Origin of the sequence: Bacillus cereus group sp. N6, from assembly GCF_016483705.1 — a bacterium.
Classification (GTDB): domain Bacteria; phylum Bacillota; class Bacilli; order Bacillales; family Bacillaceae_G; genus Bacillus_A; species Bacillus_A wiedmannii.
Genome location: NZ_JAEHBI010000007.1, coordinates 1 through 115343, shown reverse-complemented (window position 1 = coordinate 115343; position 115343 = coordinate 1). Strand labels below are relative to the sequence as shown.

Sequence of the window (115343 nt, the reverse complement as noted above, 5' to 3'; positions counted from 1 at the left end):
ATTCCAGAGGACTTGATTAAAGATGTTGTTGTACTATCTGGACCGAGTCATGCTGAAGAAGTTGGTTTACGTCAAGCGACAACTGTTACGTCTGCAGCAAAGCGTATGGAAGCGGCTGAGGAAGTACAAGATTTGTTTATGAATAGTTACTTCCGTGTATACACAAATCCAGATATCGTTGGAGTTGAGCTTGGTGGTGCGTTAAAAAATATTATCGCATTAGCTGCTGGGATAACTGATGGACTTGGATTAGGTGATAATGCGAAAGCGGCATTAATGACACGTGGTTTAACGGAGATTGCTCGTTTAGGAAGAAAAATGGGCGGAAATCCATTAACGTTTGCTGGTCTAACTGGTATGGGAGACTTAATTGTAACTTGTACAAGTGTTCATAGCCGAAATTGGCGCGCTGGAAATATGCTTGGAAAAGGACACTCTTTAGAAGAGGTGTTAGAAAGCATGGGTATGGTTGTAGAAGGTGTAAGAACAACGAAAGCTGCTCACGAATTAGCAGAGAAAATGGAAGTTGAAATGCCGATTACAGCTGCTTTATATGACGTGCTATTCAATGGGAATAATGTGAAAGATGCAGTAGGCTCATTAATGGGACGTGTTCGAAAACATGAAGTGGAAGCTATACCTGACTTACTTTAAAGAAAAGCGACAGAAGTACATTTGTACTTCTGTCGCTTTTTATTTTTATGGGTCTTTTCACCATTTTTTTAATTTTGCATAGGATGAAGAGTAACTTGAGGAGAGGGTGAAAAGAATGGATAATAACATTTTTAATAACATTGAAAAAGAAGCGAAAGTGAATAAAGAAGATATTTTTAAATTAGCATCATCTGTACAGAATGCGAATTTACGTGATGAAACTGTGCTTCGTCAATTGATTCATCAAGTGGCTCTTATGGCAGGACGTGAAGTGCCGAAAGAACAAGAGGATCAAATTGTAAAAGCGATTATTAACAATAATATGCCCGCTGATTTTGGTTCGTTAAGCAAAATGTTTAAAAAATAAGATATAAGAAACAAAGAGTTTGTAGATTGCATATGATAGTCATGAAAGTATGGGAATAGAGCTGTTTTGGGCATATTTGGTCAACCGAAGCGAGAGATACACTCGCTTCGGTTTTATTTTTATTTAGATTAGTGGAAGATGCGAAAAAACCTGTTGATTAAAGTTATATATTCTTAATTTGTAGTAAAATGTTCTTTTTGTATTTGTTTAAAGATTTTAATTTGTTAAAATAGTATAAAAATAGATTAATAAAAAGGGGTGTGTATATGTCAGAAGGGCTCATAAAAATGTGGTTTGCTTTAGGAGCAATTGGATTTATGTTTTTTGCAGTAAGTTTTATTTTACTAAGTAGATACAAAATAAAGAATAAATTTTTGAAAGGGATTACAGCGTTAGTAGCGTACACCCTTATGATTGTGTCAGGAATTGTTATTTTTCTTGTTGTATTTAGTGGACCTGTACAGCAGTAAAGGGAATGGTCTCGAAAATGCTACATACGGAGCAAGTTATATTAGTATGAAAAGGTGATTGCTAGTGAAAAAAGTCCATATTATTTTAATATTTTGTTGTATGAGCCTTTTAACAGGATGTCTGTATCCGAAAGAAAATATGAAACAAAATGCCGTTCCTTATGAAGATCAGATACAGGTTGTTCAAAAAGCTGTAGTGACATTTAAGGGGCAAAATGAGGGGATATTGCCAATTAAGACGCGGGATATGAGTACGCCTATTTATCAAAAGTATCCAATCGATTTTCAAAAGATTGCTCCGCGTTACATACAGGAAGCGCCAGGAAATGCGTATGAAAGCGGAGGAGTATACCAATACGTATTAATAGACGTTGAAACAAACCCGACAGTAAAGTTAATTGATGTTAGGATGGCTGAACAAATCCAGGAATTATCATTAAAGCTTAGGATGTATCGGGATGAACATCAATATCCGCCTTTTAAAAAGGTAATTTCAGATGGTGTATATGAATTAGATTTCAAAAAACTAGGATATAAAGATGTGCCGCAAGTGACAAGTCCGTATTCTGGTAAAGGGCTTCCTTTTGTAATCAATGAAAAGGGAGAAATTTATGTTGATTATCGAATCGACTTATATGAAGCGTTGAAAAAAAATGAAGGGCAATTTAAGGAAGGGGAAGATATTCGGAATATACTTTCGAAAGATTCTCCATTTGTACCTGCGTATTCTTTACCGTATACGGTAAAGAATGGAGAACCAATTTTTTTAAAATCATAAGTCATGAACCTTTCTTTTAGTGAATAAGTTCTAGAAGAAAGGTTTTTTATGTTACACAACTTGCGATGCAAACAAAAGGTATTTTTTAATAGTCATATGAAATTGGACAAAATTATATGATATATTGTCCGAACTTCTAGAATACCATTATATTATATCAGATATTATAGGCAACGTTAGAGAAGGTATTAGTTGACTATAAATGTGGAATTATTCCCAAAAATATTGAGGGAGGGAATCACTTGGAAAAGGTAGATATTTTTAAAGATATTGCGGAACGCACAGGCGGTGATATTTATTTTGGAGTTGTAGGAGCTGTTCGAACAGGGAAATCAACATTTATTAAAAAATTTATGGAACTTGTAGTTATTCCTAATATTGAGAATGAGTCTGACCGTCAAAGGGCGCAGGATGAACTGCCTCAAAGTGCTGCTGGTCGTACAATCATGACGACGGAACCGAAGTTTGTTCCAAACCAAGCGGTTTCTATCGAAGTAGATGAAGGTCTTGAAGTGAATATTCGATTGGTAGATTGCGTTGGATATACGGTTCCAGGAGCAAAAGGCTATGAAGATGAGAATGGCCCGCGCATGATTAATACTCCTTGGTATGAAGAACCTATTCCATTCCATGAAGCTGCAGAAATCGGAACACGTAAAGTAATTCAAGAACATTCCACAATTGGTGTTGTAATTACAACAGATGGAACGATTGGTGAAATTCCAAGAAGAGATTATATAGAGGCAGAAGAACGCGTAGTAAATGAGTTAAAAGAAGTCGGAAAACCTTTCATTATGATCATTAACACTGTACAGCCGTATCATCCAGATACAGAGCAATTGCGCCAAAGTTTATCTGAAGAATATGATATCCCAGTCATTGCGATGAGTGTAGAAAGTTTAAGGGAAACAGATGTGTACAATGTGCTTCGAGAGGCTTTATTTGAGTTCCCGGTTTTAGAAGTGAATGTTAACCTTCCGAGCTGGGTGATGGTGTTAAATGAAGGGCATTGGTTGCGCCAAAGTTATCAAGAAGCTGTTCAAGAGACTGTGAAGGATATAAAACGTCTTCGTGATGTGGACCGTGTCGTTTGGCAGTTTAGTCAGTATGAATTTATTGATCGAGCGAGCTTAGCTGGCATTGATATGGGGCAAGGTGTAGCAGAGATTGATTTATATGCACCAGATGAATTATATGATCAAATTTTAAAAGAAGTAGTAGGAGTAGAAATTCGAGGGAAAGATCATTTATTAAAGCTTATGCTCGATTTATCTCATGCGAAAATAGAATACGATCAAGTGGCGGATGCCCTGCGTATGGTAAAGCAAACAGGATATGGTGTAGCAGCGCCTGCGTTAGCTGACATGAGCTTAGATGAGCCAGAAATTATTCGTCACGGTTCAAGGTTTGGTGTGAAACTAAAAGCTGTAGCTCCGTCTATTCATATGATTAAAGTAGATGTGGAGTCAACGTTTGAGCCAATTATTGGTACTGAAAAGCAAAGTGAAGAATTAGTTCGTTATTTAATGCAGGATTTTGAAGATGACCCATTATCAATTTGGAATTCTGATATATTCGGACGTTCGCTTAGCTCTATTGTTCGAGAAGGCATTCAAGCGAAACTATCTTTAATGCCAGAAAATGCAAGATATAAATTAAAAGAAACGCTAGAAAGAATTATTAATGAAGGATCTGGCGGATTAATTGCGATTATATTATAAGAAAAAATCCCTCTCATCGTAGAGGGATTTTTTTTTTGATTTTCGCGTATAGAATAGCAAAATAAACAGTCATTATCTAATATATTGTTGTAAATTGTCAAGTTTCATCAGATTTTCACATTTTAAGAGTAACAATTTCCTTAAAAATATTGAATTATAAAGGAGAATCGTATAATATAGGCGTTGATAATGATTTATCTACATCTTTGTAGTATAGAATTTGTAAAAATTGCCTACAAATGAAAGTAAGACTCATTTTATGATCATTATACAGTCTTATCTTTGGGAGGAGGTGAATGGCATGAACAAGACAGATTTAATCAATGCTGTTGCAGAAGCAAGTTCCCTTTCTAAAAAGGACGCAACAAAAGCAGTAGACGCTGTTTTTGATTCTATCTTAGAAGCTTTAAAACAAGGTGATAAAGTACAACTGATCGGATTCGGTAACTTCGAAGTTCGTGAGCGTGCGGCTCGTAAAGGTCGTAACCCACAAACAGGTGAGGAGATTGAAATCGCTGCAAGTAAAGTACCTGCATTCAAACCTGGTAAAGCGTTAAAAGATGCGGTTAAATAATCCTTACATATTAACAGGGAAGAAGAGTTTCCTTTTTGGGAACTCTTCTTTTTGCTTTTAAAAACATAAATATGCTAGAATGTGTTCGTATCACTTTTAGGTTTTCGGGAGGGCTAGCGGATGGCAAAAGTTAATTTAGAACAAATTGAACATGCAGTACGCCTTATTTTAGAGGCAATCGGAGATGACCCAAATCGTGAGGGAGTACTTGATACACCAAAGCGTGTGGCAAAAATGTACGCAGAAGTGTTCGCGGGTATGCATGAAGATCCGAAAGAACATTTGCATAAAGTGTTCGGAGAAGATCACGAGGAGCTTGTACTAGTAAAAGATATACCGTTTTATTCGATGTGTGAGCATCATTTAGTTCCATTCTATGGAGTTGCTCACGTTGCATATATTCCGCAAGGCGGAAAAGTGACAGGGTTAAGTAAATTAGCTCGAACTGTAGATACAATTGCACGTCGTCCACAACTGCAAGAACGTATTACATCAACAGTAGCGAACTCTATTATGGAAGTACTAGAACCGCATGGTGTAATGGTAGTAGTAGAAGCGGAACATATGTGCATGACGATGCGTGGTGTGAAAAAGCCGGGCGCGAAAACTGTAACAACAGCAGTACGTGGTGTGTTAGAAAATGATGCAGCGGCACGTAGTGAAATTTTATCTTTTATTAAAACAAAGTAAAGAAAAGTAGGAAACTGCTTTTCTTTTTTTTTTATGTAAATAAATGATATAGTTTTAGCAAGGCAGAGTGAGAATAGAAAGACTACTAAAAAGAATGGAAGATGTTATTTAGTTCGGTGGAAGTTTGGAAAGAGTAGCCAAGTTTTGGTTATAGAAAATAGAATGTATGTGTTATAATAAGTTTTATGAATTAGAAAACAAGGGTGATTTTTGTGTGTGACATCTACGGAGGGTATGCGGGTATAAGAGAGAAATTGATGGAGAAATTACGCCATCCTTATTTTATAAACTATATTGAAGAACCATTTATTGATGAAGAAAAAATAGCATTGTTATATGGTGCTTTAAAAAGTGAAAATTTACATATAGAACAAATTGAGCATTATGTAGTAACGATTATGCTTGTGCAAATTGCACTTGATACACATGAAAGAGTATCAAATAAAGCAGGGGAAGAAGCAAATGAATCGCATAAACGTCGCCAGTTAACAGTGCTTGCTGGTGATTACTATAGTGGGTTATATTATTACTTACTGTCTATGAATTGTGATATTGTTTTAATTCGTGCGCTTGCTGAAGGAATTAAAGAAATTAATGAACACAAAATAATGTTATATCAAAAAGCGCATGAAACGATGGATGACATAATGGAAAGTGTAGTAACGATTGAGTCTGCACTCTTGCAAAAAACATGTGATCATTTTCATTTATCGCATTGGAAGCCGTTTATAACGTATGTACTAGGAAAAAACCGTCTTCAAAAAGAATATGAACTGCACGCTGATAAACAACATTCACCTGTTTTTCAAGCAGTTCAAGGGATTATGAAGGATAAAGCGGAGGTAGAAACAGTTATTCATGGATGGATGATGGAACTCAGAAAGAAAGAAAATCAATATTTGGAAAACCACACAGATATAAGCGAAATAAACTCTGTGTTAAGAGATAAATCGAAGACATAAGCAATTTTACATTGGAAGAAGGTACGAGCATGCAACAATCAAAAGAAGAAAGAGTACATGATGTATTTGAGAAAATCTCTGATAAATACGATGTGATGAATTCTGTCATTAGTTTTCAAAGACATAAAGCGTGGCGTAAAGAGACGATGCGCATTATGGATGTAAAATCAGGTAGCAAAGCTCTTGATGTATGCTGCGGGACAGCGGACTGGACAATTGCGCTAGCTGGAGCGGTAGGTGAACAGGGCGAGGTTGTTGGTTTAGACTTCAGTGAAAATATGTTATCTGTCGGTAAGCAAAAGGTAGAGGCGTTACAATTAAAACAAGTAGAACTTTTACACGGGAATGCAATGGAACTTCCATTTGAAGATAACACGTTTGATTATGTAACGATTGGATTTGGTTTACGTAACGTACCGGATTATATGCACGTATTAAAAGAAATGACGCGTGTAGTAAAACCAGGTGGAAAAGTGATTTGTTTAGAAACATCTCAACCAACAATGATTGGTTTTCGACAAGGGTATATTTTATACTTTAAATATATCATGCCGTTATTTGGAAAGTTATTTGCGAAAAGTTTTAAAGAATATTCATGGCTGCAAGAATCTGCTAGTACATTCCCAGGTATGAAAGAATTGGCTAATATGTTCGAAAAAGCTGGACTTGAACGTGTACAAGTGAAGCCGTTTACTTTTGGGGTAGCAGCGATGCACTTAGGTATGAAACCAGAATCAAAATAGAAAAAAGAAAAAAGAAAAAAGAAGTTTTAGGTTAAGGTGAACAATATGAAGTTACAACTTATGTACTCTTTTTTACGATCGGATATTAATGTGATAGAAAAAGAATTAAAAAAGACAGTTGCTTCTGAACAGCCATTGGTAGAAGAGGCGGCATTACAACTTATTGAAGCTGGTGGGAAGCGAATTCGTCCTGTATTTGTGTTGCTTGCGGGAAAATTTGGAGATTATAAGTTAGATGCAATTAAACATGTAGCTGTTGCGTTAGAACTTATTCATATGGCTTCTCTTGTTCACGATGATGTTATTGATGCTGCATTTTTACGACGTGGTAGTGCAACTGTGAATGCGAAATGGGGAGATCGTATTGCAATGTATACAGGGGACTATTTGTTCGCTAAGTCTCTTGAATGTATAACAAATATCGAAATTCCAGAGGCGCATCAGGCGCTATCGCATACCATTTTAGAAGTGTGTAAAGGTGAAATTGAACAAATTAAAGATAAGTACAATTATGACCAAAATTTACGAACGTATTTAAGAAGAATAAAGCGAAAAACAGCCTTATTAATTGCTGCGAGTTGTCAACTAGGAGCAATTGCTGCTGGCGCTAATCGTGATACGGTAAATCGACTATTTTGGTATGGGTATTTTGTAGGAATGTCGTATCAAATTATTGATGATATTTTAGACTTCGTTTCCACAGAAGAGAAGCTTGGAAAACCTGCTGGTGGTGATTTGTTACAAGGGAATATTACGCTTCCTGCCCTATACGCTATGGAAGATCCCGTGCTTCGTAAGAAAATCACATCTGTACATGAAAATACAACAGCGGACGAAATGAAAGGAATTATTGAGGCTGTAAAAAATAGTGACGCTATTGATCAAGCATTTGCGTTTAGTGAACGTTATTTACATAAAGCATTAGAAATCATAAAACCACTTCCGCGTGGACAAGCGAAGTATGCATTACAAAATGTAGCAAAGTATATTGGGAAACGAAAATTTTAGTGTTTTTTCTAAAAAATAAAATAATCTCTCTATTTCAAAACTATTGCGCAATTGTGATAAGGGTGTTAATATGTGTGTGGGGATATACAATTACATACATAATTCAGAAGTGGAGAGATTTTTTATGGAAAAAACATTTCTAATGGTAAAACCAGACGGTGTACAACGTGCCTTCATTGGGGAAATCGTAGCTCGTTTTGAGAAAAAAGGCTTTCAATTAGTTGGTGCGAAATTAATGCAAGTCACTCCGGAAATTGCTGGACAACACTATGCTGAGCACACAGAGAAACCTTTCTTTGGTGAATTAGTAGACTTTATTACATCTGGACCTGTATTCGCAATGGTATGGCAAGGTGAAGGCGTAGTAGATACAGCTCGTAACATGATGGGTAAAACAAGACCACATGAAGCAGCTCCTGGAACAATTCGTGGAGATTTCGGTGTAACTGTTGCGAAAAACATTATCCATGGTTCTGATTCGTTAGAAAGTGCAGAGCGCGAGATTGCTATTTTCTTTAAGGAAGAAGAATTAGTTGACTACTCAAAATTAATGAATGAATGGATTTACTAATTATTTTGAAATAATTTGTAAACGCTTTAATCACTGTGATAATAGTAGAAAGTGCAAGGAGAATAGGGGTATTCTTCTTGCACTTTTTTTGTTTCAATTAGTTACGAAGTTAGAGCTGTTATGATATATTGATATGTAAAGTAAAAGGCCTATCGGAGAATAAGCGAATGGCTGATCAAATATATAATTTCTTTCATATTTTTAGAGTAAGGAAAGATAATATCATTGCTTAATATAGCGGGATAAATACATATACGAAAAGAGGAATAACGTATGCGATATATTACAGCTGGTGAATCTCATGGTCCACAACTTACAACGATTATAGAAGGTGTTCCGGCAGGACTGCCTTTAGTAGCGGATGATATAAATGAAGAGTTAGCTAGAAGGCAAAAGGGGCATGGGCGTGGTAGACGCATGCAAATTGAAACAGATCAAGTGCAAATTGTAAGTGGTGTTAGACATGGAGAGACATTAGGTTCTCCAATTGCACTTGTTGTTGAAAATCGTGATTTTGCACATTGGACAAAAATTATGGGCGCAGAGCCTTTAACGGAACAAGAAGAAAAAGAAATGAAAAGGAAAGTAACAAAACCAAGACCTGGGCATGCTGATTTAAATGGTGCGATTAAATATGGTCATAGAGATATGAGAAATGTACTGGAGCGTTCTTCAGCACGCGAAACGACAGTGCGTGTTGCTGCTGGTGCGGTTGCTAAAAAAGTGTTAGCAGAACTTGGTATTACAGTGGCGGGCCATGTAATTGAAATTGGCGGTGTACAGGCTCAGGAATTTACCTATAGTTCAATTGAAGAATTAAAAAGTATTACAGAAGCATCACCAGTACGTTGCTTAGATGAAGCAGCAGGTAACCAAATGATGAAAGCAATTGATGATGCGAAAGCAAATGGTGATTCAATAGGTGGAATCGTTGAAGTGATTGTGGAAGGAATGCCAATTGGGGTCGGTAGCTATGTGCATTATGATCGAAAACTGGATGCAAAATTAGCAGCTGCAATTATGAGCATTAATGCTTTTAAAGGTGTCGAGATTGGAATTGGTTTTGAAGCAGCGCATAGACCGGGAAGTGAAGTTCATGATGAAATTCTGTGGAATGAGGAACATGGATATACACGAAGAACAAATAATGCAGGTGGATTAGAAGGCGGTATGACAACTGGAATGCCAATTGTTGTGCGCGGTGTGATGAAACCGATCCCTACACTATATAAACCTCTTCAAAGTATAGATATTGATACGAAAGAGCCTTTTACAGCAAGTATTGAACGTTCAGATAGTTGTGCTGTGCCAGCAGCTAGTGTCGTTGCAGAAGCGGTTGTGGCTTGGGAATTAGCGACAGCTTTAATAGAACAATTCGGATTAGATCGTATGGACCTTATTCGTGAAAATATTGAGAAACATAATGAATATGCGAGGGGATTTTAATGGGAAACATACATATTCAAACGAAATCAAAAGAATATAATGTACATGTAGGAAAACAATCGTTGTCAAAGTTGACAACGATTGTTCAAAACATGCAGCCATCTGTGTCAAACATCATGATCATTTCAGATGAAGCTGTTGCGTCTTTACATTTACAGACAGTTGTAGATGCATTGCAAATAAAGCAAAAAGTATTTTCATTTGTCGTACCGAGTGGCGAAAAAGAGAAGTCTTTTGAAAATTTCTATGCGGCTCATACGTCAGCTCTTGAAAATAAATTAGATAGAAATTCTTTAATTGTTGCACTTGGAGGCGGGATGATTGGAGATTTAGCTGGTTTTGTTGCTGCGTCATTTATGCGTGGAATTCGCTTCGTTCAAGTTCCAACGACTTTATTAGCTCATGATAGCGCAGTAGGTGGGAAAGTAGCGATCAATCATCCGTTAGGTAAAAATATGATTGGTGCATTCCATCAACCGGAAGTAGTTGTATATCATACGCCGTTTTTACAGTCACTTCCTGAAAAAGAGTGGCGTTCAGGTTATGCAGAAGTGATAAAACATGCTCTTATTGGTGATGTAAATCTGTATCATTGGTTAAAAGAAGAAGTACAAACATTAGCGGATCTTCGTGATGAGAAGCTAATCCATATATTAACGAAGGCAATTCCTGTAAAGGCAAATATTGTATCACAAGATGAAACAGAAAAAGGCGTACGTGCCCATTTGAACTTTGGACATACGTTAGGCCATGCTCTTGAAAAAGAACTAGGATATGGAAATATTACTCACGGTGACGGAGTAGCGGTTGGAATGTTATTTGCCTTGTTTTTAAGTGAGCAAGTGTACAAGGTTAATCTTTCTTATGAAGAGATGAAGCAGTGGTTCTTAAAGTACGGATATCCAAAAATGCCAAGTGATTTGAATGTAGAGCGTCTCGTTCAATTGATGAAACAAGATAAGAAAGCGAACGCTGGAGCAATTCATATGGTGTTAATGCAGGAATATGGGGTAGTGAATGTCGTATCTATTCCAGATGAGACTGTTCATATTGCGTTAGAGGCATTTCAAAAGGATATGGTTTAAGAGCTAAGAAGTGCTTGTTTAAAGGTATCCTCGTAATAGTGACGGTTAAGATAAACGATTGCAGTGAGAAATTACAACCTTATTGTAATTGAATTGAATAAAACGACTGGGGGAAGAAAAATGAGAGTGAAAGAGCAATTGTTAACTTTGAGAGCATATGTACCTGGGAAAAATATTGAAGAAGTAAAAAGGGAATATGGGTTATCAAAAATTGTGAAATTAGCATCGAACGAAAATCCATTCGGTTGCTCAGCACGCGTAACAGAAGCATTAACTTCTTTAGCGAGTCAATACGCTCTTTATCCAGATGGATATGCATTTGAACTTCGGACAAAAGTAGCAGAGCAGTTAGGTGTCAAAGCAGAACAACTGTTATTTGGTAGTGGATTAGATGAAGTCATTCAAATGATTAGTCGTGCATTACTACATGAAGGAACAAATGTTGTAATGGCGAATCCAACATTCTCGCAATACCATCAACATGCTGTTATTGAAGGAGCAGAAGTTCGTGAAGTACCACTTAAAGATGGCATTCACGATTTAGATGCGATGTTACAGCAAGTAGATGATAAAACGAAGATTGTATGGATTTGTAACCCGAATAATCCGACAGGTACATATGTAGAGAAACAAAATTTACTTTCATTTTTAGAATCAGTTCCTAAGTCAGCGCTCGTTATTATGGACGAAGCATATTATGAATATGCGGGGGCAGAAGACTATCCGCAAACATTACCACTTCTTGAACAGTATGAAAATCTTATGGTTTTACGCACGTTTTCAAAAGCATATGGTTTAGCTGCTTTCCGTATCGGATATGCGGTTGGTAATGCGAATTTAATCGGGCAGCTAGAAGTAGCAAGGTTACCATTTAATACATCGACTGTAGCGCAGGCTGTAGCACTCGCTGCATTAGAAGATCAAGTATTTTTACAAGAATGTGTAAAAAAGAATGAAGAAGGATTAAATCAATATTACGCATTTTGTAAGGAATATAACGTATTCTATTATCCATCTCAAACAAATTTCATTTTCTTAAAACTCGGTATTCCTGGTAATGAGGCTTTCGAACGATTAATGAAGAAAGGATATATTGTTCGTTCTGGTGCTGCATTTGGTATACATGATGGTATTCGTATTACTGTCGGTTTGAAAGAAGAAAATGATGAAATTATAGAATTATTGAAAGAGCTTGTAAACGAGCAAGTAAAGAAAGAAGAAACATACTCTTAAGAGTTTGTGAAGGCTCCTAATATAGGAGTCTTTTTTATTTAAATGAAGGCCTGTAAAGCTTGATCCGTGCGTGTTAATAATTAATAAGGGAAGTTATTTGCACGGTAATGAAAGAAAACGGTACAATAGAAAGTAGTAATGCGGTATCGGTGTCATATTTGAATCGTTGTCTGTGAAAGTACAAGATGAAGTATGCTCATTCTAAAGGTTGCGTTCGTACACCTAGTTGCTTATGATAAAGTGAAACTTTAATCAGTGAGGGGATGCTCATCCTCTCACTGATTATTAGCCCGCACCAATCGGGGTAAATGAACAGAAAATAATATTTGTTAGAATTAAAGGAGACGTTTATGCAAAAGTTTGAACAAGCTGTTTCATATATTGAAAATGGTGAAGCGGAAAAAGGATTACAATTATTAAAAGAACAATTAAAAATTGCGAATGATGAAGAGAAGTATGATATCGCTCGCTATTATCATACACTTGGATTTACGGATGAAGCGTTAGCTATTACAGAAGACTTGCGTTTATTGTATCCGGAAGAAAGTGAATTCACTGTATTTTTAGCAGAATTATATATTGATCTAGACAAAGAAGATGAAGCGATTGAAGTGCTTCATGATATTCCAGAAAATGATGACTTATATGTTCAATCGTTATTACTTGTTGCAGATTTATTCCAAATGCAAGGTTTCGATGATGTAGCAGAACAAAAACTATTAAAGGCGAAAGAAATGATGCCTGACGAACCTGTTATTACGTTTGGATTAGCAGAGTTATATAGTAGTAAAGGTGAAGAACAAAAGGCAATCACTCATTATGAGTCGCTATTAGCAGAACATAAAGTCATGGGTGGTGTTGTCATTGCACTTCGCCTCGCAGAAACGTTAAGTGCGATTGGAAATTGGGAAGAAGCGATCTCTTACTATGAAGCAGGTTTAGAGGAACAAAAAGATATCCACTCATTATTTGGATATGCCTTCACATTATACCAAGGTGAAGAATATCAAAGAGCAATTGGTGCTTGGCAAGAACTAAAAGAATTAGATCCGGAGTATGCATCGCTGTACATGTATTTGGCGAAAAGCTATGAAAAAGAAGGAATGCTTCAAGAAAGCTATGAAACACTTCAAGAAGGAATTAAAGTAGATGAGCTTTCTGTACCATTTTATGTAGAATTAGCGAACATTGCGGCGAAATTAGGAAGAATAGCGGAAGCAGAGGAAGTGCTTCAAAAAGCGCTTGAGTTAGATCCAGGACATTTAGGTGCGATATTAAAATATGCGTATATCTTAAAAGAACAAGAAAAATATGAAGAGTTAATTGCAGTTGTAGAGCGTGCAATTGATAGCGGAGAACCAGATACACAACTACTTTGGGATCTTGCGTTTGCAAAAAAACAATTAGAAATGTATTCGGATGCATTAAAACACTATGAAAGTGCATATACTTCTTTTAAGAATCATCCAGACTTCTTGGAAGAGTACGGTTATTTCTTATTGGAAGAAGGTATGCGAAAAGAGGCGAAAGAAGTATTTACTCAGTTAATACAACTAGACCCGACACAAATTCATATTGAAGAATTGTTATATAATTTAGAGGATTTTTCATAAGTTGGAAGGAAACTGAATACCGCTTCTTGAATCTAAAAAGAAAAGAGAAAGACAGAGGAGGGACTTAATTGCTATGAATACCCCTGTTTCTGTAAACGAGAAGAAGGATTTTGTAAAATGGTTTTTGAATAATTACCAACTGAAACAGCGTGAATGTGTATGGATTTTGAATTATTTAATGAGTCATGACCAATTGATGCATAAAGTCCACTTCGTAGAGCATGCAAAATATTGTCCGCGTGGTTTAGTGATGTCCGCGAATTGTGTGAAAGACACACCATTTCACTTTTTTAAACAAAATGTTATGACAACAGATGCTGAAAAATCGTTTCATGATATTCGTTTAAATCGAGATGAAGATATTTATATTCAACTCAATTTTAAATCATCGTTTCAAAATGCCAATTATGTAGCTGTATTAGAAGAAAACCCGTATTTACCAAAGCATATTGAAGTAAATGAAAAAGATCGTTTACTTGCAGAAAGATTTTTAGAAGAAAGTGTATTTTCTTTTAGAAGAGAACGTCTTTTGAAACAAATTGATGAAGCGCTGGATAAGCAAGATAAGGAAGCGTTTCATAAGTTAACAGCTGAGTTAAAGATGTTATAGAATTCATTTGGATTCATAAAATTTTACAAATTTCAGACTTTTTTAAGAAAAACTACCTTAATATAGGTAGTTTTTCTTTTTTTACCTCTTTTAGTATGGTTTAATATATATAAAGTGAAAGTTCTGTCATTTGAAAATGAAGGGAGGGAAGACATTTGAAATGGAGTGTAAAAGATGTGGAGCAGTTTGAGCAAGCAAGAGATTATGTAGATACTGGTGTTATACCACTTTTATCAATTTCGGCAGCAAAAGAAATGAAAATGGTAGTAGAACAAGGTGAATTTATCGAATTGTTGAGTATGGAGTTGGAAAGAGAATATAAAGGAAGAGTACTTTTACTACCTGCATTTACGTATTTAGTAGAAAGTCAAAAAAATGAAAAAGGTCGTTTGCAAGAATGGACAAATCATTTGCAAAAGCAAGGTTTTAAACATATTGCTTATGTTACAAGTGATTTTTCATGGAAAGAAGATATGCAAGAGTTACAAGGAGATTTATTTTGGTTTCCTTCATTAGCGTTAGAACAATTTAGTGATCAAGCGAAAAGAGAAGTTATTCATGCACATATAAAAAATATAATGGTGATGTTAGAAGAAAAATGGGGAAAGTATTAATAAACAGAAAGTTCTTATTATTATGAGTAGTATGATATTGACCTGTACCTAAGCGTATTATATCATGATAGTGTCCTAGTTTTTATTTTTTATATAATTTATCACGAGGGGACAATTTCTGATAGAGGGGGGAAATTTTCGTGAGCGAGAAAGAACATCGTGTATCAAGAAGACAGTTTTTAAATTACACCCTTACAGGGGTAGGAGGCTTTATGGCAGCGGGTATTTTAATGCCGATGACGCGATTTGCGCTTGATCCGGTGTTAAGAAAAGAAGCGGGAACGGATATGGTTGCTGTTGCACAAGTAAAGGATATTACAACAGAGCCGAAACGTTTCGACTTTAAGGTGAAGCAGGTTGATGGTTGGTACAAGTCCGAAGAGCCAAAATCAGCTTGGGTTCATAAAGATGAAAGCGGAGACATTGTTGCGTTCTCTCCAGTATGTAAACATTTAGGATGTACAGTTAACTGGAATTCGGACAAAGCACATCCGAATCAATTCTTTTGTCCATGTCACGGGGGCCGTTACACAAAAGATGGGATGAACATTAAAGGCACGCCGCCCCTTGCTCCGCTTGATGTATACGAGTCCAAAGTAAAAGATGGAACGCTGTATTTAGGCAAAGCGAAGCCAAAAGGGGGTGCAAAGTAGATGCTAAATAAAATTTATGATTGGGTAGATGAAAGGTTAGATATTACACCAATATGGCGTGATATCGCTGATCATGAAGTACCTGAACATGTAAACCCGGCACATCACTTTTCTGCATTCGTTTATTGCTTTGGAGGACTTACCTTTTTCGTTACTGTAATTCAAATTTTATCAGGAATGTTTTTGACGATGTATTATGTGCCTGATATTAAAAATGCTTGGGAATCGGTTTATTATTTACAAAATGAAGTTGCATATGGGCAAATTGTTCGTGGTATGCACCACTGGGGCGCTAGTCTCGTCATTGTAATGATGTTTTTACATACACTTAGAGTTTTCTTCCAGGGTGCGTATAAAAAGCCTCGTGAGTTAAACTGGATTGTTGGTGTTCTTATTTTCTTTGTTATGTTAGGTCTTGGTTTTACCGGATATTTATTACCGTGGGATATGAAAGCATTATTTGCTACGAAAGTAGGGATTCAAATTGCAGAGCAAACGCCGCTCATTGGTCCTTATATTAAAACATTACTCGCTGGTCATTCCGAAATTGTTGGCGCTCAAACATTAACTCGCTTCTTTGCTATTCACGTCTTCTTCTTACCAGCAGCACTTCTAGGTTTAATGGCCTTCCACTTCATCATGATTCGCAAACAAGGTATTTCCGGTCCGCTATAAGAGATTGCTAAATTAAAGGGGAAAGAACTAAAGGAGGGAGATTATGCATCGAGGCAAAGGGATGAAGTTTGTAGGAGATTCTCGGGTACCAGTAGCTCGGAAACCAAATATTCCAAAAGACTATTCTGAATACCCAGGAAAAACAGAAGCGTTTTGGCCGAACTTCTTGTTAAAAGAATGGATGGTTGGTGCAGTTTTTTTAATCGGTTATTTATGTTTAACAGTGGCGCATCCGTCACCACTTGAGAGAATGGCAGATCCAACTGATGCCGGATATATACCACTTCCAGATTGGTATTTCTTATTCTTGTATCAGTTATTAAAGTATTCTTATGCTTCTGGTTCATTTACTGTAATTGGAGCGTTTATTATGCCAGGGATTGCGTTTGGCGCATTATTGTTAGCTCCATTTCTTGACCGAGGCCCAGAAAGACGCCCATTGAAGCGTCCTGTAGCAACTGGATTTATGCTTTTAGCAATTGCATCGATTATCTTTTTAACTTGGGAATCTGTAGCACACCACGACTGGGAAGCTGCAAAAAAACAAGGAGCAATTGTAAAAACAGCACCAGTTGATAAAAATGATGACGGCTATAAATTAATGCAAAAAAATACTTGTTTAACATGTCACGGTGACAATTTACAAGGCGGGGCAGCAGCACCGGCACTGCAAAATTTAACTTTAAAGCCAGAAGAAATTGCTAAAATTGCGAAAGATGGAAAAGGTTCAATGCCTAAAGGAGTATTTAAAGGTACAGATGAGGAACTGAAGAAACTTTCGGAATTCGTTGCAAAGTATAATAAAAAATAATAAAAAGCTGACTACAAAAATTTGTAGTCAGCTTTTTATTTTGATGAAAGAAAGTTTACTATATAATAGAGTAGAGTTTGAGGAAAGAATGACTTTGTTTGAAAGGTGTTGGACATACAGCTTGGTTTATTTGTATGCAATGTTAAGACAACGCTCTATATTATTATTTTTATTAGTTGTTAACATATTAGGTACAATATACGGATTTATATGGTATGGAAATCAATTAAAAGAAACCTCACCTATATTTTGGCCGTTTGTACCCGATAGCCCGATGGCGAGTCTCTTTTTTGTCTTTGTTTTAATTGCTTTTTTAAGAAAGAGAAATTGGGGATTAATAGAGGCGCTAGCGATTGTTACTTTAATGAAATATGGTATATGGGCTGTTGTTGTAAATGCAATTATGATCTATGTAAAAGGTCCTATTGGTCTTATGGGGTATATGTTAATGCTTTCGCATTTTGCGATGGCAGTACAAGCAGTGCTATATGCGCCGTTTTACCGTATAAAAAAATGGCATTTTGCGGTAGCAGCTATATGGACATTACATAATGATGCAATTGATTATTTATTTTGGCAAATGCCGAGATATGGAATTATGCATTTGTTTGTAGAAGAAATTGGTTACTTTACGTTTTGGCTAAGCATCGTCACACTATGTCTTACATATTATTATTGCTTACGTGAGAACCGAAAACAGTTTTCTTTATGAACATTTAGGGGGAGAAAATGAAGAAGAATAAGAGTCGTACAAAAATATTGGATCGATTGATTACTATAGTTGTTTCATATAGCATAGCATTTTCTATATTTGCACTCGCAACAACAGCGGTTGTATACGGAAAATGGCTATATTATTTTGAAATTGATTTTTTAAACATTCCAGATTTAGCGGATATGACGAAGGATGATATTAAAAGAAATTATGATGTGCTTATTACATATTTATCGCCGTTTTATGATGGAGCATTGCAGTTGCCAACATTAGATATGTCTACAAATGGCCGTATTCATTTTGTAGATGTTAAAAATATTTTAGTAAAGATTCAATATGTAATGTATGCGACAATTATGATTGCAATAACAGGCGGGATTTATTTATTAAAAAAGAAAAATGAAAAGTTTTTACTGCACGGATCAATTTTAACAATTATCTTACCGATCGCGCTCATGTTACCGATCGCTATTAATTTTGAAAAGAGTTTTGTATTATTCCATAAACTTTTATTTAGTAATGATTATTGGATGTTTGATATTGAAACGGATCCAATTATATTAATGTTACCAGAAGAATTCTTTATGCATGCTGCGTGTGCTATTTTATTATTTATTTTATGCGGCAGCATAATTTGTTACAGTTTGTATAGATATTTCGTAAAAAAGAAAAGGGTTTCAAAGGAAAAATTCTCTGTTTAAAGAGAATTTTTTTGTTTGTAAAATGATAATATATTTTTCGGTCCAGTTCTGTTCTATTCTTGTCCAAATTAACATATTTTGTACTAGTAGTTATAGGGGGGACCGTGATGAAGAGAACATTAATTGGATTAATAGCATTTCTAATTATAATGTTTCCGTTACGTATATATGCTGAAGAGTGGAGTGAACTAACAGGGTTGTTAGACGACTCATTACAATTAGTGAAGCGTAATGAAGATGGAAAAGCAGTACAAGTATTACAACATTTCTCCGAGCAGTTTGTTATAAAGGGGAATGAAAAGAAGCAAGAAGTAACGCCAGATCAGGTTAGAGTTATTTCTTTAGCTTACGACAAGGCGAAACAATCTCTCTCGGAAACAGATTTAGGTAAACAAGTTAAAATTGATAATGTGTTAGCCCTGCAGCTCGCTGTTGATGCGCAAGTGTCGAAATATCAACCGCTTTGGATGGAAAGAGAAAGAAAAGTAATGGGTGCCTTTTCTCAAATGGAAAAAGCGATGAAAAAAGAAGATACGGGACAGTTTCAACAAACGTTAAACACATTTTTACATGAATTTAATATTATTTATCCAAGCTTAATGATCGCCCTGCCAGAAAATGAAGTGCAGCGTGTAAATGCCCATTTATCTTATTTGGATGAATTTCGTAACGTTATGTTAAATACGAAAGGGGGGCAAATGCAAGTAGGAATCATTAAAGGGGATTTGCAAAAAATATTTCACACAGTAAAAAAAGATGAAATTGCACCCTCTCTCATTTGGTTTATGACAATTACTGGAGGTCTTATTTTATTCACATTAACTTATGTTGGATGGAGAAAGTATAAAGGAGAGAGAGAAAAAAGAAAAAGTAATGTACACTCTAAGAATAGATAATGCAATAAATAAAGATACGGATTGTAAGTTTTATTCATTGACAATGATGTCAGAAGAAAATAGAATGAGAAGTACTATAATTAAAACTTCAATGGAGGTTCAGAGGTTCATGATGTTTTATTTAATTTACTTCGCGATCATAATGATCATACCGTTGTATGCACAGTCAAAAGTACGTAGTGCCTATAGCAAGTATTCACAAGTTTATTCAACTTCAGGTATGACAGGAGCGGAAGTGGCTCGAAAAATTTTAGATGAGAACGGATTATACAACGTAGCTGTAGAAGAAACACCAGGTCATTTATCAGATCATTATGATCCAACTGCCAAAACAGTTCGATTATCAACAGATAACTATTACGGTCATTCAGTTGCTGGTACAGCAGTTGCAGCACACGAAGTAGGACACGCAATTCAAGACGCAAAAGATTATAACTTTATGCGTATTCGTCATTCGTTAGTGCCAGTTGCAAACTTTGGATCGAATATTTCTTGGGTATTTATTATGATTGGTGCCTTTGCATCTATGTCTAACTTGTTGTTATTAGGTATCATTTTAATGGCAGCAGGTGTTGTGTTCCAACTTGTGACATTACCTGTTGAGTTTGATGCATCAAAGCGTGCAATGCAACAAATTGAAGCGTTAGGTATCGTATCAACAGATGAATATGGCCAAGCTCGTAAAGTATTAAATGCGGCAGCATTAACATATGTAGCGGCTGCAGCTGTAGCAGTATTTGAATTATTACGTCTCGTATTAATGTATACTGGTATGCAGCGTAGCGACGACTAAAGACTATCAATTTTGATAGTCTTTTTTGTTTTGTGGATTGAATTATATAATGTATTGCAAATAGAAATAATAGAAGGAATAGAAGTAATGCGGAAAGGCGGTGGGGGAAGTGAAATATCCAAGTCGTTTAGTAAAACAAGTGAAAGAACAAAGCGCTTCTTATCAGTTAGAAGGCTTTTTAAGTGGACAAGGTCCTGAAAATCCAAAATTTATGCTGTTAGGAGAAGCGCCTGGTGAAACAGAAATTCATAATGGGATTCCGTTTTGCGGGAGAGCGGGAAAACAATTAATGGGTTTTTTAGAACGGATTCATGTTACAAGGGAAGAAGTATATATTACGAGCGCTGTACGAAGCAGACCGTATAAGTGGCGAGAGAAAAAAGAACGAAATGGTGAGATCGTACAGAAAAAGTATAATAGAACGCCAAATCAAGGGGAAATACTTGCCCATGCCCCTTTGTTAGATTATGAATTAGAGAAAATAAACCCGAAGCTTATCGTCACACTTGGAAATATCGGTCTTCAACGTTTAACAGGAAAAAATAAAAAAATCACAGATGTACACGGACAATTATTAAAACAGCCTATTCAAAAATTAAAGAATATGCAAAGTGCAGCGTTTACATGGTCAGAGGAAGAATATCATATTTTCCCGACCTTTCATCCTGCTTCCATTTTTTATAATCGGAGTTTATTGGAGCTTATTTATGAGGATTTAGATAAACTTAAAAAATATGTAATAAAAAACTAGAAAAGCTAGAGAGCTTTTCTAGTTGCGTTTATTTATGTAACGGATTTTTATTTTCATCTAACGTAAAACCTTCACCAACTACATCATGTACATCACTTACAGCAACAAAGGCATGAGGATCTACAGAAGTAATAATATTTTTTAATTTCACGATTTCATTTTTAGCAACAACGCAATATAATACGTTCCGTTCCACTTTCGTATACGATCCAACAGCTTTTAAAAAAGTAGCTCCGCGTTCCATATCAGATAAAATTTTGGCAGCAATTTCATCGTTTTTATCTGAGATAATAGTTGCTCCTTTTGCCGCATAGGCTCCTTCTTGCATAAAATCAATGACTTTCGCCCCGATAAAAACAGCAACTAACGTATACATGCCCTCGCGGTATGATAAATAGGTAAGAATAGAGACGATAATGACGATAGCATCAAACATAAACATCGTTTTCCCCATACTCCAGCCAACATATTTATGAGCGAGTCTTGCGATAATATCTACACCGCCAGTAGTCCCGCCATATTTAAATATTATGCCAAGACCGACACCGATAAATGCCCCGGCGAATAAAGCCGCGAGTGTCATATCATTTTGTAAGTTTAAATGTAAGTTAAGAACTTCGTAACGTTGAAAAATCCATAGAAATAAAGATACGCTGAAGGTGCCGATTAGTGTATAGATAAATGTCGTTCTTCCAAGTAACTTCCAACCAATAAAAAATATAGGGATATTTAAAATTAAGTTTGAATAAGAAGGATCAAACTTAAATAGAAAATACAATAATAGTGTAATACCGGTAAATCCACCTTCTGCAAGGTGATTTTCAATATTGATATTCACAATACCGAAAGAAAAAATAGCGGAACCGATTAAAATGAAAATGATATTTCGAATCTTCAAATTTGATGTCATATAGAAATCCTCCTAATTATGTAAATTGCATTGCTCCGCTGATACGGTAAAACATAATGATAAGTAATTTCTAGTTGTTAGTAAAAATAGAGAAGGCTGTAAAAAAACGCAAAAGAAGTTTCTATTTACCTCGTTCCAACGGCTGGTAGGAGATAAAGCTCTGAAGAAGGACAAACCAGCCGTAGGAACCCGATTGGTTCTGGCTGATCTTTTGCAAAAAACGCAAAAGAAAGTTTCACTTTACCCCGCTCTAACGGCTGGTAGAGGATAAAGCAGTGAAGTGAGATCAAACCAGCCGTAAGAGCCCGATTGGTTCAACTAATCTTTTGCAAAAAACGCAAAAGAAAGTTTCACTTTATTATAGTCTATCCAAAAAAGGGTCGCAAATAGGTGTTTGGCGGGGAATAATATTTGTCAAATCGCGATGAATTGGCTAACATGAAAGAGGAAGGATTAGAGGTGAATTGTATGGAAGCAAAAACGATGAAGGATATGCAGAAAGAAGTAGATGCATATATTGGTCAGTTTAAAGAAGGTTATTTCAGTCCACTTGCAATGATGGCTCGTTTAACGGAAGAAATGGGGGAGCTTGCAAGAGAGGTAAATCATTATTATGGTGAGAAACCGAAGAAAACAACTGAAAAAGAACGTAGTCTGGAAGAAGAGCTTGGAGATGTATTATTTGTTATGATTTGTATGGCAAATAGTTTAAATATTGATTTAGAAACGGCACATAACATTGTAATGAATAAATTTAATACACGTGATAAAGATCGCTGGACACGTATTGATGAGGGAGAGAAAGAATAATGAAAGAAATTAAAGTAATTATCGCTGGACCAAGAGGACGTATGGGACATGAAGCAGTCCTTCTTATGGAAAGAACGGAACATTTTAATTTGGTAGCAGCAGTGGATTATAAGCATGGTGGAGAGAAAATTTCTGATTTACCGGGCATGCCAGCGTTACAAGCGCCAATTTACGCAGATTTACATACTTGTTTAGAGGAAGTAGAAGCAGATGTGTTGTTAGATTTAACAACGCCAGAAGTTGGGAAACAACACGTTACACTAGCAGTTGAGCGTGGACTTCGTTCTGTTATTGGTACAACTGGATTTACAGAAGAAGAACTAAAGCAATTAAGAGAGAATGCGAAAGAAAAAGCAGTAGGAACAATTATCGCTCCAAACTTTGCAATTGGTGCAGTTCTTATGATGAAATTCTCACAAATGGCAGCGAAGTATTTCCAAGATGTTGAAGTAATTGAATTGCATCATGATCAAAAGTTAGATGCACCATCTGGTACAGCAGTAAAAACAGTAGAATTAATTCGTCAAAATCGTGAATCAAAGCAGCAAGGTCATCCGAATGAAGTAGAACAACTAGAAGGTGCTCGTGGTGCAAATGTAGACGGCATTCACATTCATAGTGTACGTTTACCAGGACTTATTGCACACCAAGAAGTAATGTTTGGTGGAGATGGACAAATGTTAACGGTTCGTCATGATTCATTCAATCGTGCATCATTTATGTCGGGTGTAAAACTATCAATTGATACAGTAATGAATCTAGATCATCTTGTGTACGGTTTAGAAAATATTATCGACTAAAGGGGAGACAACGGATGAAAATTGCCTTAATCGCACATGACAAAAAGAAAGATGACATGGTTTCGTTTGCATACGCATATAAACCAATTTTTGAACAACATGAATTATTTGCAACAGGGACGACAGGACTTCGTATTATGGAGGCAACTGGTTTAGTTGTAACAAGATTTCAGTCGGGTCCTCTTGGTGGCGATCAAGAAATTGGTGCCATGATTGCAAAAAACGATATGGATATGGTGATTTTTTTCCGAGATCCACTAACTGCTCAGCCGCATGAACCAGATGTAAATGCATTGCTTCGTTTATGTGATGTATATGCGATTCCACTTGCAACGAATATGGCAAGTGCTGAAATGTTAATGCACGCATTAGAGCGAGGAGATTTAGATTACCGCAAGTTTAGAAAATGAGGGGAACAATTATGAGTGGATTACATATATTAGCGTTTGGTGCTCATGCCGATGATGTCGAAATCGGCATGGCTGGTACCATTGCTAAATATACGAAGCAAGGGTATGAAGTAGGTATTTGTGATTTAACAGAAGCTGACCTTTCTTCTAATGGAACGATAGAATTGAGAAAAGAAGAAGCAAAGGCGGCAGCTCGTATAATGGGAGTAAAAACGAGACTGAATTTAGCGATGCCAGACCGTGGTTTGTATATGAAAGAAGAGTATATACGTGAAATTGTAAAGGTGATTCGTACATATAAACCGAAACTAGTTTTCGCGCCGTATTATGAAGATCGTCATCCAGATCATGCAAATTGTGCAAAACTTGTGGAAGAAGCTATTTTTTCAGCGGGAATTCGTAAATATATGCCAGAGGTTTCGCCACATCGCGTGGAGTCTTTTTATTATTATATGATTAATGGTTTTCATAAACCGAATTTTTGTATAGATATAAGTGAGTACCTTTCTATAAAAGTGGAAGCATTAGAAGCGTATGAAAGTCAGTTTTCAACAGGGAGTGATGGTGTGAAAACGCCGTTAACAGAAGGTTACGTTGAAACTGTGGTCGCTCGAGAGAAAATGTTTGGAAAAGAAGTTGGAGTCTTATATGCCGAGGGATTTATGAGTAAGAAACCGGTTTTATTACATGCTGATTTAATAGGGGGGATGTAAATGAAATTAAAAATAGGTATTACATGTTATCCTTCTGTAGGTGGTTCTGGAGTTGTTGGAACAGAATTAGGAAAGCAATTAGCGGAACGCGGGCATGAAATTCATTTTATTACATCGGGTTTACCATTCCGGTTAAATAAAGTGTATCCAAATATTTATTTTCATGAAGTGACGGTAAATCAATACTCTGTATTTCAATATCCACCATACGATTTAGCGTTAGCGAGTAAAATGGCAGAGGTTGCACAAAGAGAGAACCTAGATATTTTACATGTGCATTACGCAATACCACATGCCATTTGTGCTTATTTAGCAAAACAAATGATTGGAGAGCGTATTAAAATTGTTACAACCTTACATGGAACAGATATTACTGTGTTAGGTTCTGACCCTTCGTTAAATAATTTAATTCGTTTTGGTATTGAGCAATCTGATGTTGTGACGGCTGTCTCGCATTCATTGATTAACGAAACGCATGAGCTTGTAAAACCAAATAAAAACATTCAAACGGTATATAACTTTATAGACGAGCGTGTATATTTCAAGCGTGATATGTCTCAATTAAAGAAAGAATACGGTATAAGTGAGAGTGAAAAGATACTGATTCACATTTCAAATTTCCGTAAAGTGAAACGTGTGCAAGATGTTGTTCAGGCATTTGCTAAAATTGTTACAGAAGTAGATGCGAAGTTGCTTCTTGTTGGAGATGGACCAGAATTTTGCACGATTTTACAGATAGTAAAAAATTTACATATTGAAGATCGCGTCTTATTCTTAGGGAAGCAAGATAATGTTGCAGAGCTACTTGCGATGAGTGATCTAATGTTGCTTCTTTCAGAGAAGGAGAGTTTTGGTCTTGTTTTATTAGAAGCGATGGCGTGTGGTGTACCTTGTATCGGAACAAGGGTTGGAGGTATTCCAGAAGTCATTCAACATGGTGAAACAGGATATTTATGTGAAGTTGGCGATTCAACAGGAGTGGCAAATCAAGCCATTCAGCTATTAAAGGATGAAGAACTTCACCGTAATTTGGGAGAGCGAGCAAGAGAAAGTGTTTACGAGCAGTTCCGCTCTGAAAAAATCGTCTCACAATATGAAACGATTTACTATGATGTACTAAGGGATGACAAAAATGGAGAGATTTAAAAAAGCTAGTTCTATTATTGAGACTTTAAAGCAACAAGGACATGAGGCCTACTTTGTCGGTGGAAGCGTACGAGATCTTATTATCGATAGGCCGATTGGAGATATTGATATTGCGACATCTGCTTTACCAGAAGAAGTGATGGCTATATTTCCAAGACATGTTCCTGTTGGTCTTGAGCATGGAACTGTAATTGTGGTAGAAAATGGTGAACCTTATGAGGTAACCACTTTTCGAACAGAGGGCGAATATGAAGATTTTCGAAGACCTAGTAGTGTTCAATTTGTTCGTTCATTAGAAGAGGATTTAAAACGTCGTGATTTCACAATGAATGCAATTGCGATGACAGAAGAAGGCAAAATGGTTGATTTATTTGCTGGACAGCAAGCGATTCAAAAGAGAGAAATTGTGACGGTTGGCAATGCTGCGGATCGTTTTCAAGAAGACGCCCTGCGAATGATGCGTGGTATTCGTTTCGTAAGTACGTTAGGTTTTTCTTTAGAAATGAAAACGAAACAAGCAATAGAAACATATGGACATTTGCTAGAACACATTGCAATTGAGCGAATTACAGTGGAGTTTGAGAAACTGTTAACTGGTACATATTGCGTGAAGGGCTTGCAAGAATTAGTAGAAACGAAGCTATTTTCTCATCTGCCATATTTACAAATGTCAGATGAGAGATTATTAAAAGCTACGCAGTATAACTGGGATTCTTTTGAAACGGACATTGAGGCATGGGCATTCTTCTTATATTGTATTGGGGAAGAGCATCCATCTGTCTTTTTACGTCAATGGAAGTTTTCAAATAAAAAAATAAAAGATATCGTCGCAGTTTTATTAACACTCCGTACGAGAAAGGAGAAGGATTGGGATACAGTCTTTCTTTATAAAACGGGAATTCATATCGCTGAAATGGCAGAAAGAGTATATGAAGCGATGATTGAAAGCTATGATAATACATCTGTGAAACGAGTACAAACGTTGTTTGAAGCATTGCCAATCAAGAATCGACAAGAAATGAATGTGACTGGGAATGATTTATTAAACTGGGCAAATAAAAAGCCAGGTCCGTGGGTTGCTGAAATGATTCAAAAGGTTGAAGAAGCAATCTTACAAGGAAACGTAGTTAATGAGAAAGAGTGTATAAGGGAGTGGCTGCAAGAATGCAATCTACTATAAGAAAGCAGTTATTGCAAGTTTTTTCAGAAGCGGATGGCGCGTTTGTATCTGGCCAAACGATTAGTGATAAACTTGGTTGTTCAAGAACCGCTGTGTGGAAACATATGGAGGACCTTCGGAATGAGGGATATGAACTTGAAGCTGTGCGTCGATTAGGTTATCGAATTGCGAGTAAGCCAGACAAAGTGACTGCTAATGAAATTCAGTTAGGGTTACAAACGAAACATATTGGTAGAACGGTATATTTTGAAGAGTCTGTTGAATCTACGCAGCATATTGCAGCAAAACTTGCTTATGAAGGTGCAGAAGAAGGAACGATTGTTGTTGCAGAAGAACAAACAGCCGGCAGAGGTCGTTTAAGTAGGAAATGGCATTCACCAAAAGGAACAGGAATTTGGATGAGTATTATTTTACGTCCATCAATCCCGGTTCATCATGCACCACAACTTACTTTATTAGCGGCTGTTAGCGTTGCACAAGCAATTGAAAAGTGCACGGGTGTAAACGTAGGAATAAAATGGCCGAATGATATTTTAATTCAAGGTAAAAAGGCTGTAGGTATATTAACAGAAATGCAGGCTGATCCTGATAAAATTAATGCTGTCATTATGGGTATTGGTATTAATGCAAATCAAAAGCAAGAGCATTTTGATGAGGAAATTCAGCATATTGCTACTTCTTTAGCGATTGAATCCGGTGAGCCAATTGTTCGTGCAGAGCTGATGCAACAAATCTTTTTACAACTAGAAAAATTATATGAAGAGTATTTACAAAATGGTTTCTCTGTCATTAAAATTCTTTGGGAAAGTTACGCTGTGAGCATCGGGAAAGAAATTACCGCTCGAACGATGAGAGAGACAATTACAGGCGTAGCAAAAGGAATTACAGAGGATGGTGTATTGCTTCTGGAGGACCATGAAGGGAAAGTACATCACATTCATTCTGCGGATATCGAAATTAAGTAAAAGAAGTTCCTTTTGGGAACTTCTTTTTATTTGACTATTACTTTGCCTTCCATTCCTTTAAGAAGGTGGTACCGGCATATTAATTCATATGTACCAGTATTTTTAGGTTTCACGGTAATGTTTTTTTCTTTTCCTGACTCGACTACGACATCAATGCCGAGTTTTTTTACTGTAAAGGTGTGTTCATTCTTACCTTTGTTTTTTAATAACAATGTTGTTGACTCTTCAATTGGAATGGTGATGACGTTTGGATGAAAGTAATCATCATTCAGTTCGACCTCAATTACTTTCGTTGAATCGATAGGTTGTGTTACGACGTTAACTGAGGCAAATGCATGGAAGGAGCTAAAAGTTATCATCCCTACAATCATCAGAAGCAAACCGGTGAATGGAAATAACCATTTGTTCATAAACATGCGCAATTCTCCTTTTGTAAGTACTTTTCTCAATTAACCTGCATCATTAGTTTAAGAGTTATACGAGGCATTTTAAACAAAGCTGTATCTTTCTATGATTGAGTTATTTATAAAAATTTCACATACCGTAATAGGAATAAAAAATTATTTTTTCGAAAAAATGTAGTAATCCCTTTTTGGAGTTTGCTATAATTAGTTCGAATGTGGGCAGTATCAGAGCGAACTGCACCATGATTCGAAGCAATACGAAAAATAATAACTTGGATTCTGCCTTGATCCAATAACGGACTGGGACAGAGGGATGAATAATGCCGACTAACACACAACCCTTCTGCCCTTTTATGGCCAGAGGGGTTTTTTATATGATTTCGGCCATCTCCTCTCTCCTGTATAAAGGAGGAGTAGTTTTTGAAAACAAAAACAGATTTTTTGAAGATGAAAGAGCAAGGTGAGCCGATTACGATGCTAACGGCGTATGATTATCCATCTGCTAAGTTAGCAGAAGAAGCTGAAGTTGATATGATTCTAGTTGGAGATTCCCTTGGGATGGTTGTGCTAGGCTACGATTCAACAGTACCTGTAACAGTAGAGGATATGATTCATCATACGAAAGCTGTACGCCGAGGAGCGAAAGAGACGTTTATTGTAACTGATATGCCATTTATGTCGTATCATGTGTCGCCTCAAGATACGATGGTGAATGCACGCCGCATTGTTCAAGAGAGTGGTGCTCATGCACTGAAGGTAGAAGGTGCAGGGGAAGTGGTATCAACTATTCATTACTTGACGAATGCGGGAATTCCTGTTGTGGCACATTTAGGCTTAACTCCTCAATCTGTAGGAGTACTAGGTGGGTATAAAGTACAAGGAAAAGATGCTGAAAGTGCAAAAAAATTAATAGAAGATGCGAAGAGATGTGAGGAAGCTGGTGCGATAGCGCTTGTGTTAGAATGTGTGCCAATGCAGTTAGCGGAATTAATTTCGAAGCAACTAACAATTCCGACGATTGGAATTGGAGCAGGGAAAAAAGTAGATGGGCAAGTACTTGTTTATCATGATCTTATCTCATACGGCGTAAATCGTGTTCCGAAATTTGTAAAGCAATATACGTCTGTTCAAGAGGAGATTGTGCGAGGGATTTCACAATACGTTACTGAAGTAAAGACAGGGCAATTTCCAGAAGAAAAACATTCATTCACAATGAAAGAGGAAGAATGCTTAGCGTTATACGGAGGAAAACAATAATGAAAATCGTAACTACAGTGCAAGAGATGCAGCAAATTACAAACGAACTTCGTATAAGTGGAAAAAGTATTGGTTTTGTTCCAACGATGGGTTATTTACATGAAGGCCATGCGACTTTATTACGTAAGGCAAGAGAAGAAAATGAAATTGTGGTTTTAAGCGTGTTTGTCAATCCGCTACAGTTTGGGCCGAATGAAGATTTAGATCGATACCCTCGTGATATTGATAGAGATGAAAATGTAGCAAAAGAAAACGGTGTAGATTATTTATTTTATCCGAGCGTAGAAGAAATGTATCCAGCAGAACAAACGACAACAGTAGCAGTTGTGAAGCGTACCGATGTATTATGTGGCAAACAAAGACCTGGTCATTTCGCTGGAGTTGCGACTGTACTAATGAAACTATTTAATATTACATTGCCAACGCGTGCTTATTTTGGTATGAAAGATGCACAGCAAGTTGCTGTCATTGAAGGATTTGTCGCTGATTTTAATATTCCGGTTACGATCGTACCAGTGGATATTGTAAGGGAAGTAGATGGATTAGCGAAAAGTTCTCGTAACGTGTATTTATCACAAGAAGAGCGTGAAGAGGCTCCTCATTTATACCGCAGTCTATGTATAGCGAAAGAAAGAATTGAAGCAGGCGAACGTAATGCAGAAATCATTACAACTCTTGTGAAAGAGTATATTGAGACGTATACGAAAGGCACTGTAGATTATGCTGATTTATATGCCTATCCTTCACTACAAGTAATAGATAAAATTGAAGGACGAATGATTTTAGCAATTGCAGTTAAATTTGAGAATGTACGATTAATTGACAATATAACATTAACGGTTAAATAAGGGGGAGCATCTATGTTTCGCACAATGATGAGAGCGAAGTTACATCGCGCAACGGTAACAGAAGCAAATTTAAATTATGTAGGTAGTATTACAATTGATGAAGATTTAATGGATGCAGTAAATATTGTAGAAAATGAAAAAGTACAAATTGTAAATAACAATAATGGTGCGCGCTTAGAGACATATGTTATTAAAGGAGAACGCGGTAGCGGTGTTGTTTGTTTAAATGGTGCAGCTGCAAGGCTTGTACAGCCAGGGGATAAAGTTATTATTATTTGCTACGGTTTAGTGGCAGAAGAAAATATTCATAACCAAGAGCCGAAAATTGCAGTATTAGACGATGATAATCAAATTATCCAAATGTTAGGCACTGAAAAAGCGGGTACGATATTATAAGTAAGAAGGCTATCTCTATTATGGAGATAGCTTTTTTGTGCATCTTTTCATTAAGATGAGATAAAACGTGGTATAGTAACATTATATAATTTTGTGATTGATAGGTAAGAAATTGAGGTGTTACATATATGAGTAAACGTTATGTCGTTGTGGATTTAGAGACGACAGGGAACTCCTGGAAGGACGGGAAGGATAAAATTACCCAAATCGCAGCTGTTGTAGTGGAAGATGGAGAGATACTAGAGATTTTTTCATCTTTTATTAATCCGAAGAGAGAGATTCCGCCATTTATTACAGAATTAACAGGGATTGATGAGAGTATGGTTAAGCAAGCCCCGTTATTTCATGATGTAGCCCCGATGGTTGTTGAGCTATTGCAAGGTGCAGCTTTTGTTGCACATAACGTTCACTTTGATTGGAATTTTTTAACGGAAGAATTAAGGTGGGCTGGATATACAGAAGTACATTGTCCGAAAGTTGATACAGTGGAGTTGGCGCAAATTCTTTTGCCGACAGCTGATAGTTATAAATTACGTGATTTAGCTAAACAACATGAATTAGAGCACGATCAACCGCATCGTGCGGATAGTGATGCTCTTGCAACAGCGGAATTATTTTTACAATTTTTAAATGAAATTGAAAAGTTACCACTTGTCACCTTGCAATCGCTTTATGAATTGAGCGATGTTTTTCAAAGTGATATAGCGGATGTACTTTCTGAAAATATTTTAAAGAAAATGATGCATGGTAGAAAAGTGGCAGAGGGATATGAAGTGTATCGAAATATTGCGCTTCGAAAACGGAATTATGCTTTAAATCTCAGTGAAACATGTTCATCTAAATTTGATGCTTTCTTGCATAAGGCAATCGATAAACTTGAATTGAATATGCCAAGGTTTGAAAAAAGAGAAAGCCAACAGATTATGATGAAGGAAATATATACAGCACTAAGAGATTCTAGGTTTTCACTAATTGAAGCAGGAACAGGAACAGGAAAGACTCTTGCATATTTACTTCCAAGTATTTATTTTGCAACGAAAAAAGAAGAACCTGTCATCATAAGTACCCAAACAGTACAACTGCAACAACAAATATTAGAAAAAGAAATTCCATTATTACAGAAAATAATGCTATTTTCATTTGAAGTAGCTCTTTTGAAAGGAAGAAAGCATTATCTTTGTCTACATAAATTTGAATATGCTTTGCAAGAGGAAGAGAAAAATTATGATATGGCGCTCACAAAGGCAAAAATTTTAGTGTGGTTATTGCAAACAGAAACTGGCGATCGTGATGAATTAAATATTCCTGAGGGCGGAAAGTTACTTTGGAACCGTATTTGTAGTGATGTACATAGTCCAGGCGGGATGCAAAGCAACTGGTATAGCCGTTGTTTTTATCAACGAGCAAAGAATAAAGCATTATTTGCAGATATCGTTATTACAAATCATGCGTTATTATTTCAAGATTTTTCAAGTGAAGAACCACTATTTGCTTCATGTGAACATATTATTTTTGATGAAGCTCATCATATCGAGGAAGCGGCGAGTAGAATATTAGGTGAACAGTTCTCCTGTATGTATTTTCAATTAGTTTTATCTCGTCTTGGTACGCTAGAAACAGATGATGTACTTTCTAAAGTATATAAAATGATGAAAAAATCAGAGCAAGCCTCTCGTTCGACTTTCCGTATGGTGAGTCATAGTTTGAAGGAATTGAAATTTGATGCGGATGAGCTATTCCAAATGTTACGTGCTTTCATCTTTAAACAAACAAAGCAGGAACAAGGGATAAGCAATATGCCACTCATTTATCGATATAACACGGAAGTAGAGAAAGGTAAGTTATGGGATAGCATTACCGAGTTAACAAATCGTTTTGTATACGATGTAAGAAAATTATTGACTATACTTGAGAAGCAAGTTGATATATTGCAAAGTAAATTAGAATGGGAGATGCATGTTATTACAGGTGAATTTATGCATTTAATTGAGTTGTTGAGAAAGATGGAAAAATCTTTACAATTACTCATTTTAGAAAAAAATTCATATGTGACATGGATGGAGACTGAAACGAAGGGAACAATTCATTCAACCGTTTTATATGCACAGCCTGTTCATATTGGTGAAAGGCTTGCGGATGAATTTTTAACACAGAAAAAGAGTGTTATTTTCACATCAGCAACGTTAACAGTAAACGATTCATTTGACTATATAAAAGAGGAGCTAGGTTTACATGATTTTGCTCCCAATACATTACAGGTTCCATCACCATTCCGTTTTGAAGAACAGATGAAATTAATGGTTTCAACAGATGTGCCTTTTATTAAGCAAGCAAGTAATGAAGAATATATTGAATCTGTGTCGGCACATATTGCAAAAATCGCGAAAGCTACAAAAGGTAGAATGCTTGTTTTATTCACTTCGTATGAAATGTTGAAAGAAGCGTATACGAATTTGAAAAATGATGAGGAATTAGAGGGGTATTTATTATTAACGCAAAGTGTAAATAATAAGAGCCGAAGTCGTCTCATTCGTAAATTTCAAGAGTTCGACAAATCGATTTTGTTAGGAACAAGTAGTTTTTGGGAAGGGATAGATATACCTGGAGATGCCCTTAGTTGTCTTGTTATTGTACGGCTTCCCTTTACGCCTCCTCATCAACCGATGATGGAAGCAAAAGGAGAGTGGTTAAAAAATCAAGGAGAGGACGTATTCGCTAAGTTAGCACTCCCGCAAGCAATCTTGCGTTTCAAACAAGGATTTGGTCGTCTGATTAGAACAAGTACAGATACCGGAACAGTATTTGTATTAGACCGTCGTTTGATAAGCGCTTCTTATGGAAAACGTTTTTTACAATCAATCCCAACTGTTCCGCTTTATGAAGGCCCTCTAGAAGAATTATTAGAACAATTAAAGGCATGGCCAAATAAATAAAATTGGAAGAAAAATACGCCTGAAGTACATTTAAGCTTCAGGCGTAAAAAATGTGGGTAGGAGGAATTTTATTTTTCTTACTTCTTGTATACAAAATGTATTGGTTTTCGACTTGAAACCTTTTTTTGCAGTACATGTCCTGCTATAATAGATGGGTGATGAAGCAGGGGTTGTAAAGAATGTACTCTTATTGTAACCGTATTGCGTTCTTCTATAATTAGAAATTTTGTGTAACGGAGGAGTTTTTTCATGGATAAGAAAATCGAAGTCCTATCAACGACGCGTATTAAATATTCGTCTGACTTGTATAAAATTGTTGATAGTTTGAATCGTACGTTAAAAGAACAGGACCTCATGTTCGGATTAGCATTAGACGAAAAAGATAAAGAAATAGCTGTATTTACGATTTACAGAACGTAGTGATACAATGAAAAAGTGGATCTTTGCAATCGTTATCGTAATCGTTGCTAGCGGAATATATGGGGCGTATGTTTACAATAAAGCAATGGAAAAGAAAATCCCTAAAGAGGCAAAATCTGTAGAAATTGCGAAAGAAAAGGCAAAGCTTACAAAAGTAAAATCTGTTGATTATTATAATGGAAATTCTTCATATACAGTCGTACAAGGTGTAGACGAAAAAGGAGAACAAATTATTGTTTGGGTGCCTAATAAAAAAGGGAATGTCCTTGTGAAGAAAAAGAGTGAAGGTATTCCTGAAAAAGAAGCTTTGCAAAAGTTGGCTGAACAAGCTACAGGAAAAGGTGATGAGCCAAAGCCAAAGCCAAAAGAAATTATAAAAGTAAAATTAGGTGCTCAAAACGATATTCCGTTGTGGGAAATTACATATATTGATCAGGAAGATCGTTATACGTATTATTATTTAGAGTTTCAAAATGGGGTTTATGCTGGTCACTACAGCATTGAAAAATAGATGTAGGGGGAACTACAAATGAAATTAGCAAAGCGAGTAGCTGCTTTAACACCATCTGCAACTTTAGAAATTACAGCAAAGGCACAAGCATTAAAAGCAGAAGGTCATGATGTAATTGGATTAGGGGCAGGAGAACCTGACTTTAATACGCCAGAACATATTATGGATGCTGCACATAAAGCGATGTTAGAAGGACATACGAAGTATACACCAACAGGTGGATTACAAGCGTTAAAACAAGAAATTGTGAAGAAGTTTACACGTGATCAAGGAATTGCGTATGATCCATCTGAAATTATTGTATGTAACGGTGCAAAGCATGCATTATATACATTATTCCAAGTGTTACTTGATGAAGGAGATGAAGTTATCATCCCAACTCCTTATTGGGTAAGTTATCCTGAGCAAGTAAAGCTTGCTGGAGGTAAGCCAGTTTACGTAGAAGGCCTGGAAGACAATGAGTACAAAATTACAGCGAAGCAGCTGCGTGAGGCAATTACAGAGAAAACGAAAGCAGTTATTATTAATTCACCGAGCAATCCAACAGGAATGATTTATAGCAAAGAGGAATTACAACAGCTTGGAGAAATATGTTTAGAACACGATATTTTAATCGTTTCAGATGAAATTTATGAAAAATTAATTTATGGTGGAGCAGAATATACTTCGATTGCCCAGCTTTCTAATGCATTAAAAGAACAAACACTTATTATTAATGGTGTATCTAAATCTCATTCTATGACAGGATGGCGTATTGGATATGCAGCAGGAAATAAGCAGCTTATTAAAGCGATGACGAACTTAGCGAGTCATAGTACGTCAAACCCTACTTCAATCGCTCAATACGGCGCAATTGCAGCATATGCAGGCTCACAAGAACCTGTAGAAACAATGCGTCAAGCATTTGAAGAAAGATTAAACATTATTTATGATAAATTAATTCAAATCCCTGGCTTTACTTGCATTAAACCACAAGGTGCATTTTACTTATTCCCTAATGTAAAAGAAGCTGTAGCTTTATCAGGATACGAAACTGTGGATGATTGGGCAAAAGCTCTATTAGAAGAGGAAAAAGTGGCTCTTGTACCAGGTACAGGATTTGGTGCTCCAAATAACGTTCGTTTATCATATGCGACATCTCTTGAACAAGTAGAGAAAGCATTAGAACGCATTCATACGTTTATGAAAAGTAAAGTGCAAGCTTAATTGTATATTTTATTAACGCAATACAAAAAACCTTCCTACATAATAGGAAGGTTTTTTTGACGAATTGTGGCAAAAAGAAATAGCGAAAGGTGTGTTATACTAGAGAGCGAGGTGTTTGGTGATGAAAAAGAAAATGATGTTACAGTGGTTTGAGCAGGGAAGCATTGCAATTCCAAAATTACTTATGATGCATTATAAAAAATTAGGGCTAAATGAAATGGAATTTATGGTTGTACTTCATGTACACACATTTTTAGAATCGGGCAATTCGTTTCCGACTCCGTCAGAGATTTCAGAACGGATGACGATTACTGAAATGAAATGTATGGAAGTAATTCAGACATTGATTCAAAAAGGTTTTTTATCACTAGAAGGTGGACAAAAATCAGAAGCGATGATGTGTGAAAGTTATTCTTTACAACCGCTATGGGAAAAAATATTGCATTTCTTAATGAACGAATCAATAGAGGAAGAACAAAAAGAAATAAAACAACTGCAAGTAAATTTATATACAGTATTTGAAAAAGAATTTGGAAGACCACTTTCTCCGTTTGAATGTGAAACGTTGGGTATGTGGGAAGATCAAGATCAACATCATCCGAATTTAATTCAAGCGGCCCTCAGGGAAGCTGTAATGAGCGGTAAGCTTAATTTCCGATATATTGATCGTATTTTATTTGAGTGGAAAAAGAATGGTATTAAAACAGTAGATCAAGCCCAAAACCAAGGACGGAAATTTAGAGCAAATCAACAACGAACGCAGCAAACGACAAAACAAGAGACGAAATTTACTGGGAAAGTGCCTTTTTATAATTGGTTGGAGCAGTAATGTAGGAGGAAGTATATGTTAAATAAAACGCAAATTCGCTATTGTTTAGACACAATGGCGGATATGTATCCAGAAGCACATTGTGAATTAATTCATGATAATCCATTTGAATTAGTAATCGCGGTGGCGTTATCTGCACAATGTACAGATGCACTTGTAAATAAAGTGACGAAAAATTTATTTCAAAAATATAAAACACCAGAAGATTATTTAAGCGTGTCTTTAGAAGAATTACAACAAGATATACGTTCCATTGGATTGTTTAGAAATAAGGCGAAAAATATTCAAAAATTGTGCCAGATGTTGCTAGATGATTATAACGGGAAAGTTCCAGAAGACCGTGACGAGCTGACGAAATTACCAGGAGTAGGAAGAAAGACAGCGAATGTAGTTGTTTCGGTTGCATTTGGAATTCCAGCGATTGCTGTTGATACGCATGTAGAGAGAGTGAGTAAACGGTTAGCGATTTGTAGGTGGAAAGATTCGGTGTTAGAAGTAGAAAAGACATTAATGAAGAAAGTTCCGATGGATGAATGGGGCGTTACACATCATCGTATGATTTTCTTTGGGCGTTACCACTGTAAAGCACAGCGACCACAATGTGAAGAGTGCCGATTACTAGAAGTGTGTCGTGAAGGAAAGAAGCGAATGAAGGGGAAATAAAGGATGGAGCGAGTTATAGAAATACCGAAAGAATTTCGGTGCTTACCATTTTTTACAGAAAGCGTAACTTCGATTACGTATCATACAGATCAGTCTTTTGAAGAAATAATACAAAATACTTACTTTATATTTGATATTGAAAGACAATATGAGCCGTGGAATGAAATTGAAAATAGTATTCCTGTACTGTTTAATGTATGGAAAAGTAAGCATGAAGACATTGCTACACTATTTCGAAACAGAAATAAGCAAGAAGTTGAAGGTCCAATGATTCTTTTTGCAGCGCATTTGTTATCAATTGTATATTGGTTAAATGAGCAACCTATCCATAGTTTGAACGAAATGGAAGATTACACGAGTATATTGGAAGTACAACCAGTTAATTTTGTAGAGCGATATTCGTTCATTATAAAAAAACCGAATAATTATCATTCTTATATTCAGTTAGCGCAGTTGTATATTGAAATAGAAAAGCTATATGTAAAGAAAATGATAACAAAAAAGAAGTCCTTTTCTCGTTAAGAGAAAGGACTTCTTTTTTTGTATTAAGACTCTGTTATAACAGCATTTCCGTCTGCGTGAGGTGTATCTCCTCCGGTATTTTGTTGTTGTTCTTGTTGCTTGTGTTGTTCTTCTTCAGCTTTTTTTCTAGCAGCCTCTTCTTCAGCTTTCTTTCTAGCAGCCTCTTCTTCAGCTTTCTTTCTAGCAGCTTCTTCATCGGCTTTCTTTCTAGCGGCTTCTTCTTCAGCAGCCTTTTTCTGAGCTTCTTCTTGTTGTTGTTGCTGTTGCTCTTGTTGTTTACGCTGCTCTTCAGCAGCTTTTTTCTGAGCTTCTTCTAGTTTTTGTTTATCTTCATTAGCTTTTTTCTGTACTTCCTCATCAGCTTTTTTCTGAGCTTCTTCGTCAGCCTTCTTCTTAGCCTCTTCTTCAGCTTTCTTAGGGTCTGGAGTTCCGCCAGGTGCAGTGAAGGATGCACCAACTGCAGGGCTTGTTCCAGTACCTTTTTTCGCTACTACAGAGAAGCTGTAAGTAACGCCTGGTTTAATACCACCAAGAGTAGCTGTCGTACCATTTATTGATAAACTACCACTTGAACCGTCAGTTGCTTTATAGCTTGCTGCATACGCATCAACTTCTGCTGGTCCAGACCAGTTTAGTGTAACGGTGCTAGCCCCATCGAAAGTAACATTAAGACCACTAGGTGCATCTACTTTAATTTGTTTAATTGCATCTTTTTTCGCACCTTTTACGTATAATTCTCCGTTTATTTCTTGTACAGAAGAAGGACGTTCAAAGCGAGATTTATCTGTAGCAAATTTGCTCATCATTACTTGGAACATTTGTTGTGCAATTCTAGTAGAGCGATCACCAATGTAATTTTCTGGACCATCCTTTTCGTAACCAGTCCAAACAGCCATTGTATATTGTGGTGTATATCCAGCGAACCAGCTATCTCTGTTTGCATCAGCTGGAATACCATATTTTTTAAGAACGTCTTCATCAAAGTTTTGTGTCCCTGTTTTACCAGCTACGTCAAAACCAGAAACGTATGCTGTTGGACCTGTACCACCAGAACTAGGTTTTACTACGTCACGAAGAACGTCAGTAACCATGTAAGCTGTGTAGTCTTGCATTGCACGTTGTTCTTTCGGTTTAAAACTTTTCTTTTTACCGTCTGGGAAGATGACTTCTTTTACGAAGTGCGGTTTATTATAGTTACCATCATTACCAAAGGTTGCATATGCACCTGCTAATTCTAATGGAGAACTATCGTTACTACCAATTGCTGTTGATTCATATGTTTTGCCGTCTTTAAATGTCATACCTAAGCCTTCAGCAAACGCTTGTGACTTAGGAAGACCAACCGCTTGAGCTGTCTTTAAAGCTGGGATGTTTAATGATTTTTTCAAAGCTTCACGTAGTGAAACGTCACCTTTGTAACTTTTTGTTGCATTTCGTATTTTCTTACCATTGGAATACGTATACTCTGAGTCGTTTAATTGATGGTATGTAGACCATTGTAAATTCTCAAATGCTGGACCGTAGTCGAAAATTGGTTTCATCGTTGAACCGACTTGGCGTTTTAAATCAGTTGCCATATTATGACCTTTGAAAGTAGACTTACTTTCTTTACGCCCAGCTCCAATTGCTCGAACTTCGCCAGATTGTGTATCCATAAATACGAATGATCCTTGGAATTGATCGTTCGGATACTTAATAAGGTTGCCATCCATAATTTTATCAGCATAATCTTGCGCATCTTGATCAAGTGTTGTATGAATTGTTAAACCATCTGAACCGATATTTACATCGGGATATTCTTTTTCAACTTCTTTTACAACAGCATCTAAAAATGCTTGATACTTCATCTCTGTTACTTCTGAAGATGGTTGAAGACCCTCAGTTACAGGGATTTTCGTTGCGTTATCCATTTCAGCTTTTGTTATATAACCATGTCGATTCATTAATGACAATACGACATTACGACGATTTGTTGCTCGTTCAACATTTTCCTTTTTGGTTGGATCATAAATGTTTGGACCTTGGGGTAAACCAGCGAGCATAGCAGCTTCATGTAACTGTAAGTCTTTTAAATCTTTGTTATAATATTTTTGGGCTGCTGTTGCAATACCGTACGAACGGTTACCTAAGTTAATCTTATTTAAGTACATTTCTAAGATCTCATGTTTAGAGTATTGTTGCTCTAATTTGTAAGATAGGTACCATTCTTGTACTTTTCTCTTCGCAGTTTTGTCCATCGTTAGAAAATAGTTTTTGACTACTTGTTGTGTAATCGTACTACCACCTTGAGATCCGAACCCTCCAGTGACATTTTCCATAACTGCTTTTGTAGTTCGTTTAAAATCAATTCCATTATGATCATAGAAACGTGAATCCTCAGTTGCAAGGAATGCACTTTCAACTACCTTTGGAATTTGATCATACGTAACGTGGGTTCGTTTTTCAGCACCGTATTCATAGAAAAAGTTCCCATTCTTATCAAGAAACTTTGTTGATAAAGGATTGACAAGTTTTGATTTGTCTAATTTTGGAGCGTCCTTCACCATAACAAAGAAAGCGGAAACGCTAGCTATAAGACCAACGATACCAAGAAGTAGACAACCTATAAGGAATTTTTTAAAAAAGGAGCCTTTTTTCTTTGGTTTTTTTTCTTTATTTGTTTCTTGCTTTTGATTTTGATTTTTTACATGATTTCGTTCTGTACGAGAACGATAATTATCTGACATTATACTTTCTCCTACCTTTCATTCTCTCCCCAAAAGTCGAAAAAAGAGCCTTAGTGATGACTCTATCACGAAAAATAAACCGTGTCTAGTACACGGATATAATCAATCCGAGGGTGATAACCGCATGATAATAAAGATCCATGCTCTTCTATTTCTTCTTTCGTAATCGATTTCCGTCCACCAGTATTTTGACGATTCCAAAATGCAATAATATGTTTTGCATCTAGTAAATAAAGTTCATCAAAAAGTGTAAATTTAATAATAACAAATGCAATTCCATCATGAACGATTACTTGCTTCATATGTTCAATTTGATGAAGGTGGAAGTTTTGAAGTGGAAAGCTGGTTTTATTTTTTGTTTCTTTCGCTTCAAAATCGATGTATTTCCCTTTGTATACACCGTTGTAATCTGTTGTAGAAGGTTGTTTAAAATACGCTTCTTTTACCACTGCAGTACTTCGAGCGGGGTAATCTACTTTTACAATTTGAAGAGGTGTAGGTTTTTTATGTACACATGCAATATTATGGGTTAAGTAATATTCATTTGTTTCATTCAATTCCTCTTCAAGGGACATACCTCTATTACTATAAGTATGTTTTTTAATTGGTGTTTTATGAGGTTGTGAAGCTTGATTGTACCGTTTTCCGTTTGGGTAACGAATGGTCATAGTGTGTCCACTCCCAACTTGCTAAGAATTACTTACAAAGGTGATTATAACAAAAAATGAAAAAAGATGTGACCTTTTTGAAGAAAGGTATGATGACTTATTTATGTTTACATGGAATGATTATGAGAAAATTAAACAATATCGTAAAAGTATGGTTTGTACAGACGAAGAAAAAACAATCGTTTATAACATTAAGAGGAAAATAGAAATGGCTAATATGGACAACATTTCTCGAACACAGTCTTATCAAGAATATTATGTAAGGAACAGTGAAATTAGGTGGGCCTTTTTAGCAAGTATGGTCTCGAGAAATGCGGGATGGAATATGACTGATTTAAAAGGGAGATATTATGCTACTGTTTTACCTCAAACAGTAAAAAAACATTTGTTTCTGACTTATGAAGAAGCGAATTGGATTATTTTTTTAGATGCATTTCCTCAGCTATTGTTATACGAAGAAAGTAAGAGGAGGCAGGTACCACTATTCTATTTGTTACAATATTTTAACGTATCAATTTTTATGGAAAAAGAATGGATTTATTTTTGGGAAAAAAAAGATATAAATAGGCTCATGACAGCGCTTATTATAAATGAACAAAATAAAATTCAAAAACCAGTTATTGAGAATGCATATTTTAAAAAACATGTATTCCATACTGCACTTTTTAAATTGCAAGAAATGCTTCATATTAGTGCTGTTATTTTTCCGACTGTTGAAGGGAGGATGTATGGTTTTTCAGTTTATCAATTTGAAACGTTACAAAAGCGTATAGAACTAGGGCAGAAATTAGCGGAGTTACTGTTTCATCCGAATTATAAAAGTTTATTCCATAGGTTTGCATTGCAAACTATACACACAGGATCAAGAGCAGATTATGAATATTATGTAAGAGAAGCTAGAAAATCTTGTACGCCAGCCCTTAGAGAGGTTTATCCTGTCGTTGCACATAAGGAAATAAGTATGAGAGATTGGTTTTGTAGAGATATAGAAATAAATGAGTTGTTTCTACTGGAAGAGTATAAGGGTGAAGTTGATATAACAGAATGGTATAAAAGAAAGAGGGAGCAAATCTATGTTGCTTCTATCGTAAATCGTTTTGTTAAAAGGATGGATGAGTTCGTGATATAATAAAAAAGAAGTCCCGTCTTCATAAATGAAGACGGGACTTCTTAATGTGAAGTAATCCTGCCGTGTATGCTAACAATTTAATCTCAAAACGTAATGAATATAGGAGATTAAGGATGCTTCAGAAATTAGCTTTTTGTAAAAGCGCTAAAGTCTCACTTTATCCCGCTACTTGCCGGGCAGTAAGACCCACGTCTCAAAATTCAGTGAAAGCAAAGAATTTAGGTGTGGATCAACTGCCCGTAAAAGCCCGATTGAGAAGGCTAATAATCAGTGGGGATGAACAAAACCCCCGCTGATTAAAGTTTCACTTTATGTAGCAGGGAAGTTTGGACCATCTAACTTAGGGTTGCCAGTCTCGGGTTTATTTTGTTTGTTTTGTTTTTTCTTTTTTTCGTTTTTGTTCTTTGTCATTTTCATACACCTCCTTTTTGTATTGTTACCATTTCTATAAATGACATACAAAATGATTTCTTTGACGAATAACAACTAGTTTTGTCATGTGAGCAGGAGTGAGGAGTCATTCGGCGAAATTACATGACAAAGGAAAAGCAAAGAAGGGGGCGTTTTGTATATGGCGATGGTTCAGAAGGAAGATGTAATGAAAACAATGGATCAAATGTTAAGTTCTCTCGATTTGCTGGAAATGAATATAGGGATTAGAATGAATCATGCATTGAAGGATACGGGTGAAAAAATATGCAATAAGATAGAAATAACAGAAATGCATATTGAGCATATGGAAAATAAATTAGTGCATCACGAAGAAAAAGGGAATTGGGTGAAGGCATTTCAAAACGTCGTAGTGAGTGCATAATAAGGTGGGAATAAAATGAAGTATGAAGCATTGATACAATCTTCAGAAAAACTCATGCAGTATAATAATGAAGCGAATGTGAAAAAAAGAGAAATGATTGAGTACGATTTTTATAAGGATATGAAACCATTTGTAGATATGGTAGATGAGGAATTAAAAGTGTGGAAAGAATTAGCTTATAAATGGATTAAGGAAGAAAAACCGAAGTATATACATGTACAGCAAATTGATCAAGTGTACGATAATTTACAGACAAATGTGTTGCAATGTTTTGTAAATAAAGGTAAAGGTAAGCGATTCTTTGAAACACATCAAGCCATTTCGTATACTTTGCAAAATATAATTGAGCAATGTAAGTAACAAGAGGGGAAACCCTCTTGTTTTTTTTTATGCTTCTGTCATTGTTGTAGGTTTTGTTGCACCGTTTATTTCTAATTCTTTTATTAATGTTCGGTAATCTGAAATGCATATTTTCCCTTCGAGATACCAATGTCTCGCAAAGTCTAACAATTCATTTACATTCTCTGTGTAATACCCCTTTTTTTGAGAAAACGCTTGTTTTAAATCCCCTAATACCATGTTGATTCCTCCCCCATGAGAATCTTCTTCTTCACTATCATAGCATGGAAGGGTTTTCTTTTTTAATTTTTTAAAAATTTAAACTTCCGACAAAAATAGACAGATACTCCGTCACACAAATTATTTTACAAGTACATATTATATATGTAGAAACTTATGTGAAGGAGGAGAGAATGCATGTTTCAACAATCTAACGTATATCAGCAATCTTATCCATATGCACAGCAAAATATGTACCAATATAATACGGATACATATTTACGGTATAATATGTATCCTTTCGAGCCTAATTATGGAAATCAAAATTATTACCAGCCATTTGAAGTATCGTTTATGAATCAACCACAACAACAGCAGCAACCACATACGAATCAACAGCAGCAGCCTTATATGGAGCAACAGCAACAACCCTATACGAATCAACAACAGCAGCCTTATATGGATCAACAACAGCAACCTTATATGAATTCACAATACTATATGCCACCACCATCTCCCTATGGAAATCAACAAGCGATGTTTTATCCACCAAAACAACCGTACCCGACGCAGAATAAACAAAAACAACAACAGCAACCGAGTCAATTTTCTAGTTTTGTTTCCCAATTTAAAAACTCAGATGGTAACTATGATGTAAATAAAATGATGAATACAGCTGGACAAATGATGAATGCGATGAACCAAGTGACAGGTATTGTAAAGCAAGTTGGAGGTTTTTTTGGTAAGTAATTTTGGGGGTTGTCTATAAAAAGCATTACGTATAAAGCAGAAGGCTAGACAAATTTCCTTGTAATAAATGGGTATATATAACAAACGGCTTTCTCTCTTTTCTCATATTGTAAAGTGTAGTCAGATTTTTTTAACGAGAGAGGAGAGAAAAAACTATGCATCATTGTCATCCTTGTTTTGGAGGGCATAAGCCTGTAGGACCTATTTGTACAACTGCTCCTGTCATTCATCCGACGAAACAATGCGTAACACACTCTTTTTCAACAACGGTGGTGCCACACATTTTCCCAACGCATACAACACATGTACACCATCAACAAATTAAAAACCAAAACTTCTTCCCACAAACAAACTCGAATGTAAATGTGGTAGACCCAGTTGATCCAGGATTCGGCGGCGGATGTGGACCATGTGGTCATGGACATCATGGACATTTTGGACATCATGGACATCATGGACATTTTGGACATCAAATATCTCCATTTGGTCCAGGACCAAATGTATCACCATTCTTACCGAATAATGTATCACCAGTAGGTCCGAATATTGGACCAAACGTTGGTGGAATATTTAAAAAGTAAATGATATGTTAGAACTAGCGAAATGCTAGTTCTTTTTTTGTAATTGGAGTGTTGATATGAAAGTTATTGCTGTAACGGGATATAAGCCATTTGAACTTGGTATATTTAAAAATGATCATCCAGGGGTGGAATGTATAAAAAAAGCATTGCATCGAAAATTAACTACTTTTGTAGAAGAAGGTTTGGAATGGGTGATAATAAGTGGGCAGTTAGGAGTCGAATTATGGGCTGCTGAAGTTGTTTTTGAAATTCAAGTAGAATATCCAGATCTAAAATTAGCGGTATTTACTCCGTTTTTAGAACAAGAAGAAAGCTGGAAGGAAGATAACCGTGAATATTACGAATGTATTCTCTCTCAAGCAGACCATATTGATAGTATTACGAAACGGAAGTACGAAAGCCCGGAACAATTTAAATTAAAAAATCAATTTTTTATTGAAAAAAGTGATGCACTTTTAGCTGTATATGATGAAGAAAAACCAGGGAGTCCCAAATATATTGTAGAAGCAGCAAAGAAAAAAGGAGAAATAGAAAATTATCACAGTTATTTTATTCTTTTTTCTGATTTACAAGATATAATAGAAGAGGAACAGTGGAATAATGCTGAGTAATATGTAATATAGTACTCGTATATATGATTGACAAAAGGCATTGTTTCTGAAAAAATTTAGGTAATGAAAGTTTTGGCAAAAATTTGAGGTGAAGAAAATGATTTCGGATAAAATTAAATTAACGGCGAAAGATATTTTAGAAAAAGAATTTAAAACAGGCATGAGAGGCTATCAACAAGAAGAAGTAGACAAGTTTCTTGATATGATCATTAAAGACTATGAAGCTTTCCACAAGGAGTTTGATCAATTAAAGCAACAAAATGCTCGTTTAAAGCGTGAATTAGAGGAACAAAAATTAGTAGCAACGCAAGTGCCACAACAACCAGTTGTACAAACACCAGTTGCACAACCTGTATATAACAACACGAATACGGACATTTTAAAACGTCTATCTAATTTAGAAAAAGCTGTATTTGGAAGTAAGTTATACGAATAATTTCTAGTGGTAAAAAGGTTAAAGCATTTTACATAGAAAAAAACATTGCAAAATCTTTTTGTTTCCACTATACTAATGGATGTCATAACGTTTGGGTAATCGCTGCAACGCCAACGTTGTAGAGGAAAGTCCATGCTCGCACGGCCTGAGATGGCTGTAGTGTTCGTGCCTAGCCAATTCATAAGCTAGGGTATTCTGGCTGTAAGGCTGGTTTAACGGCAGGGAAAAAACCTAAGTCTTTTCGGATATGGTTTGACTACCTTTAAAGTGCCACAGTGACGAAGTCCTTGAAGAAATGATAGGAGTGGAACGAGGTAAACCCCACGAGCGAGAAACCCAAATAATGGTAGGGGAATCTTTTCCAAGGAAATGAACGATGGGAAAGGACAGGTTGTATAACCTGTAGATAGATGATTGCCACCGGAGTACGAGGCGTGGGCCGTTTGCAGTACAAAGGAACAGAACATGGCTTACAGAACGTTATGAACCAACTATGAAATAACTCAGCTCTCCTTTGTTAGAGGAGGGCTTTTTATTTGTATGAAGTTATAAATTATGAGTTAAAATGGTTAATGAGAAAATTCTTCGTAAAATGTAATGATTAATAGGACAAATTGCTATTAATTATTGTTTAACTATACATAAGAGGTGAATGCAAATGGGAAAAGTTACTTTAATTGCAACAGCGGCAATGGGTATTGAAGCGTTAGTTGCCCGAGAAGTTCGTGATCTTGGTTATGAATGCCAAGTGGAAAACAGCAAAGTAACATTTGAAGCAGATGAAAAGGCGATTTGTCGCACGAACTTATGGTTACGTACTGCGGACCGTGTGAAAATTAAAGTTGGCGAATTCAAAGCGACAACATTTGATGAGCTGTTTGAAAAGACGAAAGCATTAAACTGGGGAGATTATATTCCAGAGAATGGGGAATTCCCTGTAATTGGTAAATCGTTAAAATCTGAGTTGTTCAGTGTTTCAGATTGCCAACGTATCGTTAAAAAAGCTGTCGTTGAAAAATTAAAAACAACATATAAACGTACAACTTGGTTTGAAGAAGATGGTCCGTTATTCCGTATTGAGATCGCAATGCTCAAGGATATTGCAACATTAACAATTGATGCAAGTGGTGTTGGACTTCATAAACGTGGATACCGTATGGATCAAGGGGAAGCCCCATTAAAAGAAACATTGGCTGCGTCTTTAATTAAGTTAACAAACTGGAAGCCGGATCGTCCTTTCGTGGATCCTTTCTGTGGATCAGGTACAATTCCGATTGAAGCAGCATTAATTGGACAAAATATTGCACCAGGATTTAACCGTGGCTTCGCATCAGATGAGTGGGGCTGGGTTGGTAAACAAAACTGGCGTGAAGCTCGTCAAGAAGCTGAAGATTTAGCGAATTATAATCAACCACTACAAATCATTGGATCAGATATTGATCATCGTATGATCCGAGTTGCTCAAGATAATGCAGAAGAAGTGGGCTTAAGTGATTTAATTACATTTAAACAAATGCAAGTAAAAGATTTCACGACAAAAGAGGATTATGGCTATGTTGTAACGAATCCTCCATACGGAGAACGTTTAAGTGAAAAAGCACTCGTTGAACAATTGTACAAAGAAATGGGACAAGTATTCCGCCCATTAGATACATGGTCAGCGTATGTATTAACAAGCTACGAAGCATTTGAAAAGTGTTATGGAAAAGATGCATCGAAGAAACGTAAACTGTTTAATGGATTTATCCGTACAGATTACTACCAATACTTCGGAAAACGTCCACCGCGTAATTCATAGTATAAAACTCCTCCAGCGCGCATATACTGGCTATTATGTAATGCGTAAAGGAGGACGTGATATGGATAGTTTCCAATTATCTATGATTCAAAAAGCTATTCATCGTACGTATGATGAGATCGGGAAAGAAGTGGATAGCAAAGGTGCGATTGTAGAGGAAATACAAAAAGCACAAGAAGAATATTTGTCAGCTCTTTCACACGAAACAGCGATTGATAAACGGTATTTAAAGTCATTAATATAGAAAAAAATTTTCCTTTTTCGAAAGGAAAATTTTTTTTCGTGTATTTCTATGTATGGCAACAGGGGAAAGTGGCTGCACACATATGAGTAGCAGTTGCTATATCTTTTTATAGAAAAACTTTTTGGTTGGAGGCTAAGGATGTTTACTGAGAAGAGATTACCATTTGAAGTAGGAAAACAAGATAATTTTTATGATAAGTTGAATGAATGGATTGGAGATGTGTTTTACGATATCCTTCCGGAAAAAGGCTTTGAAGAGCGTGATGAACAAATTTTTATGGCGTTTCAATTAGAGCGTGCTTTCCAAGAAAAGAAAGTAATGTTCGCAGAAGCGGGTGTAGGAACAGGGAAAACAATTGTATATCTTCTATATGCAATTTGCTATGCGCGTTATACTGGAAAACCAGCTATTATCGCTTGTGCTGATGAAACGTTAATTGAGCAGCTTGTGAAAGAAGAAGGAGACATTGCTAAGTTATCTGAAGCATTAGGACTATCTGTTGATGTTAGACTTGCGAAATCAATGGATAATTATTTATGTTTACGTAAACTTGAAGATGTTATGAGTGGACGAGCTCCAGAAGTAATTGAAGATGTATACTACGAATTACCACAGTTTGTATTCGATCATGGTACGATGCAAAACTTTACTCACTACGGCGACAGAAAAGAATTTCCACTTTTAAATGATGAGGAATGGTCAAAAGTAAATTGGGATTACTTCCAAGATTGCTTCACTTGTGATTCTCGTCATCGTTGTGGTCAAACTCTTTCTCGTGAACATTATCGTAAAGCGGCAGATTTAATTATTTGTTCTCAAGATTTCTATATGGATCATATTTGGACGTACGATGCTCGTAAGCGTGAAGGGCAAATTCCGTTATTACCTGAAAGTAGCTGCGTTGTATTCGATGAAGGACATCTTGTAGAATATGCAGCTCAAAAAGCTTTAACATATCGTTTAAAGCAAACGATGATGGAGCAACTTTTAACAAGATTGTTGCAAAACGATATTCGTGAAGAGTTTGCACATTTAGTAGAAGAAACAATTTGGCAAACAGAGAGATTCTTTGATGTGTTACAAGAAAATAAAAAGGAAATCGCCGGTTCTGATCGTTTAGGAATTACTGTGACAGAAAAAGTAACAGCTGAAGCGAATAGACTTTATGCGAAAATTGGTGAAGTCGGTGATGCATTAGTATTTGAAAGTGAAATGCATACAGTAAACACGTATGATTTAAATATCGTTGATGAACATTTAGATGTATTAGAACATTCACTTCGTCTGTTCATGCACGAGAAAAATGTAATTACATGGGGTGAAGAAGGTGATGGAGCCTTCACGTTAGTGATTATGCCACGTGCAGTTGAAGAAGTATTACAAGAGAAAGTATTCTCGAAGAAAATCCCGTATATTTTCTCTTCTGCTACATTATCTAACAACGATTCATTCGCATTTACAGCAAATAGCCTAGGGGTAAAAGATTACTTATCATTCTCAGTTGCCTCACCGTTTGATTATGAGGAGCAAATGGCAGTAAACTTACTATCGCATACGAAAGAGAACGAATGGGAAAGAAAGTGTCAATATACACTTGAAAATATACAGAAAACAAATGGACGTACACTTGTATTATTCCGTACAACACAAGAACTTGCAGCGTTTAAAGAATATGTAAGTAAAGAACAAATGTCCGTTCCGTTCCTATATGAAGGGGATCAAGAAATTAGTCAGCTCGTTTCTCGTTTCCAAAATGAAGAAGAGACTGTACTTTGTGCTGTTCATTTATGGGAAGGTTTAGATATTCCTGGTTCATCATTATCGCATGTTATTATTTGGTCATTACCATTCCCTCCAAACGATCCTGTGTTTGAAGCGAAGCGTAAACATGTAAATAATCCATTCTGGGATGTAGATGTACCGTATATGATTTTACGTCTTCGTCAAGGGATTGGACGTTTAATTCGTACGAGCGACGATAAAGGGGCTATATCAATCTTCTTATCTGATACAGAAGATGAGAAAGTGATAGAAGCGGTGAAAAACGTACTACCAGTAGAAGGTAAAGAATTATAAGGAGAAAGCTTGGCGCTTGCCAAGCTTTTTTTCTATTATAAAAGGAATTTAGGTTTCCATGTCGAATTAAGTTTGAGGTAGAAAAGGGAGGTTTTATACGATGACAGTAGCTACATATGAAGTAGAAAAACAATTTTTAACATATGTGAAGAAGATACAAAATTACGGTGAAGCATTAAGCTTAATGTTTTGGGACTTAAGAACAGGTGCGCCTAAAAAAGGTGTAGACCAGCGTTCAGAAGTAATTGGTATGCTTTCATCAGAAGTGTTTGTCATGTCGACTTCAGATGAGATGGGAAATTATTTAACAGAGCTTGAAGCTTTAATAAGTGAAGATAAACTTTCTGAAACGACGAAGAAAATGGTTGAAGAGTGTCGTAAAGAATATGATAGAAATAAGAAAATTCCACAAGCGGAATACGAGGCGTATGTGAAATTAGAAGCGAAAGCGGAAAGTGTGTGGGAAGAAGCTCGGGAAAAATCTGATTTCGAAATGTTCCGTCCGTATTTAGAACAAATAGTTGAATTTAAAAAGAAATTCATTACATATTGGGGCTACGAAACATATAAATATAATACATTGTTAGATATGTATGAGCCAGGTATTACAGTAGAAGTGTTAGATCACGTATTTGGTCAACTTCGTGAGCGTATCGTTCCGCTCGTAAAAGAAATATCGGAGTCACAAAAGAGATTAAAGACAAGTGCTTTATCAGAACATTTTTCAAAAGAAAAACAAAAGAACTTTACATTAGAGTTATTAAAGCAATTGAATTATGACTTTAAAGCAGGTCGTCTTGATGAAACGGTACATCCATTTGAGATTACATTAAATAGAGGGGACGTTCGTATTACAACACGTTATGATGAAAAAGATTTCCGTATGGCAGTGTTTGGAACAATTCATGAATGTGGCCATGCTGTATATGAACAAAATATTGCAGAGAAATTCGAAGGTACACCGCTATGTAGTGGAACTTCTATGGGTATTCATGAGTCACAATCATTATTCTTTGAGAACTTTATCGGTCGTAATAAATCATTCTGGAAGAAAAATTATGATTTATTAAAAGAGTATAGCGATGGTCAATTCAATGATATATCAGTAGATGAGTTTTATGATGCGATTAACGAATCGAAGCCATCGTTCATTCGTATAGAAGCAGATGAGCTTACATATCCGCTTCACGTCATGGTTCGTTATGAACTTGAGAAAGAATTATTTGATGGTACATTACAAGTGAAGGATTTGCCAGTGGCTTGGAATGATAAGATGGAAGCATATTTAGGAATTCGTCCGGAAAGCGATGCACAAGGTGTATTGCAAGATGTTCACTGGGCTGGTGGTTCATTTGGATACTTCCCATCTTATGCGCTTGGTTATATGTATGCAGCGCAATTTAAGCAAAGAATGTTAAAAGACATTCCGAACTTTGATGCATTATTAGAAGAAGGAAACGTAACACCAATTCGTGAATGGTTAACAGAAAATATTCACCAATACGGTAAAACGAAAAAGCCACTTGAAATTTTAGAAGATGTGACAGGTGAAGGATTAAATGCAAACTACTTAGCAGATTATTTAGAAGCGAAGTATAAAGAAATCTATGAGTTATAAAAAAGAGCTGCTTAATTGCAGCTCTTTTTTTCAAGGGGGATAGAAGAATGGCTTATACATATACAGTAATGACGCAAGAAGAAGCAGAAGAAATTGCATATAACTGGCATTATGAAGGGAGGTATTCCTTTTACGATATAGGTGCAGATGAAGAAGATTTAGCTGAGTTTTTACATGATGAGAGTAGAGGAAATCATACATTTTCTGTGAAGGAAAATGGCACTCTCATTGGTTTTTTTACTGTTTGTAAAATAAATGATGGAACGGTTGATATAGGTCTTGGAATGAGACCTGATATAACTGGAAATGGATTTGGTTTACAGTTCGTAAACGCTGGACTAGCTTTTAGTAAAGAAAAATATGGTTGCAATTATATAACACTATCAGTAGCGACATGTAATGAGAGAGCGATTAAAGTGTATACAAGAGCAGGATTTGAAGCTGTTGGAACGTTTATACAGAAAACAAATGGTAGTTGTTTTGAGTTTTTGAAAATGAATTATATATGTAAAAATGATTAAGAAACAGAGGGGATCTTCTGTTTCTTTATTTTGATTTAGAAGTATAGGATAGATATTTTTGTACTTGTTGTAATTGAGAGTTTTGAAATTTTGACAGAGGATGTGTATGATTGAACTTTAGTAGCAAATAGCAGGTTTAGCAAGGAGAGGTAGAATGATTACAATTAAAACGAAAAATGAAATAGATTTGATGCATGAATCTGGGAAATTACTTGCTTCATGTCATAGGGAAATTGCCAAAATGATGAAACCAGGTATTACGACAAAAGAAATTGATACGTTTGTTGAAGCATATTTAGAAAAGCATGGTGCAACATCTCAGCAGAAAGGTTACAACGGGTATCCATATGCGATATGTGCATCTGTAAATGCTGAAATGTGCCATGGGTTTCCCGCCGATGTTCCTTTAACTGAGGGGGATATTGTAACAATTGACATGGTAGTAAACTTAAATGGTGGTCTTTCAGATTCTGCTTGGACGTATAGAATTGGAAATGTTTCTGATGAAGCAGAAAAGTTATTGTTAGTAGCTGAGAATGCTTTATATAAAGGGATTGATCAGGCGGTAATCGGTAATCATGTAGGAGACATTGGCTATGCAATTGAAAGTTATGTAGCTACTGAAGGTTTTTCGGTTGCAAGAGACTTTACGGGGCACGGGATTGATAAAGAGATTCATGAAGAACCAGCAATTTTTCATTTTGGGAAACAAGGACAAGGGCCTGAACTACAAGAAGGAATGGTAATTACAATTGAGCCTATTGTCAATGTAGGTATGCGATATTCGAAAGTAGATTTAAATGGATGGGCTGCAAGAACGATGGACGGGAAATTATCAGCGCAATATGAGCATACAATTGCGATTACAAAAGATGGGCCGATTATTTTAACGACACTTTGAAATAATATGTAAGAGTTTACAAAACTCGAACAAAAATGATGTTTTTATAAAATTTGTACGTGTTTTATTAAGAAATGCTTTTCAAAGTATAAAAAGTGCGTTATAATCCTTCTATAAAATAAATAGTTAGCTACACTCATATAATCGCGGGGATATGGCCTGCAAGTTTCTACCGAAGTACCGTAAATACTTTGACTATGAGTGAGGACGAATATATTTGCTTGTTTAGCATTCTTTTTTGCGAAACTCCAAAAGCGCGTCTCTCACTTGTAACGAGTGGTGGCGGCTTTTGGAGTTTTTTATTGCATAAGAGGGGGAACAAACATGAAAGTATTACAAGAAAAGATTTTGAACGAAGGAAAGGTTTTATCTGGTGACGTATTAAAGGTAGATGCATTTTTAAATCATCAAATTGACCCAGTACTTATGCAAGAGATTGGAAAAGAATTTGCTAAACGTTTTAAAGAAGAGAACATTACAAAAATCGTGACGATTGAATCTTCAGGCATTGCACCAGCAGTTATGGCTGCATTAGAGCTTGGTGTAAAAGTAATCTTTGCAAGAAAACGTAAATCGTTAACGTTACAAGATAATATGTACGTTGCAAACGTATATTCATTTACGAAACAAGAAACGAATGAAATTTCATTATCTCGAAATCATATCGATGAAAATGATCGTGTTTTAATTATCGATGACTTTTTAGCAAATGGTCAGGCTGCTTTAGGTTTAATGAGTTTAGTAGAGCAAGCAGGAGCAAGTATTGCAGGAATTGGTATTGTTATTGAAAAAGCATTTCAAGATGGAGGAAAGAAGCTTCGTGAACAAGGAGTTCGTGTTGAGTCACTAGCAGAAATTGCATCACTTGATAACGGCACAGTTACATTTGTACAGCAAGAAACTGCGGAGGTGAAATAAACGATGAAGCAACATCCATTTAAAATCGCATCGCTTGGTATGCAGCATATGCTGGCGATGTATGCTGGCGCAATTATCGTTCCGCTTATTGTGGGCGGCGGACTTGGTTTAAATCAAAAAGAGTTAACATATTTAGTCTCGATTGATTTATTAATGTGCGGCGTTGCGACGATTTTACAAGCATTATCAAATCGCTTTTTCGGTATTGGACTTCCCGTTGTACTTGGTTGCACATTTACAGCGGTTGGGCCGATGATTGCAATCGGGAAACAATACGGTGTGTCTTCTATTTATGGAGCGATTATTGCTGCCGGGTTATTCGTTGTTATTTTTGCGAAATTATTTGGAAAGCTTGTAAAACTGTTTCCACCTGTTGTAACAGGATCTGTCGTTACCGTAATTGGAGTTACACTTGTTCCAGCAGCAATTAATGATATGGCTGGAGGAGTAGGAAGTAAGGATTTTGGTAGTCTTGAAAATTTAGCGTTAGCATTTGGTGTATTACTATTTATCATCATTATGTATCGTTTCTTTGACGGATTTATTCGTTCAATCTCTATTTTACTTGGTCTATTGTTCGGTACAATTGTCGCAGCATTTATGGGGAAAGTAAGTTTGCAAGCGGTTGGAGAAGCGGATTGGTTCCACGGTATTCAGCCGTTCTACTTCGGTACACCAACATTTGAATTAACGCCAATTATTACGATGATTTTAGTTGCTTGCGTAGGGATTGTAGAAGCAACAGGTGTATATTTCGCATTATCTGATATTTGCAATAAAAAGATCGGTGAAAAAGAATTAACAAAAGGCTATCGAGCAGAAGGATTAGCGATGGTGTTAGGTGGTATTTTTAACGCGTTCCCATATACAACATACTCTCAAAACGTAGGACTTGTTCAATTAACTGGAGTAAGAAATCGCGTTATTATTTATACTTGTGGTGGTATGTTAATCGTTCTTGGGTTCATTCCAAAAATCGCAGCTATTACAACTATTATCCCGAAATCAGTACTTGGCGGTGCAATGTTAGCGATGTTTGGTATGGTAATGGCATATGGTATTAAAATGTTAAGTAGCGTTGATTTTGGTAAACAAGAAAACTTATTAATCGTTGCATGTTCTGTTGGAATTGGGCTTGGGGTTACAGTTGTTCCGACATTATTCTCACAACTTCCTGAAAACATTCGTATTTTAACAGATAACGGAATTGTACTTGGAAGTGCGTCAGCAGTACTTTTAAATATCGTATTTAATATGGTGCCGCAGCGTAAAGTGAAAGTAAAAGAAGAGCCAGTGTCTATGCAAAGTGCAGTAAGAGAAGCGTAAAAAAGCAAGGTCTCATTATGAGACCTTGCTTTTCTTTTTAAGTGGCATCATTTTCCCATACGTACCAAGACGCCAAATGTACTCAAGTGGCCCGTATTGATAACGTGACAGCCACCAGCGGCTAATAAAGATTTGTAACGTATAGAAACTAATGCAAAATAGAGGACCTACCCATAATGGAGCAAGATAATCATTTTTGAACAATAGTCCGAATACAAGTAATGTAACAATTGTATGTGAAATGTAGTTTGTTAACGCCATTCGACCAACATACTGGAACGGACGTAATAATGTTTGCCATCTTTCTTTTTGTAATAAACGCATTAACGTGACAATGTAGAAGATGAACAATGTCTTTCCGCTTATCATCGTAATACCCATAAGTGAAAATGGTGTGTATGGTTGATTGTTCATAAAGAAGTAAACCATAATAAACCACATCGGTAATGTTAAAATGAACATAATGATTTGCCATTTTTTAAGTTTTAGATCTAATTCTTTAGCACGGCGGAAAATGTCTTTTTTACCGGCATATAATCCTAGTAAAAACAATCCTAGTGTTTCAGGAAGCATAATAAGACTGTTACTTATTGCTTCAGAATAGAAAGAATGGAATCTGTCTGTAATTTGTAAGCCCCAGTTTTCTAACGGCATAATGGCTATGGAAAAGCCTAGTTCATCTACCGGCACTAATAACATGAGAAGAGAACCTACTAATGTGAACAATTGCATGAAACTTAATAGTACAATTGACCATATTAAAATAGTACGTGGATTTCTCTTGTAAAATAAAAATAAGAAAAATCCGGTAATTGCATAAGTATGTAAAATGTCCCCGTCCCATAAAAGAACGTAGTGTAAGAAACCAAATAATAATAAAATAAGTAAGCGGCGAACAAACAAAGTTTTTGGACGATCGGTTTTCGCCTCAGCACGATTCATAAAAATATAAAAACCTAATCCGAATAAAAACGAAAAAATTGTATAAAATTTCGTTTGAATAAACATATCGTAAAATAGGCGAATATAGCTGTCTATCCCTTCGTAAATTCCTGTAATATCACGTGAGTCAACCCCGGCGATAATTGGCCAGTTAACAAGAAAAATACCTAGTACAGCTATTCCTCTAATAATATCTATGGAATGTATCCTCTCACCTTGTGAAATATTTTGTGTCATTATTTTCCTCCTTGTTAAGTAATTCCCTTTTATTATACAAAATGTAAAGAGGAGGGTATATAGGTAATTTCCAATTTTTAAAACTGTTAAGATATGTATTATGAGATATAATAAGAGTGCACAACAAGTTTTAACCTTCTTCAAAACAGGCAGTAAAGCTCCTTTCTATAAGGGGCTTTCTTTATGAAAAGTATTGATAATGATTCTCTTTAATGATAAAATGTATTTAAAAGTGATAATCATTATCAAAAAAGGTTGGTGCATGAGTATGGTATATGCATTAGTAGCAGGTACAGTCACTGTATATGCAGTTATTGCAAAGTATGTTTTAAATGGAGTAGGAACAGCAAAATGAGTGATATGACATAAAATCCCTTTCATTTGTAAAAAGAATGAAAGGGATTTTTTATTTTTAATGAGAATATGCTGAAAATTTAGTATGATAGTAAAGTGAAACTGTAATCGATGAGGGGATGTATCTCCTGATGATTATGAGCTCGCAAATAGCGGGAAAAAGTATATACATCTTGGATAAAGGGGAACAAGGGGATGACAAACATAGTACAGACAAACGGTATGAAAAAACTTGTTTGTTTTTATGAAGAGTGGCAAAAACACGGCGATGCAGAGAATAGTGTAAAGTTGTTTGAGGTGATTCAAAAATATAAACAAGAACAGCTTATGATAGCGTTCTGCGGTCACTTCTCTGCAGGGAAATCAACGATGATGAATCATCTATATAAAGCGCAGTTGTTACCAACAAGTCCAATTCCGACAAGCGCTAACGTTGTCAAAATTGAAAAAGGAATGGATCGTGTTGTTGTAACAGTTAAATCTGGAGAACAGTACGAATATGATGGTGCATATTCAGCTGAAGAATTAAAACAAATTTGTAAAGACGGTGATGAGGTAATTGGTGTTCATATTTATCGGAATGATGCGCCAATTCCTGAGGGTGTTATGTTAGTTGATACACCAGGGATTGATTCAACAGATGATGCCCATCAATTAGCAACAGAATCAACGCTGCATCTAGCAGACGTGATTTTTTATATGATGGATTATAATCACGTCCAATCGGAAGTGAATTTGCAATTTGTTAAAGAATTGAAACAACGTAATAAAACGGTTTATCTCGTTGTAAATCAAATAGATAAACATAAAGAAAATGAATTATCGTTTGAGGATTATAAAGATAGTGTAAAACAATCGTTCTCTAACTGGGATATTGAAGTAGATGGAGTGTATTATACTTCATTACGAATGATGAACCATACACATAATGAAATTGGGAGCTTAGAAACATTAATTACTTCTATTATGAAAGAAAAAGTGCAGTATGTAAGAGATGGAATGGAGCGAGAAACAGAATATTTAATGGGGGAACATTTTTCATTTATTCTTTCAGAAAATGAAAAAGCTCTTTTGAAATATGAGGAAGAGCTAGCATCGCCGCTTTCTATTTCAGAGATAGTTGAAAAGAAAGAAGAGCTAACGGAAACTAAACAACGCGAGGCTAGTAAAGAATCTCATGTGAGAAACGAATTTATAAAAGGCTTACAAGCTATATTAGATAACGCGTATTTAATGCCATTTGAAATGAGAGAATTGGCAAATGCGTATTTAGAAACGAAATTAACTAAATTTAAGGTCGGTTTGTTGTTTGCGAAAGGAAAGACGGAGCAAGAAAAACAGAGACGTTTAGATGCTTTTTATTCTGCTTTGCAAAAGACTGTTGAAACGCAACTTGATTTTCATGTGAAAGAATTTATTGTTGCCTTCTTAAAAGAAGAAGGATTGTTCACAGAGGAAATTGGGAAAGACATATATGCTTTAGAAATTGCTTTTGGACCAGAAATGTTAGCTGAAGTCATTAAACAAGGTGCAGGTTTCACAGGTGATTACTTACTTCTTTATACAGCGGATGTAGCGAATGAATTGAAGAAACGTTATTTTACAAAAGCGCAGCAAATTTTTGATAAAAGTGCAGTCATTTTAAAGCAAAAGGTGAAGGAAGCAGTTGCACGCATTGAAGAAGAGATTGAAAAATATACGATGTTGCAAACGGCAAAAGAAACGCAATTGCAATACAGTAACAATTTAGAGACATATGAAAGTTATTTGCAAAATGTTTGGCACGAGCGTGTTGCTACACCAGAAGGCTTGCAAATAGAGGAGATATTGCAAAGTAAAATACAAATTGTTAGTGAGAAATTCACACTACAAGAGCAGGAAAGCGTAAACGATAACGTAATGGCTTGTGAGGAAGAGATAAAAGGAACAGCAGCTTTAAATATTCAGCGTATATTAGAGAAAGTGAAGAAAGCTGAAACGATATTAGAGCCATTGCCAGCGCTGAAACATGTACAGCAAGAGGTAATAGAAAAAAGGCGTCGTGTGGAAACGAAACAATTTACAGTAGCGTTATTCGGAGCTTTTAGTGCTGGGAAATCATCATTTGCCAATGCATTGCTTGGTGGGAATGTACTTCCTGTATCACCAAATCCGACGACGGCAACGATTAATCAAATTTTGCCGGTTACAGAGGAAAAACCACACGGAACAGTAATGGTTCAATTCAAATCAAAGCAAGCTCTATTAGAAGATATGAAAGCTGTTTATAAGTTGTTTCATTATGAGATTACTACGTTAGATGAAGCGTTAGCACAAATTGATAAAGTTATGAAATATCCTTCACCAACTGGGAAGCAAAAAACAACATTTAGCTTTTTAAGAGCGGTACAAAAAGGGTATGATACGGTTTCTGCTCATTTAGGGGAGCAAGTACAAGTTACATTAGAAGAGTTTTCTGATTATGTAGCGAATGAAGAAAAATCATGTTTTGTTGAGTACATGGAGCTTTATTATGATTGTGCTTTAACAAGGCAAGGAGTAGCGCTTGTAGACACACCTGGAGCGGATTCTATTAACGCCCGCCATACGGACGTTGCGTTCCAGTATATTAAAAACGCAGATGCTATTTTATTTGTAACGTATTATAATCATGTGTTCTCTCGTGCTGACCGTGAATTCTTAATCCAGCTTGGTCGTGTAAAGGATACTTTTGCACTTGATAAAATGTTTTTCTTAATTAATGCGGCCGATTTAGCAGAGTCTGAAGAAGAACTTGAAATGGTAAAAGGTTATATCGCAGACCAGCTACTGCAATACGGTATTAGAAATCCGCGTTTATTTGCAATTTCAAGTTTATGTGCACTTGAAGAGAAGCAAGGAAAGAATATTGAAAAAGAGAAGTACGGTATTTTACAAAACTCTGGGATTGCTAAGTTCGAGGAATCATTTACATCCTTTATGATGAGAGATTTAATGCTCGTATCTGTTCATGCTTTATATGGTACATTGCAAGGAGCAGATCAGCTTTTAGTAAATATGATAAACGGTGCAAAGCAGGGGAATGAAGAGAAAGAGAAGCAAACGAAAAAATATGAAGCAGAGCGTGATCAGCTACTTCATATTATTTCATCATATAGTGTGCTTGCTGAAGAGCAGGCGATGCAAAATGAAGTGAAAGAATTGCTTTATTACGTGCAACAGCGTCTATTCCTACGCTATAACGATGTGTTTACTGAATTTATTAATCCAGCATCGCTGCGAACGGATGGGAATGTGAAAGTGCAGTTGCAACAGTGCGTTATGGAATTAGTAGCATTTATTCAGCATGATTTACTACAAGAAATGCGTGCGACATCATTACGCCTTGAGAAATGGATAGATGAAGCGATGAAGCGTGCAAAGAATGAAATTGTGGTGAACTGTAAAGTAGAAAATGAATCAATTTCTATGAGTGGAACAGTGGATTATGAATATAAAGATATTGCACATAAAGAACCGTTCCCTTCAGTTGAAATAAAAGATTTCAAAAAAGCACTGGCGCATTTTAAAAATGAAAAAAGCTTTTTTGAAAAAAATGATAAAGCTTTCATGCAAGAAGAGGCTAAAGTTGTATTAGAGCCTTTCGTATCAAACTATGTAGCTGATGAAAAAGATTTATTTGTTCATCATTATAAGCAAGAGTGGGATTTGAAATGGAACTTATTCCAAAAAGTGATGCAGCAAGATGTGATGAATTATTATGAAAGTGTATTATTTGCATTGGCTGAAACAATTGATGTATCACTATATGAACAAAGTAAAGAACAATTGCAAAAGCAGTTAGTAGAGATTGAAAAAGAAATTTATGTGATATAGTCGTTATGAGAAAAAGATTCGTTCAATTTTCTTTTGCAATACTGTATCTAAAGATTTGACAAACCCAGCAAATTCATCGGTAGAAATCATATGAGTAAGAACGAGGCGTCTGCCGTCTGGTGTTTCACCGCATAAGACGAATGAAGAAAATTCATATGTTTTGTTTTCTACTACTAATTTTGGGTAGGAATACGTGTCGCTTTTCTTCTTCTTTCCATCAATAGAGATGACGTTGCACTTTTTCTCATTGTTGTCCATGGTGAATCCCTCCTTTCTATTATTTATGGTAGACAAGGAGGGTTTAGAACAATAGAGAAAGGGGAGTTTTTTATGTGTGTAGTAATAGAGTATATTTCGAAAGAAGCTATACCGAAACCTTTATTATTACTTGCTGATCCAAGTGAGGGGCAAATTGATACATATGTACAAAGAGGGAAAACATATGTAGCTAAGCAAGAGGGGAGAGTTATCGGTGTATATGTTCTTTTGGAAACAAGGCCGAAGACGATGGAAATTATGAATATTGCGGTTGTAGAGCATTTGCAAGGAAAAGGGATTGGAAAGAAGCTATTAAGTCATGCCATAGAAACCGCTAAAGGATATGGTATGTCAAAACTTGAAGTTGGTACAGGCAATTCTAGTGTTTCACAACTTGCTTTATATCAAAAATGTGGATTTCGTATTTTTTCTATTGATTTTGATTACTTTTCGAAGCATTATGAAGAAGAGATTATTGAAAATGGGATTGTATGCCGTGATATGATTCGGCTTGCAATGGAATTGAATGAGAACGTATAACTTATTTAGGGGGAAGAGAAGATGGAAGTACATAAAGCAATTACAGCACATTCTCGTAAACAAAATGAAAGTGTAAAAGCATGTTTACAATTAGATGCGCAGCGTGAAGCAGCTATTGAAGCAGCCGTATCTCTTGCGTCAAATGGGAAAGAATTTTCGGTTGATGTCATTAATGTTGTAACAAAGCAAATTAATGATCTTGCAAAAAATGGTGTTACACTAGAGCGTAAATATGTTACAGAAGAAATGGTTATGGAGTATGTAAGTCGTTTGCAAGAGAAAGAAGGTCGTTAAAGATGATAGTTACAGTCGAATGGTTACGTGAGCATATAGAAGATGAGAATGTCCGTATAATCGATTGTCGTTTTGATTTAGCGAATCCTAATTGGGGTAGAGAAAAGTATGAGGAAGAACATATTCTTCATGCATTATATTTTGATTTGAATTTAGATTTATCAAGTCCTGTAACAGAACATGGTGGTCGCCATCCATTGCCGAATATTGAGGAGTTTGCAGACAAGCTTTCACAAGCTGGTATTGATGAACATACGACAGTAATTGCATATGACAGTCAAGCGGGTGCAAATGCTTCTCGTCTCTGGTGGTTATTAAACTATGTAGGACATGAGAAAGTATATATATTAGATGGTGGATTTCCAGCTTGGAAAGAGAATGGACTACCGATAACAACGGAAATTCCTGTTGCTATACGAAAAACATTCAAAGCAAATGTACAAGATCATATGCTTGTAACGATGGAAACGGTGAGAGAGAATATTCATGCAGGTGCAGATGTTACGTTAATTGATTCTAGAGAGCCAAAACGTTATGCTGGTGTAGAGGAACTAGTTGATCCAAAAGCAGGACATATTCCGACAGCAGTAAACTATTTTTGGAAGGATGGAATTGTACAATCAGGGCAATTTAAGAATGAAGCTGGACAACAAGAACGATTCCGAAATCTTTCGAAAGATAAGGAAACAATTGTATATTGTGGTTCTGGTGTTACAGCCTGTCCAAATATCCTTGCATTGAAATTAGCTGGATTCCAAAATGTTAAATTGTATGCAGGTAGCTGGAGTGATTGGATTTCTTATCCAGAAAATCAAATTGCAAAAGAAGAAGATTAATCACTTGCATGCAAAAATAATTTGTATTAAAATAAGGTCACAAGCAAGAAATTGCTCGAAAAACTTTGTATTTTACACATTGGAAACAATGTGATAATATAACGACAAGTAAATAATACATCCTGCGGTGTACGTAACTTATTTATGTCTAAAACCGATGTTAGTTATACGGAAGCTCAATATTTAGCGACCATCATCAAGCCTTCCTTGTGGAGGAAGATGTACGGTAACTGTGAGGGCATCCACCTGCGAGTAGCGGGTTTTTGGACATTTACGAGGAGCGGCACGTGCGGGGGTCTTATTTCAACTAACATTATATAAAATTCCTACGGTGTACGTAGCTTATGCATGTCTTAAACCAATAAGTTTAATATGGAAGTTCAATATTTAAATGTAGCTAACATGCCATCTTTTTAAGAAGGAAGTTACAAACATTTGTGAGAGCATCCACCTGTGAGAGCAGGTTTATGGACATCTAGAGAGAACGGCATATGTGGGGCTATATAAAAACCTTACGTTTTATACGTAAGGTTTTTTTGTTGCATACATATATCTATTTTATCTGGATTCACCTGTGAAGTTTCCATAATAAATATAGCACTTTCTATCTTCATCAATCTCTCTTGAATCTAAAGCGAACTCCATATGCATGCCGTCGCGCTGAATATATATAAGGTCTGAATGAAGAGATGGCAAAATTTCTTCATAGTTCCATACATCTTTCCGATCTATTATGCTTGAACTCGTTTCACTTAGTTCTCTAACCTCAAAACCGATGTGAGAGTATGTAGGATCTGAAGGGTCATTTGCAAACTCTTCTTTTTGAATATATATAACTGCTGTTCCGTCTGGATCTACTGAAGTAGCAGTAACAACATATGTCTTGTTATCCTTTATAAAATATTCACACGTCATGCGTGCGATGATTTCAGAGTTAGAAATATTTGCGTAGTTCCATAAAGCAGGATACCTTTTCGTTTCATCATTAAGTCGATATTCTAAGCGCATTTTATCCCTCTTCTTCCTTTTTCTTCTACTTTATCATGCTATCTTATATAATAGTAATAGAATTTAAAAAGGGGAGTGCGAAGGTGACAAAAACGAAATGGCTAGTAGGTGGTGTCGTAACGTCTTTAATGACTGGCACCTTATTTGGCTGCGCACAAGATCTTCCCCCAAAACCGAATGATAATAGTTGTTCAGATTGGGATTGGGATGATGAACTTGGGGTATGGCAGTGTGATGATAGTAGGTCAGGTTATCGTGGGCATTATTTTTATGGTGGGAGTTACTATCAAAATAAATCCACTTTTAAAAATTCATCGGCGTTTAAATCTTATCAATCGTCTGCGGAATTTAAAGGTGGAATTGGAAGCGGTTCAAAGGGAGGATTTGGGGGCTAACATATGTCGCAATACATAAGAGAACGAAAAGCGTTTTATTCGAAATATCCGAATTTTTGGTCGGATTTATATGAATGTGAGTATAGTTTGTTTCATGTTTTCTCTATAACAAATCAGACTATGAAACAATTGCAATTAGCAACTGAACGAATGGGGAAAATATTTTTTAAGACTGCTAAACTTTTGCGGAATTTAAGTGACGAACAGCTTCTTGAACTTGGGTATCCTCCTGCAAGCTTATCGTTTATTAGAATGAAAGGATTATATCCTGAATCTGTTATTTCACGATTTGATTTCGTTTTAACAAGTGATAACCAAATTAAAATGCTTGAGTTTAATAGTGATACACCAACTTTTATTATGGAATGCTTTCAAATGAATGGAAAAGTTTGTGGAAAACTAGGCTATGATGATCCAAACTTGGGTCAAGAACGATTACTATCTTCTGGTGTTACAAAGGCCGTAATGGAAGCGACAAAGGGAATAGATAACCCAAATGTTGTTTTTACAGCACATCATGAACATATTGAGGATTGGAATACGACTATGTATTTGAGTCAGCTATGCCATGTTGAAAATAAAGTAGTGCCAATGTCAGAACTTAGAATTACAAAAGATGCTTTAGTGGATAGGGATGGAGTACAGATTGATATTTTATATCGCCAAACATATCCGATAGAAGATTTAATTGAGGATCAAGATCCTGAAACAGGAGACTTCGTAGGTGTGGAACTGTTGCAACTTGTAAAAGCCGGAAAGCTTTTTATAATAAATCCTTTGTCAGCATTTTTACTTCAGCCAAAATCAATTCAGTGTCTTATTTGGGGGTTAGCAGAAGAAAAGGCCTTTTATACAAATGAGGAACAACAGTGGATTAAAGAATATATGTTACCTACATATTTAGAACGAGATTTATTTTTGGGAAAAGGTTCTTTCGTTCAAAAACCTTCATTTGGTAGAGAAGGAGACACAATTACCGTTCGCGATAAGGACGAAAATATTATGATTCAAAATGCACACCAAACGTATAAAGCGTCACTGCCGATATTTCAAAAGTATACAGAACTTCCAGTCGTATCTTTGGAAACAGAGAAAGGGATGGAGAAACTGTCGTATGTGTTTGGTTCGTTTTTAATTGCTGGAAAAGCGAGTAGTATCGGTATTCGCGCTGGGGAAAAAATTACGGGGAATGAATCGTACTATTTACCGGTAGGTATAAAAAAGGAGGAAAGTATATGATTAATTTTTTATTATATTTAGCAGTAACACTGGGCCTTTTATGCATTGGTCTGTTCCTCATGGAAGTGACAACGAAAGTAAAAGAATTTAAGTTAATGGCCCAAGGGAATAAGGCGGTAAGCTATGTACTTGGAGGACGATTACTTGGGTTAGCTATTGTTTTATATTCGACAGCAGCTAATTCCATTTCACTTCTTGATATGGTTTCGTGGGGAGCCGTTGGGATTTTGGCTCAAATTATCGTCTTTTATTTAGCTGAGTGGCTTACACCACGCTTTAATATAAACAAAAGTCTTGAAGAAGATAATCAAGCAGTCGGTCTTTTTCTTATGTTTTTATCGCTTTCCATTGGGATTGTAATTGCTGGTTGTATAACTTATTAAAACCTTTACGTTTAGACGTAAAGGTTTTAATAAGTTATACGTTAGTTCGCCATACCTTTCGAAAAAATTGTAGGCTACTGTTGACATCTATTTTAAATAAGAGTAACATTTTCTATGTAATAAAAATAAGTCTCTGTTAGGTGAGGCTCCTGTATAGAGAAATGCTACTGCCCAAAAATGTCGAGAGACGCCAATGGGTCAACAGGAATGATCGAATTAAGGTTTTTCTTAACGTAGCTGGTAATGTACCTATGCTATACAGTGCTAAAACTCGGCGAGGGAGAGGTCCGTAGATTTCTAACTGTTTAGGAATCGTTTATTTGTGTATGCCATGACCTTTACTCTTTTCGGAGTAAGGGTCTTTTTGTTACAAATCTATGAGTAACTTCATAGTATAAACTATAAAATTAAACGAGGAGGTGAGGAGCATGTCAAATTCTGACTCGGTTCCGTTACCCATATACTTCAAATCAAAAATATATGATGTAGGCAGGAAACGACTTGTTCCTCCCTCTATATTTATCATAATGTAGCGTTTATATGCATGTTTAAGCGCTAAACACTGTTACGGTAAAGTGGATAAATTGAGAAACAAAGCGTTTCTTCCTATGTTGTACAGGAGGAGACGATAATATGTTATATGCAAACAAAACTGTGGGTAACACGTCATATAAATTAAGTAAAAAATCAATGAAAGAACAAACAATGCTTCAAAAAAATAAAGATTTATTAATTGAAATCGCAACGAGAGATGTAAAATCTGTATTTGCGTATTTTAAAACAACAAGAGACGGATTATCTATGAAAGAGGCACAAAAACGTATTCAAGTATACGGCCGAAACGAATTAATTTCAAAAAGAGCGCGTATTGCGGAAGTAATGATGAAGCTAAGTGGAATGATTCCAGGTTTTTCAAAACAACATGTGCGTGATGGATTACAATGTGAGAAAATTACTGTGTCTCGAGTAGAATGTTCTAGTGTAACAGGTTTAAACGGTAAATTAAAAATGATGAATGTGCCAGTACAAGAGCTTGTTCCTGGGGATATGATTTTTCTTTCAGAAGGTGATACAGTACCAGCAGATGTACGTATCATTTACGCGAATGATTTATTAGTAAATGAATCCGTGCTAACAGGAAAAGATGCAAGTATTGAGAAATTTGAAAGTTGCTATCACCTTGAGCGTAAACGATTTATTCCTTTAAAACGAATGAAAGACTATAATCCACTTGAACTTGAAAACGTATGTTTCAAAGGGACTCATATTGTTGGCGGAAATGCAAAGGCTGTAGTTGTTTCGACTGGGAAAAATACGTATACAGGAATTCTTCATACTTGTTGTAGTAGAACGTCTTAATGTGTAAATGATGCTAAATATACAAAAACAATGTATAATAGACAAAGTTGAAAAAACGTAGAATGGTAATCTATTTATATAACCTTACGTGATGACGTGGGGTTATTATTTTTTTGGTAGGAGAGGGATTATGAAAAAAGTATTATTAGTTGATGGTATGGCACTATTATTTCGTGCTTTTTACGCAACAAGTGTCTACGGACAATTTATGAAACGACAAGATGGTACCCCTACAAATGGGATTCATGGTTATATGAAACATTTATTAACAGCTATGCAAGCAATTGAACCGACACATATCGTAACATGCTGGGATATGGGTAGTACGACATTTAGAACAGAATCGTTCTCGAATTATAAAGCGAATCGTGTAGCGCCGCCTGAAGAATTAATTCCGCAATTTGATTTAGTTCAAGAAATGACTGCAAAATTGTCTATTCCAGTTATCGGTATGAAAGGGTATGAAGCGGATGATTGTATTGGTACGCTTGCAAAACAATACTGTAATGAAGCGGAAGTTTATATTTTAACAGGCGATACGGATTTACTTCAGCTTGTTGATAAGAACGTTACAGTTATGCTCTTGCGCAAAGGAATTGGAAATTACGAATATTACACACCAGAGAAAATCATGGAAGAAAAAGGCGTAGAGCCGTGGCAAATCGTGCATGCGAAAGCGTTTATGGGAGATACGAGTGATAATTACCCAGGTGTAAAAGGTATCGGCGAAAAGACAGCGTATAAATTGATTCAAGAGCATGGAACAGTAGCAAACGTACTAGAAAATGTAGCAACATTAACGAAAGCGCAGCGCACAAAGATTGAAAGTGATTTAGAGAACTTAAATATTTCATTACAATTGGCACAAATTCATTGTGAAGTTCCAATTTCATGTTTACTAGAAGAAGGATTACACACAATGGATGAAGAAAAACTTAGATTCGTTTGTGAAGAAATGAATTGGGGAAGACCTGAAATATTAATCAATATGCTATAAATAGTTTTGAAAGAGAGGTGTTATATAAGTCAAACTTTGACTTATATAACACCTCTCTTTTTGTTTTTACGAACAGTATCGTAGTAAATAAAATTATATCGAACTCAATTTTAAATATATAAATGTTTCGACAAAATATATTGATAGAAGTTGATGACAATAGCAACTTTTATAATGAAATGAAGCATTTCAAAATGGTTTTAGGATGATCACATTTTTGTATGTTCACAAAGTTGTCAGAAAATAAATGAAATTTTCATATGAAGTTCAAATGGAATTCACAACAATCAATTATTATAAGGGCACACAGATAATTCCTTATCTTTTATATAAATCATCCCCCAAGGAGGACAATGAAAATGAGAAAAAAAGTGAGAAAATCTTTTAAACAATTATTAATTGAAAATAAACAATCACTATTAAATAATAAAGAAAATATGAAAGAAATTGAAGAGAGAATTGAGAAACGACATGTAGCATATAGTGGTGCCAATAATTAAATAAAATAAAAAAGATAGCCTTTAAAGGCTATCTTTTTTATTTTATATTGAAAAAACTCTATTCCTCTCTTTAATTTTGTAACTATGCAAGATGTTTTTATAGTGTTTTTCTGTCAATATTATTCATTTTTCGAGGTTGTAATTGGTATATATCAATTTTGAAGATTCACTATTCATAATATTACAAAAAATGTTACAATACATTCAAAATTACGCTATAAAATCATTTTAATATGAAAAATTGGAATGAAAAGAAAGGAGAGGAATATGAATAATGGTGTCGCTTTGAAATGATTATTATCATTTCAGTAGGAGTTGATGTAAAACGATGGATAGGTATGAAGAACTGGATTCTATACGAGGAATTTCTTCATTGATAGTAATGATTGGCCATCATTTAATGATTTTTTCAGTATTTCAAAATTACAGTTATGAAGATAATAAACCATTTGTTATTTATCTATTAAAAGAAACACCTGCTCGTCTAATTTTTAGTAGTGGTAACGAATCTGTTATTATCTTTTTTGTTTTGAGTGGATTTGTTTTGTATAGATCCATTCAAAAAAACTACGATAGCTATGGATTATTCCTTTTAAAGCGTATATGTAGAATCTATATTCCATATATCGTAGCAATAATTATAGCTATTTTATGCCAGACTACAATGAGTAAATATGGTATTTCTAATTTAAGTGAATGGTTTAATCGCTCATGGACGATTGAAAGTTCTTTAAGCTTAATAGCGCAACATATTTTATTAATTGGGAAATACAATACAGATGCATATAACGGCGTAATTTGGTCACTTGTTCATGAAATGCGAATATCGATAATTTTTCCGATAGTTTTGATGGTTTGTTTACGAAAAACGTTGAGGTATTCATTATTGTCATTGTTTAGTTTTAGTATATGTTCTGTCGTGATTTTATTTTTATTTCACTCAAGTTTAACATTAACTAGTTATGCATTAACTCTGCATTACACAGTGCTGTTTTTACTAGGAGCACTAGTTGCGAAATATAAAAATAATTTAATAGTTTTTTATAGTAATCGTACTAAAAATGAGAAAATTGCATGGTTTTTATTTGCGGTTTTACTTTATATGTATGAAGGGCTTGTTGGAGAAATTAATTTGCTTAATAATTTTATATTTCGAGACTACGTAGTAGCGATAAGTGCATGTTTATTTGTCATATTAAGCTTGTCAGTATCAACTTTGTCATCCTTGCTACGTAATAAATACTTGTTATATTTGGGGAAGATTTCTTACAGTCTTTATTTATACCACATCATATCTTTATTTTCCCTAGTGTATATGCTTCATGAAATATTTCCGTTACCTATTGTTTTAATGTTATCGCTCATTCTTTCGTTTATACTAGCAATAATTTCTTATTTGTTTGTAGAAAAATTTGCATTCAGGATCGGAAAGTATATAACAAAGCAATCGAATTTAGAAAAGAAAAGACTATCTGCAGAAAGTGAGTTGCAGGATGTCATTCAAACAAAGGCGGTGAAATAATTGAAGCAAGAAATTAGTATGAAGGATTTTCAGCAGCTATTGAAAAGAAGAGTAGTAACAATTATTTTGACGATGTGTTGTGTAACAGTTTCTTTAATTCTTATTTCTATGTATATATTAAAGCCTTCGTATCAATATTCAACGCAAATTCTCGTTGGGAATTTAGATGGGTTTAATAAGGAAAATGCAGTGAATAAAACACAGGAAAATAAGCAACTTGTAACGTCGTATGTTGATATATTAAAAAGTCCACTCATTATTTCAACGGTTAAAAAAAATTTGAAATTAGAGCAATCAACTTATGAATTAGCACAAAAAATTTCAGTGGTGAATATGGACAACTCACAAATCGTTACTGTCACAGTAAAAGATTCGGATCCTACAATCGTCAAAGAAATTGTAAAGTCATTGGCAGAACAATCTCAAAAAAGCTTTCAACAGTATACGAATGTACAGGGGATAAAAATATTAACTGACCCTGAGTTACAGGAAAAAGCTGAAAAGTTGTTTCCGAAATTTCAACTTATCATTCCTATCTCTTTAATTGTTAGTTTTTTTGTTGGGATAGGTTTAGCTGTATTTCGAGATTATTTTGATGAGCGTATATACGTGGAACAAGATTTAGAGAAAATAACAACAGTATCTGTTATTGGTCACATAAATATGAAACCGAATAGAAAAAAGAAATCTACAGAAGTTGATGCGCAATCATCTATATATCGAGGTGAACATGTCGATGTTTAAGACAAAGAAAAAGCTGCCATTTAATCCGCATGATGCTTTTATGAAAGAGCAGTTTTATACGGTGTATCACGAGTTGAAAAAATCGGGGAAACAAGTGTTCACAGTTACTTCAACGAAGGATAGAGGTGTTATCGCGTCGCTTATAGTAAATCTAGGGGTAGTGTTTGCAGAGATGAAAAAAAAGGTGTTACTTATCGACGTGAATTTTTCTGATCCTAAACTACATCTACTATTACAAAGCAATTATACGAAAACAGTGAACGATATAATAAACGATTCCCCTTGTAGTTATGAATCTTTTTCTAGTAATTTATCTAAATACTTATATTGTATTCCTGCCCAAAAAACAGTACACACCGGAACGCCTTTAGTTGCTACGGATGAATTTGATCATGTAATGGCGAAGTGGAAAGAAGATTTTGATTATATTTTCTTGTATTCCTCTGAAGTATTTGAGCTTCCTGCTACGCACATGATTGCAGGGAAATGCGATGGAGTGGTCTTAGCAGTCAAAAAGCGAAAAGATTCCCTACGTAAGGTGCAAAAAGTGATAGCAAATATAAAGAGGAAAGAATGTGAATTAATAGGTATAGTTTTATATTCTTGAATGTGGGGGTAACGATCTATGATTCGTGAAACAAACCAAGCCAAGTTGTATACGATTCCGGCTCAAGAAAAGACCAGTATTTTGAATCGAAGTATAAAGCGCTTGTTTGATATTATATTTTCACTCATATTGTTACTATTAACGCTACCAATTATGTTGTTCTTTTGTATTATGATTGCTTTCGAAACAGCAGGAGCTCCAATTTATTTTCAAGAACGTTTAGGGATTAATGGAAGGAAGTTTAATGTATTTAAATTAAGGTCGATGGTAAAAGATGCTGAAATAAATGGACCACAATGGGCAAATGAAAATGATCCAAGAATTACTAAAGTTGGATCGTTTATAAGGAAAACGAGAATTGATGAGTTACCGCAACTTTTAAATATTTTAAAAGGTGATATGTCTTTTGTCGGACCAAGACCAGAGAGAGAGTATTTTTATAAACAATTTGATACGTATATTCCAGAATTCAAGGATCGTTTAATAGTGAAGCCAGGGTTAACAGGATGGGCACAAATAAATGGAGGATATAATCTTGATCCGAAAGAAAAGTTGAAATTGGATATGGAGTATATTGAAATAAAAACGATTAAGATGGACATTCGGATTTTATGTAAAACCGTTTTAATAGTATTGAACGGTAATGGTGCAAGATAAATATATGTAAGTAGGTTGCTTGCAAAGGAGAGCCGGTATGGGTAGATCTATTTTAAATAATATTATCCATCTATTTTATAGCACAATTTTAGCTAATCTTCTTCAAGCTGTGAGTTTAATTGCTTTAGCAAATTTTTTTAATGCACAAAATTATGGGATGTTTAGTGTTGCTATAGCAGTGACGTTTGTTATGTTATTTTTTACAGATTTAGGACTTACAAATACGTTTCTTCGAGAAGGCGCAAAAGATGGCGTAGACTTAGAGACAATTTTATCGTCGTATATAAAAGTAAGGATGATTCTACTTATTTTTATTTCTATAATCGGCTATATTGCTATTCATTATATGTATGCGGATAGAAATTTGATTTATATGATGATAAACGTAATGTTTTTCATGTTAATAGGATTAACTTGGCAAAATATAGGGATTGCCTACTTTCAGCTGACGGAGCGTATGAAGTATATAGCGCTTATTAAAGTTGTATCAGCGGCAGTTGTCATTATCATTACATGTTTTTGTATTTTCGGAGAGTTACCAGTTTATATAACTGCTCGTTTATATGGATTTGGTTATATGATCGGTGGTGTATTCAGCATATATGTAATGAAAAGAAAGACGAGTATGAATATGAAGGTCGTAATTCATAAAGCGTTATTTTGGCAATTGACACCTTTTATTATTAGTGGTTTTTTAATAATGAGTACGCCACAATTAGCACCTATCTTACTTAACTATACATTGCCATTAAGTATGGTAGGTGTTTTCGCAGTGGCGTATCGGATGCCAGCAGCTTTATATCAAGTGCCAGGGGTGATTGCAGGTGCATTTTATCCAGTGCTCTTTAAGCATTATAATCAGAATAATTTAGAAGAGCATACGAAATTAAACTTACTTCAAATAAAATCAATGGCGATTGTGGGAATATGTATGACGATAGGTTTATATCATTTAGCGCCATACTTTATTTCTATATTTTTTCAGGAAGAATGGAGAAATGCAGTAGAGCCACTCCAAATATTATCATTTCTCATTGTGCTGCAAAGTTTAAATATTGCTATAGCTGACGGCTTAACAACGAGTGGACGTCAAAATAAAAGAACGGTTGTGCAATGTATAGCGTTAGTGATAGGTGGGGTTATGCTTTATAGCTTTAGTAGTATTGGTGGAGTGATAGGAGCGGCTTACGCTATGGTTTTATTTGAAATTGTGGCTTTAGTTGGGTATATAGCGGTAAGTGTAGTGAAGAAAAAAATTGTATTCCAAATTGTAATACCGTATACAATTTATTTTGGTGTAACTTTTATTGGAGTGCAATATATATTGCACACATATCATTTCATTGCGCTCGTTCTGAATACGTTAATCGTAGTAGTTGGTATATTCCTATATGATTATGAGTTGAAAAAACTTCTTCTTTCGTTTATAAGAAAAACACGCAAAAAGGATTATATTACGAAACAGGGGATATAGCCTATGGAAAATAATATGAAAATATCGATGAAATGGATTATGCTCTTAATATTATTTGTCATGTTAAGTAAATACAACATATATATTGGATTTTCGCTGAAGATATATATGATTTTTTTAGTCATATATTTTTGTTTAACAGTTAAAAACTTTCATATTCAAAAGCTATATTTTCATGAAGTTGTATTTTTGCTATTTTATTTCATCTATTGTTTCAGTGGAATTCTTTCTATATATTTAAATGCTAGTATTCGTATGATTTTTGGTGTGCTACTTGTTTTAGGTTGTTATTTTATAATGAGAAATTTATTAGGAAATGTTGAAATAGCAACACTTGAATCATCTATTGTCTATGTAGGATTCATATTTAATATTGTAAGCCTAATACTGTATATAGTCGGTTTACAGCACTTTGGATTGTACGGTGGAGAAGAAAGAGAAATTTTTGCTGGACTATTAGTTGATAGAGGATATCCAAGATTAATTGGTTTGCTAGATGATCCTAACATTTTTATTTTTTATAATACAATATTTTTTATGTATTATATGACAAACCTACATAATATGACGAACATTTTAGGATTGATTTTATGTGTTACGACAAGTTTATTAACCTTTTCAAGGGGAGGAATATTAGCACTTGTGCTTGTCGTTTTTGTATATGTATGTACATCTAGTTTTGCAAAAAAAATAAAAATAATAATGAGTTTACTAATGTTTGGTGTAGTGATTTTTTGTTTATCGAATAGTGTAATGGGTGGCCAATTGGATGACATATTGAATAAACGAATTTCTGATTTTTCGCATGATAATGGAAGTGGAAGATTTACATTATGGGAAGCTGCTTTTAAATATTATTTATCCAATCCATATATCGGAATCGGTGCGTTTAATTTTTCGAATTATTATGAGTTTCAATTTAATGAAAAGTTATATGTACACAATACATTTTTAGAAATTTTATCTGAATCGGGTACAATTGGTTTTCTTTTATATAGCGCTTTTTTATTCATATTAATGTTCAAGTTAACGCAGTATACTTTGTTTCGTGAAAAACCGTACCTTTTATTGACTATAATTGCATTTTTATTTCAGATGATGTCATTGTCACTCATTATTAACGAAGCGTTCTTATTATTTTTAGCAATGGTTGTGAAGTACATTTCAATATATGAAGGAAGGGGAAAGGTAGATGGTACAATGTCTATCAGCACATAATAAGGCGCCTCATGTTTCTGTAATAACACCTTCTTATAATAGTATACGATTTATAGGTGAGACGATTTTATCTGTACAGAATCAATCATATGAAGATTGGGAAATGATTATCGTTGATGACGCTTCAACGGACCAATCTCTTGCAAAAATTAAAGAGATAATAGAAGGGGACTCGCGTATTAGACTATTATCATTAAAAGAAAATGTTGGTGCTGCTAAAGCTCGGAATTTAGCGTTTGAAGAGGCGAGAGGAAGATATATTGCTTTTTTAGATAGCGATGATATATGGTTGCCACATAAATTGCAGACGCAATTGTTATTTATGGAAGAAATGAATGTGGCCTTTTCATATGCATCGTATAGTTTAATCGATGAAAACGGTAATGAATTAAATCGAGAAGTGAATGTACCGAAATCTGTTGACTATCATTGTTTGGCAGGAAATACAATTATCGGTTGTTTAACAGTAATGATTGATCGTGAAAAAATTCCGCATATTGAAATGCCTAGTGTCCAGCCGGAAGATACAGCGCTATGGCTAAACTTATTAGATGAAGGACATGAAGCGAAAGGGATACAGCAAGTGTTAGCGAAGTATAGAATTGTAGCAAATTCTGTTTCGAGAAATAAAATTAGAGCCGCTTTTCGGTATTGGAAATTATTAAGGGAACAAAAACGACTAAATGCATTGCAAATCTTTTACTATTTTAGTAAGTATGCTTTTCATGCCTATAGAAAAAATAAAATCAATGTAGTTGGGAAGACGCAATTATGAATATACTGTTGATGACAGATAAATTGATAACTGGGGGAGCCGAGAGTTATTTTTGTAAATTGGAAAGCAATTTGCGTGATGAGAAATTTACGGTTTATACAGCTGCAGGTGAGGGAGAACTATATGAGTCTCTTACTAGAAAAGAAAATTTCATGTTACTTAGTCGATGGAATCATTTGAGAAATATTCATTACTTACGAAAAGAAATTTGTAAACGAAAGATAGAACTTATTCATGCAAATAGTTTGCGAATGGTATTATATGCCTTTTCAATTCAAAAGTTCATGAAAAAAAAGATAAAAGTCGTGTATACGAAACATAATGTAACGATATTAGAAAAGAAAATGCCAACTCTTTTTCGTTATCTTATAAATAAATATGTGAATAATATTATTACAGTAAGTGAGTTTGAAAAAAATAATTTAATTTCAATGCATGTAGCAGAAGAGAAAATAAAGACAATTTATAACGGTGTGGATATTGAAAGATTTTTATTCCAGCAGAAAAAGACAGAATCTATTTATAAAATAGGGATATTAGCAAGACTATCCAAGGAGAAAAACCATCAATTATTTGTAAAAATTGCAAATGTGTTGAAAAAAAGAGATGACTTTTTGTTTTATATTGCTGGTGATGGACCAGAAAAAGAATCTATTATGAAAGAAATAGAAAAGTATGGATTGCAGCAAAGTGTAAAGATGTTAGGGAATATTTCAGAGCCGCATAGGTTTATAGGAAATATGAATGCCCTACTTTTATTATCTTTTCGTGAAGTGTTTCCAATGGTGGTAATTGAAGCAATGGCTACAGGAACACCGATTGTTTCAATAGATGTTGGCGGAATAAATGAAGCGGTAATAGATGGAGAATCAGGTGTTTTGGTATCTGAATATTGCGAATTAGGGTTTGCAAGTGAGCTTGAGGAACTACAAGGAAATGAGGAAAAGGTGAATCGTATTAGACTGAAAGCACGAGAGAAAGCAGAGAGATATTTCTCATTAACTAAAATGATAGAAGAAACGAAAAGTATATATGAATTAAACAAATGACCGTGCAAGTCGTTTGTTTTTTTTATTAGAGAAACTTTTAAGAGAAAACTCACATATTATATGAAAAAGGTAATATGAGGAGTGAATTTATTTTGTCAGAATATATTTCTTCCCAAGAAGATTGTGCACCAGAAAATAGTGTCCATATTGATTGTTTTGGTGCAGTTCCGAACTCAGGGAATGATAGCTCATTAGCAATTCAACAAGCTATAAATTATTGTGTAGCGAACCGAATTTCGACGGTTAGAATTACAGGGATAAATACGTACAAAATTGTAAAACCGATTGTTATTAAATCAAATGTAAGATTAGAGCTAGATCCTACTGTTACGTTGCAAATTGATGGAGATTTTAATGCGTTTGAACTGCAACAAAATGCGTCTATTACAGGTGGTACAGTTCAAGTTATAAATCCAGTGTTTCAATCTGCTGTCATTTATGTTTCCGGTTCACAACAAATAGAAGTTCCTAATCACTCTCTTATATCAAATATTAATATAATAAATGCAACGTCGTCATATAAAGGTAAGGCTATACACTTTTATTGTCAAAAAGCATGGGATTATATTAGTTTCTTTCAAGTTAACTTTATTCAAATTAAAAACTTTCAAACTGCAATACATTTGAAGACAGAATATATAGATGATATAAATACACCTTGCTGGATTAACGCAAATGTATTTCAATCTATATTTATTGATGGATGTCAGTATGGGATAGAAGTTGATGGAAACAGTGATTTACCAAATGAAAGTTCAGGAAATACGTTTCAGGATATTCAAGTGCAATGTAGACAGCAAACGAAAAAAGTCATTCGTTGTACGGGTGCCTATAATACATTTGATTGTATGATTTGGGATACGTACAGGATGAGTAGTGAACAGATTGTCATTGAATTTTCTTCTAATTCACATCGTAACTACCTTTTTTCAAATTTACTTTCCACAACTATTGTAGATAAAGGGCAATACAATGTTTGTACGTCTACCTATGAAGAATCTCTTCGAATTCAGTTACCGATTACGTTAAATAAACCACATTTAATAGGGAATCAAGATGATATTTTAGTAAACGCTCCCCAGAAGTATACTGTTAAGCAAGTAAGTGGGAAATTACCTTACGGGGGGAATCTCGTAAATTGCTTTAATTTAATAGATGAACAAAGTGTAAACTATATCGATGTTCCAGATAGTAATCCAGTTGTGATTGAGCTAGATTTTACGAAAAATCCAATCCAAATGTTAAATTGTTTTGGAATGTATTTTGGATGGGGAGAGAGCCCGCAGAAAATTAAAATTGAATATGCATTAAGTGCAACTGGAAATTGGGTTGTTGCATCGGATGTTCCATTAAATGTAGGCGATACAATTATATCGAATATGAAGGCGAGTCAACTATATAAAGTAAGAATTACATTGAGTGGTTATTCTCAAGACCATAAACGTTTTCGGATTAATCGTATGTTTGCAAGGTCTTCGATGGAAAATGGGAATGCTTGGTTAGCGACAACTGGTGGAAGAATGTTTGGAGATATTGAAATAGAAGCAAGTAAAGGTATCATTATGAAGACTGCTAGTGGAGCGAAATGGAAAGTAACAATTAATGAGGCTGGTCAGCTTATTACGACTAAAATAACTTGAGATGATGATTGGTTGTAAATGCTTGGACGAGTTATTAGGTATTACGATAAAGGGAATAAAAAAGAGATTGTAATTTGGTTTCAACCAAACTACAATCTCTTTTTGTTTAAATTAACGCCACCAAATCCAAGTCCAAAAGTAATTTCGTATATTTCGAGGGGTAATGCGTATAAAACGTTCGCCGTCAAAGAAACAATTGAAATTTGGAAGTGTTTCATCAGGATTTTTCGGAATAAAAGTGACGATGTTTTCGTTGCTTGTAACGGTTACTGTAATTGGTGGATCGGTAGGCGAGACTTGAAGTTGTAAAGAAATATCCGCCGTATTTTTAAATTCATTATTAACAGGTGGACTTATCACTTGTACTGTGAATAATACGATAATTGTTTCGTTTGGTTCCAAATTAGTAGCGACTAGGAAACCGATATTCGGATTCGCTAGTGGAGAGCGTTCGCTGTTAATAAAGACAGTACCGTTCATAAATTGTAAACCTGCTGGAATGGTATCTTGTAATGAAACATTTGAAAGTGAAATATCAGAAGTATTCGTAATACGCATCGTATAATCAAAATATTGGTTTAAATAAGCTGAGCTGACGGAAGCATCTTTCACTACTGTTGCAGTTATAAATTGAACTGGTATACGAACGATATTTGAATTGTCAATGAAAGTAATAATTGGGTCCTGTGGTGTCAATTGGAAGGCGGCTGTGACGGAAGCAGAATTGATAATTGTGCTGTTTGAAGGGATAGACGTGACGAGAACTTTAAATGCTATCTTTGCTACGGAGCCAGCTGGTAAAGCACCGATATTCATACCAGTGTCTGGACGGACATTTAGAACAGGAGTGCCGTTAATGGTTACGCTGTTTTCTATAAATGTTGTACCAGTTGGAATGGTATCTAAAATAGAAGTACTTATCGTAGGAATCGGGGAATGGTTCAATACCTCTAATGTGAATGTAATCATATCACCTATAACGGCAATAGATGTGTCGGCTGTTTTGTTAATACGAACCATAGGATCAACTACTGTTGTTGTAACGACATTTGTTTGCTTTGTAATTGTAATAGGTGGTTCATTCGGGTCAATGGTAACAGTATAGGAAACAGAAGCATCGTTATTAATTGCTGGTTGAAGAGTTGTAGGAGATATTGTTACTTGGAAAGTAAGGATAGTAGATTCATTAGGAGTAAGGCTTCCTAATGTAATACCGTTTTCAGGATTTTCATTAGGCTGATTGATTCCGTTAATCGTAACGCTGCCTGTAACGAAGGTTGTATCTACTGGTGCGGTGTCTATGGCAATAATATCTTCAATTGTTACATTACCACTATTCGTAATCGTAATTGTATACGTTACAGTTTGACTAGGTAAAGCATTCGAAGCATTAACAGACTTTATGGCAACGACATTATCATTTTGGACAGTTGTTGTGACGGTATTTGTTGTAGTCGTGTTTGTAACAGGTAAATTATTTGGATTGACTATATAGTTAAAAGTAGTAATGGCTTGGTTCGTCAATTCATTTGGTGTTGGGATAGAAGTCACGGTTACTTGGAATGAAGCGACAGCGTTTCCGCCGACAGTTATAGTATCAATTGGTATACCACTTACTGGATTAACTTCCGGAAGGGCTTCTCCGTTTACAATGACGCTATTTTCTATAAATGTAGTACCTTGAGGAATCATATCTTGAATGGTTACATTATTCGCTGCAACATTACCAGTTTGATTGAGTGTAATCGTATAAGTTAACGTGTCACCGACTGTTGCAAATGCACGGTCAACAGCTTTATTACTATTTAAATTTGCGTGATGAATTTCTGTTACGGCAGCTGATGAAATGATAGTTTCGGTAATAGGCGGCTGGTTTGGTATGGTGTATTGGTATTCGATTGTACTCGTGTTAGAGATTGGATTTGTTTGCGGAATCGAAGTAACCCGTACTTGAAATAGAATAGTTGCTGTCGTATTAGGCGGAATGTTATCAATTCGTATCCCGTTAAGTGGATTGTCACTTGGACGGGCGTTTCCATTCACAATAACACTATTATCTATAAAGCTCGTATTCGCCGGGATAATATCTGTAACGATAATGTTTTCAACTTGTATATTCCCATTGTTCGTGATGGAAATTGTGTAAGGGATAATCGTTTGTAGGTCAGCGTATTGGATAGGTGTTGTTTTTGTTGCAATTACATGAGCAGAAATAACTTCAGTGATAGTAATATTACTAGTCGATATTTGTTCTTCGCTATTAATTGTATAACGAGAAGTTGATTGATTTTGAATACGACCACTAGCTGGAAGAGCTACCACAGTAACGGAAAATGTGACTGGGATAGAAACGTTAGGAGCAATCGTTCCTACAAGTATACCAGTACTTGGATTCGCGTTAAGCTGAGGAATATTATTTACTAAAACGCTACCTTCTATAAAGGTTGTTCCGTCAGGTATATTGTCTGTAAATACAACAGTAGTAGCATCTGCATTTCCTATATTCGTTAAAGTTGTTGTATAAGTTAAAATGTCACCAATCGTTACAGAAGTTAAATCAACAGTTTTCAGTGAAACGATATCAGCATCATTAATTTGGACGAAAGTAGTATTGGAAGTAGTAGATTTTTGAATTGGTGCAAAGTCAGGATTGAAAATAAAGTCGTAGACGATGTTTGCAGTATTAGGCGTTGGATTTAAAGCTGGCAAATTCGTAACGGAAACTTGTAACGTTATTGTAGTCGCTTGCCCTGACGCAATATTAGGAATGAAAAAGCCGATATTCGGATCTGCTGCAGGAAGTACAGTGTTGTTAACTGTTACACTTCCCGGAATAAATACTGTTCCATCTTCTATAGTATCTGTAAAAAAGATGGAGTTAGTTGTAGTAGATCCGTTATTTTGAATGAATACTGTATATTCAATGGTGTCATCAATATTAGCTAATACTTTATTAGCAGATTTTGTAGCGATAAGAATCACATCAATAAATTGTATATTTGTAGTATTGGAAGAGGTTGTTTCTGAAATTGGTGGTGCGCTTTGTTCCGGTTTATATTCATAGTGTATAACAGCGATATTATTAATAGTATTTTGTGCAGGTATAGAGACTACATTTACTTGGAACGTAACAATAATCGTATTATTTGGAAGGATAATACCAAGATTGATACCGGTAATTGGATTTTCGTTAGGTCTTGGTATGCCGTCTACAAGGATGCTATTTGGAACGAATGTAGTGCCAGCAGCAATTGCGTCAATTAGGATAGTATTTGTAATAGGTACTGTACCAGCGTTTGTAACTGCGACTGTATATGTGATGATTTGACCGATACGTGTAATAGATCTGTTAGCAGATTTAATTGCACTAACATTTGCCGTCCGCACTTCAGTATTTACTGCATTTGATAATGATCTACGCTGAACAATCGGAGAACTAGGGTCAATTTGGTATTCATACGAAGTGTCTGAAATGTTAATGACAGTGTTGCCCTCTGGTATATTTGTAAGTTGTACTTGAAATGAAATAGTGACTGTTTCATTTTGTTGTATCGTGCCGAGAGTTATTCCATTTTGAGGATTTGCACCAGGCTGAATCACATTATTTATTGATAAGCTATCTTCAATGAATATAGTACCTTTTGGAAAGTTGTCAATGAACACCGTATTGTTAGCTGGAACAGTTCCTATATTTTGTATTGTATTTGTGTAGGTAATATTTTGCCCGATGGCTACGAAAGTAACATCCGCCTGTTTAACAGAAATAATATTTGCATTTTGAAGTGATGTTGTAACGATATTAGAATTTGCAGAGCGATTCACTGGTGGAGCTGTAGGAATACTTACATATTGGTAATTTACAGATGATTGATTTACAATTTCGGTTGCAGTTGGTGGATTATTTGTTTGTACTTGAAATAGTATTGTTTTGGAACTGTTTGGTGTAATCGTTCCAATTGGTATTCCGTTTTCTGGATTTACACCTGGCTGAAGTACACCGTTAATTGTGACACTGTAGGGAACGAATGTAGTCCCAGCTGGAATAGAATCTGTAAAAATAATATTTATTGCGTCAACGTTGCCGATATTTTTAACTTCAGAAATATAAAGTATAGTTCCGCCAATATCTACAGTTATTGGATTGGACGTTTTTGTAACTGTCAATTGTGCTTGCACGAAATTTGTAATGACAATATTACTTGTAGATGTTTCGGTAATAGGCGGTTGTCCTGGGTCTGGTTGAATTGTATATGTTGTATTAGATTGATTTGTAATCGATTGTTGCGAGAATGAATCGTTAATAAGAATTTGGAACGAAATAAGGTGAGTAGCGTTTGCTACTAGGTTAGGCAAAGTAACACCTGCATTTGGATTTGCACCAATTATAGCTGTTCCGTTAAGTTTAAAACTATTTTCTACGAATGTAGTCCCTTCTGGAATCGTATCTGAAAATATGAGATTAGTAGCTGGAATATTTCCGGTATTTTCTAGCGTTATCGTATAGGTCAAAATGTCACCGGTTGTTGCTTGTTGTGCATTGACAGCTTTTAAAGAAAGAACATTCGCATCCGAAATTTGTGTGAAAGCTGGATTAGACGTAATTGTTCGAGAGATGATAGGAGCAGTTGGATCGGCGATAAAAGTATAGTCAATATGGGCTATATTAGAAATTGGATTCACGTTTGGAATGGATTGAACGATAACTTGGAATGTGACGGTGACGATTTCTGAAGGTGCAATGGCGTTTAAGGAGATTCCTACGTTTGGATCAGCACCCGGAGCTGAAACGCCATTTATGGTTACGCTATTTGGAATAAATGCAGTTCCTTCTGGGACCAAATCTGTTAAAGTAACTGTATTTGCAGTTGTATTTCCGTTATTTTGAACCACTACCGTGTAAGTGATTGTACCGTCAGTAGATTGTACGAGAGAATCTGTATTTTTAATTACAGATAGCGATGCATCAACGACAGCTGTATTTACCGTATTAGATGAAGATGTTGCTGTAACTGGAGGTTGACTTGGGTCGACAATATAAGTGTAACTTGTAAGTGCTTGATTTATAATCGCTCCTTGTGGTGGAATAGAACTTGCAAGAAATTGGAACGTAATAGTAGCAGAATCACCTGGTGCGATAATACCAACTGGAATACCGAGAGTTGGACTTGCATCTGGAAGTGAAATCCCGTTAAGCGTGACACTATTTGGAACAAATAATGCCCCTTCAGGAACTCCGTTAATGAGTAATACAGAATTTGCAGGGAAGTTTCCAGTATTCGTTAATGTTGCTGTATACGTAATTATATCTAAGGTAGATACGATTGTACGATTTGCTTCTAAAACAGTTGTAACAGTCGCGTTATTAATTTGTGTGGAAGCACTATTAGAATTTATTGTGCCGGTAACAGGAGGAGAGGCCGGATCAACTATAAATTCGTATTGAATAGATGCAACGTTTGTAATTGGATTCGAAGGTGGAGTAGATGTAACTATGACTTGGAAAGTAGCAGTTAAGGAACTACCCGCGTTAACGGTTCCGATATTCACTCCGTTATTTGGATTTGCACCTGGAATGGTACTTCCATTTACAGTAAAACTATTTTCAACAAGAGTTGTTCCTGCTGGAATCGGATCTGAGAAATTTACATTCGTAGCGTTTGTATTGCCACTATTTTGAATTAAAACGGTATAAGTGATCGTGTCGCCGATGTTTGCAAAGGCTGTATTAGCAGTTTTTACGGCTGAAAGTATTGTTGAATTAATAGAAGTAACGAAGACGTTCGTTTCCACATTGCCAGGCTGAGCCTGTAATGCATTTCCTACGTTATATTGGAAGTTCACAAATCCTAAGTTTTGGAGTTCAGGTGTGAACGTTGTTGGGTTGCTTATGATTTGCACTTGGAACATAATTATTACGATTTGCTTGGGAGTTATTGTATTTATGCCAACACCGCCAATGATAGAAGCGGATGGTAATGAAGTGCCATCAACAATGACTGATCCTGCCACAAATTGTGTCCATGTTGGTATAGGGTCTGAGAAAACAACATTGTTAGCAGAGATATTTCCTGTATTCGTAATAGTGGTTGTATACGTAATCGTATCACCAATCGTTGCAAAAGCTTTATCTCCTATTTTAATAGTGTTTAAAATAGCACTTTCAATTTTTGTTGTAACGCTATTAGAAGTAATATTTTTTGAAACAGGTGGATTAGCCGGATTAACGATATGCTGGAAGCTAATGCTAGCTTGATTGGTAATTGGATTTATAGGTGGAATTTCATTGGCATTAATATGAAATGCTACGATGACAAACTGGTTTGGTGCGATATCTCCAACTGGAACGCCAGTCATTATGTCTGTATTTGGGATGGTAGTTCCGTTAAGTGTAAAACTATTCGGTTCAAAGGAAGTTCCGTCTGGAATTAGGTCGGTAAAAATAACATTCGTCGCACTAACATTGCCGCTATTTGTAATCGTAACTGAGTAGACAATATCTTGCCCAATATCTACTGTTTCCACATTTGAATTTTTTTGTGCAGTAAGGATAGCGCTATTAACTTGTGTTGTCGTTGTATTAGATTGATTGGAAGGCGAAATGAACGGCTGATCTGAATCAACAATATAACGGTAAGTGGTAAGAGCCGAATTAGAAATAGGATTGTTGATTGGCAGGGTTGAAACGATGGCTTGGAATGTGACAATTGATGTGTTTCCACCATTAATTGAACCGATATTTACACCAGTAGATAAATCAGCGTTTGGAATGGTTTGCCCATTAACTGTGAAACTGTTTGGAACGAAACTTAAATTGCTATCAAGTATATCGATAACGGTAACATCAGTTGCAGCCACATTCCCGGTATTAGGAAGGTTAAGTGTAAATGTTATTGTATTACCAACATCCGCAAAAGTAAGATCTGCTGTTTTTGTGCTAATAATATTTGCGTTGTTTATTTGAAGAAGTGTCGTATTGGAGGTAGCTGCACTCGATACTGGCGGATTCCCTGGATCAACAGTAAACTCATACGTCGTTGATGCTATATTTGGTGCAGGGTTAATAGGTGGGATGCTGTTAACCGTAACTTGAAATACGATACTATATATTTCATTTGGTGGAAGTGTTGCAAGTACTACACCTGTATTTGGATTCGCGTCAGGTTGTAAAACACCATCAACAGTTAATGTGTTAGGAACAAATGTGAGTCCACTTGGTAATGCATCTGTAAATACAATATTAGTTGCATCCGTATTTCCTATATTCGAAATAGACGTAGTATAAAAAGCAGTTTGCCCGATATCTGCAAAGGAGACACTTTCATTTTTCGTCATGGATAATATAGCTTCTTTAATTTGCGTTAAAACGGGATTACTAATTGAAGTTTCTGGATCAGGCGGTGAGACTAATTGATACGATGTTGATGAGAAATTTACAATTTGGTTCTCGGTTGGTAACGAGTCCACGTTTACTTGGAATGAAACAGTTACTGTAGACCCAGCTGTTATAGGCCCAATATTTACTCCGTTCGATGGGTCCGCACCACTTTGAGAAACCCCGTTAATAGAAAATGAGTTTGCAATAAATGTAGTTCCGCTCGGCATTGTATCTGAGAAAATAACATTTTGTGCAGATGAGTTTCCATTGTTTGTTAAAGTAACAGTATAGGTGAGTGTGTCTCCAATACGACTAAAGGATTTATCGACTTGTTTTAATGAAAGAATGATAGCTGTGTTAATTGTAGTGAACACTGTGTTTGAAGTAACATTCCTTGAAACAATAGGGGCATTAGGGTCAGTGATAAATGTGTAAGAAGCACTAGCCGAATTGGCAGTAGGATTTTGAACAGGAGTAGAAGTAGCGGTAACTTGAAATGCTATTGCTATTGAGCTGTTAGGAGCAATTGATCCAATTGTAATACCTGTATTAGGATTAAGACCAGTTTGTGTGATGCCATTTATTGTGACACTATCCAAAACGAACGTTGTACCGTCTGGAATAAGGTCAGTAAACGTAATATTCGTAGCATTTGTATTCCCACTATTCGTTAAAAGTGTCGTATAAGTAATAGTATCACCTAGTGTTACAAGTGTTTGATCAACTGATTTAATCATCGTTATCATAGCATCTAGTACAGGGTTTGTAACGCTGTTCGTTGAAGTAGAAGTAGTAACAGGAGCTGCGCTTGGATCAACGGTATAAGAGTATAAAATTGTATCGTTATCCATAATTGAACTTGAAGGGGGAATAGAAATAACAGTTACTTGGAAAGTAACGGTTACTGTTTCGCCAGGAGCGATATTGGGTATATTGACTCCAAGTGCTGGCCGTGCACCAAGTTGCTGCATACCATTGATTGTGACCGAATTTGGTATAAATGTAGTGTTGGCTGGAATAGCGCTTGTGAAAGTAATATTCGTTGCTGCAGTATTTCCTGTATTTGTAATAGTGGTTGTATACGTAATCGTATCTCCGACAGAAAGAATGGATTTATCAGCACTTTTTGTAGTAGTTAATATAGCACTATTAATAGTTGTCGAAACAGTATTAGATATATTCGTTTGTGATACGGCAGGTTGGCTAGGATTGACCACATGTGAATACTGTACAGAACTAAAATTTGAAATTGGATTTATACTTGGAATGTTTGTTACAAGTACGTTTATCGTAATAGCAATCGTACTGCCAGGATTTATATTTCCAACTTGAATTCCGTTAGCGGGGTTTCCAATTTGTTGAGCACCAGAATCATTTACAAGAGTACCAGATATAAATGTTGTTCCATCAGGCAAAATATCCGTGAAAAGTATATTTTGTGAAGTGACATTTCCAGGGTTGCTTAATGAAATTGTATAGGAAAGTGTATCCCCGATCTTTGCAAAAGTTTTATCTACAGATTTAATTGCCAAAATTTCTCCGGAATTTATTTGTGTTGAAACCGGATTAGATGTTGTACTTCGTGAAACGAGTGGTAAATTAGGCCCTGTCATAAATTGATAATTAATAGAAGCTCCGTTTACAACGGGTGAGTTTGGTCCCCCAGGTCCGATTGTAAAAATAGGATTTGGGATGCTAACTACTTGCACACGAAAGGTGACGTTTATAAAATCTCCTGCAATAATATCCCCAATTGGTATCCCGTTCGCCGGATTTACTCCAGGTAATAAAACCCCACCTACTCGAACGCTATCTTCTATAAATACTGTATTATTTGGAATCGGATCTGTAAAAGTGATATTAGTAGCAGTTGTGTTTCCTATATTCTCCAATAAAACTGTATAAGTTAAAAATGAATTTCCGGGTGCGATGTCAGAAAATAGACGATCGACACTTTTTGTTGCTTGAATAATTGCTTCGTTAATTTGCACTAAAGTTGGATTACTTGTAGCTGTTTCTGTCACTGGCGGCTGGGTAGGATCCACAATGATAGAATATGTCGTACTGGATTGATTCAACGTAGGATTTGTAGCTGGTATTGAGCCAACGATAGCTTGAAAGCTAATTGTTGTTGTTCCTCCAACTGGAATGGGGTCTAAAGAAATCCCGCTATCTGGTCTAAATCCAAGTTTTGGGATGGTATTAATTTGTAAGCTATCAGGAACGAATGAAAGTTCAGGTGGTAATATATCGATAAAAACAGGTGTGTTTGCGGTAGTATTTCCGCTATTAGTGAGAGTAGTTGTATACGTAATTGTATCTCCAACAGCAGCAAATGTACTGCTTGCAGTTTTTGTTGCAATAACGGAGGCAGTATTTACTTGAGTAAAAGTTTTATTGGATTGAACGGTTCGTGAAACAGGCGGTTCATTTATATCAACAATAAAGCTATATTGAAGCGATGATTTGTTAGGAATTGGATTAGGATTTGGGATTGTTGTAATGTTTACTTGAAAGCTGAGTATAACTGATGCATTTGAATTTATGTTCCCGATATTGATACCGTTTTGTGGATTTGTATTAGGAATAGTTATTCCATTTACTGTAAAACTATTTGGGATAAATGTCGTACTATTTGGCAGTAAATCTGTAAAAATAACATTGTTTGCGGTAGTGTTCCCGGAATTAATAATGGTAGAAGTGAAAGTGAGTGTATCTCCAATAGTAGCGAATGTTGAATTGACAGTTTTATTTATAGATAGAGTAGCATCAATAATTGGAGTAACCGTCGTATTTGTTACAGTAACCAATAGCCAACTAAATTTTTTTAAAATTTAGTTGGCTATTGGTTTTTTTGAATGCAAAACTTTCTCAACATGATATTCGGATGAAACAGAATACACGTTCTTAGTAATGTGATAAAATATTTTGTAAATATGAGGGATATGGTGTTGTTTATTGAATTGAAGGGGGATAGTCAATTGAAATTCCATGAAAAAATTATGGGGATAATTGAAGATAGGGATAATATTACGGCTACCAGTGTAGCAGGTCAAATCGGGGTTTCAAAACAATATATGTCAAAGTTTAAAAAACAGGGAACAATCGGGTTTCCTCAATTGCTGAAACTGTCACATGTTTTAAGGGTTGAAGGAAAAACAGCAAGCGAAACTATGTCTAATTGGTGCTTAGAACTAGATACCACAGAATCTATAAAACAAAGTTTTGAGTATGCATGCCTAACTCGCAATACTCTATTACTAGAGCAATTGATATCCAAGCATAGAAAAGAAACTGGAACAATTCGAGAATATGTTGCGGTATATACAGTATTGTATAAATATATTAAGGACATAATAAAAGGTTCAGAAATAACAAAGGAAATAAAGGGAATCGGTTCTATCAAGGATAAGGTTTTAGAAATACTAACAAAAATTATGGAATGCTATGAATATTATCATCTTAAAAAATTCAATCTTATGTTGGAAACTGCAGAAATGATTGAACTGTCGGTGAGACAAATTGAGGGGGAACGAAAATCATTCATTAAGGAATGCTATAATTATCGAATTGCTGAGTTATTTGCACCAATTTTCCTGCAGAAGAATAACGTGATTTTATCTAGGAAGTATGCTCATTTCTTAATTAAAGCTAATGTTTGTACTAAAACTGTATCAGACGCACATTACATATTAGGCATGTCGTATATATTAGAAAATAAAGAACAATGTCTGTTTAATTTGAAAAAAAGTTATTTATTAAGTAAGCAAATTGGTGATGTCGATATTGAACAGGAGGCTAGATACAATTTAGATGTCGCTAAAATATATTTAGGGGTACAATTAGATTCAGATTCAGACTGTAGGTTACTATTATACCAAAAAAATCCAAATCACGAATTGTCAATTAGGGCTCTCCAAAATATAATAAATGACAGAGGAGACAAGGACTTTTTACAATATTTCATCGCATGCTCTACCATCAAAATGGAAGATTTATATGATTTGTTTTATCGGTATTTCCACCAAGCTAATTATCTTTTTTCAGCGATGGTAGCGAAGGAATTATGTAATAGAGGGGATGAATCTTTGTTGACTCAATCTATGGTTAACTTTGGGAATGAAAAACAAAAAGGGGTTGTTGATATTGAAAAAATTAGTATTAGCAGTTTGTACATTATTAACGGTACTAACGGTAGGGTTGTCGTATAACGAAAATGTACTTATAGATAAAAAAATGCAAATGGTTGAAATTAAACCGGGTGGATGAGATTGCGTAAAGAGTGGATAAAATCCATTCTTTTTTTATTGGTAAACTAAAATGAAAATAATCAAAGTGATGGACTTTTCAGAATTTTCCCTAGAGGAAAAGTTATAATTGGATTATAGTAGTTGAGGAGGAATACTAATGCCAAAAGAGAACATCTTAAAATCTTTTTTCAAATCTGTTGAGTCATGTTCAAATAGTGAGGAAGAATATAATCAATTTATCGAAGCCGCATTCGATATCGAACAAATAATAAAAAAATAGCGATGCGTAGCACTACATCACTATTTTTAAGTACTTTTTAATTTTTCTAGGCTTTCCATCATTGTCAGCATGTTTTGTAAGACTATTTCCTGATGTTCTTCAGGTAGTTGTTCGAGTCGGCTTTTTAAGCTCAAGTATTTTTGATTCATTTCAGTATCTAGTTCACGAGAATCAGATCTACCTAATAGATAATCAACAGGAACATCAAGAAAATCAGCTGCACGCTCAACGGTCTCTCTAGATGCCGGCTTAAATCCTGTTTCAAATTTAGAAACACTACCTGCAGTAACACCAATAGCTTGTCCTAGTTCATGTTGTGTTAAGTTTCGTTCTTGTCGTAATTGACGTAACCGATCTTTAAATTCCACAATAATCACCTCATAAGTGGTTTGTTAGGATTATTATAATATTTCCTAAAGGGAAAATCAATCCAAGCTATTTCTTAGGAAAATAATATTTATGAGGGAAAATATACCTTGAACTTTCCCTTAGGGAATGTTAAGGTGATTTACAAAGATACAGAAAGGAGTTACTACATGAAAATGATTAAAGATGAAACAAAATTAAAAGCAGCATTCCAAAAATCTGGATATAAGTATCAAGAGTTAGCTGATGAATTAGAAATATCCTGCAGCTACTGTTACAAGCTAATTAACAATCATAATTACAAAAAGAAAATATCATATAACTTAGCATCCAGAATGGCACATGTATTAAAAGCGAATGTAGTTGATTTGTTTGAAGAGCAAGTCGATTTTTTTTAATAACAATATTCCCTGGGGGAATATAGGGGTGAGAGGGCCATGTCAGAAATTAATTACAAAGGGTTTATCATCAAGGAAACTTATGGCGAAAAAAATATTGAAGAAGTGTTTAAGGAAGCATATGAGTCGTTTTATGGGATTGAAGTTAAGGTTGTTAAAAAGGAATTAGCGACTAAACGAAACAGTGCAGCCAGCTAATGTTTAAACTTCATTGAGAACATTCAATGAAGTCGCTTATAAAATGGACAAGCCTGAAAGGTGGTGTTTTTGTGAAAAACGGAAAAAAGTTGACCAATCGCGAAAAAATGCATCTTAAATCATACAGCTTAAATCCAGATAATTGGTTTGTTTTCAAGAAAGCGGATGGAGAAATGCATTTAGTACATCGTTATACTAGCGCAACTCGTGTAATTCCAAGTTTATAAGTTTAGGAGGGAATAGGATGGAGCAGTTAACAGTAGCAAGTGAATTACGTCTTTTAGGGAGAAGAAAAATAGGTGGATATGAGTTTACTGGAATTGAGGGAGGATTCGGTGAAGGTAAGAAAGCGATGCTAGTTAAGGATATAGCAGTTATTCATGGTAGACAATCATCACGAATCAATGAACGTATTAATGAAAATAGAAAACGTTTTAAAGATGGGATAGACATTATTGATTTGTTAGGTGTCGGTTTGACGGATACCGAAATTAAAAAGTATGGATTTACACAACAAGCTTTAAATTCTTATCGCGGGCGTAACGGCAATATCTATTTACTTTCTGAAAGAGGATATTTTAAGTTGTTAAAAATTTTAGAAGATGAAAAAGCTTGGGGTGTCTATGATCAATTTGTTGATGAATATTTCAACATGAGAGAAAAGAATCAAGTGGCTACAGACCCAATGAGTATTTTAAAGCTTACATTCGAAGCATTAGAAGGCCAGCAGCAAGCAATTGAAGAGATAAAGTCGGACGTACAAGACTTGAGAGAAAATACGCCATTATTCGCAATTGAATGCGATGAAATCTCTACTGCTGTAAAACGTCAAGGAGTCATATTGCTAGGTGGAAAACAGTCTAATGCCTATAGAAATCGTGGATTAAGAGGAAAGGTTTATCGTGACATCTATAACCAACTATATCGTGAATTCGGAGTCAAAAGTCATAAAGCAATTAAGCGTTGTCACTTAAATGTAGCAGTAAAAATAGTTGAAGAATATACACTTCCAATTGTATTGGGCGAAGAGATTTCTTTTGTAAATGCACAAATGAATTTTACAGAAATGTAATAAGAATTAAAAACGAGGAGGTACTATATGGAAATTGAACCGATGTTCGCAACTTTACTAATGGAGCAAGAAATTATTGAAGAGAAACTTAAGCAAGGGGTTAATGGGTTTGAGTGGTTAGTTTTGCAAGTGGTGGTAGATCAGGAAAGAAAAGAATCTTTAGAAGCTTGGGAAAGGCTACAAATTTTAGCAGCTAAAAAGAAAGTAAATTCTCTTACGTTATTTTCAGATGCAATTCGTATGGATGCAGAAGCTTTTTATAAAACATACGAACTTAATTGGTGGATGGCATTTAAAGAGGCTCTCACATATTTTTCTTTAATGAAACTACGGAATTATAACGCATATTCGGATGTGATAAAGAGTATTTTTAGCGATGAATCAGCATTGGAAAGAAAGGGGTAAAAATTAATGGATAATTTACAAGTGGTTGATGGGATCAAAAAAATAGAGCCAGATTATGTAGAGATATATTATCGGATGTTTTCTAAAAATCTAAGCGAGTTGCTACAAAAGGTGAAAAATACAGGGGTATTCAATCAAGACCTATGCAAAAAAACAATCTTTACGGGTGTAAGATTAATTAGATATATCAAAAACGATATATCTAATTATGAATATTTAAAAGACAAGCTGCAATTAATAGGTTACTTGCAAGAATTGATGAAAAAGGTAACTCCAAGGGAATTTATAAATATGTTTCCGATAACAAAATCTTATGACGGAGACAAATGGGAAGAGAAAGATTATTTCTTTACTATGAATCGTGTTAAAGAAATCGGGGTGGATACTCTTATAGGGGAAAATATCTTAGAGTTTCTATACGATTACGACAATTGGGATATAACATGTTTTGCGGTTAGTTCAATGACAATTATAAGCAAAATCAGACGCGCTGAAGGGGAAAAGTCTTTAGCGGAAGAGTTTTTTGAAGGTACAGGACTTGATACTTATACGCTGCATTCTGGCCAGAAAGGGAAACAAAAGCTAATAAATAATCGTACTGGAGATATTCAAGAAATTCAGAAACCTAGACCAAGATATTTAAAGCCAGTCCAATGATCAATATTACGAAGGTTTATAGACAAAAAAAGTAACTTGCGCCAACAAGTTACTAAATAAAAATACTTATAAAAATATACTTATTAGAAATATAACATACATGTTTGATGTATGGAAAGGGTGTTATTATGGCTCTTTTTAGGAAAGTGCATACAGAATTTTGGACGGACGTAAAAGTATCAGAAGATATGACGCCAGAAGATAAATTGTTTATGGTGTATCTTTTGACTAATCCTCACACAACTCAATTGGGAGTGTATGAAATCACACCTAAGATGATAGCTTTTGAAATCGGACTATCAATAGAGTCTGCTAGAGCACTACTGGAACGTTTTGAAAACCATCATAAATTAATTAAATATAACAAACTGACAAGAGAAATTGCTATAAAAAATTGGGGCAAATACAATCTGAATAGAGGTGGGAAACCAATTGAAGATTGTCTTAAAAGAGAAATTGATAAAGTGAAAGATTTATCTCTAATAAAATTCATTTTAGAACATACAGATCATGCAGCTTTAAAAAGAAAAATCAATCTTTATGCGGGTTTTGACGATACGTCCCACGATACGTTAGCGATACGTGACCAAGAAGAAGAACAAAAAGAAGAACAAAAAGAAGAACAAGAAGAAAAAGAACAAGAAGAACAAAAACAAAAAGAAGAAGAAAAAGAACCAGAAGAAGAAAAAACAAAAATAAAATCCAAAGCGTCTTTAAAATCAGACGCAACGTCCAATCCAATACCGTATAAAGATATATTGGATTACTTGAATGAAAAAGCAAATAAAAATTTCAATCTTAAAGCAGAAGGACATAGAAAGTTGATTCGCGCTAGATGGAATGAGGGGTATAAATTAGAGGACTTTAAAAAAGTCATCGATAACAAAACTTCACAATGGCTTGATAAGAAAAGTTTTGATGGAAAGCCACTAGATCAATTTTTAAGACCAAGCACGTTATTTTCACAAAACATTTTGACAACTACTTAAATGAAACGGTCAACATGTCCAATCAACAACACGGAGATCAGATTGTTATACCGGGATTTAGGGGGAAAATGCCGTTTTAGAAAGGAGTACTAAATGTGAAGAGGATGCAAGATTCTTTTGAAAAACTCACTAAGTTAAAATTTGCAGATGAACAATGCGATAAGCACACTTTTAATAAACATGGGGAAGTAGTTGTTAAATTAGTTAGGAAAATGATTGATGATGCAGGGACGGTATATTGTCCCCGCTGCATGGTCGAAGAGCAAAATTCGGTTTTATTTCAACAAGCAAATAATCATTATAAAAAGATTAATAGAGAACGGAAGAAAAATGTGCTCTTTCAACACAGTATCATTGAAAACCAATCCATTACAGAATCAAGATTGTCTACATACAACACGGATTGTAAAGAAACGAAAGAAAACAAAGAAAAAGCTATGAAAATTCTTGAACGCATAAAAAACGGTGAGTTTTTAAATGTATACATTGCAGGGATTCAAGGAGTAGGAAAAAGTCATTTAGCGTATGCGATGCTGTATGCATTAGTTGAGCACTATTGGATAATATCAGACGGTGTGAAATTAAATGATGAACATGCTTTTAAAAATATGAAAAGCTGCTTATTTGTAGAAATCGAAAAGCTAATCCGATTAATACAGCACTCATTTAGAAATGTAGAGTCAAAATACACAATGGATTATTGTATCAGTTTAATGGTGGATGTAGATTTCCTTGTAATCGATGATTTAGGGGCTGAAAGTGGTTCGATGAATCGAAACGGAGAAGCGAGCGATTTTGTTCATAAAATACTTTACGGTGTTGCTAATGGACGTCAAGGGGCGAACAAAACAACGATTACTACATCGAATTTATCAAGCAAACAGCTATTTCAAAAGTACGATCCGAAACTAGCAAGCAGGTTGCTAAATGGAGTAACAAAAGATGAAACGATTGTCTTTAAAACAACCACCGATAAACGAATTGTAAATTTAGATATTGGATTCTAATAAAAGGGGTGCGGAGAAATGAAAGAAGTAAAGGGACAAAATAATGAATTAATGGAAGGATTTTACTTTTTGTTAAGGCAACTGCTGATTAAATCTAAAACAGATGAAAGGGTAAAAAACTTTTTGGATGATCAGTTTGAAATGCTAAGTGATAATAAGCTGCAGTCTGATACGGACTTTAAAACGGCATTAAATAAGTTAAGAGAAAAGCACTTTCCTAAGTTTGATAAAGGAGAGAGCAAAAATGACTAAAGAAAAAGGACAAGCTAAGGAAATAGTTAATGTTCGCGGAATGTCAGATGATGAGTTTATGGAGAAATATGAAAGGCTTGTACATCATTGCGTGTGGAAAAGATATGCGAAAAAAAAGACCAGCATAGAACATGATACAAATTTAGATATTGAAGATTTAACTCAGTTTGGAATGATTGGTTTGATAAAAGCAAGAGATAATTTTAATCCTGAATTTGGATGTACATTTTCAACATATGCTGTTCCTAAAATTATGGGGGAAATAGGAAGAGCAATTCGAGACAACCAGAAAGTGAAAGTGCAAAGAAGCGTATATAGCGTAAAAGGAAAAATTTTAAATCAACAGTTAGCAGATAAGGATCCAGAAGAGATAGCGGACGTTTTAAACGAGCCAGTAACTTTAGTAAATATGGCCCTAAAGTATCAGCCAAGTACAGATTCTCTCAATAAGGTAGTATATGCATCTGGATCTAATGAGGATGTGACATTAGAAAAAATGCTAGAAGATACTAAAGTGGAAGACATTGAAGAAACCACCATTAATCGAGTCGTAATAAGAGAATTTAAAGCTGCACTAGCTCCTAAAGAATACATTGTTTTAGATATGCATTTACAAAGTATGACGCAGCAAAATATTGCAAATCAAATGGGATACAGTCAGGTACAAATTAGTCGTATATTAGCAAAGATTAATCAAAGAGCTGCTCAATTTGGTAAAGAAGGAGGTCTGCAAGATTGAGCGTTACAAAAGGCGTTTGTATTGCTGTAGATCACTCAGATTTGCTAAAGGAGAAAGTAGAGTACTTTTTAATTCCGACTAAAACGAATCATTATTATGTAAGCAAATTTAATCGTAAAGGGGCGCATTTCGGTTGCTATCCAGCTGAAAGGTTTCAAATCACGGAAAAGGAAGTATGGACACCAGAACCTCAACCCAATCTGCCTGAGTTGAATACAAGCTTATTCTATAGAGCTCAGTTGATTTGGCGAAAAAAGGGATATAAAGATAAACCACTTAAAGATTACATCGTACAGCCGAGAGGGAAGCATTGCTACTTTTTGCATGATCGGGAGCGCAAGAAATTTTGTGGATGTTTTCCGCTGCATTGGTTTACCGATTTTGTACCAGTTCAAAGTCACCATATAGAAGAAAAAACTAAAGAAGAGGTTAAGTTATTACAACGGCCAGATGGACAACTTGCGTTTTTTTAACGAAAGAAAGTGAAAAGGCGTTTCACCCAGTCATCGATTAAAAAAGGAGTGTTCTTAATGGATATTAAAAAGTTGTTTGCAATGCAGAACGTTTTGGATAAAAGAGTTTTAGAGTCAAAAAATCATTCTAGAGAAGAGGTATTTGAATTTAGAATACTAGCGTTTTTAGATGAATTAGGCGAATGCATGAAGGAATGGCGAGTATTTAAGTTTTGGAGTAATGATCGTAAACCAAGAACTAGCATACCTACAGGGAAAGTCAAAGTATTAGATGATGGTTGTAAAGTAGAAGTTTATAAAAATCCACTTCTCGAAGAATACGTTGATGGATTACACTTTGCGATTGGACTTTGCATAGATTTGAAAACAGAAATCAATTTTCCTGCTTCTATGCGTTGCGAGACAGTTACAGAGCAGTTTTTCGAATTGTATCATCTAGCAATACGATTAAAAGAAGAACCGACAGCATTTAGAGCAGACGTCTTATTAGCTCATTATCTTGGTTTGGGGGAATTGTTAGGCTTTTCGTTAGAAGAAATTGAATACGAATATATTGAGAAAAACAAGGTTAATCATGAACGTCAAAGTAATGGATACTAATACAATTTGTACTTTATAACAAAAGCGTTATTTGAATAGAAAGGGAGTAGAAAGAATGAAAACATTTAATGTGACTTTCACAGAATTAAAAGTATATGAAGCTGTTGTTGAAGCAGAGTCAACAGAAGAAGTTATTGATACAATCAAGTGTTTAAAAAGAACTGAGGATGATTTGGTAGACAAAGGAGTCATCATAAATGAAGTTAGCGAGATAAATGTTAACGGAGAACAAAAGTTCGAGTGAATCCGCTTCTCAAATCGCTTATTTTGAAGCGTTACAAACATTATTAATACCATAAGACCTTATTGATAGAAAGTCGCTTATTCGAGCGTACAAGCCTGTTATACGGAATGTGTGTGAAATAGAACAATTTTATTAAGGGAGGAAGTATAAAAATGAGAACTGGGAAGAAAAAGCATGTTAAAAGAGCAATTTTAAATCGTCAAAAGGAAATCGATAAAGAACGGACTGCTACAGCTTGGAGAAATATTTTTGTGAAATCAGGAATCATAAAATAAAAAGTGGAAAAGCAACTCGTTAGGGACAAGTCACTTTTCCAGATGGCAATGTAAACCCATTATAGCAAAACAAATGTACAAGTTGTAGGAATAAACAACAAGGCATTTTGACACCTATCGACAATCGGAAATGTGGTTGTTGATCTGGAAATATGAAAGTAGGTGAATCATCATTTGTTTAACTGGCTGAGAGATTGCCAAAAGTTAGAAGAAGACATAGCCTATCTGGAATACAACTTAGATAAAACAAAAGCCGAATTAAGACGTTGGGTTAGTGGTGATTTGAGAGAAGTACGTTTAACGGCAGAATCTGAAGGTGCAAAAGTTGAAGACCGCATTGAAGCGATTGAATACGAATTAGCACATAAGAGGAACGATATGTATAAATTAGAAAAGTTAATTAGTAAGTTTAGAGGGTTAGAAAATCAGATACTCAAATTGAAATATGTGGATGGTATGACGTTAGAAGAAATAGCAGAGGCAGTAAATTATAGTTCTAGTCATATCAAAAAGAAACATGCTGAATTAAGGAGATTGATTCAGTTTGTTGAGAAGGAGGGTATGATGTAGTTTTTAGGGAATAAATCAGGAAGGATTTTGTAATGGTTCTATTGATTTTAAAAAATGGTTGTTGCAAATGTAATGTTCAATAAGAAATGAAACAGAAACAAAGGTCTAATGGCTGCCACACTTTTGTTTCTGTTTTAATTATGTTTGAATAATCTAGATAATGGATTAAATTTAGTTAACTCCAGTTTTGTACGTTCTCTATTGCGGTGGTGGAGGCCATCCCTCTATAGCTGATTCAACAACGGTAAAATCCACACAAACATTTAGTGCTTCAGTCCAATCTATTTGTAAATAAAAATCAACACGTAATGTACCATCTGAATTTCGTGATGGTAAAACATTCTTTATATAAATACCTGCTTCCCCTTTATATAGTTTTATTCTATCTAGTGGGTCGGTCTGCGTTTCATCAAGCCAAGCTTCACGAGCACAAAGATGAACTACTGGAAATGGATCAATTTGATTTCCCCAATTAATATATTGCCATCCTGATTTTTGATTTGCGTAATAAACACGAAGTGTATTTGCCATAAAACCCTCCATTACTTTATTTACCTATCTTGATTACCCTATTTTACTATAAATCCTTCCACGGCTGATTCAAAAACAGTTACATCTAAAGCAAAATTCCATGAAAAAGGGAGAACTACTTCTATATAAAAATCAACATGTAATGTACCATCTGGATTTCGTGATGGTATAATATTTTTCACATGAATACTACCTTTAGGATTCAAATTTGGACCTATTAAAACTATGTTATCTAGCACATTTCGATTAATGTCTGATATTGGATCCAAATAAACAGCTTCACAAACACTGAGATGAACTACTGGGTTTGGATCAACTTGAATTCCCCAATTTAAATACTTCCAACCTGATGGATATAAGTCTCTGCAATAAAGACGCATTGTTTTTGTCATAAGACTCCTCCTTTATTGTCCTTCTTCTATTGTCTTATTTTCTATAAAAACTTATTCATAAAAATTAAAAAAGGATTCCCCTAATAGACGAGATACATCATAAAAAAAAGAATGGTATCATTTAGGTTCACTCTTAAAATGAATCGAAACGGTTGAAAAAGTGGTTTATATTGATAGCATACAATTTTAGCAGAGGGACAACTGGTACACGGTTGCTCTTTTATTTCTGTTTTTAAAAAAGGGTATTTCGTTATTTTGCCGAATTATTTATTGTTATGGATAAATAAGGAGGTATTATAATGCTTGAAGAATTGAATGGTGTTTTCAAAGATGTAATCAAATTAGCTCGTGATCGTAGAGTTTATTATGAGCAGAATGTCCCAGAGGGTGTTGTTTATACACTTCAAGAAATTAGCGCGTTTCATAATTCCCTAGAAGGACAAAAATTAGAAGGAAAGAAACAAGTATTAAAAAAATATTTAGAGGAATTAGATTTTGATACAGTAAAAACAATTCAATCTATTATGTATCTTGGAAGAGATAGGGATCACGATAAACAAGAAACACCAGAGGAAATTTTCCGCAAACTAAGAGAAGACTTCGATGCTCTAGGATGGCATTCAAAAAGCATCGAGATTAATAAAATCGTTGAAAAGGCTCCTTTAGATGAATATCTAGAAGATGGCTTGAAAATATTGCAAATAACTTTAAAATAAAGCATTCCTTAGGGAGTGCTTTTTAATTTGGAGGAAAATACACAATGGGCATTCAAGAGTTATTGATGCAACTCAAAAAAATAGAACGTGAAGTGCTTCAGGTCGGAACAAAGGTAGAAGCCTTAATGCAAACCTCTATACAAAAAGGCAATAAAGTAAAAGTGGTGTATCCGCATTTAGGAATACAAGGTGAGTACTTAGTGGAGAAAATAGATGGTGGTGTGATGGAATTGGTAGCAGAAGAAACAATGAAAAAAATACAGGAGTGATTAGAATTGAAAAAGCTATCTAAACAAGAACTAGCAGCTGTAATGACATATTGTATTTCAACGCTTGGTGAGCAGATTGTTAATGAGCATATTAATCCCCAGAAGTTGGCGCAAGCAAGTGCACTCCATAACGATCTCTTTGATAATACAACTCCTAAAGAACGTAGGGAAGCGACAATCAGTTTACTAGGAAAAGCGATTGATGAGTTTTTAGAGAGTAAGGAGTGAGGATATGAAAGTTTTTATTATTTGTGCAGGAACGCTAGGTGAAGCGTTTGCTATGTTTAGTAAAGCTTGTAATGATATGTGCGAACGAATTAAAGAATTCAACGATTTAATCAAAGAAGCTTGTATGTATGAGGAAGAGCTACAATATAAAGAATACATTAGTTTTCCTTTTAACCCTGTTAAGGTAATGAAGTCGCAGGTAATAGATCGTAAGCCTAAATATATTAGAGCGAGGACGGTGTGTTGATATGGGAAAGGAATATTTTAATAAGGCCGTTTGTTTAGTGTGCGGTCATCAAGATAGAGTGAATCATCCATCTAAAAAAGAGTATCACGAAGTAACGGTTTGTCCGAAATGCAACGGTGCTTTTGTAGATGTGTGGAAGTTGGGAAAGTACAAACAATTAGATAATACACAGTCTAATGAAGAACCTGTATTAACAATTACATTAACAGATATAGATGCTAAACCGATAGTTCATTACAAAGGTGAACAGAGTAATCATGAACATGTAGCTGCATACGTGAATGATAAGATTCGTAAGTATCAAGCAGATATAGCAAAGTGTCATGAGCGATTAATAAAAAGAATCTTGCTATCGAAGAGGAAATGAAACGATTAAGGAAGAGGTTTGAAGGAAAAAAGTGATGATGCTTTTTATTATGTAAAGAAAAAAGCCCGTGATAGGGCTATATGATTTTCTTCATGCCACATTCACGGCATTCTCGTAAGAGGATGAAATCTTTAACGGAACTTTTAAATGCAGTGTTGCCGCAATTATCACAGCGACCGCTGATTTTATCGGGGAACTCTTTGTACGTGTATATCTTACTTAAATCGTACTTTTGTTCAGGTTGTTTGTTTTCCATTCGTTTCACCTACATATCAATCTGAATTAAGATAGCTTAAATATAATAACACGAAGCGTTCACATAGTGGATGCTTTTTATTTTGGAGGAGGATGAAGAATGAGATTTAAGATGAAAGCTGAATGTATGAATGAGCAATGTAAGACGGTGATTGTTGGTAATAACCTTGATGGATTGTCTTGTGCCAATTGTGGTGGACCGACATGGACAAAACCATTTGATTCGACTGAAAAACAAGCTAAAAGGATAAAATCAAAGGATTAACAATTGAATTGAACGTTGATACAACTGAAGCGTTAGAAGGTATTAAGGAAGTAACTGAAGCTGCTAACGAATGTGCAGATGCGTTGGACAAATTAGAAATGATTATGGATAAGTTTACAAATCGAAGTGATACAGTGGAACTCTATTGTGGAGGGAAATTATTATCTAAGTCTACAGTTAATCATACAGCTGATTCAATTCAAGGTTGCGTAATCAAGGGAGAAGCGCTTGGAGGAAGTGAACACTGATGAAGAAACCACTCAGGCCATGCTGCGAATTTCATTGTTATAACCTCACGCGCGAAAGATATTGTGAGGAACATAGATATAAAGAAAAGGAAACGCAGCAGGATAAGAATAGATACTATGACCGATTCAAACGAGACAAAGAGAGCACGGCTTTCTATAAGTCAAAGGCATGGGAAAGGTTAAGAAAACATGCACTTATGAGAGACAAAGGATTGTGCTTACATTGTAAGGACAATAGAAAGATTAAAGTTGCAGATATGGTTGACCACATCATTCCAATTAAGATTGAACCAAGCTTAAAACTTAAATTAGAAAACTTACAATCGCTTTGCAATCAATGTCATAACAGAAAAACAGCAGAAGACAAAAAGAAATACGGGTAGGGGTGGGTCAAAAAACATTCTGGGAGGTCTTCCCGTACCGCCGTCCCCTCAACATCGCAGAAAAATCCGTTTTTGAACATTTTTTTAAGGGGGTGTAGTCATGGCTGGAAGAAATAAACAACCTCTCTCTGTTATACAGGGAAAGGGTAGGTCAAATCACATTACAAAAAATGAACAAAATAGGCGGGAAAAACAAGAAGAAGCGTTGCGTGGTCATACCGATAAAATTGAAGCTCCTTCTTATTTGACCGTAGCACAAAAAAGAGAATTTGATATATTGGCTGTTGAATTAGTTAGACTGAAAATTTTTAGCAACTTAGATGTGGACAGTTTAGCGAGGTATGTTGATTCTAAAGACCAGTATATAAAAATGGTTCGCCTGTTAAGAAAAACAAAGCCTTCAGATGATTTTAAATTGTATTCTCAAATGCAAAGAAGTAAGAATCTTTTATTTAATGAATGTCGTTCTTCAGCTAGTGATTTAGGTTTGACCATTACATCCCGCTTAAAATTAGTTATTCCAGAAGCAGATACTTCACAACAAAAGCAAAGTGAAGCACAAAAGCGTTTTGGTGATCGTATATGAACTGGATAATGGAACGGGTTTTTGCATATTGCGAGGATATTTTAAGCGACAAAATAAAAAGTTGTAAAAAGCATCGTTGGGCCGTCGAACGATTCATAAGAGATTATGGGGAGTGTCAAAGTGAAGACAGTCCTTTTTATTTTGATGAAGAGATAGCGGAGGATTTTTACTGGTTTGCAAAGGAATTTAAGCACGTTGAAGGAATTTTGGCAGGTGAATCAGTAGAATTAACTGATTTTCAACTATTTTTAGCAACTAATATTTTCGGGTTTAAAAAGAAAATAAATGGAGCTAGGCGATTTAGAAAGGCTTTTATTCAGTTAGCACGTAAAAATGCTAAATCACAGTTTCTTGCTATTGTAGCAGCTTTTTGTACTTTTCTTGGAGAAGAAAAACAACGTGCTTATATCGCTGGCTGGACAAGGGATCAGTCATCTGAAGTTTATGAGGCTGTAAAAACAGGAATCAGTTCTAGTGAATTGTTAGAAGGGAAATGGAAAGAAGCTTACAGCACAATTGAAATATTTAAGAACGGTTCAGTTGTTGTTCCGCTTTCAAAAGAAGCTAGAAAAACTGGTGATGGTAAAAACCCGTCTCTTGGAATTGTCGATGAATATCATGCACATGAAACTGATGAAATTTATGACGTTTTATCGTCTGGTATGGTGGCAAGGAAAGAACCGTTAATGTTTATCATAACAACAGCTGGTTTCGACTTATCTAGACCTTGTTATAGAGAGTATGAGTATGTCAGTGATATCTTAGACCCATCAAAAAATGTAGAAAACGATGATTATTTCGTTATGATCTGTGAGTTGGAAAAGAACGATGATATCAAAGATGAGTCGAATTGGATAAAAGCAAATCCCATCGTAGCAACATATGAAGAAGGTTTGGAAGGTATACGTTCAGATTTGAAGGTTGCTCTTGATAGACCTGAAAAAATGAGAGCCTTTTTAACGAAAAACATGAATATCTGGGTCGATAAAAAGGACAATGGGTACATGGATATGTCAAAATGGCAAAAATGCGAAGTAGATAACCTTGATTTTTCAGGCGCAACTCTTTGGATAGGTGGCGACTTATCAATGACAACTGATTTAACAAGTGTCGGTTGGGTCGGAATGGATGATGAAGGTGATTTTATTGTTGGACAACATTCTTTTATGCCTGAAGCTCGTTTGAAAGAAAAAATGGCTACAGATAAAGTACGTTATGACTTATGGGCAGAACAAGGGTATTTGACTTTAACACCTGGTGAAATGGTTGATTATACAATTGTTGAATCTTGGATAGAAAACTTTTCTAAAGACAAAGAAATTCAAGAGTTTGATTATGATAAATGGAATGCATTGCATCTAGCGCAAAATTTAGAGAATAAAGGGTTTGTTTGCGTGGAAATCCCTCAAAGGATAGCTAATTTATCCATTCCAACTAAAAATTTTCGAGAAAAAGTATATGAAAAGAAAGTTAAACATAATGGAGATCCAGTCCTTTTTTGGGCGCTTAATAATGCTGTTATTAAAATGGATGATCAGGAAAACATTATGATTTCGAAAAAAATAAGTAAAAATCGTATTGATCCAGCAGCAGCGGTATTAAATGCGTTTGCTAGGGCTATGTATGGAGCAAGTGTCAGGTTTGATGTATCTGAATTTGCGAATAAAGACTTTCTAGGCAAGTTATGGAACTAGGGAGGGGGTGAACATGTGAAAATAGTGGATTCAGTTAAAAAGTTCTTTAATTTTGAAAAACGTCAAACATCGCAGGTAATAGAGTTAAATAAAGATGATGAAAAGTTATTAGAATGGTTAGGGATTTCTCCAAGTGATATTAGCGTTAAAGGAAAAAATGCATTAAAAGTCGCTACAGTCTTTGCATGTATCAAAATACTATCTGAATCTGTATCAAAGTTACCCTTGAAAATATATCAGGAAGATGAATACGGAATTCAACGCGGGACTAAGCATTATCTCAATAATTTATTGAGACTAAGGCCTAATCCATACATGTCTAGCATGAACTTTTTTGGGGCATTAGAATCTCAAAAAAATTTATATGGCAATAGCTACGCTAACATAGAATTTGATAGAAAAGGGAAAGTGAAAGCGCTATGGCCAATAGATGCCTCTAAAGTGACAGTGTACATTGATGACGTTGGTTTATTAAATTCCAAAACTAAAATGTGGTATGTGGTAAATACGAATGGACAACAAAGAGTGTTAAAGCCAGAAGAGATTCTGCACTTTAAAAACGGAATAACTCTTGATGGTCTTGTTGGTGTCACTACAATGGAATATTTAAAGTCCACATTAGAAAATTCAGCTTCAGCTGATAAATTCATAAATAACTTTTACAAGCAAGGGTTACAGGTAAAGGGATTAGTTCAATATGTCGGTGATTTAAATGATGATGCGAAGAAGATTTTCCGAGAAAATTTTGAATCAATGTCTAGCGGTCTTCAAAATAGTCATCGTATTGCATTAATGCCAGTAGGATATCAATTTCAACCTATTTCATTAAATATGTCAGATGCTCAATTTCTTGAAAATACCGAGCTTACTATTAGGCAAATCGCCACTGCATTCGGCATTAAAATGCATCAATTAAACGATTTGAGTAAAGCGACTTTAAATAATATTGAGCAGCAGCAACAACAATTTTATACCGATACATTGCAAGCTACTTTAACGATGTATGAGCAAGAAATGACGTATAAGTTATTTTTAGACAGCGAGTTGGATAAAGGGTTTTATTCGAAATTCAATGTAGATGCTATTTTAAGAGCGGATATCAAAACGAGATATGAAGCTTACAGAACAGGTATTCAAGGCGGTTTCCTCAAACCTAACGAAGCTAGAAGTAAGGAAGATTTACCACCAGAAGTTGGTGGGGATCGGTTACTTGTTAATGGAAATATGTTGCCGATTGATATGGCTGGACAGGCATATTTGAAGGGAGGTGATACTAGTGGAGAAGTCAGCAAAGAAGGAAATGAAGGAAATTAGAGCTTTACCAATGACTATTGAAGTCCGTGAAGTTAATGAGGACGAAGGAAAACGAACAATTTCTGGATCGATAAAATATAACAATGAAAGTGCTGAAATGCGTGATTGGTGGGGCGATACTTTCGTAGAAGAGATCGCTGAAGGGGCTTTTGACGAAAGTTTAAAAGTTCGTGATGTTGTAGGTTTATGGTCTCACGACACATCTCAAGTATTAGGAAATACTAAAAGTAAAACTTTACGAATCGAAAATGACAAGAAAGAATTGCGATTTGAATTAGATATTCCTAATACAACTGTCGGAAATGACGCATGGGAATTAATTAAGCGTGGAGATGTTGATGGAGTTTCTTTTGGGATGAAGGTTACAAAAGACAAATGGTCATCGGAAGAACGTGAAAATGGAAAGCTTTATAAGCGTTCGATTTTGAATGCTGAACTATATGAAATATCACCGGTTGCATTCCCTGCATATCCAACGAATGAAGTAAGTGTACGTTCATTGGATGATTTTAAAGCTGGAGAAAAGCGAGTAGCTGATGAGTTTAGGAAAAGAAAATTACAAATCGAACTAGAGCTTATATAAGGCTCTTTTTTTATTGATAAATTTAAGGAGTGATTTGAATGTCAAAAGAATTACGTGAATTATTAGCTAAGTTAGAAGGGAAAAAGGAAGAAGTACGCTCTCTTATGGGAGAAGATAAAGTGGCAGAAGCAGAACAAATGATGGAAGAAGTGCGATCACTTCAAAAAAAAGTTGATTTACAACGCTCATTAGATGAATCAGAAACGGAAGAACGAAGCAATGGACGAGAAGTTGAAGTACGTAATGTAGATGGTGAAACGGAATACCGCGATGTATTTATGAAAGCATTACGTAATAAACCATTAAATGCTGAAGAGCGTGAATTTCTTGAGGATGATTTAGAAAAACGAGCAATGTCTGGATTAACTGGGGAAGATGGAGGGCTTGTCATCCCTCAAGATATTCAAACACAAATCAATGAATTAGCTCGTTCCTTTGATGCACTTGAGCAATATGTAACTGTTGAACCAGTGCGTACACGTTCAGGATCACGAGTATTAGAGAAAAATTCAGATATGATTCCGTTTGCTGAAATCACTGAAATGGGTGAAATTCCAGAAACGGATAATCCGAAATTCTCAAATGTACAATATGCAGTGAAGGACAGAGCAGGTATTTTACCGTTATCTCGTTCATTGCTTCAAGATAGTGATCAAAACATCCTAAAGTATGTAACTAAATGGTTAGGTAAAAAATCTAAAGTTACACGTAATGTGTTAATTTTGAGCGTAATTGAAAAGTTAACAAAACAAGCAATCAAATCTCTGGATGATATTAAAGATGTATTAAATGTTAAATTAGATCCTGCGATTTCCCCGAATGCGATTTTACTTACAAACCAAGATGGGTTTAATTATTTAGACAAATTAAAAGATAAAGATGGAAAATATATTTTACAGTCAGATCCAACGCAAAAAAACAAAAAACTATTTGCTGGTACTAATCCAGTCGTCGTTGTTTCGAATCGTTTCTTAAAATCAAAGGGAACAACAGCTAAAAAAGCGCCACTTATTATTGGTGATTTAAAGGAAGCTATTGTTTTATTTAAACGTGAAGATATGGAACTAGCTTCTACAGATGTAGGTGGTAAAGCATTCACTCGTAATACATTAGATTTACGTGCAATTCAACGTGATGATGTACAAATGTGGGATAATGAAGCAGCAGTTTATGGAGAAATCGATTTAAGTGCTCCTGTTGAACAACCTCAAGGATAAACGAGGGAGGCATTTGAATGCTTGTTACCTTAGAAGAAGCTAAAGAATGGATTCGAGTGGATGGGGACGATGACCAAACTATCACTATGTTAATTAAAGCGGCTGAATTATATATTTACAAAGCAACTGGCAAAACATTTACTCAAACAAATGAAGATGCTAAGTTGCTTTGTTTATTTTTGGTTGCCGATTGGTATGAAAACCGACTACTTGTAGGAGAAAAAGCCAGTGAAAAAATCAGAACCATTGTTCAGAGTGTGATATTACAGCTCCAATATGCTCCAGAGCCTCAGGAGGAAAGGAAATGAATCCTGCAAAATTAGATAAACGGCTTACATTTCAAGTAAAAGATGAAAATGCAAAAGGGCCTGACGGTGATCCGATAGATGGATATAAAGATGCTTTTACCGTATGGGGCTCTTTCGTTTATTTAAAGGGAAGGAAATACTTTGAGGCCGCCACCGCAAATAGTGAAGTTCAAGGAGAAACAGAAATTAGATATCGAGATGATGTAAGTGCAGATATGAAAATTAAGTATAAAAACATGATTTATGATATTGTTTCGGTTATTCCAACTCAAAAACATACTGTATTGATCATGTGGAAACGTGGTGAAATGAATGGCTGATGGTATAGATTTAGATTTACTAGGATTTGATCGCTTAGTTACTGAATTAGACCAAATGGGGTTACGTGGAGAGAAAATTGAAGATAAAGCTCTTGCAGCTGGTGGTGAACCTATTCGTAAAGCCATTGCAGAACGAGCGCCAAGAAGCCCAAGCCCCAAAAAACGATCTAAAAGTGAGCCGTGGCGTACAGGACAACATGGTGCAGACCAGATAAAAGTAACAAAGGCTAAACTTGAAGGTGGAATAAAAACAGTAAAAATAGGTCTTAATAAAGCGGATCGTTCTCCGTGGTTCTATTTAAAGTTCCATGAATGGGGTACATCTAAAATGCCAGCACATCCATTTATAGAGCCGGGTTTTAATGCTTCAAAAGCGGAAGCTGTACGTGCTATGACAGATATTTTGAAGAACGAAATGAGGTTGAATCTTTGATAAATCTAAGACCTGATATTTTACAAGCTCTTGAGAATGATCAAGAGCTTGTTTCATTGTTAGGTGGAAAACGAATTTATTACCGTAAAGCAAAGAAAGCAGAAGAGTTTCCGCGAATTGCGTATTTTGAATTAGATAATAGGCCAGATGGATTTGCAGATAATCAAGAGAGTGAAAGTGAAATCTTGTTTCAAGTTGATGTTTGGGCGAAGAGTAGTACAACGGTAATCCATCAAAAAGTGAATGAAATCATGAAAAAAATTGGTTTCTCACGTTATGCGGTTGCTGATTTATATGAAGAGGATACACAAATTTTTCATTACGCGATGCGATTCGCAAAAGGAGTGGAGTTATAGATGGCTGGAGAAGTTATTAAAATTAGTTCGACTGTCGGTGTGGATAACCTAGTTTATGCAAAGTCATTGAAAGATGATGCAACAGGTGTTGACTACAGTACGGTTAAAAAAATGGAAGGCGCAGTAAAGGTCAAAACATCTAAAAAAGTAGCTACTGAGATTATGTGGAGCGACAATAAAAAATCGGAAATTGCTGAGTCTGATGGTGAGGTTGAGGTAGAAATCGAAGTTCGAGGCCTGTCATTATCAACAAAGGCAGATATTGAGGGATTCCCAGAAGTTACAGATGGTGTATTAGATGAAAAGCGAGAGAGCGAAAAGCCGTATTTAGCAATTGGATGGCGCTTTTTAAAAGCTAACGGAAAATATCGATATGTTTGGTTATTAAAAGGGAAGCTTTCTCAAGAAGAGGAAGAAGCTGAAACTAAAAAAGATAAGCCAAACTTCCAAACAACAAAATTAAAAGGTTCATTCATCGAACGTGATTTTGATGATAGAACTAAATTTACAGCGGATGAAGATGAACCTACGTTTACAAAAGCTATTGGAGATAATTGGTTTAAAAAGGTATATGAGAAACCTGTGGCTCAACCACCAGCAGGAAAGTAAGAGGGGGCAAAAGCTCTCTCTTTTTTATTAATTAAGGAGGAATAAATTATGAAATTAACTTTACGAATCAATAACGAAGAAAAAACTTTTAACTTACCAGCATTCATTCCAGCTCGTTTAATTCGCCAAGCTCCAGAACTTGCAGATATTCCAAATAATCCTGAAGCGGCAGATTTAGATAAGATGGTTCAATATGTAGTACACGTTTATGGTGAACAGTTTACAGTGGATCAGTATTGGGATGGTGTAGATGCTCGGAAATTTTTATTAACAACAACGAATGTAATTAATGCTTTAGTTAATGAAACAGTAGAGGCAGCGGGTGCTAACCCTGTAGCTGATGGGGCAGAAAACCCAAACGTATAGAGGGAGGAGGGTTGACATTCAGCGAGTTTATGGACGAACTCTACCTCTCTTTATTGCAACAAGGGTACAAACACCATCACATTGATAATGAGATGGATATTTGGCATTATTTGAGACTTAATCGAAAAATGCGTGAAAACGGAAATGAAAGTCACAAAGGCTCTAATTCAAATGAAATAGAAGTGCCAGCGGAAAACATTATTTAACGAGGGAGGTGAGACTATGGCGAACGAAATAAATAATCTAGTCGTTAGACTTTCCCTTGATAACATAAATTTTAGACAAGGTATCTCGAATTCAGGTCGTGCAGTCAGGACGTTACAGAATGAGTTGAAATCTGTAAGTACAGGAATGGGCGGTTTTGCTAACGCTAGTCAGCAAGCACAAGTAAAATTGAGTACGCTCACCAGACTTATTGAAGCTCAAAAAGAAAAAGTTAAAGCATTGCGTCAAGCTTATGATCAGAATAAAGCTAAATTAGGAGAAAATGATGCTGCAACTCAGCGATACGCTGCACAAGTTAATAAAGCTGTTGCGGATTTAAATAGATTCGAGAATGAACTTAAACAAGTGAATCGTCAGGCCCAACAAACAGCACTGGATAAATTAAATAATTCATTGAAATCTTTACAAGCTGAATTCCAAGCAGTTACAACAGGGATGCATGGGTACACCAATGCAACTGAACAGACGCGAGCGAAAATTGATGTTCTATCTCGTATGATAGATAAGCAAAAGGAGAAAATTAGGGAGCTTCAGTCAGCTTACAATCGCGCTAAAACTGAAGAAGGAGAAGCGAGTCAGTCAGCGCAACGTTACGCAGAACAAATTCATAGAGCCACTGCTGAATTAAATCGATTTGAACAAGGATTACGTCAGTCAAATCATGAACTCGAGCAACAAGGAAATCGACTACTAAATTTCGGGAATCGTATGGAAACGCTGGGCAATCATTTGCAAAACGCAGGAAGTCAAATCGGTATTGTTTTTGGTGGAATGACGTATGCAATAGGGCGTGGTTTAAAGTCGGCAATTACAGAATCAATGAACTTTGAACAACAAATGGCCAATGTTAAGGCTGTATCTGGTTCTACTGGGGAAGAGATGAAGAAATTAAGTGAACTAGCTGTCAACATGGGGGAAACAACGAAATACTCCAGTGTTCAAGCTGGTCAAGGGATCGAAGAATTAATTAAAGCTGGTGTTAGTTTAACGGATATTATTAATGGTGGATTAGAGGGAGCTCTTAATTTAGCGACAGCCGGTGAATTAGAGTTAGGGGAAGCGGCAGAGATTGCCTCTACTGCTCTAAATGCATTTAAAGCTGATCACCTTTCAGTTGCGGATGCAGCTAATATTCTATCAGGTGCGGCAAACGCATCGGCAACAGATGTACGTGAATTAAAATATGGTTTAGCGGCATCATCAGCGGTAGCAGCGGGAGCTGGAATGACGTTTAAGGATACAGCTACAACTTTAGCGGTATTTGCTCAAAACGGTTTAAAAGGTTCTGATGCAGGGACATCTTTAAAAACAATGCTAATGAGACTAAATCCGTCTACAAAAGAAGCATATAACAAAATGCGAGATTTGGGTCTTATCACTTATAATGCACAAGCTGGATTTGATTTCTTAGTAAAAAACGGTATTCAACCAGCTTCCAGAAATGTAGGGGATATAGAAGTAGCTTTAGAACAATATGTAATGAAAACTGAAGGAGTAACGAAATGGAATGATAAATGCGATACCACATTCCGCGAATTAGCAACAAGTTCAGCTTTCTTATCATCAAAATTCTACGATCAACAGGGGCATATTCAAAGTCTAGAAAATATTTCAGGGACACTTCATGAATCAATGAAAGGTTTGACAGACCAGCAACGAAGCATGGCTTTAGAAACATTATTTGGTTCGGATGCCGTACGTGGTGCGACTATTCTCTTTAAAGAAGGAGCAAAAGGTGTTAATGAGATGTGGGATTCCATGTCTAAAGTTACGGCAGCTGATGTTGCGGCAACTAAAATTGACACTTTAAAGGGACGACTTACATTATTAGACTCGGCATTTTCTACAATGAAAAAGACCATTGGTGATGCTCTTGCTCCTGTAGTTAGCGCTTTTGTTGCCGGTTTACAAAAACTTGTTGATGGATTCAACTCTTTACCTGCTCCTGTACAAAAAGCAATAGCAATTACAGGTGGTATTATTCTTGCTTTAACAGCGGTAGCCGCTGCAATCGGTGTAGTTTTAGCGGCAGTTGGAATGGTTATGTCAGGGATTGGAGCGCTAGCAACATCATTAGGAATTGCTGGTGGCGCTGCGGGTCTTGCTGGTGCTGCGGTTGGATTTTTAGGAAGTGCATTAGGAGTACTTCTGGGGCCTGTTGGTTTAATAGCAGCCACTCTTATCGGGACTGGAGTTGTTGCATATAAAGCATATCAAAAAGCAACAGAAGACAGTATTGCTTCAGTAGATCGCTTTGCTACAAATACAGAAGGGAAAGTAAGCTCCTCAACAAAGAAGGTTCTTGGTGAGTATTTCAAGCTGTCCGATGGTATTAGGCAAAAGTTAACTGAAATTAGATTAAATCATGAAGTAATAACAGAAGAACAGTCGCAGAAGTTGATTGGTCAATATGATAAATTAGCTAATACAATCATTGAAAAAACCAACGCAAGGCAGCAAAAAGAAATTGAAGGACTTAAAAAGTTCTTTGCTGATTCATATGTATTAACCGCTGAAGAAGAGAACAAACGAATCGAACAGTTAAATCAGCACTATGAACAAGAAAAGCTAAAAACACAAGAAAAAGAAAATAAAATTAAAGAAATTCTACAAACAGCCGCTAGGGAAAATAGAGAATTAACAGCATCCGAGCGGATCTCGTTACAAGCATTACAGGATGAAATGGACAGAGTTGCTGTTGAGCATATGTCTAAAAATCAAATGGAGCAAAAGGTTATTCTTGAAAATATGCGTGTGCAGGCTAGTGAAATTTCAGCTAGACAGGCAGCAGAAGTTGTAGAGAATAGCGCAAAGGCAAGAGATAAAGTTATTGAAGATGCGAAAAAGACCCGTGACGAAAAAATTGCTGAGGCAATTCGTCAGCGTGATGAAAATAAAACAATCACTGCTGATGAAGCGAATGCAATCATTGCAGAGGCAAAACGTCAGTATGATAGTACAGTTTCTACGGCTCGAGACAAGCATAAAGAAATTGTGAGTGAAGCAAAAGCGCAAGCTGGTGAACATGCAAATCAGGTAGATTGGGAAACTGGCCAAGTAAAATCGAAATATCAAGTTATGAAAGATGATGTTATTCGAAAAATGAAAGAAATGTGGTCGGATGTTACCAACAAATATGAAGATATGAAAAACTCTGCAAGTAACAAGGTAGAGGAAATAAAAAATACAGTTTCGAGAAAATTTGGCGAAAAAGTCCAAGCGGTAAAAGATAAGATGAACGAAGTGAAAAGCGGTATCGAAGAAAAATGGAATACAGTTGAAAAATTTTTCAGTTCCATAAATTTACGTTCCATTGGTAAATCAATCATAGAAGGTCTTGGAAGAGGAATAGATGATGCTTCAGGAGGTCTATTTAGCAAGGCTGCTGGAATTGCAAGTGATATTAAAAAGACTATTTCTGGAGCACTAGAGATTAACAGTCCATCTAAAGTGATGATTCCAGTTGGTAGCGCGGTTCCAGAAGGTGTTGGAGTTGGTATGGATAAAGGGAAACGGTTTGTTGTGGATGCAGCAAAAAATGTAGTCGGAACTGTTAAGAAACAAATGGGGAATATGCCATCTGTTTTTGATTTTGGATTCCAAACAAATCAATATAGTATCCCGCAAAATACATTTAGCGATTTCAGCGGATATACGCAACCGCAATTATCTTATAACAATCCATCTATGGCAAAAACAATATTCCCAAATAGACCAGGTGGAGAACAAGAACTGAATTTAACCGTAAACATGACTAATGTTTTAGATGGAAAAGAGCTTGCAAACGGAAGTTACACCTATACTACAAAACTTCAAGATCGTGAACAAAAAAGAAGAGCGGAATTTTAAGGGTGGTGAGCACGTTGGGGAAACTTAGTTTTACTTTTAATAATATTAGAAAAGATTATATTCAAATGCTAGTTGGAAGAAAACGTCCTTCATGGGCTCCAGTAAAAAGAAGATTAGTAAGAGTCCCTCATCGCGCAGGGGCTCTTTTACTTAATACAGAAACGGAGGAACGTCGTATTGACGTTCCTCTTGTTATTAAAGCGAAAAAAGATATGGCGGATTTACAAAAGTTAAAAGAAGATTTAGCGGATTGGTTATATACAGAGCAACCTGCTGAACTTATTTTTGATGATGAGTTAGACAGGACTTATTTAGCATTAATTGATGGTTCTGTTGATTTGGACGAAATAGTCAATAGAGGTAGAGGTGTTATTACTTTTGTTTGTCCAATGCCGTATAAATTAGGGAAAATCAATACTCACAAATTTACGCAAGAGTGGTCTACAGAAACAACTTCTTATTTTACTAATAAAGGAAGTGTAGAAGCTCCAGCATTAATTGAAATGACAGTGAAAAAAACAAGTACCTTTTTAGATGTATGGTTTGGAGAGTATCCGCATAATCGTGATTATTTCAGAATAGGCTACCCTCTGACTGTGGAAGAAACCACGGTACAAGAACGAGAAAGAGTCATGTGGGATGAAATGGCTACTCCTATAGGATGGACACCTGTTACTGGACAATTCGAGGAGATGAAAGGGACAGGTAGTTTTAAATCAAGGGGTGGTCATGCACTATATTGATGCTAGTCTAAATGATAGACACACCGAACAGAGAGTTTATACTAAAAACAAATAAACAAGTTCGAGGTGTCTTA

At 35.5% G+C, this 115343-nt stretch carries 126 protein-coding genes, 3 other RNA genes, 3 pseudogenes and 2 riboswitches (1 of these 134 running past the window's edge); of the genes and pseudogenes, 118 read left to right on the top strand and 14 right to left on the bottom strand.

Features of this window, described 5'->3' with window-relative positions; translation table 11 throughout:
- The 25 genes from JDS99_RS08370 to JDS99_RS08250 form a co-directional block, all read left to right on the top strand.
- Positions 1–654 carry the 3' portion of an NAD(P)H-dependent glycerol-3-phosphate dehydrogenase gene (locus JDS99_RS08370; protein WP_088062692.1) on the top strand. 369 nt of this gene lie to the left of the window's left edge, so only the last 654 of its 1023 coding nucleotides appear in the window; its start codon lies beyond the left edge, outside the window; the stop codon is at positions 652–654.
- A gap of 115 nt (positions 655–769) precedes the next feature.
- On the top strand, positions 770–1021 hold the full coding sequence (locus JDS99_RS08365) for a stage VI sporulation protein F (protein ID WP_000369753.1): 252 nt from the start codon (positions 770–772) through the stop codon (positions 1019–1021).
- Between the two features lie 266 nt (positions 1022–1287).
- Complete coding sequence (locus JDS99_RS08360) at positions 1288–1491, top strand: DUF2768 domain-containing protein (RefSeq protein WP_001288995.1); 204 nt, start codon at positions 1288–1290, stop codon at positions 1489–1491.
- A gap of 64 nt (positions 1492–1555) precedes the next feature.
- Complete coding sequence (locus JDS99_RS08355; RefSeq protein WP_199694922.1) at positions 1556–2269, top strand: hypothetical protein; 714 nt, start codon at positions 1556–1558, stop codon at positions 2267–2269.
- A gap of 242 nt (positions 2270–2511) precedes the next feature.
- Positions 2512–3990, top strand: a complete 1479-nt coding sequence (spoIVA, locus tag JDS99_RS08350; RefSeq protein ID WP_000416519.1) for a stage IV sporulation protein A — start codon at positions 2512–2514, stop codon at positions 3988–3990.
- Positions 3991–4291: 301 nt separating this feature from the next.
- Positions 4292–4564 carry an HU family DNA-binding protein gene (locus tag JDS99_RS08345; protein WP_001043860.1) on the top strand — a complete coding sequence of 91 codons (273 nt, stop codon included), beginning with the start codon at positions 4292–4294 and terminating at the stop codon, positions 4562–4564.
- A gap of 120 nt (positions 4565–4684) precedes the next feature.
- Complete coding sequence (gene folE, locus JDS99_RS08340) at positions 4685–5254, top strand: GTP cyclohydrolase I FolE (RefSeq protein WP_001151478.1); 570 nt, start codon at positions 4685–4687, stop codon at positions 5252–5254.
- Positions 5255–5466: 212 nt separating this feature from the next.
- On the top strand, positions 5467–6216 hold the full coding sequence (locus JDS99_RS08335) for a heptaprenyl diphosphate synthase component 1 (RefSeq protein WP_141542766.1): 750 nt from the start codon (positions 5467–5469) through the stop codon (positions 6214–6216).
- Positions 6217–6245: 29 nt separating this feature from the next.
- Positions 6246–6959, top strand: a complete 714-nt coding sequence (gene menG, locus JDS99_RS08330; protein ID WP_098857580.1) for a 2-heptaprenyl-1,4-naphthoquinone methyltransferase — start codon at positions 6246–6248, stop codon at positions 6957–6959.
- Positions 6960–7004: 45 nt separating this feature from the next.
- The gene (hepT, locus tag JDS99_RS08325) at positions 7005–7967 is read left to right on the top strand and encodes a heptaprenyl diphosphate synthase component II (RefSeq protein ID WP_000776075.1); all 963 of its coding nucleotides are present in this window, start codon (positions 7005–7007) and stop codon (positions 7965–7967) included.
- Positions 7968–8091: 124 nt separating this feature from the next.
- Positions 8092–8538, top strand: a complete 447-nt coding sequence (ndk, locus tag JDS99_RS08320) for a nucleoside-diphosphate kinase (protein ID WP_000415885.1) — start codon at positions 8092–8094, stop codon at positions 8536–8538.
- A gap of 273 nt (positions 8539–8811) precedes the next feature.
- Positions 8812–9984: a chorismate synthase gene (gene aroC, locus JDS99_RS08315; RefSeq protein ID WP_087985544.1), complete on the top strand. Its 1173-nt coding sequence runs from the start codon at positions 8812–8814 to the stop codon at positions 9982–9984.
- Positions 9984–11069, top strand: coding sequence for a 3-dehydroquinate synthase (gene aroB, locus JDS99_RS08310; protein ID WP_199694921.1), 1086 nt, complete (start codon positions 9984–9986; stop codon positions 11067–11069). Before aroC ends, aroB begins: the two co-directional genes overlap by 1 nt.
- 120 nt (positions 11070–11189) lie before the next feature.
- A complete protein-coding gene (hisC, locus tag JDS99_RS08305; RefSeq protein ID WP_098857578.1) occupies positions 11190–12302 on the top strand; it encodes a histidinol-phosphate transaminase in 1113 nt (370 codons plus the stop codon).
- 350 nt (positions 12303–12652) lie between these two features.
- Positions 12653–13915: a tetratricopeptide repeat protein gene (locus tag JDS99_RS08300; RefSeq protein ID WP_088062701.1), complete on the top strand. Its 1263-nt coding sequence runs from the start codon at positions 12653–12655 to the stop codon at positions 13913–13915.
- Between the two features lie 73 nt (positions 13916–13988).
- Positions 13989–14525, top strand: coding sequence for a ReoY family proteolytic degradation factor (locus JDS99_RS08295; protein WP_001095922.1), 537 nt, complete (start codon positions 13989–13991; stop codon positions 14523–14525).
- 155 nt (positions 14526–14680) lie between these two features.
- A complete protein-coding gene (locus tag JDS99_RS08290; protein WP_199694920.1) occupies positions 14681–15139 on the top strand; it encodes a YpiF family protein in 459 nt (152 codons plus the stop codon).
- Positions 15140–15279: 140 nt separating this feature from the next.
- Entirely contained in the window at positions 15280–15792 is a 513-nt protein-coding gene (qcrA, locus tag JDS99_RS08285; RefSeq protein WP_001290419.1) for a menaquinol-cytochrome c reductase iron-sulfur subunit, read from the top strand.
- Positions 15793–16467, top strand: coding sequence for a menaquinol-cytochrome c reductase cytochrome b subunit (gene qcrB, locus JDS99_RS08280; RefSeq protein ID WP_000932700.1), 675 nt, complete (start codon positions 15793–15795; stop codon positions 16465–16467).
- Between the two features lie 43 nt (positions 16468–16510).
- Positions 16511–17278: a menaquinol-cytochrome c reductase cytochrome b/c subunit gene (qcrC, locus tag JDS99_RS08275; RefSeq protein WP_000554601.1), complete on the top strand. Its 768-nt coding sequence runs from the start codon at positions 16511–16513 to the stop codon at positions 17276–17278.
- A 121-nt stretch (positions 17279–17399) separates the two neighbouring features.
- Positions 17400–17990 carry a lipoprotein heptaprenylglyceryl N-acetyltransferase LhaT gene (gene lhaT, locus JDS99_RS08270; RefSeq protein ID WP_098857577.1) on the top strand — a complete coding sequence of 197 codons (591 nt, stop codon included), beginning with the start codon at positions 17400–17402 and terminating at the stop codon, positions 17988–17990.
- A gap of 17 nt (positions 17991–18007) precedes the next feature.
- Positions 18008–18694 (top strand): lipoprotein intramolecular transacylase Lit, encoded by a 687-nt coding sequence (lit, locus tag JDS99_RS08265; RefSeq protein ID WP_098857576.1) that lies wholly within the window; start codon positions 18008–18010, stop codon positions 18692–18694.
- A gap of 107 nt (positions 18695–18801) precedes the next feature.
- A complete protein-coding gene (gene ypjB / locus JDS99_RS08260; RefSeq protein ID WP_088062706.1) occupies positions 18802–19590 on the top strand; it encodes a sporulation protein YpjB in 789 nt (262 codons plus the stop codon).
- A 112-nt stretch (positions 19591–19702) separates the two neighbouring features.
- Positions 19703–20383, top strand: a complete 681-nt coding sequence (locus tag JDS99_RS08255) for a zinc metallopeptidase (protein ID WP_002096760.1) — start codon at positions 19703–19705, stop codon at positions 20381–20383.
- 109 nt (positions 20384–20492) lie between these two features.
- Positions 20493–21134, top strand: coding sequence for a uracil-DNA glycosylase (locus JDS99_RS08250; protein ID WP_097907595.1), 642 nt, complete (start codon positions 20493–20495; stop codon positions 21132–21134).
- Between the two features lie 28 nt (positions 21135–21162).
- Here JDS99_RS08250 and JDS99_RS08245 read toward each other — a convergent pair whose 3' ends face one another.
- On the bottom strand, positions 21163–22044 hold the full coding sequence (locus tag JDS99_RS08245) for a YitT family protein (RefSeq protein WP_000203306.1): 882 nt from the start codon (positions 22042–22044) through the stop codon (positions 21163–21165).
- Positions 22045–22512: 468 nt separating this feature from the next.
- Here JDS99_RS08245 and JDS99_RS08240 point away from each other — a divergent pair, with 468 nt between their 5' ends.
- Genes JDS99_RS08240 through JDS99_RS08210 form a run of 7 tightly spaced genes read left to right on the top strand, consistent with a single transcriptional unit; the run spans position 22513 to position 28068 of the window.
- Positions 22513–22854 carry a nucleotide pyrophosphohydrolase gene (locus tag JDS99_RS08240; protein ID WP_048543622.1) on the top strand — a complete coding sequence of 114 codons (342 nt, stop codon included), beginning with the start codon at positions 22513–22515 and terminating at the stop codon, positions 22852–22854.
- Complete coding sequence (gene dapB, locus JDS99_RS08235; RefSeq protein WP_048543525.1) at positions 22854–23654, top strand: dihydrodipicolinate reductase; 801 nt, start codon at positions 22854–22856, stop codon at positions 23652–23654. The genes JDS99_RS08240 and dapB overlap by 1 nt, the downstream gene beginning before the upstream one ends.
- A 14-nt stretch (positions 23655–23668) precedes the next feature.
- Positions 23669–24064 carry a methylglyoxal synthase gene (gene mgsA, locus JDS99_RS08230; RefSeq protein ID WP_046955216.1) on the top strand — a complete coding sequence of 132 codons (396 nt, stop codon included), beginning with the start codon at positions 23669–23671 and terminating at the stop codon, positions 24062–24064.
- 11 nt (positions 24065–24075) lie between these two features.
- Complete coding sequence (gene bshB1, locus JDS99_RS08225) at positions 24076–24777, top strand: bacillithiol biosynthesis deacetylase BshB1 (RefSeq protein WP_048543522.1); 702 nt, start codon at positions 24076–24078, stop codon at positions 24775–24777.
- Entirely contained in the window at positions 24778–25923 is a 1146-nt protein-coding gene (bshA, locus tag JDS99_RS08220) for an N-acetyl-alpha-D-glucosaminyl L-malate synthase BshA (protein WP_199694919.1), read from the top strand. It begins immediately after the preceding gene.
- Positions 25910–27103, top strand: a complete 1194-nt coding sequence (locus JDS99_RS08215; RefSeq protein WP_088608755.1) for a CCA tRNA nucleotidyltransferase — start codon at positions 25910–25912, stop codon at positions 27101–27103. Before bshA ends, JDS99_RS08215 begins: the two co-directional genes overlap by 14 nt.
- Positions 27088–28068 carry a biotin--[acetyl-CoA-carboxylase] ligase gene (locus tag JDS99_RS08210; RefSeq protein ID WP_046955213.1) on the top strand — a complete coding sequence of 327 codons (981 nt, stop codon included), beginning with the start codon at positions 27088–27090 and terminating at the stop codon, positions 28066–28068. Before JDS99_RS08215 ends, JDS99_RS08210 begins: the two co-directional genes overlap by 16 nt.
- A 26-nt stretch (positions 28069–28094) precedes the next feature.
- Here the strand turns inward: JDS99_RS08210 and JDS99_RS08205 are convergent, their stop codons facing one another.
- Positions 28095–28484 carry a cupredoxin domain-containing protein gene (locus JDS99_RS08205; RefSeq protein WP_078183454.1) on the bottom strand — a complete coding sequence of 130 codons (390 nt, stop codon included), beginning with the start codon at positions 28482–28484 and terminating at the stop codon, positions 28095–28097.
- Between the two features lie 408 nt (positions 28485–28892).
- Here JDS99_RS08205 and panB point away from each other — a divergent pair, with 408 nt between their 5' ends.
- From panB to JDS99_RS08155, 10 genes are all read left to right on the top strand, one after another.
- The gene (panB, locus tag JDS99_RS08200) at positions 28893–29729 is read left to right on the top strand and encodes a 3-methyl-2-oxobutanoate hydroxymethyltransferase (protein ID WP_000853116.1); all 837 of its coding nucleotides are present in this window, start codon (positions 28893–28895) and stop codon (positions 29727–29729) included.
- Complete coding sequence (panC, locus tag JDS99_RS08195; protein ID WP_088608756.1) at positions 29729–30577, top strand: pantoate--beta-alanine ligase; 849 nt, start codon at positions 29729–29731, stop codon at positions 30575–30577. Before panB ends, panC begins: the two co-directional genes overlap by 1 nt.
- Positions 30578–30589: 12 nt before the next feature.
- Complete coding sequence (gene panD, locus JDS99_RS08190; RefSeq protein WP_088608757.1) at positions 30590–30973, top strand: aspartate 1-decarboxylase; 384 nt, start codon at positions 30590–30592, stop codon at positions 30971–30973.
- A gap of 128 nt (positions 30974–31101) precedes the next feature.
- On the top strand, positions 31102–33906 hold the full coding sequence (gene dinG / locus JDS99_RS08185; RefSeq protein WP_199694918.1) for an ATP-dependent DNA helicase DinG: 2805 nt from the start codon (positions 31102–31104) through the stop codon (positions 33904–33906).
- Between the two features lie 249 nt (positions 33907–34155).
- Entirely contained in the window at positions 34156–34326 is a 171-nt protein-coding gene (locus JDS99_RS08180) for a YpmA family protein (protein ID WP_000358351.1), read from the top strand.
- 7 nt (positions 34327–34333) lie between these two features.
- Positions 34334–34837, top strand: a complete 504-nt coding sequence (locus tag JDS99_RS08175; protein WP_199694917.1) for a cell wall elongation regulator TseB-like domain-containing protein — start codon at positions 34334–34336, stop codon at positions 34835–34837.
- A gap of 18 nt (positions 34838–34855) precedes the next feature.
- Positions 34856–36043, top strand: a complete 1188-nt coding sequence (gene aspB, locus JDS99_RS08170; protein WP_088062716.1) for an aspartate transaminase AspB — start codon at positions 34856–34858, stop codon at positions 36041–36043.
- Between the two features lie 121 nt (positions 36044–36164).
- Positions 36165–36872 carry a DNA replication protein DnaD gene (gene dnaD, locus JDS99_RS08165; RefSeq protein WP_000728534.1) on the top strand — a complete coding sequence of 236 codons (708 nt, stop codon included), beginning with the start codon at positions 36165–36167 and terminating at the stop codon, positions 36870–36872.
- 15 nt (positions 36873–36887) lie between these two features.
- On the top strand, positions 36888–37535 hold the full coding sequence (gene nth, locus JDS99_RS08160) for an endonuclease III (RefSeq protein ID WP_046958931.1): 648 nt from the start codon (positions 36888–36890) through the stop codon (positions 37533–37535).
- A gap of 3 nt (positions 37536–37538) precedes the next feature.
- The gene (locus JDS99_RS08155; RefSeq protein ID WP_098857569.1) at positions 37539–38057 is read left to right on the top strand and encodes a YpoC family protein; all 519 of its coding nucleotides are present in this window, start codon (positions 37539–37541) and stop codon (positions 38055–38057) included.
- Between the two features lie 23 nt (positions 38058–38080).
- On the opposite strand, the gene JDS99_RS08150 is transcribed toward JDS99_RS08155, so the two are convergent.
- Positions 38081–40783: a PBP1A family penicillin-binding protein gene (locus JDS99_RS08150; protein ID WP_199694916.1), complete on the bottom strand. Its 2703-nt coding sequence runs from the start codon at positions 40781–40783 to the stop codon at positions 38081–38083.
- 65 nt (positions 40784–40848) lie between these two features.
- On the bottom strand, positions 40849–41451 hold the full coding sequence (recU, locus tag JDS99_RS08145; protein ID WP_199694915.1) for a Holliday junction resolvase RecU: 603 nt from the start codon (positions 41449–41451) through the stop codon (positions 40849–40851).
- 103 nt (positions 41452–41554) lie between these two features.
- On the opposite strand from recU, the gene JDS99_RS08140 reads away from it, so the two are divergent.
- Positions 41555–42580: a DUF2515 domain-containing protein gene (locus JDS99_RS08140; RefSeq protein WP_098857615.1), complete on the top strand. Its 1026-nt coding sequence runs from the start codon at positions 41555–41557 to the stop codon at positions 42578–42580.
- 309 nt (positions 42581–42889) lie between these two features.
- Here the strand turns inward: JDS99_RS08140 and JDS99_RS08135 are convergent, their stop codons facing one another.
- Positions 42890–43066 (bottom strand): hypothetical protein, encoded by a 177-nt coding sequence (locus JDS99_RS08135; protein WP_002020884.1) that lies wholly within the window; start codon positions 43064–43066, stop codon positions 42890–42892.
- Between the two features lie 85 nt (positions 43067–43151).
- Here JDS99_RS08135 and JDS99_RS08130 point away from each other — a divergent pair, with 85 nt between their 5' ends.
- A complete protein-coding gene (locus JDS99_RS08130; RefSeq protein WP_001252041.1) occupies positions 43152–43394 on the top strand; it encodes a hypothetical protein in 243 nt (80 codons plus the stop codon).
- A 15-nt stretch (positions 43395–43409) separates the two neighbouring features.
- Positions 43410–43754, top strand: coding sequence for a YppE family protein (locus JDS99_RS08125; RefSeq protein WP_000872967.1), 345 nt, complete (start codon positions 43410–43412; stop codon positions 43752–43754).
- Between the two features lie 27 nt (positions 43755–43781).
- On the opposite strand, the gene JDS99_RS08120 is transcribed toward JDS99_RS08125, so the two are convergent.
- Positions 43782–43973, bottom strand: a complete 192-nt coding sequence (locus JDS99_RS08120; protein WP_000242661.1) for a YppF family protein — start codon at positions 43971–43973, stop codon at positions 43782–43784.
- A 177-nt stretch (positions 43974–44150) separates the two neighbouring features.
- Between JDS99_RS08120 and JDS99_RS08115 the strand changes: the two genes are divergently transcribed.
- The 13 genes from JDS99_RS08115 to pbuX all read left to right on the top strand — a co-directional run bounded on the left by JDS99_RS08115 (position 44151) and on the right by pbuX (position 55732).
- Entirely contained in the window at positions 44151–44702 is a 552-nt protein-coding gene (locus JDS99_RS08115) for a YppG family protein (protein WP_098148368.1), read from the top strand.
- Between the two features lie 155 nt (positions 44703–44857).
- Complete coding sequence (locus JDS99_RS08110) at positions 44858–45283, top strand: CotD family spore coat protein (RefSeq protein WP_098857566.1); 426 nt, start codon at positions 44858–44860, stop codon at positions 45281–45283.
- A gap of 56 nt (positions 45284–45339) precedes the next feature.
- Positions 45340–45894 carry an SLOG family protein gene (locus JDS99_RS08105; protein ID WP_000862919.1) on the top strand — a complete coding sequence of 185 codons (555 nt, stop codon included), beginning with the start codon at positions 45340–45342 and terminating at the stop codon, positions 45892–45894.
- A gap of 97 nt (positions 45895–45991) precedes the next feature.
- On the top strand, positions 45992–46330 hold the full coding sequence (gene gpsB / locus JDS99_RS08100; RefSeq protein ID WP_000622425.1) for a cell division regulator GpsB: 339 nt from the start codon (positions 45992–45994) through the stop codon (positions 46328–46330).
- A gap of 87 nt (positions 46331–46417) precedes the next feature.
- An RNA gene (rnpB, locus tag JDS99_RS08095) (RNase P RNA component class B) lies at positions 46418–46808 on the top strand.
- Positions 46809–46988: 180 nt separating this feature from the next.
- Positions 46989–48128, top strand: coding sequence for a THUMP domain-containing class I SAM-dependent RNA methyltransferase (locus tag JDS99_RS08090; RefSeq protein ID WP_000521230.1), 1140 nt, complete (start codon positions 46989–46991; stop codon positions 48126–48128).
- A 61-nt stretch (positions 48129–48189) separates the two neighbouring features.
- Positions 48190–48372, top strand: coding sequence for a DUF3921 family protein (locus tag JDS99_RS08085; protein ID WP_199694914.1), 183 nt, complete (start codon positions 48190–48192; stop codon positions 48370–48372).
- Positions 48373–48510: 138 nt separating this feature from the next.
- The gene (locus JDS99_RS08080; RefSeq protein WP_199694913.1) at positions 48511–50448 is read left to right on the top strand and encodes an ATP-dependent DNA helicase; all 1938 of its coding nucleotides are present in this window, start codon (positions 48511–48513) and stop codon (positions 50446–50448) included.
- A gap of 100 nt (positions 50449–50548) precedes the next feature.
- Entirely contained in the window at positions 50549–52066 is a 1518-nt protein-coding gene (ypwA, locus tag JDS99_RS08075) for a carboxypeptidase (protein WP_088062731.1), read from the top strand.
- A 47-nt stretch (positions 52067–52113) separates the two neighbouring features.
- Complete coding sequence (locus JDS99_RS08070) at positions 52114–52587, top strand: GNAT family N-acetyltransferase (RefSeq protein ID WP_199694912.1); 474 nt, start codon at positions 52114–52116, stop codon at positions 52585–52587.
- A 154-nt stretch (positions 52588–52741) separates the two neighbouring features.
- Complete coding sequence (locus JDS99_RS08065; protein WP_199694911.1) at positions 52742–53488, top strand: type I methionyl aminopeptidase; 747 nt, start codon at positions 52742–52744, stop codon at positions 53486–53488.
- Positions 53489–53604: 116 nt separating this feature from the next.
- A riboswitch (purine riboswitch) is annotated at positions 53605–53706 on the top strand.
- Positions 53707–53812: 106 nt separating this feature from the next.
- Positions 53813–54406: a xanthine phosphoribosyltransferase gene (locus tag JDS99_RS08060; protein ID WP_000866483.1), complete on the top strand. Its 594-nt coding sequence runs from the start codon at positions 53813–53815 to the stop codon at positions 54404–54406.
- Between the two features lie 3 nt (positions 54407–54409).
- Positions 54410–55732 (top strand): xanthine permease PbuX, encoded by a 1323-nt coding sequence (pbuX, locus tag JDS99_RS08055; RefSeq protein ID WP_000809222.1) that lies wholly within the window; start codon positions 54410–54412, stop codon positions 55730–55732.
- Between the two features lie 15 nt (positions 55733–55747).
- Here the strand turns inward: pbuX and JDS99_RS08050 are convergent, their stop codons facing one another.
- Positions 55748–56911, bottom strand: coding sequence for a DUF418 domain-containing protein (locus JDS99_RS08050; RefSeq protein ID WP_199694910.1), 1164 nt, complete (start codon positions 56909–56911; stop codon positions 55748–55750).
- Positions 56912–57460: 549 nt separating this feature from the next.
- Here JDS99_RS08050 and JDS99_RS08045 point away from each other — a divergent pair.
- Positions 57461–61120, top strand: coding sequence for a dynamin family protein (locus JDS99_RS08045; RefSeq protein WP_199694909.1), 3660 nt, complete (start codon positions 57461–57463; stop codon positions 61118–61120).
- A gap of 3 nt (positions 61121–61123) precedes the next feature.
- Here the strand turns inward: JDS99_RS08045 and JDS99_RS08040 are convergent, their stop codons facing one another.
- The gene (locus tag JDS99_RS08040; protein ID WP_000369740.1) at positions 61124–61378 is read right to left on the bottom strand and encodes a DUF3931 domain-containing protein; all 255 of its coding nucleotides are present in this window, start codon (positions 61376–61378) and stop codon (positions 61124–61126) included.
- Positions 61379–61450: 72 nt separating this feature from the next.
- Here JDS99_RS08040 and JDS99_RS08035 point away from each other — a divergent pair, with 72 nt between their 5' ends.
- The 5 genes from JDS99_RS08035 to ssrS (JDS99_RS08015) all read left to right on the top strand — a co-directional run bounded on the left by JDS99_RS08035 (position 61451) and on the right by ssrS (JDS99_RS08015) (position 63552).
- The gene (locus JDS99_RS08035) at positions 61451–61918 is read left to right on the top strand and encodes a GNAT family N-acetyltransferase (RefSeq protein WP_060489657.1); all 468 of its coding nucleotides are present in this window, start codon (positions 61451–61453) and stop codon (positions 61916–61918) included.
- Positions 61919–61939: 21 nt separating this feature from the next.
- Positions 61940–62212: a YpbS family protein gene (locus JDS99_RS08030; RefSeq protein ID WP_000451816.1), complete on the top strand. Its 273-nt coding sequence runs from the start codon at positions 61940–61942 to the stop codon at positions 62210–62212.
- 2 nt (positions 62213–62214) lie between these two features.
- A complete protein-coding gene (locus tag JDS99_RS08025; RefSeq protein WP_064056757.1) occupies positions 62215–63048 on the top strand; it encodes a sulfurtransferase in 834 nt (277 codons plus the stop codon).
- A gap of 116 nt (positions 63049–63164) precedes the next feature.
- Positions 63165–63347, top strand: a non-coding RNA gene (gene ssrS, locus JDS99_RS08020) — 6S RNA.
- A gap of 21 nt (positions 63348–63368) precedes the next feature.
- Positions 63369–63552, top strand: a non-coding RNA gene (gene ssrS, locus JDS99_RS08015) — 6S RNA.
- A 54-nt stretch (positions 63553–63606) separates the two neighbouring features.
- Here the strand turns inward: ssrS (JDS99_RS08015) and JDS99_RS08010 are convergent.
- Positions 63607–64056, bottom strand: a complete 450-nt coding sequence (locus tag JDS99_RS08010; RefSeq protein ID WP_001235541.1) for a hypothetical protein — start codon at positions 64054–64056, stop codon at positions 63607–63609.
- 83 nt (positions 64057–64139) lie between these two features.
- Between JDS99_RS08010 and JDS99_RS08005 the strand changes: the two genes are divergently transcribed.
- The 15 genes from JDS99_RS08005 (at position 64140) to JDS99_RS07935 (ending at position 78615) form a co-directional block, all read left to right on the top strand.
- Positions 64140–64451, top strand: coding sequence for a hypothetical protein (locus JDS99_RS08005; RefSeq protein ID WP_000169026.1), 312 nt, complete (start codon positions 64140–64142; stop codon positions 64449–64451).
- 3 nt (positions 64452–64454) lie between these two features.
- Positions 64455–65690 carry a glutathionylspermidine synthase family protein gene (locus tag JDS99_RS08000; protein WP_088062737.1) on the top strand — a complete coding sequence of 412 codons (1236 nt, stop codon included), beginning with the start codon at positions 64455–64457 and terminating at the stop codon, positions 65688–65690.
- A complete protein-coding gene (locus JDS99_RS07995) occupies positions 65687–66073 on the top strand; it encodes a DUF350 domain-containing protein (RefSeq protein ID WP_000606860.1) in 387 nt (128 codons plus the stop codon). The genes JDS99_RS08000 and JDS99_RS07995 overlap by 4 nt, the downstream gene beginning before the upstream one ends.
- A gap of 125 nt (positions 66074–66198) precedes the next feature.
- Positions 66199–66364, top strand: a riboswitch (M-box (ykoK) riboswitch).
- A gap of 342 nt (positions 66365–66706) precedes the next feature.
- Positions 66707–67432 (top strand): P-type ATPase actuator domain-containing protein, encoded by a 726-nt coding sequence (locus JDS99_RS07990; RefSeq protein WP_048543464.1) that lies wholly within the window; start codon positions 66707–66709, stop codon positions 67430–67432.
- A gap of 130 nt (positions 67433–67562) precedes the next feature.
- Positions 67563–68429, top strand: coding sequence for a 5'-3' exonuclease (locus tag JDS99_RS07985; protein WP_149213583.1), 867 nt, complete (start codon positions 67563–67565; stop codon positions 68427–68429).
- Between the two features lie 359 nt (positions 68430–68788).
- The gene (locus tag JDS99_RS07980) at positions 68789–68929 is read left to right on the top strand and encodes an FbpB family small basic protein (protein ID WP_046955196.1); all 141 of its coding nucleotides are present in this window, start codon (positions 68789–68791) and stop codon (positions 68927–68929) included.
- Positions 68930–69257: 328 nt separating this feature from the next.
- Entirely contained in the window at positions 69258–70451 is a 1194-nt protein-coding gene (locus tag JDS99_RS07975; RefSeq protein WP_199694908.1) for an acyltransferase family protein, read from the top strand.
- A complete protein-coding gene (locus JDS99_RS07970) occupies positions 70452–71195 on the top strand; it encodes a YveK family protein (RefSeq protein WP_098146514.1) in 744 nt (247 codons plus the stop codon).
- Positions 71182–71802, top strand: coding sequence for a CpsD/CapB family tyrosine-protein kinase (locus JDS99_RS07965; protein WP_137035195.1), 621 nt, complete (start codon positions 71182–71184; stop codon positions 71800–71802). Before JDS99_RS07970 ends, JDS99_RS07965 begins: the two co-directional genes overlap by 14 nt.
- Positions 71803–71820: 18 nt before the next feature.
- Positions 71821–72459 (top strand): sugar transferase, encoded by a 639-nt coding sequence (locus tag JDS99_RS07960; protein WP_098857556.1) that lies wholly within the window; start codon positions 71821–71823, stop codon positions 72457–72459.
- A 37-nt stretch (positions 72460–72496) separates the two neighbouring features.
- Positions 72497–73933, top strand: coding sequence for an oligosaccharide flippase family protein (locus JDS99_RS07955; RefSeq protein ID WP_141555623.1), 1437 nt, complete (start codon positions 72497–72499; stop codon positions 73931–73933).
- A gap of 3 nt (positions 73934–73936) precedes the next feature.
- Positions 73937–75151: an O-antigen ligase family protein gene (locus JDS99_RS07950; RefSeq protein WP_199694907.1), complete on the top strand. Its 1215-nt coding sequence runs from the start codon at positions 73937–73939 to the stop codon at positions 75149–75151.
- Complete coding sequence (locus JDS99_RS07945; protein WP_199694906.1) at positions 75126–75926, top strand: glycosyltransferase family 2 protein; 801 nt, start codon at positions 75126–75128, stop codon at positions 75924–75926. Before JDS99_RS07950 ends, JDS99_RS07945 begins: the two co-directional genes overlap by 26 nt.
- Positions 75923–76975 (top strand): glycosyltransferase family 4 protein, encoded by a 1053-nt coding sequence (locus tag JDS99_RS07940; protein WP_098857553.1) that lies wholly within the window; start codon positions 75923–75925, stop codon positions 76973–76975. The genes JDS99_RS07945 and JDS99_RS07940 overlap by 4 nt, the downstream gene beginning before the upstream one ends.
- A gap of 92 nt (positions 76976–77067) precedes the next feature.
- Complete coding sequence (locus JDS99_RS07935) at positions 77068–78615, top strand: glycoside hydrolase family protein (RefSeq protein ID WP_141555622.1); 1548 nt, start codon at positions 77068–77070, stop codon at positions 78613–78615.
- A 111-nt stretch (positions 78616–78726) separates the two neighbouring features.
- Here JDS99_RS07935 and JDS99_RS07930 read toward each other — a convergent pair.
- A pseudogene (locus JDS99_RS07930) lies at positions 78727–88794 on the bottom strand (cell surface protein); the annotation flags it as partial.
- Between the two features lie 177 nt (positions 88795–88971).
- Between JDS99_RS07930 and JDS99_RS07925 the strand changes: the two are divergent.
- Positions 88972–90201: an AimR family lysis-lysogeny pheromone receptor gene (locus JDS99_RS07925; protein WP_242475717.1), complete on the top strand. Its 1230-nt coding sequence runs from the start codon at positions 88972–88974 to the stop codon at positions 90199–90201.
- Between the two features lie 196 nt (positions 90202–90397).
- Positions 90398–90520 carry a hypothetical protein gene (locus tag JDS99_RS32345; protein ID WP_255543200.1) on the top strand — a complete coding sequence of 41 codons (123 nt, stop codon included), beginning with the start codon at positions 90398–90400 and terminating at the stop codon, positions 90518–90520.
- Positions 90521–90546: 26 nt separating this feature from the next.
- On the opposite strand, the gene JDS99_RS07920 is transcribed toward JDS99_RS32345, so the two are convergent.
- Positions 90547–90888 (bottom strand): helix-turn-helix domain-containing protein, encoded by a 342-nt coding sequence (locus tag JDS99_RS07920; RefSeq protein ID WP_098082283.1) that lies wholly within the window; start codon positions 90886–90888, stop codon positions 90547–90549.
- Positions 90889–91056: 168 nt separating this feature from the next.
- Here JDS99_RS07920 and JDS99_RS07915 point away from each other — a divergent pair, with 168 nt between their 5' ends.
- The 15 genes and pseudogenes from JDS99_RS07915 to JDS99_RS07845 all read left to right on the top strand — a co-directional run bounded on the left by JDS99_RS07915 (position 91057) and on the right by JDS99_RS07845 (position 98765).
- Positions 91057–91284: a helix-turn-helix domain-containing protein gene (locus JDS99_RS07915; protein WP_042513028.1), complete on the top strand. Its 228-nt coding sequence runs from the start codon at positions 91057–91059 to the stop codon at positions 91282–91284.
- 39 nt (positions 91285–91323) lie between these two features.
- Positions 91324–91482 carry a hypothetical protein gene (locus JDS99_RS07910; protein ID WP_199694905.1) on the top strand — a complete coding sequence of 53 codons (159 nt, stop codon included), beginning with the start codon at positions 91324–91326 and terminating at the stop codon, positions 91480–91482.
- Between the two features lie 71 nt (positions 91483–91553).
- Entirely contained in the window at positions 91554–91709 is a 156-nt protein-coding gene (locus JDS99_RS07905; protein ID WP_472926331.1) for a DUF6906 family protein, read from the top strand.
- Positions 91710–91726: 17 nt separating this feature from the next.
- Positions 91727–92554, top strand: a complete 828-nt coding sequence (locus JDS99_RS07900) for an ORF6C domain-containing protein (protein ID WP_199694904.1) — start codon at positions 91727–91729, stop codon at positions 92552–92554.
- Positions 92555–92581: 27 nt separating this feature from the next.
- Positions 92582–92959 (top strand): hypothetical protein, encoded by a 378-nt coding sequence (locus JDS99_RS07895; RefSeq protein WP_199694903.1) that lies wholly within the window; start codon positions 92582–92584, stop codon positions 92957–92959.
- A 6-nt stretch (positions 92960–92965) separates the two neighbouring features.
- A complete protein-coding gene (locus tag JDS99_RS07890) occupies positions 92966–93616 on the top strand; it encodes a hypothetical protein (RefSeq protein ID WP_199694902.1) in 651 nt (216 codons plus the stop codon).
- Positions 93617–93744: 128 nt separating this feature from the next.
- Positions 93745–94685: pseudogene (locus JDS99_RS07885) on the top strand (conserved phage C-terminal domain-containing protein).
- A gap of 24 nt (positions 94686–94709) precedes the next feature.
- On the top strand, positions 94710–95612 hold the full coding sequence (locus tag JDS99_RS07880; RefSeq protein ID WP_206773162.1) for an ATP-binding protein: 903 nt from the start codon (positions 94710–94712) through the stop codon (positions 95610–95612).
- A gap of 18 nt (positions 95613–95630) precedes the next feature.
- Positions 95631–95864 carry a hypothetical protein gene (locus tag JDS99_RS07875; protein WP_199694900.1) on the top strand — a complete coding sequence of 78 codons (234 nt, stop codon included), beginning with the start codon at positions 95631–95633 and terminating at the stop codon, positions 95862–95864.
- Entirely contained in the window at positions 95857–96603 is a 747-nt protein-coding gene (locus JDS99_RS07870) for a sigma-70 family RNA polymerase sigma factor (protein WP_199694899.1), read from the top strand. The genes JDS99_RS07875 and JDS99_RS07870 overlap by 8 nt, the downstream gene beginning before the upstream one ends.
- On the top strand, positions 96600–97076 hold the full coding sequence (locus JDS99_RS07865) for a hypothetical protein (protein WP_199694898.1): 477 nt from the start codon (positions 96600–96602) through the stop codon (positions 97074–97076). The genes JDS99_RS07870 and JDS99_RS07865 overlap by 4 nt, the downstream gene beginning before the upstream one ends.
- A gap of 57 nt (positions 97077–97133) precedes the next feature.
- The gene (locus JDS99_RS07860; RefSeq protein WP_199694897.1) at positions 97134–97676 is read left to right on the top strand and encodes a dUTP diphosphatase; all 543 of its coding nucleotides are present in this window, start codon (positions 97134–97136) and stop codon (positions 97674–97676) included.
- A gap of 55 nt (positions 97677–97731) precedes the next feature.
- Positions 97732–97920 (top strand): hypothetical protein, encoded by a 189-nt coding sequence (locus JDS99_RS07855; protein WP_199694896.1) that lies wholly within the window; start codon positions 97732–97734, stop codon positions 97918–97920.
- Between the two features lie 152 nt (positions 97921–98072).
- Entirely contained in the window at positions 98073–98195 is a 123-nt protein-coding gene (locus tag JDS99_RS07850) for a DUF3983 domain-containing protein (RefSeq protein ID WP_199694895.1), read from the top strand.
- 174 nt (positions 98196–98369) lie between these two features.
- The gene (locus JDS99_RS07845; RefSeq protein ID WP_199694894.1) at positions 98370–98765 is read left to right on the top strand and encodes a sigma factor-like helix-turn-helix DNA-binding protein; all 396 of its coding nucleotides are present in this window, start codon (positions 98370–98372) and stop codon (positions 98763–98765) included.
- Positions 98766–98963: 198 nt separating this feature from the next.
- Here JDS99_RS07845 and JDS99_RS07840 read toward each other — a convergent pair whose 3' ends face one another.
- Complete coding sequence (locus JDS99_RS07840; RefSeq protein ID WP_199694893.1) at positions 98964–99296, bottom strand: hypothetical protein; 333 nt, start codon at positions 99294–99296, stop codon at positions 98964–98966.
- 38 nt (positions 99297–99334) lie between these two features.
- A complete protein-coding gene (locus tag JDS99_RS07835) occupies positions 99335–99688 on the bottom strand; it encodes a hypothetical protein (protein ID WP_199694892.1) in 354 nt (117 codons plus the stop codon).
- Positions 99689–99987: 299 nt separating this feature from the next.
- Between JDS99_RS07835 and JDS99_RS07830 the strand changes: the two genes are divergently transcribed.
- The 5 genes from JDS99_RS07830 to JDS99_RS07810 are packed head-to-tail and all read left to right on the top strand — an operon-like array spanning position 99988 to position 101515.
- Positions 99988–100404 carry a DUF3775 domain-containing protein gene (locus JDS99_RS07830; RefSeq protein WP_199694891.1) on the top strand — a complete coding sequence of 139 codons (417 nt, stop codon included), beginning with the start codon at positions 99988–99990 and terminating at the stop codon, positions 100402–100404.
- Between the two features lie 44 nt (positions 100405–100448).
- On the top strand, positions 100449–100673 hold the full coding sequence (locus JDS99_RS07825; protein ID WP_199694890.1) for a hypothetical protein: 225 nt from the start codon (positions 100449–100451) through the stop codon (positions 100671–100673).
- 6 nt (positions 100674–100679) lie between these two features.
- A complete protein-coding gene (locus JDS99_RS07820; protein WP_199694889.1) occupies positions 100680–100901 on the top strand; it encodes a hypothetical protein in 222 nt (73 codons plus the stop codon).
- Between the two features lie 4 nt (positions 100902–100905).
- Complete coding sequence (locus tag JDS99_RS07815; protein WP_199694888.1) at positions 100906–101148, top strand: hypothetical protein; 243 nt, start codon at positions 100906–100908, stop codon at positions 101146–101148.
- Between the two features lies 1 nt (position 101149).
- Entirely contained in the window at positions 101150–101515 is a 366-nt protein-coding gene (locus tag JDS99_RS07810; protein ID WP_242475713.1) for a hypothetical protein, read from the top strand.
- A 76-nt stretch (positions 101516–101591) separates the two neighbouring features.
- Here the strand turns inward: JDS99_RS07810 and JDS99_RS31945 are convergent, their stop codons facing one another.
- Positions 101592–101771: a DUF8096 family protein gene (locus JDS99_RS31945; RefSeq protein WP_242475711.1), complete on the bottom strand. Its 180-nt coding sequence runs from the start codon at positions 101769–101771 to the stop codon at positions 101592–101594.
- Between the two features lie 99 nt (positions 101772–101870).
- On the opposite strand from JDS99_RS31945, the gene JDS99_RS07805 reads away from it, so the two are divergent.
- The 17 genes and pseudogenes from JDS99_RS07805 to JDS99_RS07725 form a co-directional block, all read left to right on the top strand.
- Positions 101871–102035 carry a hypothetical protein gene (locus JDS99_RS07805; RefSeq protein ID WP_199694887.1) on the top strand — a complete coding sequence of 55 codons (165 nt, stop codon included), beginning with the start codon at positions 101871–101873 and terminating at the stop codon, positions 102033–102035.
- A gap of 8 nt (positions 102036–102043) precedes the next feature.
- Positions 102044–102283, top strand: a complete 240-nt coding sequence (locus JDS99_RS07800) for a hypothetical protein (RefSeq protein WP_206773160.1) — start codon at positions 102044–102046, stop codon at positions 102281–102283.
- Positions 102283–102666: an HNH endonuclease gene (locus tag JDS99_RS07795; protein WP_199694886.1), complete on the top strand. Its 384-nt coding sequence runs from the start codon at positions 102283–102285 to the stop codon at positions 102664–102666. Before JDS99_RS07800 ends, JDS99_RS07795 begins: the two co-directional genes overlap by 1 nt.
- A gap of 100 nt (positions 102667–102766) precedes the next feature.
- Positions 102767–103252 (top strand): phage terminase small subunit P27 family, encoded by a 486-nt coding sequence (locus JDS99_RS07790; RefSeq protein WP_151631016.1) that lies wholly within the window; start codon positions 102767–102769, stop codon positions 103250–103252.
- Complete coding sequence (locus JDS99_RS07785; RefSeq protein ID WP_199694885.1) at positions 103249–104946, top strand: terminase large subunit; 1698 nt, start codon at positions 103249–103251, stop codon at positions 104944–104946. The genes JDS99_RS07790 and JDS99_RS07785 overlap by 4 nt, the downstream gene beginning before the upstream one ends.
- A 15-nt stretch (positions 104947–104961) precedes the next feature.
- Positions 104962–106260, top strand: a complete 1299-nt coding sequence (locus tag JDS99_RS07780; RefSeq protein ID WP_199694884.1) for a phage portal protein — start codon at positions 104962–104964, stop codon at positions 106258–106260.
- The gene (locus JDS99_RS07775) at positions 106223–106843 is read left to right on the top strand and encodes an HK97 family phage prohead protease (protein ID WP_001982892.1); all 621 of its coding nucleotides are present in this window, start codon (positions 106223–106225) and stop codon (positions 106841–106843) included. Before JDS99_RS07780 ends, JDS99_RS07775 begins: the two co-directional genes overlap by 38 nt.
- Positions 106844–106881: 38 nt before the next feature.
- Positions 106882–108060 carry a phage major capsid protein gene (locus JDS99_RS07770; RefSeq protein WP_199694883.1) on the top strand — a complete coding sequence of 393 codons (1179 nt, stop codon included), beginning with the start codon at positions 106882–106884 and terminating at the stop codon, positions 108058–108060.
- A gap of 17 nt (positions 108061–108077) precedes the next feature.
- On the top strand, positions 108078–108368 hold the full coding sequence (locus JDS99_RS07765) for a head-tail connector protein (RefSeq protein WP_199694882.1): 291 nt from the start codon (positions 108078–108080) through the stop codon (positions 108366–108368).
- On the top strand, positions 108365–108688 hold the full coding sequence (locus JDS99_RS07760; RefSeq protein ID WP_199694881.1) for a phage head closure protein: 324 nt from the start codon (positions 108365–108367) through the stop codon (positions 108686–108688). The genes JDS99_RS07765 and JDS99_RS07760 overlap by 4 nt, the downstream gene beginning before the upstream one ends.
- Entirely contained in the window at positions 108681–109121 is a 441-nt protein-coding gene (locus JDS99_RS07755) for an HK97-gp10 family putative phage morphogenesis protein (RefSeq protein WP_044798124.1), read from the top strand. Before JDS99_RS07760 ends, JDS99_RS07755 begins: the two co-directional genes overlap by 8 nt.
- A complete protein-coding gene (gene gp17 / locus JDS99_RS07750; protein ID WP_199694880.1) occupies positions 109118–109477 on the top strand; it encodes a tail completion protein gp17 in 360 nt (119 codons plus the stop codon). Before JDS99_RS07755 ends, gp17 begins: the two co-directional genes overlap by 4 nt.
- Positions 109478–110086: a major tail protein gene (locus JDS99_RS07745; RefSeq protein ID WP_199694879.1), complete on the top strand. Its 609-nt coding sequence runs from the start codon at positions 109478–109480 to the stop codon at positions 110084–110086.
- 48 nt (positions 110087–110134) lie between these two features.
- On the top strand, positions 110135–110452 hold the full coding sequence (gpG, locus tag JDS99_RS07740; protein ID WP_098756307.1) for a phage tail assembly chaperone G: 318 nt from the start codon (positions 110135–110137) through the stop codon (positions 110450–110452).
- Positions 110453–110463: 11 nt separating this feature from the next.
- Positions 110464–110658 (top strand): hypothetical protein, encoded by a 195-nt coding sequence (locus JDS99_RS07735; RefSeq protein WP_199694930.1) that lies wholly within the window; start codon positions 110464–110466, stop codon positions 110656–110658.
- Positions 110659–110674: 16 nt separating this feature from the next.
- Positions 110675–114526, top strand: a complete 3852-nt coding sequence (locus JDS99_RS07730) for a phage tail tape measure protein (RefSeq protein WP_199694878.1) — start codon at positions 110675–110677, stop codon at positions 114524–114526.
- Between the two features lie 14 nt (positions 114527–114540).
- A pseudogene (locus tag JDS99_RS07725) lies at positions 114541–115266 on the top strand (distal tail protein Dit); the annotation flags it as partial.
- Between the last annotated feature and the right edge of the window lie 77 nt (positions 115267–115343).

What these genes read in the sequence shown, in the direction of transcription:
- JDS99_RS08365 (WP_000369753.1), top strand. Translation starts at nt 770, where the DNA reads ATGGATAATAACATTTTTAATAACATTGAAAAAGAAGCGAAAGTGAAT.
- JDS99_RS08360 (WP_001288995.1), top strand. Translation starts at nt 1,288, where the DNA reads ATGTCAGAAGGGCTCATAAAAATGTGGTTTGCTTTAGGAGCAATTGGA.
- JDS99_RS08345 (WP_001043860.1), top strand. Translation starts at nt 4,292, where the DNA reads ATGAACAAGACAGATTTAATCAATGCTGTTGCAGAAGCAAGTTCCCTT.
- folE (WP_001151478.1), top strand. Translation starts at nt 4,685, where the DNA reads ATGGCAAAAGTTAATTTAGAACAAATTGAACATGCAGTACGCCTTATT.
- menG (WP_098857580.1), top strand. Translation starts at nt 6,246, where the DNA reads ATGCAACAATCAAAAGAAGAAAGAGTACATGATGTATTTGAGAAAATC.
- hepT (WP_000776075.1), top strand. Translation starts at nt 7,005, where the DNA reads ATGAAGTTACAACTTATGTACTCTTTTTTACGATCGGATATTAATGTG.
- ndk (WP_000415885.1), top strand. Translation starts at nt 8,092, where the DNA reads ATGGAAAAAACATTTCTAATGGTAAAACCAGACGGTGTACAACGTGCC.
- aroC (WP_087985544.1), top strand. Translation starts at nt 8,812, where the DNA reads ATGCGATATATTACAGCTGGTGAATCTCATGGTCCACAACTTACAACG.
- aroB (WP_199694921.1), top strand. Translation starts at nt 9,984, where the DNA reads ATGGGAAACATACATATTCAAACGAAATCAAAAGAATATAATGTACAT.
- hisC (WP_098857578.1), top strand. Translation starts at nt 11,190, where the DNA reads ATGAGAGTGAAAGAGCAATTGTTAACTTTGAGAGCATATGTACCTGGG.
- JDS99_RS08300 (WP_088062701.1), top strand. Translation starts at nt 12,653, where the DNA reads ATGCAAAAGTTTGAACAAGCTGTTTCATATATTGAAAATGGTGAAGCG.
- JDS99_RS08295 (WP_001095922.1), top strand. Translation starts at nt 13,989, where the DNA reads ATGAATACCCCTGTTTCTGTAAACGAGAAGAAGGATTTTGTAAAATGG.
- qcrB (WP_000932700.1), top strand. Translation starts at nt 15,793, where the DNA reads ATGCTAAATAAAATTTATGATTGGGTAGATGAAAGGTTAGATATTACA.
- qcrC (WP_000554601.1), top strand. Translation starts at nt 16,511, where the DNA reads ATGCATCGAGGCAAAGGGATGAAGTTTGTAGGAGATTCTCGGGTACCA.
- lit (WP_098857576.1), top strand. Translation starts at nt 18,008, where the DNA reads ATGAAGAAGAATAAGAGTCGTACAAAAATATTGGATCGATTGATTACT.
- ypjB (WP_088062706.1), top strand. Translation starts at nt 18,802, where the DNA reads ATGAAGAGAACATTAATTGGATTAATAGCATTTCTAATTATAATGTTT.
- JDS99_RS08255 (WP_002096760.1), top strand. Translation starts at nt 19,703, where the DNA reads ATGTTTTATTTAATTTACTTCGCGATCATAATGATCATACCGTTGTAT.
- JDS99_RS08245 (WP_000203306.1), bottom strand. Translation starts at nt 22,044, where the DNA reads ATGACATCAAATTTGAAGATTCGAAATATCATTTTCATTTTAATCGGT.
- JDS99_RS08240 (WP_048543622.1), top strand. Translation starts at nt 22,513, where the DNA reads ATGGAAGCAAAAACGATGAAGGATATGCAGAAAGAAGTAGATGCATAT.
- dapB (WP_048543525.1), top strand. Translation starts at nt 22,854, where the DNA reads ATGAAAGAAATTAAAGTAATTATCGCTGGACCAAGAGGACGTATGGGA.
- mgsA (WP_046955216.1), top strand. Translation starts at nt 23,669, where the DNA reads ATGAAAATTGCCTTAATCGCACATGACAAAAAGAAAGATGACATGGTT.
- bshB1 (WP_048543522.1), top strand. Translation starts at nt 24,076, where the DNA reads ATGAGTGGATTACATATATTAGCGTTTGGTGCTCATGCCGATGATGTC.
- bshA (WP_199694919.1), top strand. Translation starts at nt 24,778, where the DNA reads ATGAAATTAAAAATAGGTATTACATGTTATCCTTCTGTAGGTGGTTCT.
- JDS99_RS08215 (WP_088608755.1), top strand. Translation starts at nt 25,910, where the DNA reads ATGGAGAGATTTAAAAAAGCTAGTTCTATTATTGAGACTTTAAAGCAA.
- JDS99_RS08210 (WP_046955213.1), top strand. Translation starts at nt 27,088, where the DNA reads ATGCAATCTACTATAAGAAAGCAGTTATTGCAAGTTTTTTCAGAAGCG.
- JDS99_RS08205 (WP_078183454.1), bottom strand. Translation starts at nt 28,484, where the DNA reads ATGTTTATGAACAAATGGTTATTTCCATTCACCGGTTTGCTTCTGATG.
- panC (WP_088608756.1), top strand. Translation starts at nt 29,729, where the DNA reads ATGAAAATCGTAACTACAGTGCAAGAGATGCAGCAAATTACAAACGAA.
- panD (WP_088608757.1), top strand. Translation starts at nt 30,590, where the DNA reads ATGTTTCGCACAATGATGAGAGCGAAGTTACATCGCGCAACGGTAACA.
- dinG (WP_199694918.1), top strand. Translation starts at nt 31,102, where the DNA reads ATGAGTAAACGTTATGTCGTTGTGGATTTAGAGACGACAGGGAACTCC.
- JDS99_RS08180 (WP_000358351.1), top strand. Translation starts at nt 34,156, where the DNA reads ATGGATAAGAAAATCGAAGTCCTATCAACGACGCGTATTAAATATTCG.
- JDS99_RS08175 (WP_199694917.1), top strand. Translation starts at nt 34,334, where the DNA reads ATGAAAAAGTGGATCTTTGCAATCGTTATCGTAATCGTTGCTAGCGGA.
- aspB (WP_088062716.1), top strand. Translation starts at nt 34,856, where the DNA reads ATGAAATTAGCAAAGCGAGTAGCTGCTTTAACACCATCTGCAACTTTA.
- dnaD (WP_000728534.1), top strand. Translation starts at nt 36,165, where the DNA reads ATGAAAAAGAAAATGATGTTACAGTGGTTTGAGCAGGGAAGCATTGCA.
- nth (WP_046958931.1), top strand. Translation starts at nt 36,888, where the DNA reads ATGTTAAATAAAACGCAAATTCGCTATTGTTTAGACACAATGGCGGAT.
- JDS99_RS08155 (WP_098857569.1), top strand. Translation starts at nt 37,539, where the DNA reads ATGGAGCGAGTTATAGAAATACCGAAAGAATTTCGGTGCTTACCATTT.
- JDS99_RS08150 (WP_199694916.1), bottom strand. Translation starts at nt 40,783, where the DNA reads ATGTCAGATAATTATCGTTCTCGTACAGAACGAAATCATGTAAAAAAT.
- recU (WP_199694915.1), bottom strand. Translation starts at nt 41,451, where the DNA reads ATGACCATTCGTTACCCAAACGGAAAACGGTACAATCAAGCTTCACAA.
- JDS99_RS08140 (WP_098857615.1), top strand. Translation starts at nt 41,555, where the DNA reads ATGTTTACATGGAATGATTATGAGAAAATTAAACAATATCGTAAAAGT.
- JDS99_RS08130 (WP_001252041.1), top strand. Translation starts at nt 43,152, where the DNA reads ATGGCGATGGTTCAGAAGGAAGATGTAATGAAAACAATGGATCAAATG.
- JDS99_RS08125 (WP_000872967.1), top strand. Translation starts at nt 43,410, where the DNA reads ATGAAGTATGAAGCATTGATACAATCTTCAGAAAAACTCATGCAGTAT.
- JDS99_RS08120 (WP_000242661.1), bottom strand. Translation starts at nt 43,973, where the DNA reads ATGGTATTAGGGGATTTAAAACAAGCGTTTTCTCAAAAAAAGGGGTAT.
- JDS99_RS08115 (WP_098148368.1), top strand. Translation starts at nt 44,151, where the DNA reads ATGTTTCAACAATCTAACGTATATCAGCAATCTTATCCATATGCACAG.
- JDS99_RS08110 (WP_098857566.1), top strand. Translation starts at nt 44,858, where the DNA reads ATGCATCATTGTCATCCTTGTTTTGGAGGGCATAAGCCTGTAGGACCT.
- JDS99_RS08105 (WP_000862919.1), top strand. Translation starts at nt 45,340, where the DNA reads ATGAAAGTTATTGCTGTAACGGGATATAAGCCATTTGAACTTGGTATA.
- gpsB (WP_000622425.1), top strand. Translation starts at nt 45,992, where the DNA reads ATGATTTCGGATAAAATTAAATTAACGGCGAAAGATATTTTAGAAAAA.
- JDS99_RS08090 (WP_000521230.1), top strand. Translation starts at nt 46,989, where the DNA reads ATGGGAAAAGTTACTTTAATTGCAACAGCGGCAATGGGTATTGAAGCG.
- JDS99_RS08085 (WP_199694914.1), top strand. Translation starts at nt 48,190, where the DNA reads ATGGATAGTTTCCAATTATCTATGATTCAAAAAGCTATTCATCGTACG.
- JDS99_RS08080 (WP_199694913.1), top strand. Translation starts at nt 48,511, where the DNA reads ATGTTTACTGAGAAGAGATTACCATTTGAAGTAGGAAAACAAGATAAT.
- ypwA (WP_088062731.1), top strand. Translation starts at nt 50,549, where the DNA reads ATGACAGTAGCTACATATGAAGTAGAAAAACAATTTTTAACATATGTG.
- JDS99_RS08070 (WP_199694912.1), top strand. Translation starts at nt 52,114, where the DNA reads ATGGCTTATACATATACAGTAATGACGCAAGAAGAAGCAGAAGAAATT.
- JDS99_RS08065 (WP_199694911.1), top strand. Translation starts at nt 52,742, where the DNA reads ATGATTACAATTAAAACGAAAAATGAAATAGATTTGATGCATGAATCT.
- JDS99_RS08060 (WP_000866483.1), top strand. Translation starts at nt 53,813, where the DNA reads ATGAAAGTATTACAAGAAAAGATTTTGAACGAAGGAAAGGTTTTATCT.
- pbuX (WP_000809222.1), top strand. Translation starts at nt 54,410, where the DNA reads ATGAAGCAACATCCATTTAAAATCGCATCGCTTGGTATGCAGCATATG.
- JDS99_RS08050 (WP_199694910.1), bottom strand. Translation starts at nt 56,911, where the DNA reads ATGACACAAAATATTTCACAAGGTGAGAGGATACATTCCATAGATATT.
- JDS99_RS08045 (WP_199694909.1), top strand. Translation starts at nt 57,461, where the DNA reads ATGACAAACATAGTACAGACAAACGGTATGAAAAAACTTGTTTGTTTT.
- JDS99_RS08040 (WP_000369740.1), bottom strand. Translation starts at nt 61,378, where the DNA reads ATGGACAACAATGAGAAAAAGTGCAACGTCATCTCTATTGATGGAAAG.
- JDS99_RS08035 (WP_060489657.1), top strand. Translation starts at nt 61,451, where the DNA reads ATGTGTGTAGTAATAGAGTATATTTCGAAAGAAGCTATACCGAAACCT.
- JDS99_RS08030 (WP_000451816.1), top strand. Translation starts at nt 61,940, where the DNA reads ATGGAAGTACATAAAGCAATTACAGCACATTCTCGTAAACAAAATGAA.
- JDS99_RS08025 (WP_064056757.1), top strand. Translation starts at nt 62,215, where the DNA reads ATGATAGTTACAGTCGAATGGTTACGTGAGCATATAGAAGATGAGAAT.
- JDS99_RS08010 (WP_001235541.1), bottom strand. Translation starts at nt 64,056, where the DNA reads ATGCGCTTAGAATATCGACTTAATGATGAAACGAAAAGGTATCCTGCT.
- JDS99_RS08000 (WP_088062737.1), top strand. Translation starts at nt 64,455, where the DNA reads ATGTCGCAATACATAAGAGAACGAAAAGCGTTTTATTCGAAATATCCG.
- JDS99_RS07995 (WP_000606860.1), top strand. Translation starts at nt 65,687, where the DNA reads ATGATTAATTTTTTATTATATTTAGCAGTAACACTGGGCCTTTTATGC.
- JDS99_RS07990 (WP_048543464.1), top strand. Translation starts at nt 66,707, where the DNA reads ATGTTATATGCAAACAAAACTGTGGGTAACACGTCATATAAATTAAGT.
- JDS99_RS07985 (WP_149213583.1), top strand. Translation starts at nt 67,563, where the DNA reads ATGAAAAAAGTATTATTAGTTGATGGTATGGCACTATTATTTCGTGCT.
- JDS99_RS07980 (WP_046955196.1), top strand. Translation starts at nt 68,789, where the DNA reads ATGAGAAAAAAAGTGAGAAAATCTTTTAAACAATTATTAATTGAAAAT.
- JDS99_RS07975 (WP_199694908.1), top strand. Translation starts at nt 69,258, where the DNA reads ATGGATAGGTATGAAGAACTGGATTCTATACGAGGAATTTCTTCATTG.
- JDS99_RS07965 (WP_137035195.1), top strand. Translation starts at nt 71,182, where the DNA reads ATGTCGATGTTTAAGACAAAGAAAAAGCTGCCATTTAATCCGCATGAT.
- JDS99_RS07960 (WP_098857556.1), top strand. Translation starts at nt 71,821, where the DNA reads ATGATTCGTGAAACAAACCAAGCCAAGTTGTATACGATTCCGGCTCAA.
- JDS99_RS07955 (WP_141555623.1), top strand. Translation starts at nt 72,497, where the DNA reads ATGGGTAGATCTATTTTAAATAATATTATCCATCTATTTTATAGCACA.
- JDS99_RS07950 (WP_199694907.1), top strand. Translation starts at nt 73,937, where the DNA reads ATGGAAAATAATATGAAAATATCGATGAAATGGATTATGCTCTTAATA.
- JDS99_RS07945 (WP_199694906.1), top strand. Translation starts at nt 75,126, where the DNA reads ATGGTACAATGTCTATCAGCACATAATAAGGCGCCTCATGTTTCTGTA.
- JDS99_RS07940 (WP_098857553.1), top strand. Translation starts at nt 75,923, where the DNA reads ATGAATATACTGTTGATGACAGATAAATTGATAACTGGGGGAGCCGAG.
- JDS99_RS32345 (WP_255543200.1), top strand. Translation starts at nt 90,398, where the DNA reads ATGCCAAAAGAGAACATCTTAAAATCTTTTTTCAAATCTGTTGAGTCA.
- JDS99_RS07915 (WP_042513028.1), top strand. Translation starts at nt 91,057, where the DNA reads ATGAAAATGATTAAAGATGAAACAAAATTAAAAGCAGCATTCCAAAAA.
- JDS99_RS07910 (WP_199694905.1), top strand. Translation starts at nt 91,324, where the DNA reads ATGTCAGAAATTAATTACAAAGGGTTTATCATCAAGGAAACTTATGGC.
- JDS99_RS07900 (WP_199694904.1), top strand. Translation starts at nt 91,727, where the DNA reads ATGGAGCAGTTAACAGTAGCAAGTGAATTACGTCTTTTAGGGAGAAGA.
- JDS99_RS07895 (WP_199694903.1), top strand. Translation starts at nt 92,582, where the DNA reads ATGGAAATTGAACCGATGTTCGCAACTTTACTAATGGAGCAAGAAATT.
- JDS99_RS07890 (WP_199694902.1), top strand. Translation starts at nt 92,966, where the DNA reads ATGGATAATTTACAAGTGGTTGATGGGATCAAAAAAATAGAGCCAGAT.
- JDS99_RS07880 (WP_206773162.1), top strand. Translation starts at nt 94,710, where the DNA reads ATGCAAGATTCTTTTGAAAAACTCACTAAGTTAAAATTTGCAGATGAA.
- JDS99_RS07875 (WP_199694900.1), top strand. Translation starts at nt 95,631, where the DNA reads ATGAAAGAAGTAAAGGGACAAAATAATGAATTAATGGAAGGATTTTAC.
- JDS99_RS07870 (WP_199694899.1), top strand. Translation starts at nt 95,857, where the DNA reads ATGACTAAAGAAAAAGGACAAGCTAAGGAAATAGTTAATGTTCGCGGA.
- JDS99_RS07860 (WP_199694897.1), top strand. Translation starts at nt 97,134, where the DNA reads ATGGATATTAAAAAGTTGTTTGCAATGCAGAACGTTTTGGATAAAAGA.
- JDS99_RS07855 (WP_199694896.1), top strand. Translation starts at nt 97,732, where the DNA reads ATGAAAACATTTAATGTGACTTTCACAGAATTAAAAGTATATGAAGCT.
- JDS99_RS07850 (WP_199694895.1), top strand. Translation starts at nt 98,073, where the DNA reads ATGAGAACTGGGAAGAAAAAGCATGTTAAAAGAGCAATTTTAAATCGT.
- JDS99_RS07840 (WP_199694893.1), bottom strand. Translation starts at nt 99,296, where the DNA reads ATGGCAAATACACTTCGTGTTTATTACGCAAATCAAAAATCAGGATGG.
- JDS99_RS07835 (WP_199694892.1), bottom strand. Translation starts at nt 99,688, where the DNA reads ATGACAAAAACAATGCGTCTTTATTGCAGAGACTTATATCCATCAGGT.
- JDS99_RS07830 (WP_199694891.1), top strand. Translation starts at nt 99,988, where the DNA reads ATGCTTGAAGAATTGAATGGTGTTTTCAAAGATGTAATCAAATTAGCT.
- JDS99_RS07825 (WP_199694890.1), top strand. Translation starts at nt 100,449, where the DNA reads ATGGGCATTCAAGAGTTATTGATGCAACTCAAAAAAATAGAACGTGAA.
- JDS99_RS07815 (WP_199694888.1), top strand. Translation starts at nt 100,906, where the DNA reads ATGAAAGTTTTTATTATTTGTGCAGGAACGCTAGGTGAAGCGTTTGCT.
- JDS99_RS07810 (WP_242475713.1), top strand. Translation starts at nt 101,150, where the DNA reads ATGGGAAAGGAATATTTTAATAAGGCCGTTTGTTTAGTGTGCGGTCAT.
- JDS99_RS31945 (WP_242475711.1), bottom strand. Translation starts at nt 101,771, where the DNA reads ATGGAAAACAAACAACCTGAACAAAAGTACGATTTAAGTAAGATATAC.
- JDS99_RS07805 (WP_199694887.1), top strand. Translation starts at nt 101,871, where the DNA reads ATGAGATTTAAGATGAAAGCTGAATGTATGAATGAGCAATGTAAGACG.
- JDS99_RS07795 (WP_199694886.1), top strand. Translation starts at nt 102,283, where the DNA reads ATGAAGAAACCACTCAGGCCATGCTGCGAATTTCATTGTTATAACCTC.
- JDS99_RS07790 (WP_151631016.1), top strand. Translation starts at nt 102,767, where the DNA reads ATGGCTGGAAGAAATAAACAACCTCTCTCTGTTATACAGGGAAAGGGT.
- JDS99_RS07785 (WP_199694885.1), top strand. Translation starts at nt 103,249, where the DNA reads ATGAACTGGATAATGGAACGGGTTTTTGCATATTGCGAGGATATTTTA.
- JDS99_RS07770 (WP_199694883.1), top strand. Translation starts at nt 106,882, where the DNA reads ATGTCAAAAGAATTACGTGAATTATTAGCTAAGTTAGAAGGGAAAAAG.
- JDS99_RS07765 (WP_199694882.1), top strand. Translation starts at nt 108,078, where the DNA reads ATGCTTGTTACCTTAGAAGAAGCTAAAGAATGGATTCGAGTGGATGGG.
- JDS99_RS07760 (WP_199694881.1), top strand. Translation starts at nt 108,365, where the DNA reads ATGAATCCTGCAAAATTAGATAAACGGCTTACATTTCAAGTAAAAGAT.
- JDS99_RS07755 (WP_044798124.1), top strand. Translation starts at nt 108,681, where the DNA reads ATGGCTGATGGTATAGATTTAGATTTACTAGGATTTGATCGCTTAGTT.
- JDS99_RS07745 (WP_199694879.1), top strand. Translation starts at nt 109,478, where the DNA reads ATGGCTGGAGAAGTTATTAAAATTAGTTCGACTGTCGGTGTGGATAAC.
- gpG (WP_098756307.1), top strand. Translation starts at nt 110,135, where the DNA reads ATGAAATTAACTTTACGAATCAATAACGAAGAAAAAACTTTTAACTTA.
- JDS99_RS07730 (WP_199694878.1), top strand. Translation starts at nt 110,675, where the DNA reads ATGGCGAACGAAATAAATAATCTAGTCGTTAGACTTTCCCTTGATAAC.